The 115,343-nt window shown below is 55.3% G+C and carries 108 protein-coding genes, 1 tRNA gene and 4 pseudogenes (1 of these 113 running past the window's edge); 65 read left to right on the top strand and 48 right to left on the bottom strand.

What is annotated here, in order from left to right; all coding sequences use genetic code 11:
- On the top strand, positions 1 to 202 hold the 3' portion of the coding sequence (locus HY308_12105; GenBank protein ID MBI3899021.1) for a 2-C-methyl-D-erythritol 2,4-cyclodiphosphate synthase. 272 nt of this gene lie to the left of the window's left edge; 202 of the gene's 474 nt are visible here — the last part of the coding sequence; the start codon falls outside the window, past its left edge; the stop codon is at positions 200 to 202.
- A 56-nt stretch (positions 203 to 258) separates the two neighbouring features.
- Here the strand turns inward: HY308_12105 and HY308_12100 are convergent, their stop codons facing one another.
- The 5 genes from HY308_12100 to trxB form a co-directional block, all read right to left on the bottom strand.
- Positions 259 to 495: a hypothetical protein gene (locus tag HY308_12100; GenBank protein MBI3899020.1), complete on the bottom strand. Its 237-nt coding sequence runs from the start codon at positions 493 to 495 to the stop codon at positions 259 to 261.
- Between the two features lie 26 nt (positions 496 to 521).
- A complete protein-coding gene (locus tag HY308_12095; GenBank protein ID MBI3899019.1) occupies positions 522 to 1,985 on the bottom strand; it encodes a DUF4331 domain-containing protein in 1,464 nt (487 codons plus the stop codon).
- 85 nt (positions 1,986 to 2,070) lie between these two features.
- On the bottom strand, positions 2,071 to 2,739 hold the full coding sequence (locus tag HY308_12090) for an NAD(P)H-binding protein (protein MBI3899018.1): 669 nt from the start codon (positions 2,737 to 2,739) through the stop codon (positions 2,071 to 2,073).
- A 358-nt stretch (positions 2,740 to 3,097) separates the two neighbouring features.
- A complete protein-coding gene (locus HY308_12085) occupies positions 3,098 to 3,649 on the bottom strand; it encodes a Smr/MutS family protein (GenBank protein ID MBI3899017.1) in 552 nt (183 codons plus the stop codon).
- Positions 3,650 to 3,736: 87 nt separating this feature from the next.
- Entirely contained in the window at positions 3,737 to 4,690 is a 954-nt protein-coding gene (gene trxB / locus HY308_12080; GenBank protein MBI3899016.1) for a thioredoxin-disulfide reductase, read from the bottom strand.
- Between the two features lie 240 nt (positions 4,691 to 4,930).
- Between trxB and HY308_12075 the strand changes: the two genes are divergently transcribed.
- From HY308_12075 to HY308_12045, 7 genes are all read left to right on the top strand, one after another.
- Entirely contained in the window at positions 4,931 to 7,246 is a 2,316-nt protein-coding gene (locus HY308_12075) for a DNA translocase FtsK 4TM domain-containing protein (protein ID MBI3899015.1), read from the top strand.
- Positions 7,246 to 7,998: an outer membrane lipoprotein chaperone LolA gene (gene lolA / locus HY308_12070; protein ID MBI3899014.1), complete on the top strand. Its 753-nt coding sequence runs from the start codon at positions 7,246 to 7,248 to the stop codon at positions 7,996 to 7,998. Before HY308_12075 ends, lolA begins: the two co-directional genes overlap by 1 nt.
- Positions 7,999 to 8,009: 11 nt before the next feature.
- On the top strand, positions 8,010 to 9,362 hold the full coding sequence (locus HY308_12065) for a replication-associated recombination protein A (protein MBI3899013.1): 1,353 nt from the start codon (positions 8,010 to 8,012) through the stop codon (positions 9,360 to 9,362).
- A 254-nt stretch (positions 9,363 to 9,616) separates the two neighbouring features.
- The gene (gene crcB, locus HY308_12060) at positions 9,617 to 9,991 is read left to right on the top strand and encodes a fluoride efflux transporter CrcB (protein ID MBI3899012.1); all 375 of its coding nucleotides are present in this window, start codon (positions 9,617 to 9,619) and stop codon (positions 9,989 to 9,991) included.
- Positions 9,988 to 10,296: a DUF190 domain-containing protein gene (locus HY308_12055; GenBank protein MBI3899011.1), complete on the top strand. Its 309-nt coding sequence runs from the start codon at positions 9,988 to 9,990 to the stop codon at positions 10,294 to 10,296. Before crcB ends, HY308_12055 begins: the two co-directional genes overlap by 4 nt.
- Before the next feature lie 15 nt (positions 10,297 to 10,311).
- A complete protein-coding gene (serS, locus tag HY308_12050) occupies positions 10,312 to 11,604 on the top strand; it encodes a serine--tRNA ligase (protein MBI3899010.1) in 1,293 nt (430 codons plus the stop codon).
- Between the two features lie 349 nt (positions 11,605 to 11,953).
- Positions 11,954 to 12,041: transfer RNA gene (locus HY308_12045), tRNA-Ser, on the top strand.
- Positions 12,042 to 12,203: 162 nt separating this feature from the next.
- Here HY308_12045 and HY308_12040 read toward each other — a convergent pair.
- From HY308_12040 to HY308_12000, 9 genes are all read right to left on the bottom strand, one after another.
- Positions 12,204 to 12,626 (bottom strand): helix-turn-helix transcriptional regulator, encoded by a 423-nt coding sequence (locus HY308_12040; protein ID MBI3899009.1) that lies wholly within the window; start codon positions 12,624 to 12,626, stop codon positions 12,204 to 12,206.
- A 390-nt stretch (positions 12,627 to 13,016) separates the two neighbouring features.
- Entirely contained in the window at positions 13,017 to 13,283 is a 267-nt protein-coding gene (locus HY308_12035) for a hypothetical protein (protein MBI3899008.1), read from the bottom strand.
- A gap of 62 nt (positions 13,284 to 13,345) precedes the next feature.
- Positions 13,346 to 13,951, bottom strand: coding sequence for a DUF1266 domain-containing protein (locus HY308_12030; protein ID MBI3899007.1), 606 nt, complete (start codon positions 13,949 to 13,951; stop codon positions 13,346 to 13,348).
- A gap of 64 nt (positions 13,952 to 14,015) precedes the next feature.
- A complete protein-coding gene (locus HY308_12025) occupies positions 14,016 to 16,187 on the bottom strand; it encodes a tetratricopeptide repeat protein (protein MBI3899006.1) in 2,172 nt (723 codons plus the stop codon).
- Between the two features lie 40 nt (positions 16,188 to 16,227).
- Entirely contained in the window at positions 16,228 to 17,895 is a 1,668-nt protein-coding gene (locus HY308_12020) for a molecular chaperone HscC (GenBank protein MBI3899005.1), read from the bottom strand.
- A 48-nt stretch (positions 17,896 to 17,943) separates the two neighbouring features.
- Complete coding sequence (locus HY308_12015) at positions 17,944 to 18,114, bottom strand: hypothetical protein (GenBank protein ID MBI3899004.1); 171 nt, start codon at positions 18,112 to 18,114, stop codon at positions 17,944 to 17,946.
- Positions 18,115 to 18,139: 25 nt separating this feature from the next.
- The gene (locus tag HY308_12010; GenBank protein ID MBI3899003.1) at positions 18,140 to 18,595 is read right to left on the bottom strand and encodes a GTP pyrophosphokinase; all 456 of its coding nucleotides are present in this window, start codon (positions 18,593 to 18,595) and stop codon (positions 18,140 to 18,142) included.
- 372 nt (positions 18,596 to 18,967) lie between these two features.
- Positions 18,968 to 19,321, bottom strand: coding sequence for a hypothetical protein (locus HY308_12005; protein ID MBI3899002.1), 354 nt, complete (start codon positions 19,319 to 19,321; stop codon positions 18,968 to 18,970).
- A 300-nt stretch (positions 19,322 to 19,621) separates the two neighbouring features.
- Complete coding sequence (locus tag HY308_12000) at positions 19,622 to 20,194, bottom strand: hypothetical protein (protein MBI3899001.1); 573 nt, start codon at positions 20,192 to 20,194, stop codon at positions 19,622 to 19,624.
- Positions 20,195 to 20,302: 108 nt separating this feature from the next.
- On the opposite strand from HY308_12000, the gene HY308_11995 reads away from it, so the two are divergent.
- Together HY308_11995 and HY308_11990 are read left to right on the top strand one after the other, a co-directional pair.
- Positions 20,303 to 20,668 (top strand): ISL3 family transposase, encoded by a 366-nt coding sequence (locus HY308_11995; GenBank protein MBI3899000.1) that lies wholly within the window; start codon positions 20,303 to 20,305, stop codon positions 20,666 to 20,668.
- 9 nt (positions 20,669 to 20,677) lie between these two features.
- Entirely contained in the window at positions 20,678 to 21,313 is a 636-nt protein-coding gene (locus HY308_11990) for a transposase (GenBank protein MBI3898999.1), read from the top strand.
- 266 nt (positions 21,314 to 21,579) lie between these two features.
- Here HY308_11990 and HY308_11985 read toward each other — a convergent pair whose 3' ends face one another.
- The 10 genes from HY308_11985 to HY308_11940 all read right to left on the bottom strand — a co-directional run bounded on the left by HY308_11985 (position 21,580) and on the right by HY308_11940 (position 38,671).
- Positions 21,580 to 21,729, bottom strand: a complete 150-nt coding sequence (locus tag HY308_11985; protein ID MBI3898998.1) for a hypothetical protein — start codon at positions 21,727 to 21,729, stop codon at positions 21,580 to 21,582.
- Positions 21,730 to 21,870: 141 nt separating this feature from the next.
- Complete coding sequence (locus HY308_11980) at positions 21,871 to 22,125, bottom strand: DUF2384 domain-containing protein (protein MBI3898997.1); 255 nt, start codon at positions 22,123 to 22,125, stop codon at positions 21,871 to 21,873.
- A gap of 6 nt (positions 22,126 to 22,131) precedes the next feature.
- A complete protein-coding gene (locus tag HY308_11975; GenBank protein ID MBI3898996.1) occupies positions 22,132 to 27,030 on the bottom strand; it encodes an RHS domain-containing protein in 4,899 nt (1,632 codons plus the stop codon).
- Positions 27,031 to 27,075: 45 nt separating this feature from the next.
- Positions 27,076 to 28,797, bottom strand: coding sequence for a type VI secretion system tip protein VgrG (tssI, locus tag HY308_11970; GenBank protein MBI3898995.1), 1,722 nt, complete (start codon positions 28,795 to 28,797; stop codon positions 27,076 to 27,078).
- Between the two features lie 274 nt (positions 28,798 to 29,071).
- The gene (gene tagF, locus HY308_11965) at positions 29,072 to 29,818 is read right to left on the bottom strand and encodes a type VI secretion system-associated protein TagF (protein MBI3898994.1); all 747 of its coding nucleotides are present in this window, start codon (positions 29,816 to 29,818) and stop codon (positions 29,072 to 29,074) included.
- Complete coding sequence (gene tssM / locus HY308_11960; GenBank protein MBI3898993.1) at positions 29,815 to 33,378, bottom strand: type VI secretion system membrane subunit TssM; 3,564 nt, start codon at positions 33,376 to 33,378, stop codon at positions 29,815 to 29,817. Before tssM ends, tagF begins: the two co-directional genes overlap by 4 nt.
- Positions 33,379 to 33,591: 213 nt before the next feature.
- Complete coding sequence (gene tssL / locus HY308_11955; protein MBI3898992.1) at positions 33,592 to 34,962, bottom strand: type VI secretion system protein TssL; 1,371 nt, start codon at positions 34,960 to 34,962, stop codon at positions 33,592 to 33,594.
- A 346-nt stretch (positions 34,963 to 35,308) separates the two neighbouring features.
- Positions 35,309 to 36,649 carry a type VI secretion system baseplate subunit TssK gene (gene tssK / locus HY308_11950; GenBank protein MBI3898991.1) on the bottom strand — a complete coding sequence of 447 codons (1,341 nt, stop codon included), beginning with the start codon at positions 36,647 to 36,649 and terminating at the stop codon, positions 35,309 to 35,311.
- 171 nt (positions 36,650 to 36,820) lie between these two features.
- Positions 36,821 to 37,381 carry a type VI secretion system lipoprotein TssJ gene (tssJ, locus tag HY308_11945; GenBank protein MBI3898990.1) on the bottom strand — a complete coding sequence of 187 codons (561 nt, stop codon included), beginning with the start codon at positions 37,379 to 37,381 and terminating at the stop codon, positions 36,821 to 36,823.
- Between the two features lie 63 nt (positions 37,382 to 37,444).
- Positions 37,445 to 38,671, bottom strand: a complete 1,227-nt coding sequence (locus HY308_11940) for an FHA domain-containing protein (protein MBI3898989.1) — start codon at positions 38,669 to 38,671, stop codon at positions 37,445 to 37,447.
- A gap of 537 nt (positions 38,672 to 39,208) precedes the next feature.
- On the opposite strand from HY308_11940, the gene tssA reads away from it, so the two are divergent.
- From tssA to HY308_11855, 17 genes are all read left to right on the top strand, one after another.
- Entirely contained in the window at positions 39,209 to 40,312 is a 1,104-nt protein-coding gene (tssA, locus tag HY308_11935; protein ID MBI3898988.1) for a type VI secretion system protein TssA, read from the top strand.
- A gap of 71 nt (positions 40,313 to 40,383) precedes the next feature.
- Positions 40,384 to 40,899: a type VI secretion system contractile sheath small subunit gene (gene tssB, locus HY308_11930; GenBank protein ID MBI3898987.1), complete on the top strand. Its 516-nt coding sequence runs from the start codon at positions 40,384 to 40,386 to the stop codon at positions 40,897 to 40,899.
- Positions 40,896 to 42,368: a type VI secretion system contractile sheath large subunit gene (tssC, locus tag HY308_11925; protein ID MBI3898986.1), complete on the top strand. Its 1,473-nt coding sequence runs from the start codon at positions 40,896 to 40,898 to the stop codon at positions 42,366 to 42,368. Before tssB ends, tssC (HY308_11925) begins: the two co-directional genes overlap by 4 nt.
- 117 nt (positions 42,369 to 42,485) lie before the next feature.
- Complete coding sequence (locus tag HY308_11920) at positions 42,486 to 42,653, top strand: hypothetical protein (protein MBI3898985.1); 168 nt, start codon at positions 42,486 to 42,488, stop codon at positions 42,651 to 42,653.
- Between the two features lie 322 nt (positions 42,654 to 42,975).
- Positions 42,976 to 44,439, top strand: coding sequence for a type VI secretion system contractile sheath large subunit (gene tssC / locus HY308_11915; GenBank protein MBI3898984.1), 1,464 nt, complete (start codon positions 42,976 to 42,978; stop codon positions 44,437 to 44,439).
- A 314-nt stretch (positions 44,440 to 44,753) separates the two neighbouring features.
- Positions 44,754 to 45,242: a type VI secretion system tube protein Hcp gene (locus HY308_11910; protein ID MBI3898983.1), complete on the top strand. Its 489-nt coding sequence runs from the start codon at positions 44,754 to 44,756 to the stop codon at positions 45,240 to 45,242.
- A 240-nt stretch (positions 45,243 to 45,482) separates the two neighbouring features.
- The gene (locus HY308_11905) at positions 45,483 to 46,181 is read left to right on the top strand and encodes a hypothetical protein (protein MBI3898982.1); all 699 of its coding nucleotides are present in this window, start codon (positions 45,483 to 45,485) and stop codon (positions 46,179 to 46,181) included.
- Between the two features lie 4 nt (positions 46,182 to 46,185).
- A complete protein-coding gene (locus tag HY308_11900; protein MBI3898981.1) occupies positions 46,186 to 46,587 on the top strand; it encodes a hypothetical protein in 402 nt (133 codons plus the stop codon).
- Between the two features lie 123 nt (positions 46,588 to 46,710).
- Positions 46,711 to 46,899, top strand: a complete 189-nt coding sequence (locus tag HY308_11895; protein ID MBI3898980.1) for a hypothetical protein — start codon at positions 46,711 to 46,713, stop codon at positions 46,897 to 46,899.
- A 44-nt stretch (positions 46,900 to 46,943) separates the two neighbouring features.
- A complete protein-coding gene (locus HY308_11890; protein ID MBI3898979.1) occupies positions 46,944 to 47,753 on the top strand; it encodes a SciE type virulence protein in 810 nt (269 codons plus the stop codon).
- Between the two features lie 3 nt (positions 47,754 to 47,756).
- Positions 47,757 to 48,254 (top strand): type VI secretion system baseplate subunit TssE, encoded by a 498-nt coding sequence (gene tssE, locus HY308_11885; GenBank protein ID MBI3898978.1) that lies wholly within the window; start codon positions 47,757 to 47,759, stop codon positions 48,252 to 48,254.
- Positions 48,247 to 50,088 (top strand): type VI secretion system baseplate subunit TssF, encoded by a 1,842-nt coding sequence (gene tssF / locus HY308_11880; protein ID MBI3898977.1) that lies wholly within the window; start codon positions 48,247 to 48,249, stop codon positions 50,086 to 50,088. The genes tssE and tssF overlap by 8 nt, the downstream gene beginning before the upstream one ends.
- Positions 50,052 to 51,107 carry a type VI secretion system baseplate subunit TssG gene (gene tssG, locus HY308_11875; protein ID MBI3898976.1) on the top strand — a complete coding sequence of 352 codons (1,056 nt, stop codon included), beginning with the start codon at positions 50,052 to 50,054 and terminating at the stop codon, positions 51,105 to 51,107. Before tssF ends, tssG begins: the two co-directional genes overlap by 37 nt.
- A gap of 112 nt (positions 51,108 to 51,219) precedes the next feature.
- A complete protein-coding gene (gene tssH, locus HY308_11870; protein ID MBI3898975.1) occupies positions 51,220 to 53,910 on the top strand; it encodes a type VI secretion system ATPase TssH in 2,691 nt (896 codons plus the stop codon).
- A gap of 113 nt (positions 53,911 to 54,023) precedes the next feature.
- Positions 54,024 to 54,512 carry a type VI secretion system tube protein Hcp gene (locus tag HY308_11865; GenBank protein MBI3898974.1) on the top strand — a complete coding sequence of 163 codons (489 nt, stop codon included), beginning with the start codon at positions 54,024 to 54,026 and terminating at the stop codon, positions 54,510 to 54,512.
- Between the two features lie 117 nt (positions 54,513 to 54,629).
- Positions 54,630 to 55,376 (top strand): hypothetical protein, encoded by a 747-nt coding sequence (locus HY308_11860; protein MBI3898973.1) that lies wholly within the window; start codon positions 54,630 to 54,632, stop codon positions 55,374 to 55,376.
- A complete protein-coding gene (locus HY308_11855; GenBank protein MBI3898972.1) occupies positions 55,373 to 55,600 on the top strand; it encodes a hypothetical protein in 228 nt (75 codons plus the stop codon). The genes HY308_11860 and HY308_11855 overlap by 4 nt, the downstream gene beginning before the upstream one ends.
- 544 nt (positions 55,601 to 56,144) lie before the next feature.
- Here the strand turns inward: HY308_11855 and HY308_11850 are convergent.
- Together HY308_11850 and HY308_11845 are read right to left on the bottom strand one after the other, a co-directional pair.
- Positions 56,145 to 56,420, bottom strand: coding sequence for a nucleotidyltransferase domain-containing protein (locus tag HY308_11850; protein ID MBI3898971.1), 276 nt, complete (start codon positions 56,418 to 56,420; stop codon positions 56,145 to 56,147).
- On the bottom strand, positions 56,318 to 56,563 hold the full coding sequence (locus HY308_11845) for a hypothetical protein (protein MBI3898970.1): 246 nt from the start codon (positions 56,561 to 56,563) through the stop codon (positions 56,318 to 56,320). Before HY308_11845 ends, HY308_11850 begins: the two co-directional genes overlap by 103 nt.
- 40 nt (positions 56,564 to 56,603) lie before the next feature.
- Between HY308_11845 and HY308_11840 the strand changes: the two genes are divergently transcribed.
- On the top strand, positions 56,604 to 57,011 hold the full coding sequence (locus HY308_11840) for an SRPBCC family protein (GenBank protein MBI3898969.1): 408 nt from the start codon (positions 56,604 to 56,606) through the stop codon (positions 57,009 to 57,011).
- A complete protein-coding gene (locus tag HY308_11835; GenBank protein MBI3898968.1) occupies positions 57,004 to 57,873 on the top strand; it encodes an RNA polymerase sigma factor in 870 nt (289 codons plus the stop codon). The genes HY308_11840 and HY308_11835 overlap by 8 nt, the downstream gene beginning before the upstream one ends.
- 20 nt (positions 57,874 to 57,893) lie before the next feature.
- On the opposite strand, the gene HY308_11830 is transcribed toward HY308_11835, so the two are convergent.
- From HY308_11830 to HY308_11815, 4 genes and pseudogenes are all read right to left on the bottom strand, one after another.
- Positions 57,894 to 58,043 (bottom strand): helix-turn-helix domain-containing protein, encoded by a 150-nt coding sequence (locus tag HY308_11830; protein MBI3898967.1) that lies wholly within the window; start codon positions 58,041 to 58,043, stop codon positions 57,894 to 57,896.
- Positions 58,010 to 58,156 carry an AraC family transcriptional regulator gene (locus HY308_11825; GenBank protein MBI3898966.1) on the bottom strand — a complete coding sequence of 49 codons (147 nt, stop codon included), beginning with the start codon at positions 58,154 to 58,156 and terminating at the stop codon, positions 58,010 to 58,012. Before HY308_11825 ends, HY308_11830 begins: the two co-directional genes overlap by 34 nt.
- Positions 58,157 to 58,444: 288 nt before the next feature.
- Positions 58,445 to 60,148, bottom strand: a complete 1,704-nt coding sequence (locus HY308_11820; protein ID MBI3898965.1) for an HAD-IIB family hydrolase — start codon at positions 60,146 to 60,148, stop codon at positions 58,445 to 58,447.
- A 45-nt stretch (positions 60,149 to 60,193) separates the two neighbouring features.
- Positions 60,194 to 60,397 (bottom strand): annotated as a pseudogene (locus HY308_11815) (hypothetical protein).
- Between the two features lie 249 nt (positions 60,398 to 60,646).
- On the opposite strand from HY308_11815, the gene HY308_11810 reads away from it, so the two are divergent.
- The 7 genes from HY308_11810 (at position 60,647) to HY308_11780 (ending at position 65,712) form a co-directional block, all read left to right on the top strand.
- Complete coding sequence (locus HY308_11810; protein MBI3898964.1) at positions 60,647 to 61,225, top strand: Hsp20/alpha crystallin family protein; 579 nt, start codon at positions 60,647 to 60,649, stop codon at positions 61,223 to 61,225.
- A 219-nt stretch (positions 61,226 to 61,444) separates the two neighbouring features.
- The gene (locus tag HY308_11805) at positions 61,445 to 61,837 is read left to right on the top strand and encodes a hypothetical protein (GenBank protein ID MBI3898963.1); all 393 of its coding nucleotides are present in this window, start codon (positions 61,445 to 61,447) and stop codon (positions 61,835 to 61,837) included.
- Positions 61,838 to 62,095: a hypothetical protein gene (locus HY308_11800; GenBank protein ID MBI3898962.1), complete on the top strand. Its 258-nt coding sequence runs from the start codon at positions 61,838 to 61,840 to the stop codon at positions 62,093 to 62,095.
- A 7-nt stretch (positions 62,096 to 62,102) separates the two neighbouring features.
- Positions 62,103 to 62,393, top strand: coding sequence for a hypothetical protein (locus HY308_11795; GenBank protein ID MBI3898961.1), 291 nt, complete (start codon positions 62,103 to 62,105; stop codon positions 62,391 to 62,393).
- A 127-nt stretch (positions 62,394 to 62,520) separates the two neighbouring features.
- A complete protein-coding gene (locus tag HY308_11790) occupies positions 62,521 to 63,354 on the top strand; it encodes an aldo/keto reductase (GenBank protein ID MBI3898960.1) in 834 nt (277 codons plus the stop codon).
- A 113-nt stretch (positions 63,355 to 63,467) separates the two neighbouring features.
- Positions 63,468 to 64,556 carry an AI-2E family transporter gene (locus HY308_11785; GenBank protein MBI3898959.1) on the top strand — a complete coding sequence of 363 codons (1,089 nt, stop codon included), beginning with the start codon at positions 63,468 to 63,470 and terminating at the stop codon, positions 64,554 to 64,556.
- A gap of 538 nt (positions 64,557 to 65,094) precedes the next feature.
- Positions 65,095 to 65,712 carry a sel1 repeat family protein gene (locus tag HY308_11780; GenBank protein MBI3898958.1) on the top strand — a complete coding sequence of 206 codons (618 nt, stop codon included), beginning with the start codon at positions 65,095 to 65,097 and terminating at the stop codon, positions 65,710 to 65,712.
- 82 nt (positions 65,713 to 65,794) lie between these two features.
- Here the strand turns inward: HY308_11780 and HY308_11775 are convergent, their stop codons facing one another.
- Positions 65,795 to 66,205 (bottom strand): hypothetical protein, encoded by a 411-nt coding sequence (locus tag HY308_11775; protein MBI3898957.1) that lies wholly within the window; start codon positions 66,203 to 66,205, stop codon positions 65,795 to 65,797.
- Positions 66,206 to 66,481: 276 nt separating this feature from the next.
- Between HY308_11775 and HY308_11770 the strand changes: the two genes are divergently transcribed.
- Positions 66,482 to 70,030 carry an indolepyruvate ferredoxin oxidoreductase family protein gene (locus HY308_11770; GenBank protein ID MBI3898956.1) on the top strand — a complete coding sequence of 1,183 codons (3,549 nt, stop codon included), beginning with the start codon at positions 66,482 to 66,484 and terminating at the stop codon, positions 70,028 to 70,030.
- Between the two features lie 35 nt (positions 70,031 to 70,065).
- Here the strand turns inward: HY308_11770 and HY308_11765 are convergent, their stop codons facing one another.
- Positions 70,066 to 71,508, bottom strand: a complete 1,443-nt coding sequence (locus HY308_11765; protein ID MBI3898955.1) for an MFS transporter — start codon at positions 71,506 to 71,508, stop codon at positions 70,066 to 70,068.
- A 429-nt stretch (positions 71,509 to 71,937) separates the two neighbouring features.
- Between HY308_11765 and HY308_11760 the strand changes: the two genes are divergently transcribed.
- A complete protein-coding gene (locus tag HY308_11760; protein MBI3898954.1) occupies positions 71,938 to 72,591 on the top strand; it encodes a zinc ribbon domain-containing protein in 654 nt (217 codons plus the stop codon).
- 11 nt (positions 72,592 to 72,602) lie between these two features.
- Entirely contained in the window at positions 72,603 to 73,544 is a 942-nt protein-coding gene (locus HY308_11755) for a glyoxylate/hydroxypyruvate reductase A (protein MBI3898953.1), read from the top strand.
- Positions 73,545 to 73,685: 141 nt separating this feature from the next.
- Here HY308_11755 and HY308_11750 read toward each other — a convergent pair whose 3' ends face one another.
- On the bottom strand, positions 73,686 to 74,507 hold the full coding sequence (locus HY308_11750) for a helix-turn-helix transcriptional regulator (protein MBI3898952.1): 822 nt from the start codon (positions 74,505 to 74,507) through the stop codon (positions 73,686 to 73,688).
- A 73-nt stretch (positions 74,508 to 74,580) separates the two neighbouring features.
- Here HY308_11750 and HY308_11745 point away from each other — a divergent pair, with 73 nt between their 5' ends.
- On the top strand, positions 74,581 to 75,561 hold the full coding sequence (locus tag HY308_11745; GenBank protein MBI3898951.1) for an MBL fold metallo-hydrolase: 981 nt from the start codon (positions 74,581 to 74,583) through the stop codon (positions 75,559 to 75,561).
- An 88-nt stretch (positions 75,562 to 75,649) separates the two neighbouring features.
- On the opposite strand, the gene HY308_11740 is transcribed toward HY308_11745, so the two are convergent.
- The gene (locus HY308_11740) at positions 75,650 to 76,507 is read right to left on the bottom strand and encodes a transporter substrate-binding domain-containing protein (GenBank protein ID MBI3898950.1); all 858 of its coding nucleotides are present in this window, start codon (positions 76,505 to 76,507) and stop codon (positions 75,650 to 75,652) included.
- Between the two features lie 356 nt (positions 76,508 to 76,863).
- Here HY308_11740 and HY308_11735 point away from each other — a divergent pair, with 356 nt between their 5' ends.
- On the top strand, positions 76,864 to 77,199 hold the full coding sequence (locus HY308_11735) for a hypothetical protein (GenBank protein MBI3898949.1): 336 nt from the start codon (positions 76,864 to 76,866) through the stop codon (positions 77,197 to 77,199).
- Here the strand turns inward: HY308_11735 and HY308_11730 are convergent.
- From HY308_11730 to HY308_11715, 4 genes are all read right to left on the bottom strand, one after another.
- Positions 77,117 to 79,165, bottom strand: coding sequence for a tetratricopeptide repeat protein (locus HY308_11730; protein ID MBI3898948.1), 2,049 nt, complete (start codon positions 79,163 to 79,165; stop codon positions 77,117 to 77,119). The two genes, HY308_11735 and HY308_11730, sit on opposite strands and share 83 nt — an antisense overlap.
- Before the next feature lie 135 nt (positions 79,166 to 79,300).
- On the bottom strand, positions 79,301 to 80,509 hold the full coding sequence (locus HY308_11725) for a flavohemoprotein (GenBank protein MBI3898947.1): 1,209 nt from the start codon (positions 80,507 to 80,509) through the stop codon (positions 79,301 to 79,303).
- A 64-nt stretch (positions 80,510 to 80,573) separates the two neighbouring features.
- Positions 80,574 to 81,032, bottom strand: a complete 459-nt coding sequence (locus HY308_11720; protein MBI3898946.1) for an Rrf2 family transcriptional regulator — start codon at positions 81,030 to 81,032, stop codon at positions 80,574 to 80,576.
- A gap of 229 nt (positions 81,033 to 81,261) precedes the next feature.
- Complete coding sequence (locus tag HY308_11715) at positions 81,262 to 81,660, bottom strand: GFA family protein (GenBank protein MBI3898945.1); 399 nt, start codon at positions 81,658 to 81,660, stop codon at positions 81,262 to 81,264.
- 90 nt (positions 81,661 to 81,750) lie between these two features.
- Between HY308_11715 and HY308_11710 the strand changes: the two are divergent.
- Positions 81,751 to 82,026 (top strand): annotated as a pseudogene (locus tag HY308_11710) (glyoxalase/bleomycin resistance/extradiol dioxygenase family protein).
- A gap of 93 nt (positions 82,027 to 82,119) precedes the next feature.
- Here HY308_11710 and HY308_11705 read toward each other — a convergent pair.
- Positions 82,120 to 82,899: a sulfite exporter TauE/SafE family protein gene (locus HY308_11705; protein MBI3898944.1), complete on the bottom strand. Its 780-nt coding sequence runs from the start codon at positions 82,897 to 82,899 to the stop codon at positions 82,120 to 82,122.
- A 173-nt stretch (positions 82,900 to 83,072) separates the two neighbouring features.
- Between HY308_11705 and HY308_11700 the strand changes: the two genes are divergently transcribed.
- Together HY308_11700 and HY308_11695 are read left to right on the top strand one after the other, a co-directional pair.
- Complete coding sequence (locus HY308_11700; GenBank protein ID MBI3898943.1) at positions 83,073 to 83,300, top strand: hypothetical protein; 228 nt, start codon at positions 83,073 to 83,075, stop codon at positions 83,298 to 83,300.
- 141 nt (positions 83,301 to 83,441) lie between these two features.
- Positions 83,442 to 83,678, top strand: coding sequence for a hypothetical protein (locus HY308_11695; GenBank protein ID MBI3898942.1), 237 nt, complete (start codon positions 83,442 to 83,444; stop codon positions 83,676 to 83,678).
- A gap of 103 nt (positions 83,679 to 83,781) precedes the next feature.
- Here HY308_11695 and HY308_11690 read toward each other — a convergent pair whose 3' ends face one another.
- The gene (locus HY308_11690) at positions 83,782 to 84,525 is read right to left on the bottom strand and encodes a transporter substrate-binding domain-containing protein (protein MBI3898941.1); all 744 of its coding nucleotides are present in this window, start codon (positions 84,523 to 84,525) and stop codon (positions 83,782 to 83,784) included.
- A 242-nt stretch (positions 84,526 to 84,767) separates the two neighbouring features.
- Here HY308_11690 and HY308_11685 point away from each other — a divergent pair, with 242 nt between their 5' ends.
- From HY308_11685 to HY308_11660, 6 genes are all read left to right on the top strand, one after another.
- Positions 84,768 to 85,337, top strand: a complete 570-nt coding sequence (locus tag HY308_11685; GenBank protein MBI3898940.1) for a TetR/AcrR family transcriptional regulator — start codon at positions 84,768 to 84,770, stop codon at positions 85,335 to 85,337.
- A gap of 93 nt (positions 85,338 to 85,430) precedes the next feature.
- A complete protein-coding gene (locus tag HY308_11680) occupies positions 85,431 to 86,594 on the top strand; it encodes an isovaleryl-CoA dehydrogenase (GenBank protein MBI3898939.1) in 1,164 nt (387 codons plus the stop codon).
- A 1-nt stretch (position 86,595) separates the two neighbouring features.
- Positions 86,596 to 88,188, top strand: coding sequence for a methylcrotonoyl-CoA carboxylase (locus HY308_11675; GenBank protein ID MBI3898938.1), 1,593 nt, complete (start codon positions 86,596 to 86,598; stop codon positions 88,186 to 88,188).
- A 77-nt stretch (positions 88,189 to 88,265) separates the two neighbouring features.
- Positions 88,266 to 89,051, top strand: coding sequence for an enoyl-CoA hydratase/isomerase family protein (locus HY308_11670; GenBank protein MBI3898937.1), 786 nt, complete (start codon positions 88,266 to 88,268; stop codon positions 89,049 to 89,051).
- A 3-nt stretch (positions 89,052 to 89,054) separates the two neighbouring features.
- A complete protein-coding gene (locus HY308_11665; GenBank protein MBI3898936.1) occupies positions 89,055 to 91,061 on the top strand; it encodes an acetyl/propionyl/methylcrotonyl-CoA carboxylase subunit alpha in 2,007 nt (668 codons plus the stop codon).
- 5 nt (positions 91,062 to 91,066) lie between these two features.
- Entirely contained in the window at positions 91,067 to 91,978 is a 912-nt protein-coding gene (locus tag HY308_11660) for a hydroxymethylglutaryl-CoA lyase (GenBank protein ID MBI3898935.1), read from the top strand.
- A 26-nt stretch (positions 91,979 to 92,004) separates the two neighbouring features.
- Here HY308_11660 and HY308_11655 read toward each other — a convergent pair whose 3' ends face one another.
- Together HY308_11655 and HY308_11650 are read right to left on the bottom strand one after the other, a co-directional pair.
- Entirely contained in the window at positions 92,005 to 92,991 is a 987-nt protein-coding gene (locus HY308_11655) for a LysR family transcriptional regulator (protein ID MBI3898934.1), read from the bottom strand.
- 215 nt (positions 92,992 to 93,206) lie between these two features.
- Positions 93,207 to 93,816, bottom strand: a pseudogene (locus HY308_11650) (hypothetical protein).
- Between the two features lie 125 nt (positions 93,817 to 93,941).
- Between HY308_11650 and HY308_11645 the strand changes: the two are divergent.
- The 4 genes from HY308_11645 to HY308_11630 all read left to right on the top strand — a co-directional run bounded on the left by HY308_11645 (position 93,942) and on the right by HY308_11630 (position 97,617).
- Positions 93,942 to 94,349 carry a hypothetical protein gene (locus HY308_11645; GenBank protein ID MBI3898933.1) on the top strand — a complete coding sequence of 136 codons (408 nt, stop codon included), beginning with the start codon at positions 93,942 to 93,944 and terminating at the stop codon, positions 94,347 to 94,349.
- A 156-nt stretch (positions 94,350 to 94,505) separates the two neighbouring features.
- Positions 94,506 to 94,796 carry a hypothetical protein gene (locus tag HY308_11640; GenBank protein ID MBI3898932.1) on the top strand — a complete coding sequence of 97 codons (291 nt, stop codon included), beginning with the start codon at positions 94,506 to 94,508 and terminating at the stop codon, positions 94,794 to 94,796.
- Positions 94,793 to 96,208, top strand: a complete 1,416-nt coding sequence (locus HY308_11635; protein MBI3898931.1) for a TolC family protein — start codon at positions 94,793 to 94,795, stop codon at positions 96,206 to 96,208. The genes HY308_11640 and HY308_11635 overlap by 4 nt, the downstream gene beginning before the upstream one ends.
- A 26-nt stretch (positions 96,209 to 96,234) precedes the next feature.
- Positions 96,235 to 97,617, top strand: a complete 1,383-nt coding sequence (locus HY308_11630) for a copper oxidase (protein MBI3898930.1) — start codon at positions 96,235 to 96,237, stop codon at positions 97,615 to 97,617.
- Between the two features lie 183 nt (positions 97,618 to 97,800).
- Here HY308_11630 and HY308_11625 read toward each other — a convergent pair whose 3' ends face one another.
- Positions 97,801 to 98,250 carry a MerR family DNA-binding protein gene (locus HY308_11625; protein ID MBI3898929.1) on the bottom strand — a complete coding sequence of 150 codons (450 nt, stop codon included), beginning with the start codon at positions 98,248 to 98,250 and terminating at the stop codon, positions 97,801 to 97,803.
- 80 nt (positions 98,251 to 98,330) lie between these two features.
- Here HY308_11625 and HY308_11620 point away from each other — a divergent pair, with 80 nt between their 5' ends.
- Both HY308_11620 and HY308_11615 read left to right on the top strand, forming a co-directional pair.
- A complete protein-coding gene (locus HY308_11620) occupies positions 98,331 to 100,736 on the top strand; it encodes a heavy metal translocating P-type ATPase (GenBank protein ID MBI3898928.1) in 2,406 nt (801 codons plus the stop codon).
- A 238-nt stretch (positions 100,737 to 100,974) separates the two neighbouring features.
- Complete coding sequence (locus HY308_11615) at positions 100,975 to 101,349, top strand: PilZ domain-containing protein (protein ID MBI3898927.1); 375 nt, start codon at positions 100,975 to 100,977, stop codon at positions 101,347 to 101,349.
- Between the two features lie 87 nt (positions 101,350 to 101,436).
- On the opposite strand, the gene HY308_11610 is transcribed toward HY308_11615, so the two are convergent.
- Positions 101,437 to 102,870 (bottom strand): exo-alpha-sialidase, encoded by a 1,434-nt coding sequence (locus tag HY308_11610; protein ID MBI3898926.1) that lies wholly within the window; start codon positions 102,868 to 102,870, stop codon positions 101,437 to 101,439.
- A 362-nt stretch (positions 102,871 to 103,232) separates the two neighbouring features.
- Entirely contained in the window at positions 103,233 to 103,601 is a 369-nt protein-coding gene (locus tag HY308_11605) for a response regulator (protein ID MBI3898925.1), read from the bottom strand.
- Positions 103,602 to 103,781: 180 nt separating this feature from the next.
- Between HY308_11605 and HY308_11600 the strand changes: the two genes are divergently transcribed.
- The 3 genes from HY308_11600 (at position 103,782) to HY308_11590 (ending at position 107,760) form a co-directional block, all read left to right on the top strand.
- Positions 103,782 to 104,273: an L-histidine N(alpha)-methyltransferase gene (locus tag HY308_11600; GenBank protein MBI3898924.1), complete on the top strand. Its 492-nt coding sequence runs from the start codon at positions 103,782 to 103,784 to the stop codon at positions 104,271 to 104,273.
- Positions 104,274 to 104,688: 415 nt separating this feature from the next.
- Entirely contained in the window at positions 104,689 to 106,986 is a 2,298-nt protein-coding gene (locus tag HY308_11595; GenBank protein MBI3898923.1) for a S8 family serine peptidase, read from the top strand.
- A 522-nt stretch (positions 106,987 to 107,508) separates the two neighbouring features.
- Positions 107,509 to 107,760: a hypothetical protein gene (locus HY308_11590; GenBank protein MBI3898922.1), complete on the top strand. Its 252-nt coding sequence runs from the start codon at positions 107,509 to 107,511 to the stop codon at positions 107,758 to 107,760.
- A 71-nt stretch (positions 107,761 to 107,831) separates the two neighbouring features.
- Here the strand turns inward: HY308_11590 and HY308_11585 are convergent, their stop codons facing one another.
- From HY308_11585 to HY308_11575, 3 genes and pseudogenes are all read right to left on the bottom strand, one after another.
- Positions 107,832 to 108,239, bottom strand: a complete 408-nt coding sequence (locus HY308_11585; protein MBI3898921.1) for a universal stress protein — start codon at positions 108,237 to 108,239, stop codon at positions 107,832 to 107,834.
- Between the two features lie 23 nt (positions 108,240 to 108,262).
- A pseudogene (locus HY308_11580) lies at positions 108,263 to 109,722 on the bottom strand (sodium:solute symporter family protein).
- 56 nt (positions 109,723 to 109,778) lie between these two features.
- On the bottom strand, positions 109,779 to 110,447 hold the full coding sequence (locus HY308_11575) for a helix-turn-helix transcriptional regulator (GenBank protein MBI3898920.1): 669 nt from the start codon (positions 110,445 to 110,447) through the stop codon (positions 109,779 to 109,781).
- A gap of 396 nt (positions 110,448 to 110,843) precedes the next feature.
- Here HY308_11575 and HY308_11570 point away from each other — a divergent pair, with 396 nt between their 5' ends.
- From HY308_11570 to HY308_11545, 6 genes are all read left to right on the top strand, one after another.
- On the top strand, positions 110,844 to 111,650 hold the full coding sequence (locus HY308_11570) for a hypothetical protein (protein MBI3898919.1): 807 nt from the start codon (positions 110,844 to 110,846) through the stop codon (positions 111,648 to 111,650).
- 201 nt (positions 111,651 to 111,851) lie between these two features.
- Complete coding sequence (locus tag HY308_11565; protein MBI3898918.1) at positions 111,852 to 112,244, top strand: fibronectin type III domain-containing protein; 393 nt, start codon at positions 111,852 to 111,854, stop codon at positions 112,242 to 112,244.
- Entirely contained in the window at positions 112,210 to 112,587 is a 378-nt protein-coding gene (locus tag HY308_11560) for a hypothetical protein (protein MBI3898917.1), read from the top strand. Before HY308_11565 ends, HY308_11560 begins: the two co-directional genes overlap by 35 nt.
- Positions 112,588 to 112,700: 113 nt before the next feature.
- Positions 112,701 to 113,309 (top strand): hypothetical protein, encoded by a 609-nt coding sequence (locus HY308_11555; protein ID MBI3898916.1) that lies wholly within the window; start codon positions 112,701 to 112,703, stop codon positions 113,307 to 113,309.
- A 14-nt stretch (positions 113,310 to 113,323) separates the two neighbouring features.
- A complete protein-coding gene (locus HY308_11550; GenBank protein ID MBI3898915.1) occupies positions 113,324 to 113,617 on the top strand; it encodes a hypothetical protein in 294 nt (97 codons plus the stop codon).
- Between the two features lie 597 nt (positions 113,618 to 114,214).
- Positions 114,215 to 115,240 carry an ABC transporter substrate-binding protein gene (locus HY308_11545; GenBank protein ID MBI3898914.1) on the top strand — a complete coding sequence of 342 codons (1,026 nt, stop codon included), beginning with the start codon at positions 114,215 to 114,217 and terminating at the stop codon, positions 115,238 to 115,240.
- Positions 115,241 to 115,343: the final 103 nt, after the last annotated feature.

Below are 115,343 nucleotides of genomic sequence, written 5' to 3'. Positions count from 1 at the left end.
AGTCGTTAACGTCGATGCCACCGTGATCGCGCAGGCGCCGAAGTTGGCGCCTTATCGGACGGCGATGGCGACCAATATTGCCGAGGATCTTGGGATAGCGAAGAGTTGCGTCAACATCAAAGCGACGACGACTGAACGCCTAGGTTTCGAGGGCCGGGAAGAGGGAATTGCTGCTCAGGCGGTAGTGTTGATACAGAAGTAGTGGTTGGATTAAACCCGATCCTCTCCCCCGAAGGGGAGAGGAGGGTCGTAGAAATACTAGAGCGACTGCGGTTCGGCCTGGTTAGAAGCTGTCGGCATGTTTTGGTCGACGTCTTCCGGTTCTGCGTCGTCGGAAGGATTTTCGGCGATTCGCAATGTCGACGTCATGAACGCGTCTTCGTCGTTAGCTGTTGGTGCGGGGGCGTCATTATTGTCTCCATTGTTGTTGCCTCCACCGCCCCCACCACAGGCCGTTAAACCGAGGACCGCTATCACTAATGCTATGCGCTTCATGTTCCTGTCTCCTTAAATTAGCGATGTCAGTTCGGCGAACCCGGTAACGGCGTGCGCACGTAAGGGAAGGTGGGGTCGAACATGCTGTCATTGACGAGCGCACCGTCGGTGAACGCCGCTCCGCCCGCTGGTGCGTTGGCCGGTACGCAGCCGAACACCGCCGGGTTGTTCAGCGTGCACAACACGCCCATCGCTACGCGTAACTCGATGTCGACCACGTCATCGCCCGGACGCCGGCCGTTCGGGAAACCTGCGGTGTCGCCACCGATCACACCTAAATTCTTCTGCGATCCCTTAGCGACAGGTGCAATCGACGTGTTCAACCGCAGCATTTCCGACGCCTGCACGTTTGCCGGCTGATTCAAGCCTTGCACGCCAGTGAGGAACGTGGCGACTAAGTCTTGGCGCGGGAAGTTATTCGGCGCCGGTGCCGCCGGGAACAGCGTCTCGATCAGTGCCGGGAACGTCGGGTTGGTCACGTAGTCAGCGAACTGCGTATCGTTTTCCGGCTTCGAGAAGTTGAACTTGTTCTTGTCCTTGAGGCCGATGACGATTTCATTGACCAGCGGCATGCCGAGACGCGATACCTGAATCCACGGGCCGCCTTCGATCGACGACTTATCGAACGACGGATTGGTCCGCAGGAGCCGCGCCTGCCGAACACTCGAGGTGGTCCAAGCGCCGATGACCGGATCGCTGCCGTTGGTGAGACAGCTGATCGGTACTTCGAGCACGAACGACGTGATGTTCTTATCGGCCAGCAAATCCGATTCGCCGTCGACCGGACCGAGCGGATTGGTATTGATCAGGTCGAACGTTTCGCCGAGGTTGACGACAAACGGGTCCTTACGTTGACCGACAAACATGCGACCGGAGCCGCAACCGGGGATGTTGACGTTGTAGGCATGGGCGGCAGCATAGGCGGCATAGTCGGCGATAGTTTTATTACCGATGTTGTCCACCGGTTTGATAAAACTGTCGGCGCCGCTGCCGGCGTTCGTGATCGCTTGGTGTTTTCCTTTGCGGCGATCGCCACGCACAACATCGACGTTGTAGCTTTCGGTGACATTGAGCGCGCTGGTGTCGGCAGCCGAGACAGCGTTGGCTTGGATGAGCGGAATCGAAACTTGTTTGTCACCCACCTTGAGCTGAATGTCTTTTAGTGTGTTTTTGAAGTGGAACTGAAAGCTGATGTCTTCTTTGGCGTTGCCGTTATTGTCGACATGGATTTCGTAGAGCGCATCGGGATCGAGCGCAAAAAAGTTCGGGCCGCCGTAGGGATCTTGTAGCGGAACATAGTTCGCGATCAGCGTGACGTAGTTTTCACGACCAGGCTCGTAGCTGCGGAACATGTAAAAATCGGTTCCATCGACTTTCGGCATTTCCGTAATGCCGGGTGCTTCACGATGACTCGATGCTTGCACGCCGATGCTCGGCACCGCCGTCGCGGCGGCGGCGAGCATAGCGATCGTTAGATGGCGAAGTTTCATGATGACGTTCTCCGTGTTTTATAGTCGGGAGTATTCCCGCCCTGTAATACGGCGCCGGAGAACGTTTGGATGCGTGCGATCGGACCTAAGCGATGCCAGTTGCCGCGAGGCGAATGGCAGGAACGTCGATGATGCGCCGACCGGCGATGGGGGTGTCGACGGCGTTTGCTAATGCGGCGATCATTTGCGGCAGCGTGACTAATCCGAGTCGTCGAACGGTCATGCGTGTCGCCGGTAAATAGTCCAGCAACCCATAGGCGGGTAACAATACATATGGCCAGCGATGGCCAGGTCCGAGCACGTACCACGGTCGCAGGACCGTGACGTTGAGCCCGCTGCTTTGCAATAAACGTTCGGCTTCCGCGCGCGCCGCGACGAAAGCGCGCATCATCGGCGCTGGTTGAGCGACGCTGACGTAAACGAAGTGTTTAATGTTGCATCGTATCGCTGCCGTTATGGCGGCGTCGATCGAAGCGAGATCGACCGAGAGGAATTGCTTCGCTTTGCTCGGGCTGGGATGAGAAACGCCGATCAAATGAACGAACGTATCGGCATTTCCGATTTCGTGAATAAGCGTCGTGCTGTCAAGTGTATCGCCGCTTACGACATCACACCCCGAGGGAATTTTATGTTCCGATCCGCGCCGCACGATTGCCCGGACCTTGTGACCACGATCGAGCAGGGCGGGGACCAGTGCGCGGCCGAGGTAACCGCTACCGCCGGTAATGAACACCTGCCGGGTTATGTTTGCCATCGGTGTTCCGTGTCGGCTCGCGTCCTAGTGTCCCGAGTCATTGGTGTTGAATAGATGTATCGCTAGCCACTCCCCTCTCCCCTTGCGGGAGAGGGGCCGGGGGAGAGGGGGAGCCCTATAATTTTCCCCTCTTCCTTGTTGTATTCCCACCTGGGTGCAGGAAAATCGCCTGCACCCGTTCGGCGGCGCGGACACACGTTAAGTGTTAAGTGTGTCCGCGAAAACTCCGCCTCACCTCCCGCAAGGGGAGAGGGAGACGCCGCATCAAGCGACCGGGAATTCTTTATTAATGACTCGGAACACTAACTATTTGCAGCTGATGAAGACTCTACGTAGGCGCTGCTGATCTGGATGCACGTCAGCCGGCAGATTTGCCGCGCCGCAATAAGACGTATACCGCGCCGGCGCCACCGTCGCGTGGGATCGCCGTGGAGAATGCCATCACTTCATCTTTCTGACGCAGCCAGGCGTTTACTTTGCCTTTGAGTACCGGCAGCTTGCCTTCCGAACTGCGGCCCTTACCGTGGATGATGCGTACGCAACGTTTACCAAGTCCACGCATATCACGAATGAATGCGTCCAGCTGTTCGCGTGCCTCTGGAACCGTACGGCCGTGTAGATCGAGTTCGGCCTCGATGGCATAGACGCCACGGCGCAGCTTACGCATAACGCTGTGTTGCAGCCCAGGACGGGCGTACAGCAGTTCTTCGCCGGTTTCGATCGCGTCGGGTTCGTAGTCGTCCGATAACAGGCTTTGGATGACCGCGGCGGCGTCACGCTGCGATTGCTCGGGGATGGGTTTGCGTTTAGGGCGATGTGGCGCGACGCGGTCTTGCTTGACCCGCCGGACCTTTCCAACGAGAGCGCGGAACAGTGCTGGATCGTCCTTGTCATCAGCGTCGCTAGCCAAGGGCCGGCTCCAGAGGTGGTCTTAAGGGGAAATATAATCGCCATTGCCGACCGGTGCCAAACCCGGCCGGCAATGGGAAGAGGGGTACTACTTCTTTAAGCTTTGTAAATATCGGTCGGCATCGAGCGCGGCCATGCAGCCGCTACCGGCCGAGGTAACGGCCTGACGATATACGTGGTCTTGCACGTCGCCGGCGGCGAATACGCCCGGAATGCTGGTAGCGGTGAAATTGCCTTCAGCACCGCAACGGGTCTTGATGTAGCCGTCTTTCATCTCCAACTGGCCGGCAAAGATATCGGTGTTCGGCTTATGGCCGATGGCGATGAACACGCCCTGGACGTCGAGTGTCTTGCTTTGGCGATCGTTGTTCTTGACCCGCAGCGCGTTGACGCCGTTGGCGTCGCCGAGAATTTCGTCGACCTCGTGATTCCATTCAACACTGATCTTGCCTTCCTTGACGCGCTCCATTAGGTGCTCAACCGTGATTGCCTCGGCGCGGAATTTGTCGCGCCGATGGACCAAAGTGACATGGGCGGCGATGTTCGACAGATAAATCGCTTCTTCGACCGCCGTGTTACCACCGCCGACTACGGCGACGCGTTGACCGCGATAGAAGAAGCCGTCGCAGGTGGCGCAAGCCGACACGCCTTTACCACGATAGGTTTCTTCGGACTCGATGCCGAGGTATTTGGCCGAAGCGCCGGTGGCGATGATCAGTGCATCGCAGGTGTACACGCCGCTGTCGCCGGTCAGCCGAAACGGCCGTTGGCGCAACTCAACCGTATGGATGTGATCGAAGATAATGTCGGTTTTGAAACGCTCAGCGTGTTGCTGCATGCGCTCCATGAGCCCCGGTCCCTGCAGACCTTCGACATCGCCCGGCCAGTTGTCGACCTCGGTGGTGGTCATGAGCTGGCCGCCTTGCTGTAGGCCAGTGATCAGAACTGGCTTCAAATTGGCGCGGGCAGCGTAAACTGCCGCGGTATAGCCGGCCGGGCCGGAGCCGAGGATCAATAATCGAGAGTGTTTTGTGTCGGGCATTGGATCTTTTGACGTTCGTTAACGATAAAAAGTCACAAGCAAAATAAGCGGCTAATGCTACGCTATCGGTCAGTAACAGGTAAGCCGCCGCGAAAGTGATAAGTGGGGATTGCCGCAAGCACTTCAACCTTCAGACCTCGCCATCGTGAAAACTGACCCACTCAGTCGATTTCGCCTTGTGGGGCGGACGGGAAAAAGGGAAAATCAGCATACTTTTATGATATTCAGCGACGAAATTTCGTGAGTCAGGCGACCTGGAAGAAAACGACAGCCCCGTTAACCCCCCGACTTGTCCGGCTCCTGCGCGAGGTTGCGCTGTATGCCTTGGCTGCCGTCGGTATCTACTTATTAATTTCCCTCTGGTCCTACCAACCCGCTGATCCGTCTTGGTCGCACCGTGGCCCTAGTGCGGCCGTAGTCAACATGGGTGGCCGGATCGGGGCGTGGCTGGCAGATGCGCTGTTTTACTTGTTCGGCTATGTCGCGTACCTGTTTCCCATCATGATCGCGATCGGTGGCTGGAAGATTTACTTGCATCGCAATGATCCTGAGCCGGCCAGTCTCAACCAGCGGATCATCGTCGGTAGCGGTTTCTTCGGCGCACTCATCGGCGCTTGCGGGCTTGCCAGCCTACATTATTCAGAGGCCGCCACCGGCATGCCGTTTGCTGCTGGTGGTGGGCTCGGTAAGTTCATCGGTGATGGTCTGTCTTCTGGCCTAGGTCCCGTCGGCGCCACGTTGTTCCTGCTGGCCATCTTCCTATCGGGCGTGACGCTGTATACCGGCCTGTCGTGGTTGAGGCTCATGGATGCCGCTGGCCGCGGCACGCTCGTGGCGATTGCGTGGCTGCGTGGGTTCATTTCCGAGCAATACGACCGTCTGATCGGCATGCGCGCTAAGAAGAAGCGCCAAGAGACGGTGAAGGTCGAGAAGAAGGTCCTAGAGAGGCATCCGCCGCCACGCATCGAGCCGGTGGTGGTGGCCAAGATCGAGACCAGTAAACGCGCTGAGCGCGAAAAGCAGGTACCGCTGTTCGAGACCCCGGGGGCGAACGAGTTGCCGCCGTTGTCGTTGCTCGATCCGGCCGACAAGCAGAAGGGCCAACAGTTCTCCAAGCAGTCGCTCGAGAGCATGTCGCGCCTGCTGGAAAAGAAGTTGCTCGACTTCGGTGTCCAGGCGCAGGTCATGGCGGTGCATCCCGGCCCGGTTATCACCCAATTCGAGATCGAGCCCGCCGCCGGCGTGAAGGCGTCGCAGATCACCAATTTATCGCGCGACCTAGCGCGCTCGCTGTCGGTGGTGAGCCTGCGGGTGGTCGAGAATATTCGCGGCAAGACCCACGTCGGCTTGGAAATCCCGAACGAAGTGCGCGAGACCGTGCGCTTGTCCGAAGTGTTGTCGTCTAAGGTCTACGAAGAAGAGCCCTCGCCATTGGCGTTGGCGCTCGGCAAGGACATCAGCGGTAACCCGACGGTTGTCGACCTCTGCAAGATGCCGCACATGCTGATCGCCGGTACCACCGGCTCCGGTAAGTCGGTGTCGATCAACGCGCTGATCTTGAGCATGGTCTACAAGGCCACGCCCGAGCAGGTGCGCATGATCATGATCGATCCGAAGATGCTCGAGCTGGCGGTGTACGACGGCATTCCGCATCTGTTGGCGCCGGTCGTGACTGATATGAAGCAGGCGGCCAATGCCTTTAAATGGTGTATCGCCGAAATGGAGCGCCGTTATCGGTTGATGGCGGCGCTCGGCGTCCGTAACTTGGCCGGCTTCAATCGCAAGGTCAAGGACGCCATCGACGCCGGCAAGCCGATCATCGATCCGATGTACAAGCCGACCAGTCCAGAAGACCAGGCGCCGACATTGCGGCCGTTACCGCTGATCGTGATCTTGGTCGACGAGCTCGCCGACATGATGATGGTGGTCGGTAAGAAGGTGGAAGAGTTGATCGCGCGGTTGGCGCAAAAGGCGCGCGCCTCGGGCTTGCACTTGGTGTTGGCGACGCAACGTCCGTCGGTCGACGTTATCACCGGTTTGATCAAGGCCAATATTCCGGTACGTATTGCCTTCCAGATGTCATCGCGCGTCGATTCGCGCACGGTGCTCGACCAAATGGGCGCCGAGCAACTACTGGGCCAAGGCGACATGCTGTTCGTCCAGCCGGGCGGCGGTTCGCCGATGCGTATACACGGTGCGTTTGTCGCCGACCATGAAGTTCATAAAGTCGCGAGCTTCTTGAAGAAGAGCGGCAGACCGATCTACGACGATCAGATCGTCAGCGGTGATTCCGGCGTCAACGACGCCGGCGTGCTGCAAGAGGGTGGCCTGGAAGGTGGTAACACCGGCGAAGCCGATCCGTTGTACGACGAGGCGCTAAAGATCGTCACTGAATCGCGGCGCGCCTCTATTTCCGGCGTGCAACGACGGTTACGCATTGGGTACAACCGCGCAGCGCGGTTGATCGAAGATATGGAGCGCGCCGGCGTCGTCGGCCCGCTGCAACCGAACGGCAGTCGCGAAGTGATTGCGCCGCCGCCGGTGGAGATCGATTGATGAAGTGTTATCTGTTAGCAGCAGTGGTTTGCAGTTGGTCGGTGGCGCTGATGGCAGCGACGCCGACGACGGAAGAGCCGACGGCACCGGCCGCGACAACGGCGCCGGTAAAGCCGGCTAAACCGACAAAATCGTCGACACCGGCGGCACCGGCAACGCCCAAAGCACCGGTACTCACGGTGCCGATCAGCTCGGTTCGTAGCCTCGAACATTTCTTTGCCGAGATTCGTAGCTATAGCGCGACTTTTCAGCAAGTCGTGCTCGACGAATCCGGCAAACAAGTTCAAGAGTCCAAAGGCCGGTTATGGATCGAACGGCCGAGCAAGTTTCGTTGGAACTACGAATCGCCGACTAAGCAACAAATCGTCTGCGACGGCGAACATCTTTGGATGTACGACGAAGACCTGCGACAAGTGGTCGTGCGCTCGTTGGAAAACGGTTTGCAAGATACGCCGGCGATGTTGCTTTCCGGCAAAGGTCGGCTCGATCAACAGTTCGTGATCAAAGATCTTGGTACCGAAAACAAAATGGAATGGGTACAGTTGCTGCCGAAGAACAAGGACAAGGACGCCAGCTTCGACAAAATTCGTCTCGGCTTCGAACAAGGTGGGCTACGAGTTATCGAGCTGCACGACAACTTCGGGCAGACGACGCGCTACACGTTGCGCAACGTCCAAGAGAATGCCGCACTGGACGCCAGCCGTTTCGACTTTACACCGCCCAAAGGGGCGGACATCGTCAGTCAGCCGTAGTCGCCGAGGTCATGCAGACCTCCTTCGAACAGCCCGCGCCATCGCCGTGGCAGCCGCTCGCTGATCGGTTGCGCCCCAAGCAACTCGAAGACTACATCGGCCAAACGCACATCCTCGGTCCTGGCAAGCCGTTACGCCAAGCGATCGAAGCGGGTGTGCTGCATTCGATGATTTTGTGGGGCCCGCCCGGTACCGGCAAGACCACGCTCGCCCGACTGATCGCCGCTCGCAGCGACGCGCATTTCATCGTCTTGTCGGCGGTGTTCGCCGGCGTGAAAGAAATCCGCGCCGCTGTCGACGAGGCCAAGCAATTGCGCGCCCAGGGTCGACGCACAGTGATGTTCGTCGACGAGGTGCATCGCTTCAACAAGGCGCAGCAGGACGGCTTTCTGCCGTATGTCGAAGACGGCACGCTCACTTTCATCGGCGCTACCACCGAAAATCCGTCGTTCGAGCTCAACAGTGCGTTGTTGTCGCGCGCCCGCGTTTATGTGCTGCGGTCGTTGACGATTGAGGACATGCGGCAAGTCTTGGAACGAGCGTTGACCGATCGTGTGCTCGGTATTGGCGATCGAGAAATCACGGCGTCGGCCGAGGCGTTAATGTTGTTGGCGCAAGCGGCTGACGGCGACGCCCGACGGGCGCTCAATTTGTTGGAAATGGCGGCCGACATCGCCGCCGCTAGCAATACGAAAGAATTAACCGTCGACCAGGTTCGCGAAGTGGTCGCCGGTGGTACGCGCCGCTTCGATAAACACGGCGAAGCGTTCTACGATCAAATTTCGGCATTGCACAAATCGATCCGTGGCAGCGATCCGGATGCGTCGTTGTACTGGCTCGCGCGCATGCTCGATGGCGGCTGCGATCCGTTATATATCGCCCGCCGGGTCGTGCGCATTGCTTCCGAGGACATCGGCAACGCCGATCCACGCGCGTTGGCACTAACACTGAATGCTTGGGATGTGCAAGATCGTTTGGGGAGTCCTGAAGGCGAGCTCGCCATTGCCCAAGCGGTCGTGTATCTCGCGTGCGCGTCGAAGAGCAATGCCGTTTATCGCGCTTTCGGCGAGGCCATGGCCGATGCCAAGCGTCTCGGTTCGCTAGAAGTACCACTGCACCTGCGCAATGCGCCCACCCAGTTGATGAAGCAACTGGGTTACGGCAAAGAATACCGTTACGCCCATGACGAGACCGATGCCTACGCCGCCGGCGTACGTTACTTTCCCGAAGGCATGGAGGCGCGCACGTATTATCAGCCGGTCGAGCGTGGCCTCGAGATTCGCATTGCCGAACGCTTAACCGAGCTGCGTGCTCGCAATCGTGCTGCACAGAGCAAGAAGTCGGCGACACCACCGCGGCAATAAATCATCATCCTCACCCCTTTGCGAGAGGCGGGGAGGGAGAGGGGTTTATATAGAGATCGCCATAAGCTATCTCAAACTTGTAGGGGCGACGTTTCCCGGATCACGGCGCTTCGCGCCGCCATCCGGGCTACAAACAGTTATGCAGGGTGGGCAGCGTTTTTCTGCCCACGTGTTTTTCAAATCCGCGTGGGCAGCAAAAGCATTGCCCACCCTACAGGAATAACGAAATAAAGGACCAAGGTGAATTGCCAACGATGACACACCTATTTGCCATTGCCATCGGCGGTGCTGTGGGTAGCGTGCTGCGCTTTTGGCTGTCGAACGTGGTGCACGCGTTCGCCGGTCGAGGTTTTCCGTTCGGCACGTTGTCGGTTAATGTGCTGGGCTGCTTGCTGATGGGTTTCTTGTTTGTTGTATTTGTCGATCGATTTAGTAACGATACGGTGCTGCGCGCCGGTGTATTAATCGGCGTATTAGGTGGATTCACCACGTTCTCGAGTTTTTCCATCGAAACGTACAATTTGATCGAGCAAGGCGCATGGCTCAAGGCGGCGCTCAACGCGTCGTTAAGCGTTGTGCTCTGCTTGGCATCGACCTGGATCGGCGTGTTTCTGGCGAGGCAGCTATGAATCACAGCGATGTAACGGTGGTCCGAATCTACGTCACCGAAGGTGAAAGACTGACGAAACGGTTGTTGACGAAACTGCACGACGAGGAAAAGGTGCGTGGCGTCACGGTGTTTCGCGGTATCGCCGGTTTCGGGCGGTCGGGTGTTATGCATTCGACGACATTGCTCGATTTGTCGCTCGACTTGCCGGTTGTCATCGAATTTTTTGACGAACCGACGAAAACGGAAGTGATCTTAGATCACTTGAAAGATTTAGTACCGCCAGGCCACATCGTAACTTGGCCAGCGCGCGTGAACGAAGCTTGATTCAAGGAATAATAAATGCTCGATCCACGGTTGTTGCGGTCTCAACTTGACGACGTTGCCCGCCGTTTAGCACGACGCGGCTTCACGCTCGATATTGCCGCCATACAAGCGCTCGAATACCGCCGCAAAGACATTCAGTCGCAAGTCCAGCAACTGCAGCAGCAGCGCAACGAGCTAGCCAAGAAAATCGGCCAGGCGAAAGCCAAGGGCGAAGACAGCAGCGCGCTGATGGTAACGGCGGCGCAGCTTCCGGAGACGTTGAAGCAACAGGAAACCGAGCTCAACGAAATCCAAACCAAGACGGAAGAACTGTTGCTCGGCGTGCCGAACATTCCACACGAGAGCGTGCCCGACGGCCGTAGCGAGAACGATAACGTCGAAGTCCGCCGCTGGGGTGAGCCGCGCCAATTCGATTTCACGCCGAAGGATCACGTCGATGTCGGCGTTGGTCTCGGCTTGCTCGATTTCGACGCTGCCACCAAATTGAGCGGCGCGCGCTTCGTTGTCATGCACGGCGTGCTCGCGCGGCTCCACCGGGCGTTGATTCAATTCATGCTCGATCTACACACGCGCACGCATGGCTATGCTGAGGTTTATGTTCCGTACATGGTCAACGCGGCCAGCCTGCGTGGCACCGGCCAATTGCCGAAATTCGAGGCCGACCTGTTCGCGCTCAAGGGCGAGCAGACGTATTACTTGATTCCTACCGCCGAGGTCCCGGTTACCAACTTAGTCCGCGACGAAATCCTCGATCCCGCCACGATGCCGCGTAAGTACACCTGCCACACGCCATGCTTCCGCAGCGAAGCCGGCTCGTACGGCAAGGACACCCGCGGCATGATCCGCCAGCATCAATTCGAGAAAGTCGAGCTGGTCCAAATGGTGCGCCCGGAAGAATCGTACGCAGCACTCGAACAATTGACCGCCAACGCGGAGGAGGTACTAAAACGCCTCCAGCTTCCGTATCGCGTTGTCGCCTTATGCGCCGGCGATATGGGTTTCTCGGCGGCCAAGACGTACGACATCGAAGTGTGGCTGCCGGCGCAGAGCCGCTATCGCGAAATTTCATCGTGCAGTAATTTCGAAGACTTCCAGGCGCGCCGCCTACAGGCCCGCTGGCGCAATCCGGCGACTGGTAAACCGGAATTGCTACACACGTTGAATGGATCGGGCTTAGCTGTCGGCCGAACGCTGGTCGCCATTCTGGAGAACTTTCAGGAGGCGAACGGTAACGTCACTGTCCCCGAAGCGCTACGACCCTATTTAGGCGGTCTCAGCCAACTGACGCGCGCCGATGTGAAGGGCTAAGTAGGGCACCACCGAATTAACTAAACTATGTTATTAAATTCACCCACCCCGAACTTATTAGCAGGTCCCTTCCCCTTCAGGGGGGAAGGACAGGATGGGGGTGGGTTGCGATGGTTAATGAAAAAACCCACCCCCACCCCATCCCTCCCCCTGAGGGGGAGGGATGGCGATTGATGCGCCTCAGCTTTTGCTTTAAGTAGGTACCATCCAGGCAGCCACCCTCTTCTGCAGGGAGCGGGTAGGGGTTGAATAGGAGATGTCGCTGCAAATCGAGAGCGGCGAGTTTCTCTACTAACATTTCAACTCAGCATTTTTCGGCATGCACCGTTTACGGTATGCTTGCCGCCCCGGAGAGGTGGCCGAGCGGTTTAAGGCGGCAGTCTTGAAAACTGTTGACCCGAAAGGGTCCGGGGGTTCGAATCCCTCCCTCTCCGCCATTTTCAGTCACGAAACAACAATGCCCGCGCAAGCGGGCATTGTTGTTCTCTCTCCCGTTTAAATTTAAGCCGCAGCGCGATCTTCGCGTGCGCTTTCGAGAGTCGACTGCGGTAGTCCGCATCAAATATTACGGACTCCCGCTTTCGAAGAAGAAACGGGTGCTAGCGTTTCCCTTTTCCTTTCGTTTTGCGTTTCGACAAAGCAGATGTCGAACGTCCGGCGGTTTTTTCATCGAAGGTAAACAATTCGGTTATCGTGAGACCAAAGGCACCGGCAAAGCGTGCAAGATTATCCAGACTGACATTGCACTGCGAACGTTCGATCAGACTGATATAGGTCCGATGTAGCCGGCTTGCCTCCGAAAGCTCTTCCTGGGACCAGCCGCGTGCTTCACGCAATGACCGAAAACGGGCGGCCAGCAGTTGCCGTAGAGGGTTTTTCACGCCACGACCCTTGTCGTTTTTATTCGAAATAGGGCGCCCTTTGGCACGCTTGGCTGATTTCACCGCTGATAGGCGACGATGCTTCTTGGCGGGGGACTTAGCAGATAAACGACTGTTCTTGTTTTTTGTACTAATTCTCATGGAACGGGGGTCCTTTAATTTTAGTTGGATGGTGTTTATTTGATATCGAGTAGTTTAATTTTCTTAGTCTTCCGTGGCTAGATGCCGATTATTCAGACTTTTCCCGTCGTTCACCATACCTTACTTGCGGAGTTTCTCTAAGAAGCACTTTTCGCATGTTAAGGCTAGTGACCTGATCCACTCGGGGTAGTCATCCGGAAGCGGCAAGTGCTGTTGATGTAAAAGATCATGATCATTTGAAAAACGTTTACTTAAATAGAATGTATCAGTAATTTCGCCTAGATATTCGTATACCCATATATCCATCGGCCGCTTTTTTTTAAGAGTAACAAGCGCGTAGTACCTATCCACTGCCAAGGAATGCCTTGTCGCTGCGATTGGTCAGATGCATTACATCAATTTAGATAGGATGGCCTGAAGAAACTGCTTCATTGTTTCTTCAGTATGGTTTCCACGAACGGCTATCTGTTCGATCCATCCACTATTTTTTAATGCTTCTTGTAGCGCAGGCACAATTTTCGTCTTGCTGGCCGATGTCGAAATACTATCGACCGAAGTCTCTATTACCCAATCGACGGCATTTAAAGGGTTCTTCTCGAAGATGATGGGGTATGCCAGTCTATTAATGATTGCAACTGTTTGACCGCTAAGCGCCATAGTGGCTCTCCAATTAATAAACAATGCGCGCTACTAAGGCTGTCTTGCGTACCGCCCTTGTTTTATAAATGCCAGCCTAGTCGTTGCCATGCGCCGTTTTCGCTGCGCAACATCGCGTTGAGCTGCCCAAAAAACCCTTCGCACACACTTTCGGCAATGCTTCCACCGATCCAATACAATCTCCCGACGACATAGCTGATTCCGTACTGCTCCCAGCTGTCGAATATTTTTTGGGCATCGTTCGCGACCGGCTCGATTTGCTCCCAGGTTTCCGTCTCGGTTAGTAAGTCGGTGTAATAACCCCAACGGCAAAGATACACGTGCCGGCCGTAGTCCCAGGCGGCGATGCCAACGCGTCGCAGCACGGATCGATGTAAGTAACACAGCCAGATCTGCCGTTGCAGTTTCTCGTCCTGAACGCGCCGTAGCTCATGCATAAATTGCGGTTCCGAGAAACGGTTCCAGTATTGGCTCATTCGGCGATAGGATTCGTTGTGTCCGTCGTTTCGTAGCCAAACTAGCATGTCTAGCAATTCCTGCTTGGTCTCGATGCCCCAATCGCGCTTCATTGTGCGCCGCCACTCGATGATCTGCTTCTCGTCGCTCCTGTCGGCGAGTTCCAGGTTGTCGCAGGTCAGCCCATTCATCTCCGCGAGCAATGCGCTCAAATTCACCATCCTACGTTGTTTATCTGACAGCATTCCACTCATCGTTTGATCCTTATTTTTTACGTTAACGCAGCGATGCAAGTTGGCGCTGGTAATGTTTTGTTTTGCGGCGATCCTTGCCGTCAAAATATCGGCTGAGTCGGCCAAGCACAATCTTGAGCAGTTCCTCTTTTGAATCGTCGTCGTAGCCATTCGCACAATGATCGACAAACTGTTCGTGTGCTAAAACGGTTGCCTCCGACCATTCTTGGTTATGCCGTTCATCCTGCTTCATATATAAGGACGCCAGCTGGTATTGCGTCTCAAGAAACAGTTCGGGGTGCAGCGACTCGCAGGCTGACTGGATTTCTTTTACGATATTCACCGCTCTTGAGAAATTCCCAGACTTTTCGCTCGCTGTGCAGATTCGTTCGAGGAGCATTTTCCGGAGTTCGCCATCGCTGGTGTAGGATAGCGCCTCCTCATACGCATCGAACGCTTCATCGAAACGCTCCAGCGCAACGTAACAGTTGCCCATGCAACGCGACAGATGAGCTCCATGCCGACGGCTTTGCCGCGCGTAGCGGTGGCTCTCCAAAGCGTCCTCGTACCGCTCTGCATTCGACATAATGAAACCGCGCTGATAGTGGTATTTTTCATTAAGCGGTTGGATAGCTACTGCACGATTGATGCACTCGACCGCCCAATTTTTGTAGTGCTGAGTCTGTTCGTCCGACAGCGTCAGCGTGTACTCAATTTGCTTGAACGCCAGCGCCGCGGCAAAAACGTAATCCGGGTCGGCCGCGTGCGGATCGCTTAAGCCGGACAGATAAGGCATCACCAACTCGTGCAAAACATCTTCCGGTAGCAAATAGTGATAATGAATGATCATGTCCTTAACCGAATCGAGCGGATTTTCTCCCTTGGCGCGGATATTACGGATAAGGCCGTAAAACGCGGCGAGGGCATCATCGTCCTGCCCGAGTCCGCTATAACACAGTGCTGGCAGCACACTTTCGCCGTCGGGAAACGTGACGGGGCATTGTGTTATTAATTCAAGACACTCGGTAAAGCGCTGGAGATCATAGAGCAACTGCGCCCGCGTGCGGATGTTGCTCTCAATCTCGGATGGCGATTGTCCGGCGTTTCTTTCCAGCACCAAGCAGTAGTCGCGCCGCGCGGCGGTCAACGCCGCCTTCATCTGTATATCGCTCGGCACTTGCCGCACGACTTCTTCAAGCAAGTGCGCGGCGATTTCTGGCCGGCGCTGTTTTAGATGACATAAGGCAATGCCTTTTAGCCCGCGGATATTACTGGGATTCCGACTCAGTACATCTTGGTAGAGCGCGCTCGCTTGTGCCACGTTCTCCGACTGATAATAGATCTCGGCTAGATCCAACATGTGCGCTGGTTCGGATTGCGCTGCCACCACTTGTTCGTAGAGGTCGGTTGCGACTGGCAGTTCGCCGGCTTGCAGGTATAGCCTTGCCATAAACGCCTGCAGATCAAAATCTGCGGAACACTCCGGTTGTACCTGACGATACAGCGGCGCTAACGCGTCAATCGATGCACTTTCAAAAATATAGGCGTTCTCCATTTGCTCGCGTAATTGCAAATGCTTGTGGAGCATGTCGAAGGGGATAGCATGCGTAGCGATCGCCGTATGGTCTAATCGCAAGTGCAGCGTGTTTAAGTAAATGATTAGCTGTTCTGCCGCATCGGCGAGGTCCGTCTGCTGTCGCCAGCGTGCATACTCTTCGCTAAAACGCAGAAAACGATTTAGCTCAAATAACACCTGCTTCGGTAGGTAGTGGTGCGCCGCGAGAAAACGTATGTAGAAAGTGCCAACGGCGTTGCAGCTATTGAGGTCCCAGAATATGGGCTCCTGCAATAGTTGTTGCCATGCTTGAAGTTGCCAACGCTTCTTTACGTTCTGATACAAGCCTTCCGTTGCCGTGCGCAACGCCTCGACACTGACAATTGTGCCGCTCGCGCTTGCAACGGCAGAGGATGTCGGTGCTGACGCACTGGGCGTCGGCGGATTAATGATGTGTTCTGGTTCTGGTGGCGTGCCTGCGTCCGGCGAGGATTCGACTAAACGCGATTCCGCCAGCGCCCGTTCATAAGCTTTGCGCAGCGTCTGAAATTCTTGCGGTTTATCTTCCGGATTGCAGCGTTTTAGCAAATCCGCATAGGCTTTTTTTATCATCCGCTGACTGGTCGTCGGACGGATGCACAACACTTCCCAACACGTCATGTTTTCTCCCTATCCATAAAACCAAATAATGACCAGAAAACTACGCCAAACTGCACAATTGCTTGTTGATGCGTTCGCGTTCTTCGGCAACGTGCTGCTTGTTGTGACTGTCCAGCGCTGCCCGAAACGCCGAAATCATCGCGGCGATTTGTTCTCGGGTTCTCCCCAAAGCTTCCTCGAATAGGCGTTCCAAACGCGCCAGCAATGCAATATTTTCTTGTTGATCGCGCGGCAGTATTTTTAGCGCTTGCAGCGCTTCGCACCGCGCCATCAGTAACGATTCATCGACATCGATAGCTTTATTTTTAACGATGACCCGTTGTTTATGTCCGATGGAGACAATACAGACTTCCACTTCTAGGACACCGTTCAAATCGTAGGTGTATGTCAGTAGTAATTCTTCGATCTTGCCAGTTTTTGGAAGCTCGACGGTCAGTTCTCCCAAGAAGACATTGTCTTTAGGCGCGTAGCTTTCCCCTTGGTAGGCTTTAATGACAACCGTTTCTTGATTCGGATGGCAGGTGTAAACCGCACGTGTTTCGCTAACAGGGATGGTCGTATTGCGCTCGATGATCGGCATGAATTCCAGTTGGTTTCGCCGATTGACCACCTCGACGCCCAAGGTGTACGGGCAGACATCGGTCATGACGATATCGTCGACCGCACGCCGTTTGGACTTGAGCATCGCCTGGATTGTCGCCCCCATGGCCACGGCATGGTCCGGTTGGTAGTGGCTCATCGGAATCATGCCGAACAAACGGCTGACCTGAGAACGCAGCGCGTGCATTCGGGTCGCGCCGCCGACGAGAACGACGCCCGCGAGATCGTCCGTTTTTAACTTGGCATCGTTCAACGCTCGCACCAGCGGATGACGCAGGCGCTCCCAAAGCGGTCGGCACAATGTCTGAAAACCTTCCCGATCCAACGTATATTCATAGCGTGTACCATCGACGTCGAAGAATGCGCTGGCGCTACTATCGTTCGATAATCGCCGCTTTAGTGATTCGCACAGGCGGGTAAGTCTTTGGCGGTTGACGGATGACAACATGACGCCATTCAACGCGTGTGTTTTTAAAAAATGCTCGAGAACGATTTCTGTGAAATCGCTGCCGCCGAGGTGGTTGTCGCCGGCGGACGCACGGATTTCAAAAGTGCCTTGAAATATTTCCAGAATAGAAACATCGAATGTGCCACCGCCGAGATCCAGGATCAGGAACGTTTTTTCGTCGGCGGCCGTGTTGTCTAATCCATAGGCCAACGCCGCCGCGCTTGGCTCGTTAATCAATCGTTCCGCCGTCAGCCCCGCCAATTGCGCGGCGCGTTGGGTCGCGCGCCGTTGGCGATCGTTGAAGTAAGCGGGCACAGAAATGACCGCTTCATCGATAGCCTGTCCCAGATAGCTCTCGGCGTCGTGTTTGAGGCTGCGCAACACTAACGCCGACAACTCCTCGGGTGTAAACTGGCGCGCGCCCAGGTGAAACGTTTTGTCGGTGCCCATGTAACGTTTGAACTCGGCTGCTGTGCGATCTGGGTGAGTTACCAGACGATCGAGCGCAGCATCGCCGACCCAAATCGTGTCGGCTTCGCCGAGCGCAACGACCGACGGTGTGAGTAACTCGCCGCGGGCGTTGGGAATTAATTCAACGCCATGCTCGCGCCAAACGCCGATAACGCTGTGGGTAGTACCTAAATCAATGCCGATGAACATAGTGTCCGTTGAGTGAATTATTTGTTGGAGTAGTCCCGCTTCTTCGTCTCAATTGAGCATCGTTATTTTATTGCGGCTTAACGGTTCTTCGCCGATCAGGAGATTAGTTGGTTCGCCGTTTTGGCAAGCGATGGCGTCGGCGGAATAGCTTTCGCCAGCCTTGCTCGTATCGAGAGAGGAGGGTGGTTCGAGTTGCCGGAGTTCGCGAACTTGTGACATCAGCAGAGTCGTTTCGTTGTGATGGTTATCGTAGCGGTAGCGGTGGCGTTGTTCGTTCTTGTTGCAGCAAATACTTCAGCGCCACATGGTATTTTTTTAGACGAGACAAATCGTTTTCGTGAATGTCATCTAGCCTCGTCAAATCCAAATTGTCCTTCAGGTCTTCTATCTTTACTTTTATCGCCAAAGGGCTATTCGAAATCCTTTGGATGAAGTCATCATAGGATTCGCCACTTTTGCGCGATAAGCAGTCAACCGCCGCGACGAGATCATCACTAAATCCATGCCTACGCAGATCGTCCAAGCTAATGTTGCTGTCCTCTACGACGTCGTGCAACAGCGCCACGATTCTTTCATTTTCATGCTGAAGTTTAAGCATTAGTCGTAGTGGATGGAGAATGTAGGGTTGGCCCGCTTTGTCCTTCTGCCCCTTGTGTGCGACTAGGGCAAGCTGCAAGGCAGCCTCCAGTAGATTGCTCATTTAAAAACTCCTAATTTTTGGGTCATGCGAAACGAGGAAGAAAAATTTATTTGGCTTTTTTGCTTTAACGATTTGCCATTCGATGCATGCCCACATAGCAATTCCGCCAGATACGAACCTCTGGACCAAGTTCATCCTCTCAACCGTAGTGATATAAAAGTTCATCGATAAGCCCTCTGTCGTCGACCGTATACGGTTGGCCCCGGTACTTTCCCATGTGGTCTAATACGCCTCTTATTGGAAGCGGGCGTTGCGGGTCGTCTATGATGCTGCCCAGATAAGCTCGATCTGGGTCGTTAACTAAATATTTCTCCACTAAATATTTCAATTTTTTAGCAGCGTCACTCTTGTTCATGACCCCGTCTTTTCTTTTTAAAGAGGCGGCAACAAAGACGATGAGTTCGTTTCGATTAATTTCGCCTCCAACGCTGCAAAAAATTCACGCAGCGTCGCCTCCGAATGCGGTTGGGGAAGTAACGTTGCGATATCTACGTCGGCTTTTTTGACGTCAGATAGAGCAGCTAAAGTTTCCGGAACAGAAAATGACATTCCTCTTTTCTGTATGATGGCGTCGCACATAATGTCGACGTATTCCATCGGTTGTTTCTGAAACTGCAGCAGATACTCCAAACCTACAATAATGAATTTCCAATCTTCCATTTCCCAATCGGCTTTGTTGGATATATTTGGTGTATTGATTATCAGATGGCCGACCATAAGGACCATCAGGAAGCTCTATCGAAATTGATCGAGCTGCCTTGAGTGTGTCGTCTATAAGCTGATATGGCATAGCTCGTTGCCATTTATCGATGTTATCAAGGCTGTATCGAAAGAATAATCTCGCGACTCTACGAGCTTGTAATCGGATTTAAGCATGTCAAAGAGAAGTGGCCTCGTTCGTTAAGACACTTTTCCACCAACAATTCCAAAGCTGCAAACCAACGACGCCCGCATGATGCCGGCGCCGATATGTTGCAGTGCAAGACCCCATTTCGTGGGGCCGGCGACCGGGGGTAAGCGATTCCGCTAGGCCACCGCCGGCGTCGGCTTGAACGCTTTCAGCAAGCGCCCGCTGACCCAGGTCGTCGCCGCCATGACCAATGCCCCGGCGAGCATCGCCACGTCGCCGCCGGTCCGGCTTCCAGTCGCCATCATCACGACCTCGGTCGCGGTCAGGAACACGGCCACGACCAGCAACACATAACTGCCGACATAGGGCAGACGCGACCAGCGGCGGCGCGCGAGATAGACCAGCACCAGTAGATATACCAGCGGTAACAACAAGAACAGCCAGCTAAGGAAATTCAACGACTGGATATCCAGCCAGAACATAGACTGCGCCAACTCGGCCGACGGACCTCCCGACAGCCAAAGCCACAGCGTTCCGTCCGCCAGCAACGGCCATACCACCCGTTGCATCGCCAACAGCAAGGTCAAGCACAGAAAGACGGCATTAAGAATTAACGCAACGACGCGCATTTGTTTTCCTCCGATGACGTTGAGCGACGATGAAAATGTATTGACGGCGTTTTTTAAGGGAAGCGTCCCCGATATTTCGACGGTGCGCGGTGTCTTCGGTGATCCGACGGCACGCGTCATCACGCTCACTCGGCGCTCAAAAAAACAGGTTGTGGCGCCTGCGGGCGATCGCACGCGGGTTGGTACGATCGCACGTCGCGATCGGTGCGCGATCTCGGCTGCGCCGATATGCGGGTCACTCTCGAATTCGAGGTGCGGCGCGTCTTCTGTCGGCGTTGCCGCAAGGTGAAACGCGAGCGACTCGACTTCCTGGCCGACAATCCGTTTTACACCAAGCGGTTTGCCTGGTTCGTCGGGCGACGCTGTCGCACCGCCAGCATCAAGGACGTGGCGCACGAATTGAAGCTCCACTGGCACACGATCAAGGAACTGGAGAAGCAGTACATGCGTGAACAGTTGAAACGCATGGGCACCCCAGCACCTAAGGCCATCGGCATCGATGAGATCTCGATCCGCAAGGGACACACCTACCGCATCGTCGTAAGTGACCTCGTGCGCCACCGTCCGATCTGGTTTGGCGGTGACGACCGCTAGGAGGCCAGCATGCGTCAGTTCTACGATTGGCTCGGGAAAAAGAAGGTAAAACGACTCCGTCTGGCGGTGATGGATATGTGGAAGCCGTTTCGTAACGTAACCCGCGAGTGCGCACCGGCGGCCGCGATCCTGTTCGACAAGTTCCACATCCTGCGCCACTTGAACGAGGCGCTTGATCAGGTGCGTAAGAAAGAATACGCCAGGCTCACCGGCAAGAAACGTCACTACATCAAAGGCCAGAAATACACGCTGCTCTCGCACCGCGAGAACTTGAATCTCGATGGCAGGAAAGCGTTGAAGAACTTGTTGGTCGCCAACAAACGATTGAACACCGCCTACCTGCTCAAGGAATCCTTCGGCCAACTGTGGAGCTACGAACGCGAGGGTTGGGCACGGCGCTTCTTCGAGAATTGGCGCGCCAGCCTTAAGTGGCAGCGACTCGAACCCTTCGAGAAGTTCGCCGAGATGATCGATCGTCATTGGGATGGCATCGCCGTGTACTGTGAACCCGAGAACAAAGTCTCACTCGGCTTCGTCGAAGGACTCAACAACAAGATCCGCGTCATCCAGCGCCGCGCCTACGGTCTGCGTGACGAGGAATACCTGCGGCTCAAGATACTGACGTGCATGTTGCCGGTCCTCTAAAATGGTCGAAAATCACCCACACGATTGCGCGAAGAGCCGCTTATATTTAGTACGAAGGCGAGTGTCTGAATAGCGCCTTCTTTTTTGCATCATATCCAAAATGCCAATCTTGCCACCCGTCAATGGCATTATTCGTTACACCTACGATTGCGGTGCCCAGCACCGGATGTTTTGTCAGATAGTAAAATTGAAAGTCTTTCGGTGTCGTGATCTCCGCGAGTTCAGTCCCTTCTTCTGAAAACACCTTCAACAAATGAGGCAGCTTTTCATCTTCGTTTTTCAGGAGAACAAAAACCAATCACAGCGATCACCGCCCCGATCAACAGCGCATAGTAGTCGTAGTCTTCGCTGTAGTTGAAGTGCTCGACGTCGGTTACGTTGGTGACTCCGGCGATGTCGCCCGGGGAGGGAGTCATTGTTTTAAGGGTAGCGTCCCCAATAGCTCCAGCTCACAATAGCTCAGCTCCCAATAGCTCAATAGCTCAATAGCTATACAATAGCTAATACGACCCCTTTATCTCCTCGGATGCCAGATGGGTGTGACGTGAGCTCCCGTTTCAGTGCATGCGCATAAGTATTTCTTTTAGGTCTTTGATTCCATTCGTCGTGCTCAAACATTCTCGTGGTTTCCGACCGCCCAGGGCATCGACGGGTCGATCCAGCCAATGCAATGCATCTTTACCGAAATGAAAGGCTATTACCGATGCTAGTAATTTATCGCCGACCACGCCCAGAAGTTGATCGTTGATATCCGAGCTTTTCCACTCCTGCAAGAACAGGGAGGCATAATCATTCCACTGCTGATCGTTCATAGTTCTTTAGAGTCCAGAGAAGGATATTAAGTTTGAACCAGCTGAATCTCGAGCTGATGGGGCTAAAATACCCCCATAGCCGTTATCTTGAGCGAAGCGGCCCAACTGGTGGGTAACATCGTAGCTGTTTCCAGCTGTTATATCTTCCAAAGATACGCCGAGCTGCTCTCTTACCTGAGGGCTTGTTAAATCCAAGACATTCTCGACATGGACTTGTTTGCTAACCAGCTCCCTGCCTTGCAGTGCGCCATAGTGTGAAATTTCTGCATGCGCTGTATTAGCAGAGGTTGCACCATATACGCCGCTTCTACCGGGCTCTGTATATCGATGATTTGCGGCCTTATTCCACTGATGGGTATCCCACGTTGTATTAATTCGATCGGGATTTTCAAACCGATATACGGTTCCATCATAATCTATTCCTTTAGGAAGCGACTTCGGGCAAACGCTTGCGATTTCCTTCGCCGTCAATCCCAGCGGATCGACCCACCCCGTGGGATTGGGAACGTACTGATAACTGTTAATGCCGCCCTTGAGGCCGATCGGATCTTGCGTAATGAATTGGCCGATTCCGGGATCATAATATCTATACCGGTTGTAATGCAGCCCTGTCTCTTCATCGTAATACTGTCCCTGAAACCGAATCGGCTGCTCAATCTGCGCTTCATGCTTAATCGCAAGGTTGCCATAACTCTTATAGCTAACCGCCCAAACCATCTCGCCGTGTTCGTTGGACAGTTCGAGCGGTGTACCGAGATGATCCAAGTGGTAGTAAAAGATCTTATCCTGCTCAACGAGCGCCAGCGGTTTGAACGTGTCGGGTTGATACAGATAAGTCCGAGCGGGAAGGGCGATTTCCTGTTCTACTTCCGTCGCTGCTTTCTCGGTCCGCGTTTCCTGGAGCAGTACGTCCCCGTTCCACAGATAGCGCGTCGTGTATTTCCCTTCGAGCGTTTTGTTAATACGCCGTCCGAGCGCGTCGTATTGGAATGTAACGTACTGGTCGTCGTTTTTGACAACATCGGTCAGCTGGTTTCTGTTGTTGTAGACATAGCGTGTCTTGAGCTTCTTGTTTTTCCCCCGCGCCGCCTCGATGCGGTTACCACGTTGGTCGTAGCGATAATGTGTGTCGCCTTGGAACAGCAGTCGATTACCTTGGACCTTCGTGCTAAGTGCTTCAGCATCGGCATCGTCCCGATTCGCCGCCATCGCGAGCACGTTGTTGGCCGGATCATGGAGCAGCGCTTCGGGCGTTGGGCCGTCAACCTGCGTCAGCCGATCCATCGCGTCGTAGTGGTAACGAATCCCACCCCGGCGATTATCATCGATCCCGGTCAGCCGGCCGCGCGCGTCGTACTGGTAGTTTCGTATGGCGAAGGGATCGACGGTAGGATGATTCGCAACGGCATCACCCGCGAGTTTTATCGTGCGCTGCGCAATGAGTCGTCCCTGTGGGTCATAGTCACTGTGCGTCTCAAGGTGATTACCGTAACGTTTGTTGATCTCACGCCCAGCCAGATCCCGCCCCACGTTCGCGATGAGCTGATCGTTACGATACAGCCCCGTGAACCCGCCGATGTCGTCGTACTCAAACCGCAACATCTGGCCATCGGGTAGGGTGGTTTTAATCCGCTGGCCCGCCGCGTCGTACCGGTGCTCGATCTTGGCCTCATCCTGCCAGTCTTCGAGCAATCGTCCGACCGGGTCGTATTGCCAGCGCAGCTTCCGATGCGCGTTGTCGGCGGCGGTTAATTGGCCTATCGGGTCATAGCTAAATCGCGTGCTGCTGTCGCCGCTATCGCTGCCCAGCAACCGCCCCATCGGATCGCGCTCGAACTGGGTTTGGGTGAGGAGGGCGCCTTTCTTCCCCATCTCCCGCTGTTCGATCAGGTGGCCGGCAAGGTTGTAGTGATACTGTTGACGGCGCTGATCGAAGCCGATCTCTTCGATCAGGCGTTCGTTTAAGTCATACCGTAATCGGTAGCGTTCTCCCGACTCATTCGTAAGACCGATGAGATTGCGCTCGCCGTCGTAGTGATAGCGCAATACCTCGCCCAGGGGATCAATGCGGCGGGTGACTTGCGACAAGCCGTTGTACTCATACCGCGTCGGCTTACCGCTCTCATCTGTAATCTGTTCGAGTAGATCGAGGCTGTTGTATTGGTATTGGCGCTTCGTCCCGTCCGGCTGAATGACCGCGGTGCAACGCCCGCGCACATCGTACTCGTAGCGAAGGCGCTGGTTATCCGGCCGCACCTTTTCGCTCAACCGCCCTTGGCCGTCGTAGCGATAGCGCGTGTGTTGCCCCATGGCATCGCGGATCGCCGTCAACTGTCCTTTATTATCCCAGACATACCGCGTATGCCGACCGAGCGGATCTGTCACTCCATTGATCAGTCCCAGCGCGTTGTACTGATAGCGAGTCGCCTCACCCAGCGGATTGAGACTCGCGATTTGTTGACCGTGTTCGTTGTATTGCCGCTGCCAGACGTGACCTTGCGGGTCGGTGTAGCTGACCGGCTGGCCATTAACGCTGTAGCGGTACTGGTGCCGGTGACCGTTTTTGTCGACGCGGGTTTGCAACAACCCCCGTTGGTTATAAGTGAAGCGCTCGCTATGTCCCAGCACATCCGTGATCTGGATCAGTTTGCCGTCCGCATCATAGGCATAACGCGTTTCTCCTCCTTCGGCATCGCGGTGATAGACCGGTAGGCCGAGGTCGTTGAACTGGTACGTCTGTCGTCCACCGCGCGTATCAATAACGGAGTTAGTTTTATTGGTCGGGTCCCACTCAAACCGATAATCGTACGTTGGTTCCCCATCGATAGGATCACCCCAATTGCGCAGGCAGCGTGCCTTCGAGGTGTATTGATCCCATTCAAAGTGGAACGAGTAACCGCTCTTTAACGTGCGCTTGGTGATGACGTGATTGACGTATTCGTAGCGCTCGCAGGCACCAACTTCGTCATACGCTGCGACCAGGTCGTGTTGCGCGTCGTACTCGTATCGGACGAGACATGTCGTCTCACCATCGGCCGTATGCTTGTGGACAGCTTTGATCCGCGCATCGTCGGTGTACTCGAATCGCAACGCCTCGCCCATGCCACTCGTGACTTGCGTCAACACGCCATCAGGGTAGTGCAGGTCCAGATGGTTGCCGGCGCTGTCGCGAATCTGCGTCAATCGATAGGCATCGCCCACCTGGGCGAAATGATGCGCAATGCGTCCCCCTTGGCTCGCACGAATGACATAACGATTCGGCGCTGGGCAACACAGCGTCAGCTGTTCCGATCGATTGCTGCTTTCACCACCCATCGTTGGCGTAATAAAGGGAATGAGACGACCTTCGGCATCCTCGTAATACGTCCGATCCCCCGTGATCGTGAGTCGTTCACTCAGCGGGTGCGTCCAGCCATAACCCAAGCCAATGTCGTCAGGATTGCTGGTGCGGTAGTGGCGCGCCCAGGTCAGCGGCAATAAACCCGCCAGCGTAAAGTCGTTGCGACTTAGCAGCTCCTCGCCAGTGACGAGACTGATCGGCTCGCCGCCTTGGCAAGTCTTGCTATTCGCCGAACATCCCTCGCCATTTTTATTCTTCCCCCCGTTGGCCTCGGCCTCCTTCGTCGCCGCCGCCTCGGATTCTGCCGCGCGTGCCGGCGCCCCCTGACTCGCCGGCGCCTTCGCCAGCCGCGCCGCTTCCGCCTCCTGCGCCGCCTTCAGCTTCCGCGCCTGCATCAAGTCCGCCAACTTCGTCACATAACCCAGCGCGCGCTTCGTGAACGGCCCAATGAACCGGCTCGCTTCGGCCGCCGCCGCGGCGGCGCCACGACCCGCCATCCCGGCGCGTGTGGCCATGACACCGGCCTTGACGGCATCGATGACCTCGCCGCCGGCGACGAACAACAGCACCTCGAACACCACGCGGCCTGCGAACTTGCTGTCGGCCTTAAGCTCGGTCATATGACCGATGGATTGGGTGTAACCGACGAGGTAAGACAGCAAGGCGTCGCGTACGAGGGGATCGGTGTACACGAGGTTCCACATATCGCGTCCCTTCTTGAGCAACGCGATCAGCTCTTGCGTATTTTTGATAGTACGGATACCGAGCGCCACGAACTCGCGGTTCAAGGCTTCGACATCTTTCGCCATCGCCTCGGTGTCGAGTGTCACGACATGCCCGATCTTCTCCAGAATATCGAGCTCGACCCGCCCGACATCGGCGGCCAGCGTCAGTGCCGCCGACCCCAGCGCCTTCAACTCCTGGGGCAAGTGCTTAAGACTGGTCACGCCTTCCTGCACGCCGGTACGCGCCGCCGCGAACGAGGCTTTAATTTCGATCAAGCGTTGCTCGCTCCACGACGCCGCATAAAACGCGCCGTTGTCGAGATCGCGCGCGTGCCAGCGCGCGAGCAGTGTGAGCCCCAGCTCGTGAATCAATGCCGAACGGTTGTCGTCCAGATTGGCGGCATCGTAGAGATGTTGCGGAGGGTCGACCCACAGCGGATCCTGCGGGTTATGCAACCGCGATTCATGCAAGCGCCGATTCAACCGATACAGCCGAATCGTGCCGCTATCGAGCGCATTTTGCAGTCGATTAAGATCCGTGAGCGCCGACCAGCCACTCGTATGCGGCGTGGCCCCATCGCCGAAGAAGTGGCGATAGACACCGCTTAAGGGTGGCCGGCCGGCTAGGGCGAGGCTGTCGTAACGCAAGTGGTCAACCCGCGGCATCGCCCGCGATTGGCGAAATAACAGCAACCACGGACTCGGTGTAAATGCACCGTCGGTAAACACCCAGAGCTCGGTTAGCCCATATACCACGAGCGGCGGATGAAACGACGGCTGGCGGCTCGTAAACGGTAGAACTTCCAACACGCCAGGCGTGGTTGGCATAACAGTGGACATGTGATCTCCCTCTCGTTGTTGTGTCGTCGTTATCTTTCGACGTTCCTAGTTCAGCGTGACCGTGCCGCCTTTCACCTCGACCAATGTTTGGCCGTTGATCTTAATCGTGCCATCGGCGTTCAATTCGATCGTACTGGCGCCGGCCTTGAGCAGGATTTTTTCGCCGGCCTCGACGGTCACGACCTTACCCACCTTGTGTGTCTGGTTGTTGCCGATGTTGCGGGTCTCGTTGTTCTTGACCTTGGCGTTTAGATCTTTTTCCGCCTGCACATACACTTCTTCGGCCCCTTTGCTGTCTTCGAAGTAGAGCTCGTTGAAATTCGACGCGCCGCCGCCTTTGGTCGAGCGTGTGCGCAGACCGTTACGGGTACCGTTTTGAGCGGCGTAGGGCGGATTGTTCTCGGCGTGATACAGCGAGCCCAGCACGAACGGGCGATCTGGATTGCCGTTCTCGAAGGCGACCACGACTTCCTGACCGATGCGCGGCGTGAAATGCGCACCGAAGCCGGGGCCGGCGACGGCTTGCATGACGCGTAGCCAGCAAGTGGTGTTCTCGTCGTTCTTGCCGTAGCGGTCCCAGTGGAACTGCACCTTGATGCGGTTAAAAGCATCGGTGTGGATCTCGGCGCCGGCGGGGCCGGTGACGACGGCCGTTTGTAAACTATGGATCCGGCAGGAATCGCCCGACGCAAAGACCAAGGAGCCCTGGGGAATTGCCTCGAACGAGGCGCTGCACGTGCCGCTGACGTCGTCGGCGTGGATCGCGACGCTCATGACGGTAAAGGTTTTGCCGTTATCGGCGAAGCTGGGGCTGCTCGGCACCGGCACCACTTGGAAATGATGACCCGGGGCGATGTGCAGATAATCGCCTTTTGCCCGCCATAGGTTGTGCGCCGCGACCGCTTGTTGATGCGCGCGCCGGGCAGTTTCTTCTTGGCCGTCGTTGCTGTAGTCGTAGTCTTCGCTGTAGTTGAAGTGCTCGACGTCGGTTACGTTGGCAACCCCGGCGATGTCGCCCGGGACGGTGGCGTTCGCGGTCAGCGTGTCGCGCGGTTGCTCGTAGTTGTACGAGCGTTGCACGTGTTTGCCGGTGACGAATTGGTTGCTGGGAATCCAACTGGTTAGATGCCCATGGGCGGCGGTGCCCGGCTGCAATTTCAGTGCCGACGGATCGAGGAAGGGCAGGCTGTCGGCAGAATCGACCACGTTGAGGGTGTGCTCGCCGTCTTTGTGCGTGAAGTAATAACTTAACCCTTCGCGCTGGCATAGGCGGTGGAAGAAGTTGAGACTCGTCTCGTTGTATTGCACCCAGTACGGTTGGGTGACATGCGATTGCGTCAGCGTGAATTTATGCTTGGCGAGCTTCACGTTCGCGAAGAGTTGTTTCAGGACTTCATCGACCTTCATGTTCTGAAAAATTCGGCAGTCGCTCGAGTGTCGCAAGAACATCAGCCATGATTCGACGGCGATCTGATAGTGCGTCTGCTGGCCTTCGCGCGCGCCGCCGATAATCTGTAGTGAACTGATGTAGCCGTGAAACGGGCGCAAGGTGTTGTCGTCGCGCACCAGCTCGATCGTCACCGGTGTTCCCACCATATCTTTAGCGGTTAGGTGGAGATGCGTTTCCGAGAACACATCGAGGTGGTAACGAAAGGGCGCCGACATCGATTCTGAAAAGTGGGCGCTATTGACGATCAGCGCGTCGGCACCGAGCGTGGTCTTGATACGAACCAAGCGCTTGGCTTGGGTGGGAAGTGCGGCGGTCATGTCGATTATCCTCCTTATTCGCTTTTGTTTTGAACGATCCGCTGTCGAGCAGCGGCCTTACCCTTCGTTCGTCCTTTTTGTGGTGCAAAGATTTTTTAGGGAAATCCTGATTAATTACCGTAGCGTGCGCCGTGCGCACGATTTTCGTCGAATCGTGCGCACAGCGCACGCTACATGCTTACGGGCGGCCGGCTTAGCTCCCATGCGTTTTTCTCCTTTTCATTTTCATTGATCGATAAATTGTCGTTAGATGCGATGACGAACGCTCGATGCGTTACCGTCCATTCGCCTCTCGTGTGACGCGCTGCTCGATCGACCAGTGCCAGCGTTGCCACTGGCCGTCGAGCATGGCGGCGAACTGCCCGGCTTCCGGCAGGTTGGCGCTGATTAGCAAACAAGGTTCGACATGCGCTGAGCCGTCGGTCCACCACACGCTGTAGCTGTTGAGTAACCGCGTGTACGTGACGTCAAGCAAGCTCGCGGTGAGTTGCTCGCGGGCTTGATCGGCCGGCGCAGAGACGCAGTAGCCTTTGCCCAAACCGTGATTCGCGTGTTGCGTCTCGTAGTACGGCACCGGCGGGAACGGTGGCGCCTGCAATGATTCGAGCGCGCCGATCAATTGCGTGTAGCTCGTTTGTTCGTTGAGCGCGCTCAAGGCAACATCCTGTGCCGCCCGATACCAATCGCCGCCTTTGAGATAGGCCGGCCAGGGTTGATGGGTCGCGTGTACATGCGCCACGGTCAGCGGCAGATAGCGGCCGACTTCATCGATGCTCGGGATCAATACACCGACCGCCGCTTGGTGGCCAAAGACGCCCGGCGAAATGGCGAAGTGCCAAATCGGGCTAGTCAAATAGAAGTCGAGCCAACGCTCGCCCAATTGCTCGCGGCTGACGCTCATTGCCGATTGCAGCCAGTGATGCCAATACTCGGTGAAGGACTCCGGCAGATGGTGGCTGACGTAGTCCGCTTGTTGCGGCACCTTACCGAACAGACCGCAGGGGTTAGTCGTGTCCGTCATAGCCGCCGTGGCACCGTAAAGTGTTGGACGTCGTTGTTAGCAAACGGGTTGTACGTGCTTTGCGGGCTTAGCTCGAAGCGCGCCTCGACGCCTTGTACCGTGAACGTCAACAGGAAGTCGTCATTCTGAGTGCCGCGTTCACGGGTGGCGTATTTGTTGAGCAACCGGAACCAGCTCCACTGACCTTGCGTTTGCGCGCTGATCGGTGTGCCTTTGTTCGCCAGCGTAAACACGACTTTGGCGCTGTCGTTATCCGGTGTTGGCCATACCACGGTGCTGGTGTGCAGCGGGCCGTGTTCATAGGCGACGCTTTGATCGCCAACCTGGAGCAGTACGCGACTGGCGGCGCGGTCGAGCGAATAGGGGACTAGCTTGAAGCCAACCTGCGGTGCGCCGGGTTTGCTCCCAAAATAGGCTCGCTGAATGCGACGGGCGCGCTCGAACAGTTTCAGCGCGCTGTCGGACAGGCCGACTGGTTTGCGCCAGCGCCATTGCTCGCGATCGGTATCGGCGAACGGTTTGATGTTCGTAGTGAAGTACCGATCCAAAATGCCGCCGGGGCCGAAGAAGGCGGTAAAGTCGTCGAGCTTGACGTCGACGGCGCTCGCCGGATCGATCGGGTAACGGCCCTTGATGGCTTGGTCGAAGAAGCTGACGACCTCGCTGCTCCACACCGAGTTCAAGTGGCCTTGCGTCGCCGTCGCCGTCACCCGACTGCTGTCGACGCTAACGGATTGGAACCATTCTCGTACCGGCGATGGCGAATCGGCGACGGCACGCGAGACCATGTACACCGGGTCGGTGCCCTGGGCCGCGCTGGTGTTGGCATCGTAGGCGGCGCGCTGGATATCGCCGGTCTGGGTCAAATTCTGGAAATATCCGTTCAGCGCTACCAGCGATTGCTGCAATTGCCGGATCGGCGTGCCGTCTCCGTCTTTATTGACGAAGTCATTGAGCGTCTGAAACTCGTCGCTGACGACTTGTCCCGGTAGGCGCACTTTCACGTCGTTGCCGAGTGGCACGAACTGCGTGAGCCGATTCGGCGTTGCCTGGGTCGCGAGGGTTGCCGCCACTTGCTTCGTTTGATCGGAGACGCCGGGTAATTCGCTCAACGCGGTGTGCCGGCGAACGCTCTTTAGGAAGGTCAGCAACGGCGTACTGCTACTCGACAGCGTGCGCAGTACGGCGCCGCCGCGGTTGGCGTTGTTGAACGAGTTGACCGCCAAGTCATTGAGCAACGCTTTCCAGCGATCGATGTATTCACTGAAATACTGGCGTTCGACGAGCGCGATCAATTCATTGGTCTGATCGGCCGACAGCTTGGCGGCGTAGTCGCCGTAGATCCATTGTTCATCGGCCAAGCGTTTGCCCAATTGCTTGGTTTGCAAGTTGAAGCCGGTGTGGAAACCTTCGTAGGTAAATAGCCAAGGGATGCCTTGGGTGAGCGGGGCACCGCTGCGGCGAAAGAACAACGTGTCGGCTTTCCCGGCTAATACGTCGGCTACGACAAACTGTTGCGAGTGGTCGCGCAGCAGCTGGTTCTTTAGGTTGCGGTACAACCGCTGTTCCAGCGGCGCTTTGTTCAATATTTCACGCGCGGCATCGACTTGGCGCTGGTCGATCGCCGGTGGCGGAAGCTGTTGGGCGATCGCGACTTGTAGGTGCATATTCAGCGACTCGCGCAGCGGCGCATAGGGTTCGCCCGGAAGTTGGCGTTGCCATAACGCATCAGCCCACGCGCCAAACAGTTTGGCGTCCATTTTTTCCGGCTGGTGGAGCATGAGGTAGAACTTCAACGCCTGATACAACGCATCTTGATCGTTCCGTGCGTCGCGCATTTGCTGCAGCAATTGCTCGGAGACTGCCGGCAGGAAAAAGCGCTCGAGGATCTTGAGATAGGTGAGTCGCGCCTGCGCACCGATCTTGTCGCCTTGATACAGACCGAAGCCCATGAGCATCATCGGCCGTTTGTCGCCCTGGTCGTAACCCGTTGGCATCGCTTTGAGCACGTCCAAGCCGTTAGCCAAGGTCAACCAGTCGACCGCGGATTTAACGCCGCCGTGGGTTTGCTCGCGGTAACGGGTGATGTCGGCATAAATCCGGTCGATGTGGGCGAGGTTGCGTTGCTCGCTGATTTTCCAGAACACGAGCGTGCCGACGAAACTGCAGACGACGGCGATCACAAAAGCGGCGTAGACCCAACGGAATCGGCGTTCGGCGCGGGTGTTGGCCGACGCCATGTTGGCCTCGGCAAAAATGAGATTGCTGAACAGATTTTTGATGAAAAAACTTTTGGGATCGACGCTGTAGGTGGTCACCGGCGGCGTGCAACGGTCGACCGGCAAAACGCCCGTTACCCATTGTGCCGGTGCGTTGGTCTGGGTTCCGCTCAGGAAAAAGACCCCGCGCAACAGCGCGGTCAGTTCGAATTGGTTGGGTGAAAAAATATTCTGCAAGAACGCATGCACTTGGTTCTGCAGCCCAAGCATCTGCCGCGGAAATTCATAGGCCAACGTGCGCCGTTGCGGGTCGCGTTCGTTGTGCAGGCGGTTGGTGACGCGATCGTTGGCGCGGCTGATGAGCGCCTGATATTCGGCATCGAACTGTGCCAGCGTGTTGCCGGCCTTACCCGATTTGCTGATGTTGATGGGGAACGTCATGCCCCAAACTTGCTCGCGCTGCTGCGGTTCGAGGTCGGCAAAGAACGCGGCGAAGCCGGCAATGGTGTCGAGCTTGGTAAAGATTACGTACACCGGCAAATTCATGCTCAGCTGCTCGTTCAGCTCCTGAATGCGGCGTTTGATGGCGCTGGTTTGCAGCGCTTGCTGTGTCGGTGTCTTGCGCAAAACATCGAGGATGCTGACGGCGATAATGATGCCGTTGAGCGGCCGCTTGGGCCGGGTCTTTTTCAACAAGTTCAGAAAACCGAGCCAGGCACGATTCTCGATTTTTTGCGGATTGTCTTGCGTGGTGTAGCGGCCGGCGGTGTCGATCAACACCGCTTCGTTGGTAAACCACCAATCGCAATACCGAGTTCCACCGGCGCCTTTAACGGGTTCATCACCGAGCTGACTTTGCAGCGGAAAACGCAGGCCGGAGTTTTTCAACGTCGTCGTTTTGCCGGAACCTGGCGCACCGATGATTACGTACCACGGCAATTGATAGAGCTTCCGGCCGCGACCGAGCTTGGCGTTTTGGAGGGAACGCAACGCCTCCTTGAGGCGTTCGCCCAAGATCGATTCATCGGCGGTGATCGCCGCGCTTTTCGGGGAATGGGGCGTTTCTCTGTCGTCGACGTTACGTTCGATTTTCTCCGCCAACGCTTTATTGGTCTTGGTCTCCACCGTCCGCAGGCGCAGATTGGTCAGCCCCCAAATGATAAGCATCGCAACGATGATCAGCAGGCGAACGACTTGCGAGACCAGCGGTTTGTAGTCGGCGACGGCAATCAACGGGCCGACGAACCAGATCAGCAACGCCAGGACGATAATGACCAGCAGCGCCAACACCCAGCGCTGCATCAGGAAGGCGAAAAAACGTCTGAACAAACGTCTAAACAAAGGGGTTCTCCACGCTTTTTTCTTCTGACGACTAAATATTCATGCTGTAACTTTGCCTAAGAGACGGTAACAAAATGAAAATACGGTGCCACGTTTCCCTCATCCCCACCCTTCTCCCGGGGGGAGAAGGGCTTAAAACCCCTCTCCTCCCGGGAGAAGGGTTGGGGTGAGGGAAGCGGTTGGCTCGATACTTGTTTCATTTTGTTACCGTCGCTAAGTACTCGAATTGAAGATTTCAATCTCCACGCGTCGGTTCTGCGCTCGCCCTTGCGGCGTGTCGTTACCGGCAATCGGTTCGTTAGCACCGCGTCCTTCCGGAATCAGACGTGCAGTTAGCGCCGCGACGCTGCTCATGTATTTGGTCACCTCGCTGGCGCGGGCGAGCGATAAATGCCAATTGGAGGGGAAGCTCGATGTGCGAATGTCGCGATCGTCGGTGTGGCCGGAAACAGTCACCCGGCCGGGGATCGCTTCCAGTGCTTTGGCGATTTTGTCCAATATCGGATGGAACGCCGCATGAATGTCGCTTTGACTGGAGGTGAACATCTCTTCCGTCTGCAGCACGATGGTAATGCGCGTGCCGTAGTCGTCGACCCGCAAAATCTGTCGGGCGATTTCCGGCGCGAGCAGCTCACGCAGTTGCACGACCACGGGACGAACACGACCCTGCGGCAACGGCTGCGCCGGCGCTGGAACCAGCGAGGCCAGCTCGGTGCGTAGTTGGTCGGTGCGTTGATTGAGGCCGAGCAGCCAGTGGGTGTAGAGGCCGAAGGCGGCCAGCGCCAGTATGCCGGTCAGTAACCAAACCGGTAGATAGCTGTGTAATTGCCGTTTGATGTCGGACGCCGATTTGATGTTGACCGACAACGTTTCGTTGTAGCGATCGCGTCCGGCCTGCAAGATGGCGTGCGTATCGGCGCGCAGTTGCTCGATATGAACTTTGCCCTGCGGGTCGATGCGGTACTTGCCCATGAAACCTAACGACATACACAAGTAGAGCAACTCGATAAAATCGTAATCCCGACGCGGCCCGTCCAGCGCTTCGCGCAAGATGTCGAAGAATCGTTTACCGCCGTAGGTTTCGTGATGAAACACGCTGAGCAGTGTTTTTTGGCTCCAGGTACTGTGCTCGCCCCACGGCGTATTGAGCACGGTTTCGTCGACCAGCGCGCATAGCACGTAACTCGCATTGGTCCGCACTTTTTCCGTCAGATCGGCGCCGGCCAACACTTGTTGCAATCGCTTAACGCAATGCACCGCTTGTAGGTGAAGCTGCGGCACATTGATTTGGCTGTCGAGGTAACGTAGTTGCGGCGTGAGCGAGAGCAACTGCGATGCCGCATCGACCAACACCGATTGTTTGAATTTCGGCGGATCGCTCAGCGTAATCGGCGTATGCGGTGCAACCTGACGCGGTTTGACCAGCGTCGGGTCGAAATTTTCCGCTGGCGTCGGCGCAACGGGCAGGGGACGGCCGCCGGGGCGAGGCTTGCTCGCCGCACGTTCGACGTCCGGATTCACTTCCGCCGCCGTATCACCGCGGTGTCCCGGTCTCGGCTTGCGAGTGACGTTATCGTTTTCCATCCCTTTCCTTCGCTCCGCTTGAGTGGCGGAGCGTAGTATTCGCGCGGTTTGTTTCCGCGATTGTTAGCGCGATTTAATTTTTATACTTCGCGCTGCCTGTGTTTTTTAGCTTTAATAATCTTCACACTTGTTGCGCCATTCCTCTCACTGCTGAAACAACGAAGCGTCAAGATCGGTTAATCGAAATTCACTTAGATAGTTATCTACTGACTCATCTTTTATTCCCCTCTCCCGCTTACGGGAGAGGGGCTAGGGGAGAGGGAAGCAACGCCATCGAAGCTTACCCCCTCTCCCCAACCCTCTCCCCCAAGGGGGAGAGGGGGTATTCGTTGTTTTCAACCCGTCACTATTCCCGTATCGCCCACAAATTAATATCGAGTCCCGGAAAATCGCCGGTCACATGTAGCGCTAAACCGCCCGACTGCTTGAGCTTCTGCCAGTAGTCGCTGTTGCGGCCGAGCTCGAAATAAACTGAGCCTGCGTGATACGGAATTTCTCGCGGCGCTATTGGCAGAACGGTCAGCTCGATACCTGGCAGCTGGTTGTTAACCAAATCGCGGATGGTCTCGACCGTGCCGACTTTCATGTGGGTTGGGACGCGGTCGCGAACATCGTCGGTCGATGCATCGGCTTTGACGGCGAGCACGAACCGGCCTTGGTGCAACAGCGAACGATCGGTGACGCGGGCGACGCGGATGCCGTATTGGCGCTGTTCCAATGTCAGCGGAATGGCGGTCCGTTCCAGCACGGCACTCAAGTGGCGACCGAGGTTGTCCATCAGCGGTTGAAAGCAGGTGTACAGATCCTCGTGGCAGTAAGCCGGCGTGGGCAGCGGGCGTTTGCCCATGGTGGTAAAGGTTGCCAGCTCGCCGGCAAGGCCCAACAACTCTTGATAAAGCGTCTCAGGGTGCACTGATTCGTCGCTGTCGAGGTGACGCAGGCGTGGCTCGAAGCGGTTGACCAATTGCAGCAGCATGAAGTCGGCGATAGCCGCTGAGCCGCCGACTTGGCGCGAGGCAATGAAGCGTTGCGCGAGCGCGTCGCCGCGTTCTTGCAGTCGGCCGAGGGTGTCCTGCAGGTAGTGGTTGAGCTCCGGATTCGAGCGGATGCGGATGCTCGGTGGAATGAATCGTTTGTCCAACAGTATGGCGCCTTCTTGCGTCACTTCCTGCACGCGTGCGATCGGCAGACGGGTGAAGCCGCCGAGCTCTTCGCTTTCCGATGCCAAGCGACACTGTAGCGCCGCCGTTTCAACGCGCTCGACCGCGGTGTTGCCGCCGCAGTAGTCGTACACGTCCATTTCTTGCAGGCGATAGCGCGTCTGATTGTTCGATTGGGCGTTCTTCGTTTCCAGTAGGCAAGCGCCCGGCTGATATTCCGGCAACACTAAATAGATCAACAAATTCTTCGCTTGCCGCGGTACCTGCAACGGCGCCGGCAGCGTGTCGTGATGCGGAAGGTCGAGCGGTGTACCGTCCGGCATGATGCCTTGTGCGGTAACTATGCCGAGGTCGCCTTTGACGAGATTGTTGTTGTCTATTTGTAAGCGGGTGAAGCCCCACACATAAGGGCGTATCGGTTGGCTGCGCGCTTCGATGCGCGATTCAAAATAGCGATCCTGTTGTTGGAAGTGTTGCGGAAACAGGAATTGACTTTCGAGCCAAGCGACTTTGTTATTGATGCTCATAAGATAGGCTAATAGTTTCGTAGGTTGAGCGATTCTAGACGGTCAGCGGATTTTTCTGCTCGCGTTTCGTCGCAGCAGAGAGTCTCTCTATCTGGCGCCGGAAATGCCATGAACGATAGTTGGGGGTCGAGATGTTGTTTCTTGTCGCCATTCATGTCGTTGCCGCTCCCACTAATATCTTGGAACGCTAGGAGCACTTGGAGTGCTCGGCGGCTCTTTGGCCGTTTTCACGCGATCGACGGTTTCCTGAGGATTAACTGTCGAGTCCGATTTTTTTTCAGGAGTAACTTCGCCTAAGACCACGCCGTTTTTCGTCAGCGTCACGGTATGGCTGGCGTGGTTGTAGTCTTTGATTTCGTAAATTCGACTCCAGCGCACGCTATCGATGTCGCGGTACGCCGCTAGCACGGCGATGAACGCTGCTTTCTCTTTTAAGTCGACTTGATGGGTAACGGATTCCCCGGGCTGCAACATATATTCCGCCTGCGATAACAACTGGTCGCCCAGTAGCGTGGTGCCCTTATTAAAGGCGCCTTCGAAATCTAAGTTGTCGAAGACGGTGCGCGTCGATAGTTCATAAAGCTTGACCCGAACGGGCGAGGGGCGGCCGGCTTTGTCCGGATTCACCTCTTGCGTCGCCTGGATCGTTACCTTGTCGTAAGCGGCCCAAACGTACGTGACGGCGCTGCAACCACTGGAGAGCAAGGTGAGCAACAAACCGGTTACCGCCAATCCTCGATTTATTTTCGACGGCCGGTGCTGATATTGAAGTGCGTTAATGGCGAATGCCTTCGGTTAGTTAGTTGTTACGGCTGGTTCGGAGCGCTTTTCCTCGCCGGTATTCGCTGGGGGTCGCGGGGCATCTCGCAGCCGCTTAGCGTATACAGCCAAAAATATTTTCTCAAACGAATGGCGCGACGTGATGTACGACTGTTTACGCAGCCGGTCGAAGTGGGTTCGGAAGAAATCCCACCTGCTGGCTTTCGGATTGAGGCGTCGCGACAGGCGTCGGTTCATAAACGATTCTTTTTCTAGGTTCGTAACGGCCTTGTTATAGAGCGATTCAATGCGCTCCGGAGAGAATCGGTCGGCGACGAAGTCGGAGATCTTGGTCAGGCTTTCGACCATGAAAACGTGCTGCCCCTCGATCATCTTATGAAGATTTTCCAGTATCTCGCGACCTTCGAAAATCGAATCGCCGTCGTAGCTGGTCATTAGGCGCTCGAGGAGTTCATCGACGCTGCGAATGTCTCCCAGGGGCTGTAATTCAGGCTTTATCGCCGGCAGTGTTTGCGGCGCGGTCGATAAGTGGCGTTCCATTTCCGCTTGACTGTCGCGTAGGTTCAGTAGGTTGCTGAGGGTCGTGCGTAGGCACTGGCCGATCAGCTCCAAGGCTTCCGGCTTGATCGATTCCGCGGTTAACGATCCCTCGAGGCCTAAACCTCTGAGCAACGCATCGATCGCATGGCGTTGTTGGTCGTTGCTGAAATCGATGGGCGCCTTGTCGGCGACGACGTCTGCCGGCGTCTGCGATCTGCGCGATAAGTCGAGCTCCCAGTGTTCCGGGATCAACGGTTTCGGCGGATTGAAATGATCGTTCGGGTGTCCGAACTCCGCGGTGTTTCTTGCGGGTAAAGAGGAGGGTAGCGTTGTCGTTTTCATATCGTCGATTAGCCTAACCTTCATTTCAAAATCGCCCACAGTAATAATGTCATTATCTTCAAGTGGTGCGAATCCGTTCTTTCCGATCGATTTTTTGGCGTGGTTTAAAAACACCCCCTTGGTGCTCGTGCCGTGGATATAAAAACGCCCGTCACGGAAATCGATTTTTGCGTGTAGCCGAGAAACCAATCCATTTTTGCAGCGCAGTATAAAGCGGCAACTGTCGTCACGCCCAATGGCGCCTCCCGTTTGATCGAACGTCGCGCTGGCTTTTTGGCCAGTCGGCCAGACTCCCTTTCGGATGAGTTTGAGTTCAAGATTCATGATCTTTATTTTTTTAAACGGATCTTTAGGCGGCATATTAAACCAATTGAAACGAATCGCACGTATTCTCTGCAACAACTAGCAACATTTGTCCGTCGCGCAAATTACGCGCCACTTCTTGGTGAGAGTCTGAACTCTATACATCACACGTCTAAGACGAACGAGGCACTTTAGTCGGTTGCCGCTATTCATCAAGCCCGCAAGAATCCGTGCGCGTTGAATTGGGTTAGGGAGGCCGGCTTCTTGACGATAAACGGGAAGCCACTATCAACAACAATATGGATATCGACAGACATATGGCAGTCCCTGCTTTCAGCGTTGCAAGGGGAGTTTCCGGCAGCAACGCTACTGATGCGTTAGTTACCACCGTTCAGTCACGCGGCACTATTGTGTTGTGCTCCCTCCAAAAAAATAAAAACGTCGATCGGCAAATTATTCGTCCGAACGCGGTTATATACCGTCAGTCAGCAACCACTGCATGTTCGGAGGTTTTTCATTTGACGAATCTCGATGTTGTGATATACGGGGTCCATACGAAGGGCACAACAAAAACGAATACGCGAGGGAGAGCTCGTGGCGGGTAGTTCCTTGTTAGAAGTAGAGGCATTGCTTAAGCCGATCTCCGCCGAAAACCCGGCGGGAGTTGATCTACGGTTGAACATTTCAGCCGAATCCGCTTATCAACGTTTACGCGAAGTCCGCATTCAAGCCCGTAATAGAGAACGTAGTGCGCTGGCCGAAGGGGTGGCGAGCTACGTCAATGTTTCCGATTGGGCGCCGATTCTCGATGTAGCGCCGACGTTGCTCACCAGTTCCGCCAAAGATATCGAAGTTACCTCGTGGCTCATCGAAGCGTTGGTGCGGCGCGATGGTTTTAAAGGCGTTGCCGTCGGGTTCAATCTCGCTAACCAGCTGATCGAGCGGTACGGCGAAACGCTTTATCCGCTGCCGGATGAAGAAGGCGTCGCTACTCAGTTGGCGCCGTTAATCGGTCTGAACGGCTTCGGCGGCGATGGTGCGTTAATTCCTCCCCTTAAAGCGATTCCCATTACCCAAGGCGCGTCTTGCGGGCCGTTCGCTGTCTGGCAATGCGAGCAGGCAATGGAAGTATCGCGCATCTCCGACCCGAATAAGCGGCAGGCGCGCTACAAGCAAGGGGCTGTTTCCAAAGACGATATCGATCGCGCTGTCGTTGAAACACCGACGCCATTTTTCCAAACGTTACAGACGGACATTCGCGCGGCGTTAGCGGTGTATGAAGCATTCCGCGCGACCGTCGATAAATATTGCCAGAGCGATCCGCAGCCGACCGGCAAAATCTATGAAACGCTTAACGCGAGTCACCAGACGCTTATTTACCTTGCTGGCAGTCGTTTGGTGATAGCGGATGACGGGGAGGGCGATATGAACGCAAGTAACGGAACCGCAGGCGGTCATGTCGGATTGAATAGCGGCCTGATCCAGGATCGGGAAGCAGCGCTTAAGTCGCTGCGCAGTGCCGCTAATTTTTTTCGTCGCACCGAGCCGCATTCACCGATTTCCTACGCCATCGAGCAGGCTGTTTATTGGAGTGAGCTGTCGTTGCCTGACTTAATGCGAGAGTTGCTACCGGACGAGAGCGCCCGGAACAAGTATCAGACCTTAACCGGAATTCGTGAGCGCAAAGTAGAGAAATAAGACCTCCTTCAACAGCCAGGGAGAAGCGTTCTGGCGTTAAGGATCCATTAACCTTCCTAAGGACTTAGACGATGGAAAGCATTCATAAAAAACTCAATCGTGTGCGCAAGCCGCGAGTTCACATTAGTTACGATGTTGAAACAGAAGGCGCTCTCATGCAGAAAGAGTTGCCTTTCGTCGTCGGTGTCATGGGCGATTTTTCCGGCGACTCGACAGCGCCGCTGCGTTCACTCAAGGATCGTCGCTTTGTCCAGATCGATCGGGACAATTTCAACGAAGTGCTAAAGAGCATGACGCCCGGCCTCAGCTTGAAGGTAAAAAACACGTTGAAGGGTGACGACAGTGAATTTCAGGTCAACCTGAAATTCGATTCGCTGGACGATTTCGATCCGGCGGCGGTCGTGAATCAAGTTGAGCCGTTGCGCAAGCTCATGGAAACGCGCAACAAGCTGCGCGACTTGTCGACCAAGGCCGACCGTTCGGAAGAGTTGGAACGGATTATCGAGCGCGTGTTGACCAATCAAGGCGACTTGAGCGAGCTGGCCAAGGCTGTGGGTGCGGAAGCAGACAAGGAGAACAAATCATGAGTAAGGCAGTAGAAACGACGAAGACAGCCGCCGCCGGAACATCGCCGAGCTTGCTGGAGCAGGCTCTTCTAGCCACCAAACAAACCGACGCCGAACAGGCGCAGTCGCTGTTGAAGGCGTTGACCGAGCAAGCGCTGAAAGGCACGGTCACCTGGAATAAAAATCTCACGGTAACGTTTCGCAAAGCCATCGAGACCATCGACATGGCGATCAGCAACCAGTTACGCGAGATCATGCATCACGAGAAATTTCAGCGCCTCGAAGGAACCTGGCGTGGTGCGCATTATCTGGTGTCGAATACCGAAACCAGCACCACGCTGAAGCTTCGCGTGCTCAACGCCAGCAAGGGCGAAGTCGGTAAAGATCTCGCGAAAGCAGTCGAGTTCGATCAAAGCCAAGTCTTCAAGAAGATCTACGAGAGCGAGTTCGGCACGCCCGGCGGCGAACCGTATGGCGCCTTGATCGGCGACTACATGTTCGGCAATCACCCGGACGACATGGCGTTCCTCAACAGCATGTCGAACGTAGCGGCGGCGGCGTTTTGTCCGTTCTTGACTGCTTCCGATCCGGCCTTATTCGGGTTCGATAATTGGAGCGAGTTGTCCAAGCCGCGTGACCTAGCGAAGATTTTTGACTCGGCCGAATACGTGAAGTGGCGTTCGTTCCGCGATTCCGAAGACTCGCGTTTCGTCACCTTGACCATGCCGCGCGTGTTGTCGCGTTTGCCATACGGCTCAGCGACCAAGCCGGTCGAAGCCTTTAATTTCGAAGAAATGAACGACGGCACTCCGCCGAAAAACGACGACTACGCTTGGATGAATGCGGCTTACGTGCTGGGCACGCGCTTGACAAATGCCTTCGCCGAGTACGGCTGGTGTACAGCGATTCGCGGCGCCGAAGGCGGCGGTCGCGTCGAGAATTTGCCGGTCCATCTGACCACGACCGACGATGGTGACATCGATATGCAGTGCCCGACGGAAATCGCGATTACCGATCGTCGCGAAGCCGAGCTCAGTGGATTGGGTTTCATGCCGTTGTCGCACTACAAGAGCACCGATTACGCCGTATTCTTTGGCGGCGAGACGGCGCAGAAGGCGCAAGTTTTCGATCGGCCGGAAGCCACCGCCAACGCGGCGATCTCCGCGCGCTTGCCGTACCTGATGGCAACCTCGCGTATCGCGCATTACCTGAAGGTGATGGCGCGCGACAAGATCGGTAGCTTTATGGAAGCCGAAGATATGGCGCACTGGCTCAATCGCTGGATCAACAACTACGTCAACGCTAGCGAAGAGGGTGGCCAGGATATGCGCGCCCGCTATCCGCTGCGTGAAGCCAAGATCGAAGTGAAGCCGGTTCCGGGCAGCCCGGGATCTTACAACGCCGTAGCGTGGCTGCGGCCTTGGCTGCAAATGGAAGAGCTGACGACCTCGTTGCGTATGGTCGCCAGAATTCCGGAGATGGGTGGCTAGTTGTCATCCGATCGCCCGGAGCCCGTCCGGGCGATCGTCTTTTCAGCATCGATTCTTTGCAGTGTGTATTTGGGAAACGGAGATGTATTTAAGTAACGCGGATAAAGCGGTGGCGGTATGAAAGATCAACTTTTACTTCTTTCGGCAGTGATTGGCTCTGCGCTGATCGGCTGGGCCATCTGGCACTTCTTGGGCAAAGAAGGACTCACGACGTTTCCTGCGGTAGTTCTACTTATTGTGCTGGCCGATAATATTCGGCTACGGCACAAGTTAAAAAACTCGTGAGAGTGGCGAGTTATTGATACGACTAAGGTGCGCAAGACTTGGAAAGGTAAAAATGCGACTAAAGTTGCTGTCCTTAGCGCCACTAATTGCGCATTATCTTGGAAAACGTCGGGCGAGTATGTTCTCCTTCTTAAGGAACAGACTTCCCCGCTTTACGCGGCGAACCATTGCGACGGCAGCAGGCTAATAGAAGGGAAGGAGACCAAGCTTGAGAATACGCTCGATAGTTTGAATAAAGAGCAGTAGTGTTCGACGACTCAATAAAAAAAACGTAAAAGAATAATTCAAGGGAAGGGAGGCTTTGATTACACAACGAACGAAAATGGTTCCGGCCGCTGCAAATGGATCGCTGGCCCAGTACCTGGTTAGCCTTCCGCGCGGTGTGCCCACGGGACACCAAGTCAAGGTGTGGCTTGAGCGCAACCGTGTAGCCCCAGAACGTGTGCTGGATCTCGTCGATCGCGCCATTCTGGACATCGACAAGCTCATTCAACGTCAATTGGATCAAATACTGCACCACCCGCGCTTTCAACAGCTGGAGGCTTCATGGCGTGGGCTGCATCACCTTGTTGAGACCCAAGCCGACTACGACGAAGACCTTACGGTCAAGATCAAATTACTGGATCTGAGTTGGCGAGAACTGGCAAAGGATGTCACGCGTGCTATCGAGTTCGACCAAAGCCAACTCTTTCGGCACGTCTACAGCGAAGAATTCGATATGCCGGGCGGCGAACCGTTCGGCGTTCTACTGGGCGACTATCAGATCTCCCATCGCCCGCGTCCCGACGCTACTGCCAACGATGTCGATGTCATCGCCGAGGTGGCACAAATCGCGACAGCGGCGTTGTGCCCGTTCATCACCAACGCCAGCCGTGAGTTGTTTGGCGTCGATGAATTCGATGAGCTGGGTCATCCGCTGGATATGCAGGCCATTTTTAAACAGCAGGAGTACATCAAGTGGCGTGCATTGCGTAAGCAGGAAACCTCGCGCTTTGTCGGCGTGATACTGCCGCAGATACTGATGCGCGTACCGTATCGCGATGACGGCACGCGTGCTGAGCATTTCCCGTACAACGAATCCAGCGAGAGTAATGCCGGCTACCTGTGGGGCAACGCTTGTTATGCTTTCGGCGGTGTATTAATTCGAGCATTCGCCAACACCAACTGGTTTGCCGACATTCGCGGCGGAATTCACGAGTTCGGCGAAGGTGGCGTCGTGCGAGGCATGACCTATGCCCCGTACGACATGGACTCCAAAGGGATTGCCGCTCGCCCGACCACTAATGCTCGTATCGATGACTACCTGGAGCGCGAGCTAAGCGACTTAGGTTTTATTCCACTGTGCAGTTATCACAGCGCCGAACATTCGGTGTTCTACAGCAATAGCTCGCTGCATGAGCCTGCCGATTACGGCAGCGAGATCGCCAACATCAACGCGCGTCTATCGGCAATGCTTCAGTACATGCTGTGCGTGTCGCGTTTTGGGCACTACATCAAAGTCATGGGACGCGACAAAGTCGGTAGCTTTGCCAACGCCATCGACTGCCAGACATTCCTACAAAACTGGCTCAATCAATACACCATCACCAGCGATTCCGACTCGGCCGAGCTTAAAGCGCGCTACCCATTAGCGGGTAGCAAAGTCGAGGTGCGCGAGAAGCTGGGGCGTCCAGGTTTTTTCACCTGCGTCGTTCATCTGCAGCCGCATTTTCAGCTTGACCAATTGGTATCCAGTATCAAGTTGGTTACCGAACTGGCTATTGGTGCTGTAGGCGTGAATGCTTAAGAACGGAATTTTGAACAGTTGGACAAGAGGTAACGCCGTAGCAGTGTGCTTGCCCGTGCTTTTTTCAGTTGCATGTTCTGCTGCAAGGAAGATCCTATGGAGCTATCGAAATAACTTCGCGAGATGAGTTGAACGGGTATTCCGTCGGCCCGATTTTGTTGGTACGAGACGTCGGTCGGTCTGCTCTTTCGCAGTAGTGCAGTCGTAGTGCGTAGTAAAAGCCGTAAGGGAGTAAATCTGTAAGCAGTAAATAAGTTGTAGTTGGGAAGTAGTAACTCGTCAAATCACTAACACAAAAGAGAGAGAGGGACCAAATGTCTATTTTTTTAAATTACGAAGGTATTCAAGGTGAGTCGTCTGACCAGGGGCATGCCAAGTGGATCGACGTTGATTCCTGGTCGTGGGGCGTAGCTCGTCAAATCACCTCGTCGACGTCGACTCAGAATGACCGTGAGTCGACCAACGCCAAGATCACCGATCTCACGATCACGAAGCGCATGGACAGCTCTTCGCCGAAACTGTTTCTGGAATCTTGCTGCGGTACCGGTAAGAACGTGATACTGCACTTGTCCAAAACCGGCTCGGGTACTGGCTCGGACGTGTACCAGGAATATAAGCTGAAAAACGCCTTGATCAGCCACTACTCGGTCGGCGGCAACGCTACCGATAAAGAGCGTCCCACCGAGTCGATCACCATCAGTTTCGTGGAGCTCGAGTCCAAGTACACCCCGTACGACGAAGACGGCAAGGCAACCTCGCCGATCGCGGTTGGCTTCGATACCGCGAAGAACGTCAAGAAGTAATGGGCGAACGATACGCCTTGAGGGTTTCGCTTAGGTGAGTTATGCGGACGCTTAATTTTTAAGGTATGTATCGTGAAGTGGCAGGCTGGCATCTAGGATGGGTACGGTGAAGTTGGTCGTATTCGACTGGATGCCGGTCTGTTTTTCGATGCCGAGTATCAGTGCATCGTTAGTAGTGAATCCTAAGAAAAAAAGTAGCAATTAATCGGACACGTTCCTAATTGCTCACGGAGAAGAATAATGCCGACATTTACCGATTATGCCGTCGAAAAAATGGATGACCTCTACCTCAACCACGACAATGAGGTAGGAAGCCAGCTCAAGCTAAGTGATCCGAAATCTTATGAGAAATACAAGTCCACGGATTGCATCACCTACGTGCTTAACGTAATCGGCTACGCCTTCGAGAAGATGGGAAATGCAGAAGCGGCGCGTCGCGCGTGGGCCCTCGGCAAGTATGGTAATAAGTTGGCGGCTTATTTAGTTAATCAGCACCATTGGAAAGGAATATATATCAACCCGGATGTAAACCATCCACGCGACGCTAACACAGAGCATACGTTCTCCGCTTTGACGACTGAGCGTAGTTGCCAATATTACGGCGTTCCGATTTCTTACAAAGTCGCTAACTATCGCCCTACTGCCAAAGACGAACCAGGGTTTCAGAAGGTCAACCCTAAGCGTGAGGAGACGACTTTAAACGAGGTCGATATTTCTGCGCTACGCCTCGTGAGATTTGGTTTTGGCATCTCGCGCGGGGGCACGCATACCTGGCTTTATTCCAAAGGTGATGTCTATGAAGTCCATTGGGCTGGCATCGGCCCGAACCTTTACGAGAAGTCATCGCTCGCCGGTTATCCCTGGTTAAGCGGCACCATCGTCGTGCCACCTGATCACGGTGCGTTGCTGCGGACCGTCGCAGCACTCAAATGTGGCTAACAACATGAAAAATTTCTTGCTTGCGGTAGTTTTGATGGTGGCTGGCTGCGTCGGTGCAGGGCAGAGCGCCGACCAAAAAACGGTCGTACTGAATTATGAAGACTTCGGTCCGCAAGCGATGGCTTACGAGCTGCTTGGAATGGAGTGGTGGCAATGGTTGCCACACGGTGACTCGAGGCCGACTACGTATGACATCAAGGTGGTCGTGTATCGAAACGGCACGCTAGACGATGTTAAACATCAATACCCAACTGTCGCCGAGAAGGAGCAAGACTACCGATATCTTGCTTATCCCGAGGCGCTGCAGTATCTCGACAAAAATATTAAAGAAAACGTTCTTCAGCCGGTTACGGATAAGTTGAAGTTGACTCGAGAGAAAATCGTTGGTGCGTTGGGCAACCCTTAACCTACAAAAGATGGAGCGTTTCCAAGTTTTAAACGCAATTACATTAAAAACAAAAATGGGAGGATCAGATGGAAGACATGATTTACGACGGAACAAAGCTTACGTGGTACGGAAACGCCACCTATGGCGGAACAAAGCGGTAAGCGCATAAAAGCCGTCCTTATTCTTTTGGCTTCGTTTGTGGCGCAACCCTGCATGGCGCAGCAAAAAGTAGAAACTGTTGAAAAGGAAGAGTTTGGGTTCGTTGTAAACCCTGACAGCTCCATTCTTTATAAAGATGGGCTCAAGCTGTCTATTAGCTGTGCAAACTGAGTCTGATCGATATTCAGGTTCGCCAAATTTTACGGGATACGACGATGACAACTGCAAAAACATTTTATGAGCAAGGCGACCTGGACGCTGCTATCGCAGTTCTTTCGGAGGAGCTGCGCAACAAGCCAGGCGATTCGGCCAAACGCGCTTTTTTGGCCGAGCTGCTTTGTTTTAACAACGACCTGGAACGTGCCGATAAACAAGTCAGCATGCTGGGATCGCTGAATCCTGGCGCAATGCTGACCGCAGGTACTTGGCGACAGCTCATCCGGGCAGCGCAAGCGCGTAACGATGTGTATCAGAAAGGCGCAGCGCCGGAAGTTGTCGATAGTCCTACTCCGACTATTCAGCAACAACTGTCGATTTTATTGTCACTGCGCGAAGGCAATATTGCCGCCGCTGCCGAAAAGGCCGTGGCGTTGGAAGGTTCGCGCAAGCCTTGGCAGCCGGTGATCAATGGAATACCGACCGACGATGTGCGCGACCTCGACGATACCAGCGCCGGTATTCTTGAAGTGTTGGCCAGCAATGGCAAATATTTTTGGATCGATGTGCAGCAAATTCGCGAGTTGCAGATTGCCAAACCGGAGCGCCCGTTAGATTTGTTATGGCGCAAAGCGACGATGATTTTGCACAGCGGTAGCGAAGGCGACGTATTTATTCCGACTCTGTATAGCATGCCGGCGGTTGACGCCGACACGCGAGTTGGTCGCAAGACAGAATGGGTGGAGCAGGGCGGAATTGTTCGTGGAGTCGGGCAGCGCATGTGGCTGGTCGGCGACGAAGCCTTGAGCTTGGGCGATATTCAGACCGTCAACGCCGAGCAAACGGTTGAAGCCGTGGCCGGCGCCTAAAACATGGCGCGCGTCAGAAGCCAACAGCCGATCTTGCCGTCGTTGCTCGATCGGCTCATCGATGAAGACCCGCAGGAAGCGCTGGAGGCGCCCAAATCAGCGGCGATTTTATTAAAGGAAATAAAAGTACAAATTCGCCGCGACCTGGAAAACCTGCTCAACACTCGGCTATATCGCCAGCAGGCGCTCGGCGCTTACTCGGAATTAAAGCAGTCGGTCGTGAATTACGGTTTGCCGGACTTCAGTCGCGTGCAGTTCGGCTCGGCGACGTATCGTGAAGAATTCCGGCTCACGATCGAGAACACCATCCGGATGTACGAGCCGCGCTTTCGGCGAGTGCACGTGGAAATTGCCGAAGTCGGTGAACAGTACGAGCGCACGCTGTATTTAAAAATTACGGCCTTGTTGATGGTGGAGCCGGATCCGGTACCGGTGCTGTTCGATTCACGCATTCGTGCATTGGATCGAGCTCTAAAGCTGCAGGAGTTGCGCCGTGGATGATCTTTTACTCTCTTATTACAACCGCGAGCTAGCTTATATCCGCAAGCTCGGGGCGGAATTTGCCGAGCGTCACCCCAAGATCGCGGGTCGATTGCGGCTGGATAAGGACGCCGTCGAAGATCCGCATGTCTCGCGCCTGATCGAGTCGTTTGCTTTTTTAACGGCGCGCGTTCGGCACACGATCGACGATAGTTTTCCTGAGTTGACCGAAGCGCTGATGGGAGTGCTGTTTCCCGATTATCAGGCGCCGGTGCCATCGATGAGTATCGCCCAGATCGGTGTGGTGCCATCGCAACCGCAGTCGCGAATGGTTCCGCAAGGCACCATGTTATCGACCGAGCCGTCGGCGGTTGCCGGTCGCTGTTACTACCGGACTTGCTACGACGTTAATGCCTTACCCATCGTCGTTAAGAGCGCTTCCTTTCGCAGTCAGCCGTATAAGGCGCCCGCGCTGCCGGCTGCATTGAACCCGCGTGGCAGCAATAGCAATCAAGCGGTGTTGTGTCTCACACTGAAAAGTGCTCCGGGAACCGTGTTGAGCGAGTTGACCGCGCCAAGCTTGCGCTTTTTTATCAACGGTCAGCCACAGTTGACCTTCAAGCTTTACGAATTTTTATTGCGACATGCAAAGGCAGTCGCTATTGCCAACGATCCTAAAGATCCCGCAGCGCATTTCCTTCCCGCTAGCGCCCTTAAGCCGTGCGGCTTGGACGAGCGCGAGGCGATGATTCCGTACGAAGGGCGCACGTCGACGGCGCATCGCCTGCTGGTCGAGTATTTCTGCTTTCCCGAAAAATTTCTGTTCGTCGAGTTGGACGGCGTCGGCGAGTATTGGCGGCACTACAACGACAGCGTCAATCTCTACATTTATTTCGATCAGACGCATAGCGAGTTGGTGCAAGGCATTTCCGAAAATACACTGGCGTTGGGTTGCACGCCCATTGTCAATTTATTCGAGGAGCGTCTAGAAAGCATTACCGCCAAAGACATCGGTGTGGAAACCAAGCTGTGCGTCAACAGAACGCACGCGTATTTCGCCGACGTGCACACGCTCAAACGAATCTATGCGCGAAATATCGACGGCAAGGAAGTCGAGTTGCAGCCGTTTTATGGCGCGCATCATCAGAAGGGCAGCAATACCGATAAGCCTGTGTACTGGCACATGCGGCGCGAAACCAGTCAGTGGTATGGCGGACGTATCAGTCACGGCACCGATAGTTATTTATCGCTGGTCGACGACGACTTCAAAGTGACCGCGCCGGACGCACAATGGGTGATCGGTGGCGATGCGCTATGTACCAATCGCGACTTGCCGGACAAATTACCGTTTGGCCCCGACGAGCCAAAAATGCATTTTCTGCAAGGCGGCGCTGGCCTGCGGACCAAGTGTCTCTTGGCACCGACGTCCACTATTCAGCCACGCCTCGATGACGCGACCCGCTGGCAATTAGTCACGCAACTCAGCCTGCAGCACTTCACAGCGCAGGACGGACTCGAGGTGCTGAAGGAAACACTGAAGCTCTACGATTTCAAGCGAATACCGGAAAACCAGGCGATCATCGACGGCATTACTGACTTGCAGGCCGAGCTGACAACCGCACGCCTGATGATCGACGGTCGGTCGGCGATTTGCCAAGGCGTTCGCCTGACACTCGAATGCGACGAGCACTACTACAGCGGCAGCGGCCTGTACCTATTCACAGCGATACTGAGCGAGTTCTTCGCGCAGTACTGCACCTTAAATAGTTTCGTGCAGTTACGCGTTAAAACGAAACAAGCCCCCGGAAGTATGATCACGTGGCCATCGAGAAGCGGAAAACAAATGTTGCTTTAGCTAAGGAACAACTTTCGCTGACGCAACAGCGTGATGATTTCTTTCACCTGGTGCGGCTGCTGGAACGGTCCTACGCTTATGGTACGTCGGGCGATATGAGGCATCAGGCCTTGGGTGGCGACGTCATGCCGGCCGCCGAGCCGGTACGTTTTCGCGCCGCTAACCAAACCGGTTTCGCCGCGCATGCCGTCGAGAGTGTTACCCCGCGGGCCGACGGCGATGGGACAGCGGCGGCGGCTTACGACGTCGGCGTGAATTTCATGGGACTGACCGGCGCCACCGGCGTTCTGCCGCAGCACTATACGCGCCTGACGGTAGAACGTTTGCGGCGGCACGATTACGCGCTCGCCGATTTTCTCGACTTGTTCAACCATCGCTTGATTTCGCTTTTCTATCGCGGTTGGACCAAGTATCGATTGCCCATCCAATTCGAAACGCATCGCGCACGGAATCAGCAGGACCCGTTCACGCGAACCCTGCAGAGTCTGACTGGACAATACCATCGCTTCCACAGCGAGATGCGTTTGTACTACGGCGGCCATTTTACGCGTCACACGCGTTCCGCCGCCGCGTTGCAATCTATGTTGCGAGATTGCTTGCGTCACAGTGTAAAGGTCGAACCGTTTCAAGCTCGCTGGTTACCGATTAATCACGACGACCGGTTGTGCATCGGCAGCGGCATGAACGGCCGCAACAATCGTCTTGGCAGCGGCGTTTTGCCGGGCCGGCGAGTGTGGGACATCCAAAGCCGTTGCCACATCGTTATCGGACCGATCACGCACGCCGAACACTTGACGATGGTTCCCGGTACGAAAGGCTTCGAAATGCTGAGTCATCTGATTCGTACCTATACGCCGGCTCATATCGACGTCGCGTTGGTGTTCCGCGTCGACGACAACAGCCGTAATCGCAAGCGGTTGGGCAAGAAGCTGCAGCTCGGTATTAATACCTGGCTGCAAACGATGCGGGGCAATACTCGCTACGGAAAGGTTTATCTGCGCCAGTTTGCGCGGGGATGATCATTGAATTCGAAACTGCGATTTTGTTTCGATATGTTATTTCACACGTGATCTTTGTATTGCCGTTAATTAGATCACTAAGCAAGGTCAATTTGAGTCAGCTTCAGGGTGCATGATGGAATTCGATCAGCTAATAAAACATTTGTCCCACAACTGCCGCGACCTGTTTGAGAAGGCCGTGGCGACCGCGTCATCGCGCTCGCACTATGCCGTCGATATCGAGCATTGGTTGTGGCAAGCGCTGGATCAGCCGGACCCGGAGCTGAACTCGGTCCTTAGCCATTTCGACATTCCGCTGGAGCACGCTTGCAGCGATGTGCTGCAAGCGCTGGAGGAGCTGAAGACCGGCCATGACGGGTTCCCGAAAATCGCGCCGGACACGGCGAGGTTGCTGTTCGAAGGATGGATGCTGGCGTCGTCGCAGTTCCAGTCGCTCGAAATTCGTCCGGTTCATTTGCTATTAGCGCTAGTGGAAAACGACGCCTTGCGTTTGCGGGTGACCCGCTACTCGCCGGCGCTGCAAAAACTGCGCGGCGAAGATATGCGTGCGCAGTGCGCCGGATTGCTCGAAGGACGAATCACGTCGTCGGGGCCGGGCGAGGGCGCATCGACGGCGCCGACAAAAACCCCGGCGCTCGATCAATACACGATCGACCTCACGGCAGCGGCGCGCAACGGCAAGATCGATCCGGTGTTGGGCCGCGATGACGAGATCCGGCAAATGATCGATATTCTTTGCCGTCGCCGTCAAAATAACCCGATCCTCACCGGCGAAGCCGGTGTCGGAAAGACGGCGGTAGTGGAGGGCCTGGCGCGACGCATCGCCGAGGGTGATGTACCCGAGACATTGGCCAATATCGCCTTGCGTACGCTCGACATGGGCTTGTTGCAGGCCGGCGCCGGGGTGAAAGGCGAATTCGAAAACCGCCTCAAAAACGTCATCAAGGAAGTGCAGAACTCGGTGCAGCCGATCATTCTTTTTATCGACGAGGCGCATACGTTAGTGGGCGCGGGCAATCAGTCGGGTGCTGGTGACGCTGCCAACTTGCTGAAGCCGGCACTGGCGCGCGGCGAGCTTCGTACTATCGCTGCCACCACCTGGGCGGAGTATAAAAAGTATTTCGAATCCGATGCGGCGCTCACTCGGCGATTCCAGGTTGTCAAAATCGAGGAGCCGTCCGAAGAAAAGGCCATCATCATGCTGCGCAGCATGGCGGCCATGCTTGAGCAGCACCATCAAGTAACCATACTCGATCAAGCCGTGATCGGCGCGGTCAAACTGTCGCACCGTTACATTGCCGGCCGCCAGCTCCCGGACAAGTGCGTCAGCCTGCTCGATACCGCCTGTGCGCGCGTCAATTTGAGTCTGCGGACCAAGCCACCGGCGTTGGCACGTTGCGAACAGCAAATTAGAGACATCGAGGCCGAATGCATCCGGCTCGAACGCGAGCAGCGAACCGGTTATAGCCATGAGTCGACCATCGCCGATCTCATGGAAAGAAAGACGGCGCTCGAAACCCAGAAGAACCAGCTCGACCAAAGTTGGCAGGCGACACAGAAGCTGGTCAACGAAATCGCCGGACTACGCCGCCAATTGGAATCTGAATCGGCTACCGCAAACGATCCGTCCACCGTGACACAACCCAACGTCGACCCTGCAATCCAGCGCCAACGTTTAGCGACGCTGCGCAAAGAATTGACGATATTGCAGGGCGAAGTGCCGTTGATTTACGAATGCGTCGATGCCCAAGTGGTGGCCGAAGTCGTCGCCGACTGGACCGGCATTCCGGTTGGACGCATGCAAAGCGACGAAATCAATAATGTGCTGCAGCTACACACGCGCATGTCACAGCGGGTCATCGGCCAAGCGCCTGCGCTGGAGCTGATTGGCAAGACCATGCATACCGCGCGTGCCAAGTTGACCGATCCGCGCCGACCGCTGGGCGTATTTATGCTCGTCGGCCCGAGCGGTATCGGTAAGACCGAAACGGCGTTGGCGCTAGCCGAACAGCTCTACGGGTCGGAAAGGAATCTGACGATCATCAATATGTCGGAGTTCAAAGAAGAGCACAAAGTCTCGCTGCTGATGGGTTCGCCGCCGGGCTATGTCGGTTATGGCGAAGGTGGTGTCCTGACCGAAGCAGTACGGCGTAAGCCTTATTGCGTTTTGCTGCTCGACGAGATCGAGAAAGCGCATCCCGGCGTGCAAGACATTTTTTATCAAGTATTCGATAAAGGCATGTTGCGCGACGGCGAAGGCCGCGACATCGATTTCAAGAATACCGTCATCATCATGACCAGCAACACCGCCAGCGAGCAGATCGAACAATTGTGCGCCGATATCGATACGCGCCCGTCGCTGGAAGGATTAACCGAGGCCATCGGTCCGGCATTGCGGCAAGTGTACAAGCCAGCGTTCCTCGGCCGCGTCAACATCGTTCCGTACTATCCGCTGGACGACGCTTGCTTGGGCACTATCGCCCGCCTGCAGCTCGACGCCATTCGCCGACGAGTCGAGGAAAATTATCAGGCAACATTGAATTACAGCGACGAGTTCATCGAGCATATCGTCTCGCAATGTCGCAAGTCCGATACCGGTGCCCGGCAAATCCATAGCGTGCTCACCAATACGTTATTGCCGACATTGTCGGAAAAAATTCTGTCGCGCCTCGCCGCCGGTAAGCCAGTGGCCAAGGTAAAGATCGGCCTAACGCAAGAGGGCGATATCGCGGTGGATTGTTCAGCGGCGCCGGTAAAACGCCTATTGCCTAGGAAGGTAGAGAAAGCGGCCCATCAGGGCTAGCGATAATGAAGTTATGAGTATCTTTAAATTTGTGGATGTTTACGTACTTTCTGGTACTGAATATCCGTAGTCTTTCAAAAAAACGTCGCACAGCGAAGGAAGAGGGAAGAAACATGTCGATATTTATGAACTACGAAGGCATTAAGGGAGAATCGTCCGACATCAGTCATAAAGGTTGGATGGATATCGAAGAGTTAAACTGGGGTGTTGGCAGAAGCGTCACCTCGGGGACATCTACCCAAGGTGACAGGGAATCTTCAAACGCCAATATCGGCGATCTCGAGATCACCCGCCACATGGACAGTGCCACCCCGAAACTGTTTGTCGAATCGTGCTGCGGCACCGGCAAGACAGTGAAAATTCATCTCACCAAAACCGGCGGCGGTTTAGGTTCCGATGTTTATATGGAATATACGTTGAAGAATGCGCTCCTTAGTAAATACAGCGTATCTGCCGGCTCTAAAGACAAGGCTCGGCCCAAGGAAAAACTGACCATCAGCTTCGTCGACGTTGAAGTTAAATACACGCCTTATGACGACAGTGGTTTGGCCTTACCGTCGATTCCGGTCGGTTTCGACTCTGCCACAAATACGAAACGTTAGTTGGGCTGATCAAATCAATAGGGGTTAGGGGATGTCCGTTTTTTGTAAAGGCAGCCTTTAACCCCAGGCCAACGAAAAGGAGATTCGATACTATCGCCATCACTTAATCTCAGTCTTATGGAAAAAGACGATGTTCAGAGCTTCATCTACAACTTGCAAAAGGCCGGCCCCGGCGAACTAAATCACTTTGCGGTGACGTTTCCGCATGGTAACGAGGCAGCATGGCGCCGTTTCATAAAGGGGGCCTATCACCAGCCAATTACTTGGTGGATTGGTATTTTTCAACTGCAAATGCAAATGGGGATGTGGGGATTCCGCTATCGGTCCGATGCAAGCACGCGCGCAAGTGTTTTATGGCGGGTCACGCGACCACTGCGAGACGAAGTGCGGGATGGTGTGAAAGGCGAGGATATGCCCCTGCTCTCAGCTATCGTCCAATACAACTTGAAGCATCGAAAGGCAGATATTATTGGTAGGCTTATTGGCGGACAGTTTACAAGTTACGCTAGCATGGGAGGGCGTTTTGGAAGTAAGCGTCTTCCCAAGACGGGAAAGGTTGTAGGAGCGTTTACTAACTTTGGTATCGCTAGCTATGGTGCTGGAATCCAAGCGGTTGGCAAAGGGTTGCAAACTGTTGAGGCCGTGATTCAATCCATTTTGACTGGGCGCCCAGAGCATCTTCCCGATGACTATTGCAGCAATAGCGATGTACAGCTCGACAAGGAAGAGAGCGAAGTGCTGGGGAATCTTGAATCGGCGCTCTCGGAAGTAATGTCGCTAACCCAAGTAAAGCCTGATCCAGTTCCGATTAAAGAATTCTGCTCACGACCGGAAAACATAAGTCTCAAGGGCGTATGTCGATGAGTCGATTGATGAGTCGGTTCATAAGTGGTGTCCGTAGATTTTTCGCTGGGTTTTTTTTAGAGATTTTGGCTTTTATAACTTTTTGTGCTGCCGGTCTTGCTTGGGCTTATTTCTCAACAGCCTATGCTGTCATCCCAGTTTTTATTATTGGGATTGCGTTGGGAGGGTACATATATGGGTTAATTGAGGGGGAAAAAAGCGAACCCATAAATAAGGAAAAGTAAGTCTGTTTCAGAATAATTAAGCTATACATTGCACGAAGGAAGGGAGCGAAGTTCTGGAAAATCTTAAATCGGCGCTCTCGGAAGTGATGTCGCTCACTCAAGTGAAACCTGGCCCAATTCCGATCAGGGAATTTTGCTCACGACCAGAAAACATAAATCTGAAGGGGGTATGCAAGTGAGTGCCCCACAAAGTGGGCTTATACCAGGTATTCGTAGATTCTTAGCAGGGATCTCCCATGAAGTATTACTATACCTGGCGTTATTTGTTGGTCTTGCTGCGTGGGCTTATTCGTCGTCAATCTATGTTGCGTTGGCCGTTTTCGTAGTCATTGGTGTGATAGCAGGGACCATCGTATATAGGCTTATTGAAGGGAAAAGGAAATGATGTCGCTCACCCAAGTGACACCCGACCAAGTTCCGATTGAGGAATTCTGCTCGTGACCAGAACATCTCGTCGATCAAATAATCATTGAGCGAGCGATCTTTCGTAAACCCTTCGAGTTTTCTACAGGCCTCTTGGATATCGTAAAGGTACTTCCAAAATTCAGGCTGCATACAGCAACGCGCTAGACTGTTCGACAGTCTGTAGGAAAAAGGGGTTACGGCTGGCCCCTTCTTCCACGAGATCGATTGGGCGCTCGAATAAATCTTCCAGTGCCATCAGCAAACCGAAGTAAGCATCCGCATGCTCAGTCGGTGATAGGGGTTGAAACTCCACTAGAAAATCGATATCGCTTCGCGCAGGCTCAAAATCACCCCTTGCCGCAGAACCGAAAAGCGCCAACCGGCCGACTCGATAACGCCGACAGAGTGTTTCCAGTTCTGATTGATGCCGACGATCTGCAGCGCCGCGGCTAGCGCTGGCGCAGCACGCCGCCGGTGTTCAGCACCGCTTGGCGTCGCGTTAAACCAATTTCGGTCACACCCGTAGCTATCGGGAAGTCTAATCAGACCGAGAGTCAAGATTCCCGAGGCTCGAGCATGACCTGAAAGGAAAACCGATATGAAAAATTTTGACGTGCAGAGCATCGATTTGAGCGTTCCCCGCAGCAAGGCGTTTGCCTTCATCGCCGACCCGGCAAAACTGCAGGCGTGGACCCACGCGTTCGTCTCCGTTACCTACGAACGCGCGGTCATGCGGACTCCTGCCGGCGAGATCACAATCGATCTAAAGGTAAACGCATCTGCGGAACATGGAACGATCGATTGGTGTATGACGTTCCGGGACGGCAGCGTCGCCACCGCGTTCTCGCGCATCGTCGAGACCGGCCGGGATCGTTGCGTCTATAGTTTCATCTTGACGCCGCCGCCTGTGCCGTTGGAACAGCTCGAGGGCGCGCTCGATGTGCAATCGCGAACCCTCGCACAAGAGCTCAGCAAGCTCAAAGGAATCCTGGAGCACCATGCCTGACAGAACCAACGCTGCGGTGGATCGGAATCTCGAGCCGGAGGTGGCGCGAGCGAAAGCAGGAGACCGCGGCGCCCTGGAGTCGGTGATTCGGGCCGTGCACAAGGACGTGCACGCCGTTGCGCTGCGTTTCCTGTGGCATCCGCAAGACGCCGAGGACGCCACGCAGGAAATCCTTATCCGGGTCATCACCGGCTTGGGAAAGTTTCGAGGCGACAGCAGTTTTCGGACCTGGGTTTATCGCATCGCCTGTAACGCCCTGCTCACGCTGCGTCAGCAGCGCATGGAGCGAGCATCCATGCGCTTCGAGGAATTCGGCGAGGATCTGGCGCATGGACTCTCGGACGAACCGCTGCGCGCGCAACACGGCGTCGAGGAAGAGTTACTATTGCAGGAAGTAAAGATCGGATGTACTTCCGCGATGCTGCTGTGTCTGGACCGCAATCATCGACTGGCGTATATCCTCGGCGAGATTATCGAGCTGGATCACCAGGAGGCAGCGGCAGTGCTGAAGATAGCCCCGGCGTCGTTTCGAAAACGCTTGTCGCGCGCCAGGGCGAGCATCAATGCGTTCATGATCGGCCGATGCGGATTGATCGAACCGGCCAATGCCTGCCGATGTCGTCGCCGGGTCGCCACCGCGGTCGATCTTGGCCGTATCGATCCCAAGCGCCTGCTGTTCGCTACCTCGCTGGCCGACGCGCAGCGGTTTCCGCGGGTGTTGGCGACAATCAGGCAGCTCGACGATACTCGTCGTGCCGCAGCGCTGTACCGATCTCATCCAGCGCCGAAATCCTCGGAAAAATTTATCTCCTGGTTGCGCGAGGTGATTGACGCCAGACCGGACACGCGCACCATCGAGTGAACAGCGCAGCCGCCGCGTTGTCAGCATGTGCGCTGACGTCGGAACTCGCCTGAACCTATCCCCGTGACGCGCTTGAACGCTTTGCTGAACGCCGCCTCGGATTGATATCCGCAGCGCGCCGAGGCCTCGGCGACGCTTAGCCGTTCCTGCTCAAGCCAAGCGCGCGCCACTCGGTCGGGAATTCCATCGGTGCTTTGCCCACCACCGTTTGAAAGCGTTCGGCAAAGTTGGATCGCGACATGAACGCCGCCGCTGCCAAATCGTCCACGGTCCACGCCCGCACCGGCTGCTCGCCAGCGTCGAGCGGATTTGTTTATCCGCCAGTGCCGCCAACAGGCCGACCGTTTGCGTCTGTTTTTTCAGCGCGTGGCGGATGACATAGAACATCAATGCGTCCGATAGTCGATCCAGCACCGCGGCCTGAGCCTCAGCGAACAACAAATCGATCAGGGCACGAAATTGTGCTGCACCCGCGTCGCGATTGCATTGTCACGAGTGTTCGATTGTCGGTGTTCGGAACACGAGGCCTTTGCAGCGGCAGCGCTGCGGCTTAGTAATGACGCCGAATATCTTAAGCCGGCGCCGTGTACCGCTTCTCGATTTGCTGACGAATAAATTGACGAGCGTCTTTCGGCGACGGTCTGGTATCTCTTTCGATGCCACGAACGACATCGGCGAGGTCGTCATCCTTGATGACCTCTTGAAACCAGCGCGAATAGTCGCCGCGACGTAAGTGATAAAGCCAAGTCTCATCGCCGACGCCTTCCGCTGATTGCAGAAAGATCGCTAGATTCTGCGCGCGTAAGTTGAGCTTTCCTTGCGGTCCGCGGAAATAGAAACTCAGTTCCGGAGGTAGCTCGCCGAGCGCGTATTTACGATCGTGTCGACGGCGTTCGCTGCGCGGTGGAATGCGGGTGAAGCGGCGGGGCGGCTCGTCGTTGCGCCATTGCCAGCCGATTGCTGCTGCGGCTGGCAGCGGATCGTTGGCGAGTTTCGGTGGTGTGCGGTCGATAGCGCGGGCAAAACGTTCCAACGTTTCCGCCGGTGTACCGCCGATAGCGATGACGATGTCGATTAATTCCAATACCGGCCGCGCCACATGATCGGGATGTACGGTGATAGCCAAAATGCCGGAGAGGCCGGGGGAAAATAGCGCCGCGGCGCTGCGGTTTGTCGACGGCAGCAGGTGGTGCGCTTCGTCGATCAGTGCCCAGTGCGGCCGGCCGGTGCGCGCACGCAAGCCCAGAAGCGCCGCGAATAAGCGTTCGAAGAATGCCGGTCGATCGGCCAGCGGGATGCCGAGCAGGTTGATCACGACATTTTCCTCGGGATCTTCTAGTAACTTGATGACTTGATCGATCGGCGGCGGTTGGTCCGGCCGACCGAATACGACCGGACCCAGATTTTCGTAGTCGCCTTCTGGATCGATTACGCAATATTGGTAGCCCTGTTCGCTCAGACGTTCGAGAAAGCCGGTAACGAAGGTCGACTTACCGCTGCCGGAGGTGCCGGACAGTAGTAGGTTGGTGCCATACGGTTGAATCGACCAATCGCCATCATTATCGAAATGGCCCAGGGAGACGGCCCGCTGCTTGCGGCACAGGATATCGGAAAGATCGGACACCAGCAGCTTGTCGATCAGCTGCGCGACGCCAGCGCCGTGATCGGCGCTAGTCACCCAGTCCGCTTGCTGTTTGAGCGACGGCAGCGCATTCGCCACGGCGACGCCACACTCGCACAACGCCAACATATGATGATCATTCTCGGCATCGCCGATGGCGACGGCGTTATGCGGCGACAGCTTCATGGCTTGCAGCACCGCCGTCAGGCCGGTCGCTTTATTCACGCCACCCGGCAAGATCATTACCGCGCCTTTATTGAAAATAACTTGGTGCTCCAATCCTAAATCGCGGATAGCGGCGAGGACGGTAGTTTCATGCGGCTCCCAGGTGGCAAGGATGACGCGACCGACCGATAACGGTACGCCGGCGGTCTTGAGTTTCTGCGCCAATGCTTCTGGCGGCGACTCGGCCAGCGGGCGCTCTTCGTGGGTCGCTGGATGATAGAGCAGGCCGCCGTTTTCGGCGACGACATACTCGAAGACATCGAGCCGCGGGAATACGCGTTGCAAGTCCGGCAACTCGCGGCCGGTAACGAGTGCCAGCCGTCGTCCTGACTCACGTAAACGTTTAAGTGCCGCCAGTGTCGGCGCGTTGACCGTGCCGTCGTGGGCGATGGTGCCATCGTAGTCGCACACTAAAACGGGATAGCGCATTTTTTGTTCTCGGTGATAATTAGGTACACGAGAATTTTTGCGGCGTCAGTCATCGTAACCTTTGACGATTTGCTCCCACGTGACTTCTTCACCGGTCTTTTTATTGATGCGCTTATAACCGACCGGCGCCATGTCGCGCTGGTCGAGCAAACTGAAGTGCATCTCCTCGCGTTGCTCGCCGGGATATAGCGCGACCGGAATATTTACCAAGCCAAAGCTAATGCTTCCCTTTCAAATGGTGCGTGGCATGGATCGATCTTTCCCAGTGTTGTATTAATCCGACCCGATGCTGGCGCTGGAGTTTCGCGTACATCCCTGATAGCGATGCGGCAATAGGAGAAACCCGGGTGCGGTAAGGTGGGGACGGGAATGGCGGACGCACCCGCAAAAGAATGATGGGGAATGACAATGGACCGGCGTTGTCTTATGAATGGTCCCGGCGTTCATTATTTGTTATGCCGGCACTTCGCAAATGAACCCCATGGAAGGAGAAGAGATATGGCCGAAGAGCGCAAACCGAGTTCGACCACTCAAAGTACATCGACTAAGACTCCGGGCACGCAAACGTCAGGTACATCGATGCAAGGTGGGCAGGGCCAGCAGAGCGGGGAGATGCAGCGAACGTCAGCCTTTAGGGCAATGTCGCCGCTGGATGAAATGGACCGCCTCATGGATCGTATGCTCGAAAGTGTGATGCCGCGCAGTCTTTTCCGGCCGTTGCGTTGGGATATGCCGGAAGTTTCACGAATGGAAACGCGCATGCCGCGTGTCGATGTCATTGATCGCGACGAGGCATTAGTGATACGGGCAGAGGTACCGGGTGTACAAAAGAAGGACCTGGACGTATCGATTACCGATAATGCCGTCACCATCAAAGCGAGCATGGAACAGCAACAGGAAGAGGAAGAAGGCGACTATCATCGGCGTGAGCTGTTGCGCGGAATGTTCTTCCGAACCATTCCACTGCCGATCGAGGTCGATAGTGATAGGCCAACCGCCAGCTTCAATAACGGCATTCTCGAGCTGACATTGCCGAAAACAGCGACGGCGAAAAAGCGTCACCTGAAAATCGAATAATGAAACGCCGCCACCGACGTAATGTCGGTGGCGGTTTATCGATTGATATTTTCGTAATTCTGACCCTGCGTCTCCCCAAGTCGACATATGTGCGATTAGGCATATGTGAAAAAAGGCGGCTCGTATCGTTGGTCTTGATAGACAAGGGCGATATTATCCCGTGCAAAGCGTGGGCTAGCGATGGTTGGCGCCCGACGCAAAGCGAGGACCCAGCGAACGATGACCAAAGGGGAACCGATTCCAGAGGATGTGAGGCGATTCGTTCTCACTAGCATTACCTCGGTCCCGCAGCTGGAAGCCATATTGCTGCTACGGAGTGATGCTAAACATTCCTGGGATGGCAAGCACGTCGCTCAGCGACTTTACGTCAGCGAGAAGTTGGCCGATCAACTGTTAACCGATTTATGTGCCGCCGGCGTGTTGGTGGTCACCGGACAAGAAAACTTACTGTACCGCTATCAGCCGAGCTCAGACGAGCTCATGCAAATGATCGATCGTGTTGCGACGGTATATTCCAAGAATATCGTGGCGATGACTAATCTGATTCATTCCGAGACGAGCAAGAAGGCACAGAAGTTCGCCGACGCCTTCAAGCTGCGAGGGGATTCCTAGATGGCTGGAATCATCTATGCACTTTGTACATTGACCGCGCTCACTTGTGCCGGTTTGTTATTGCGCAGTTATATCCGCAATCGGTACAAACTGTTGTTGTGGAGCGGTCTCTGCTTCGCGGTGTTGTCGCTGAACAATATTCTGCTGATCTTTGACAAAATGGTGTTTACGGAGATCGACCTTTCCACTTGGCGGCTATTGACGGCGCTGTTTGGGCCATTGCTTCTGTTGTACGGCCTGATATCAAAGGATGAGTGAGGCGGCGATGAATGAGATGTTGCTCGGAGCGATTGCAACTGCCTCACTGGTGATCGGTCTGTTTTTCTTTCGTTTTTGGCGCAGCACGCGCGATCGATTCTTTTTATTTTTTGCGACCTCGTTTTGGATTGAGGCGGGTAATCGCGTTTTGTTGGGGCTGACAGGCGGCTTGCGCGAGGATACGCCGTGGTACTACTTAATACGATTGGTCGCCTATAGCCTGATCGTGATCGCGATTCTAGACAAAAACCGACCGTGGCGAAAAATGCGAAAAAAAAAGCCGGGCTCGCAAAATTAGAGTAGCGGCGAACATTGTCCATCTGGGACTCTCAAACAAGAAAGCGCTGGCGCATCAGTAGCCAATGCCGACGATCCTGTGACTTATTTAGTCAGTTATTAATGCGCTTATCTACGGAAACCGATAAATGAAGACCGTTAGATTACCCGCGGGTGAAGACGTCCCCGCGCTCGGTATTGGGACTTGGCGCATGGGTGAGAGCCGAGCCATGCGCAATGAGGAGATCGCGGCCTTGAGATTGGCGCTCGATCTTGGTATTACCCTGATCGACACCGCCGAGATGTATGGCAACGGCGAGACCGAGGTGCTTGTCGGTAAGGCAATCGCCGGTCGGCGTGACGAGGTATTTTTGGTCAGTAAGGTTTTGCCTACCCATGCTAGTCGCGGCGATACGGTTGCCGCTTGTGAGTGCAGCTTACGGCGCCTAAAGACCGATCGACTCGATCTCTACCTGCTGCATTGGCCCGGTGACGTGCCGTTAGCGGAGACGATGGAAGCATTTCTGGCGCTGCAGCGTAGCGGCATGATCCGCCACTACGGTGTGAGTAATCTGGATCGGGCGGACATGGAGCAGCTTTGGTCGCTGCCGCGAGGTAACGATGTGCAGACCAACCAGCTGTTGTACAACCTCGAACGCCGCGGTATCGAGTGGGATTTGTTGCCGTGGTTGCGTGAGCGCGGCGTGCCGGTCATGGCGTATTCGCCGTTCGAGCAGGGGGAGCTGCTTTGCGATCGACGATTGGCTAGTTTTGCCGAGCGTTATCAGATGACGCCGGCACAGGCCGCACTCGCTTGGTTGATGAGTCAGCCCGATATCATTGCGATTCCAAAATCCAGCCACCGGAAACGGGTTCAGGAAATTCACGGCGCACATCAGGTGCGGTTAACACAGGAACAGCTGGCCGAATTGGACGCATTATTCCCGCCGCCGGCCGGTGCGCAACCATTAGCGGCGATTTAACCACGAAAAACACCTGATACCCGATAGAGCAAGCGGCATGGCTTCGCTGTCCTCGAATCCATAAGATGGGGAAAAGCAGTCGACACCAATCGTGGTAGAGAGGAGGGGTATTCATGGAGCCTAGAACGTCGTCGCCGGTATCCGGAGAAACTTTTTACGCGCGTACCTTTGCGTTACTGACGTTGTTATTCTTGGGTTACTTGCTTTACCAGATTTTGTTGCCGTTTTTTGCGCCGCTCAGTTGGGCGTTGTTTATCGCATTTCTGTTGCAGCCGGTACACATTGGGTTGACTAACAAATTAAAAAGCCGCCAAAATTTATCCGCCGCATTCCTCACATTTGCCGTGTTTCTAATGGTGGTCGGCCCGCTTACTGCCCTGGGTGCAGCATTCGGTGCGCAGGCGGCAGAGTTACTGCAGTTCGTCCAACGGATGGCCACTGACCATCGATCGGCGGAGCTGTCCGATCTCAATACCATTCCGGTTATCGGTACTGTGCTTACTTGGTTGCAGGACTCTGTTGGTGTGTCGCCGGCGCAGATTCAAAGCGGCTTCGTCGAAGGAGCGCGCACCGTGCTCCAGGTGATCGGCTCGCTTGGCCGAAAAATATTTTTCGGCGCGCTCGGCACGGTAATGGGTTTCGCGGTCATGATGTTTATTCTTTTCTTTATGATTCGCGACAGTCAACCCATGCTGATGACGTTGCGTGCGCTCGTACCGATGTCACCGGCTTACAAAACCCGTTTGTTCAGCCACCTCGCTGCTGTCGCGCGCGCTGTCGTCTACGGTAGCGGTGTCACTGCGTTAGTCCAAGGAACGCTTGTCGGCATCGGCTTCGCCATCGTTGGCCTGCCATCGCCGATTGTCTTTGGTGTATTCGCTGCGCTCTTTGCGTTGGTGCCTATGGCCGGCACACCCATTGTTTGGGTACCGGCGGTGATTGTGCTGGCGGTACAGCAACGTTGGGTGTCGGCTATTTTCTTACTGGCGTGGGGAATCATGGTGACGACGATCGATAATTTCATCCGTCCGCTTCTAGTTTCCGGTCGGGCACAAGTTGGTACGCTCACCGTTTTTATCGGCGTATTGGGAGGTGTCTCGGCATTCGGAACGGTCGGCTTGTTCATGGGTCCTCTCGTGCTCGCCCTAGTGATTGCACTGATTCAGTTCACTATCGACGTGCGACAAGCGCGCGTAAGTTGATTACGTTGGAACCTAGCGGGTAGCAGGTTAGGGCGAGATCGTAATTCTGTCTTCAATATCTTCTCTTTCAGTTGTTCCGGCTTGAGGCGTTGTTTCACCGTCAGTAGATTAGTGACTCCTTTTATACCAGTTAAGCGGTAGATCACCCGCTCTGCGTCTTATTTTTCGAATCGCCAATCGACTTCACCGATAGAAGCGGAAACGTCATCAAACGCTCGTGGGTCATTTAGGAAATGCGACCGACGATAGGCCGTGTGTGTTTGCGACAGATTTTCGACGCGCATAGATCTTGGATAAATTAGTGGACGACCGGCGGGTCCAATATTTGCAACACATGCAGAGAAGTGGTCGCGGGCTAACGGTGATTGCGTTAGACGACGCTGTAACAACCTGGCTACCAGGGTCGATGAAAGACGCCGCTGGATCGATCGGATATACCGTTCGCAACCGGTGCTACATTTTTAACTATAGCCGTCCGTTGGCAGTGCGAGAGGGTAATTCGATGTCGCATACAAGGAAACGTGTCTGGGTAAGCATTATGGGGCTCGCCATGGTGTTTCTGTTCGGTACTGCTGTATCGGCGAACACCGAAGAAGATGGAATTAGCGCTTACCAAGCGCATGACTATGCGCGAGCCTATGCACTCTTATATACGCTCGCTGAGCGTGGTAGCCGTGAAGCCCAAGCTTATCTCGGCCTCATGTACGGAATGGGTAGAGGCGTAGAACGAGACGAGGCGACGGCCGCCATGTGGGTTCGTCGGGCGGCAGAGCAGGGCGATGCCGTCTCGCAAACATTATTAGCGAGCCTGTACTCCGAAGGTTATGGCGTACAGCGTGACAATGCCGAGGCGTTTCGTTGGTATCACGCTGGCGCTCTAGGCGGGAACCCGGTCGCGCAATACGCACTTGGATTATTTTATGCCCAAGGTCGGGGCGTACAGCAGAACGACGCCGAAGCGGTAATCTGGTTTCGCAAGTCCGCTGAGCAAGGCGAGGCGATGGCGCAATATAATCTCGGTTTGATGTACGCCCAAGGTCGCGGTGTCGAGCAAGACACCACTCAAGCAATCGAATGGTATCGGCAGGCGGCCGTGCAGGGAGATGCTAATGCTTGGCGTGCGTTAGCGGAGCTCGAAAACAAAACGGCACAGTAATCGCTATCCGCTTTACTTATTTCTCGCCATCGCTTCTGGGAAGCGAATGGCGCTTATTTACCGCTTCATGGCGTCTCACCAGTTACCGACAACGTCTGAGCGCGCGTGCCAAGCGTCGCTCGCTTTGCTGCAGACGTACGCGGTCGAGTCTTCCTGCTTGATGATTAATGTCCACCACCGGTGCGAAGTTCACGTTAACGCCGAGTGCGGCAAGTTCGCGGCCTTGAGTGGTAGCGTATTGCTCGATTGCGCGTCGTCGTTGCTCTATATCGGCAAAGCGACCGACCACCTCGGCAATTGGCGGTAGACGCGTCAGCGGCGGCGACAAACGCGAGACACCGCCGCCTTCCTGATCGGTGGCGATCCCCAGCGGCGGTAAATGCGACGGACGTTGCCCTTCAAACGATGAAATATCGTGCTCGATCTGAATCGCTGTCATATCGTTTACATTCCGCGCGGTGATGAAGACGCCGGCAATGGCCCGATGTACTATTAACTGCCGGACATCTGAGCGTCACGCGAAATTTAAAATGACCATGAGGTGCCGCGCGCCGACGACGATGTGGCGTGCAGCATAAGCGGAAAAAAGCCCAAGAGTCACCATAACTAATAGCGGCCGCCAATGTCCAAGAAGTGGGGCGCTAAGGCAGGTCTAAACCTGAGCGACTTTCAGAACAAGAGCCGATTTGCCGGCATTCGTTGACTCGATTTCAGCTAAAGTTAGTTCGTATTATGTCGTAGACCCCGGTCACCCGAGATTCGAGCCGTTATGGGTCAGATCACGTTGGTAGACAAGTACGAAGTGGTAACCGGTCGCGTATATCTGACCGGCACGCAGGCGCTTGTGCGTCTGCTGATGTTGCAACAACTGCGCGACCGGTCTCGTGGACTGAACACTGCCGGATTCGTGTCCGGCTATCGCGGTTCGCCGCTGGGCGTGTTGGACCGGGAATTGTGGAAGGCGCGCCCGTATCTCGCGCAACACCGCATTACATTTATTCCCGGCGTCAATGAAGAGCTGGCGGCTACTTCGGTTTGGGGCACGCAGCAGGTGAGCCTGTTCCCTGGTGCGAAGTACGACGGTGTGTACGCGATGTGGTACGGCAAAGGGCCGGGCGTCGATCGCAGCACCGACGTGCTGCGCCACGGGAACGCCGCCGGTACGTCGAAGCACGGCGGCGTGCTGGTTATCGCCGGCGATGATCCCGGCGCGAAGTCATCGTCGCTGGCGCATCAGAGCGATCACTTGTTCAAGGCGATTTTGATGCCGGTGTTGGCACCGGCCAGCGTGCAGGAGTATCTCGACTACGGACTGCACGGTTGGGCGCTGTCGCGCTATTCCGGTTGTTGGGTGGCGCTGAAGGCTGTTACCGACACTGTGGAAAGCTCGGCCTCGGTGTACGTCGATCCGCATCGGGTACAAATTGTTACGCCGTCGGGTCCGATCGTGCCAACCGACGGACTGAGTATCCGCTGGCCGGATCCGCCGTTGGCGCAGGAACGGCGCCTACTGAATCACAAACTCTATGCAGCGCTAGCGTATTGCCGCGCCAACGCGCTTAACCAAACGGTGATCGATTCGCCAAAGCCGCGGCTCGGCATCATCACTGCCGGCAAATCCTATCTCGATGTGCGCCAGGCGCTCGACGATCTGGGTATCGACGAGCGACGTGCGGTCGAGATTGGATTGCGCGTATATAAGGTAGGGATGGTATGGCCGCTCGAATCAGAGGGGGTGCATCGGTTCGCCGAGGGGCTGGAAGAAATCCTGGTGGTCGAGGAAAAGCGGCAATTGCTCGAATATCAGTTGAAAGAGCAACTCTACAATTGGCGCGAAGACGTACGCCCGCGTGTGATCGGTAAGTTTGACGAGAAGGGCGAGTGGGTTTTGCCGCACGATCACTGGTTGTTGCCGGCTGCCGGTGAGCTAACGCCGGCGATGATCGCGCGCGTAATCGCGTCGCGCATCGAGCGGTTTCACACTTCCAGCAAGATGCACGAGCGTCTGACGCTGATCGACGCGAAAGAGAAGGCGCTCGCCGAACCGCATCTTACCGTCGCACGCGTCGCGCACTATTGTTCCGGTTGCCCGCATAGCAGCTCCACCAAAACGCCGGAAGGCAGCCGTGTGTTGGCAGGCATCGGTTGTCACTACATGGCGCTCTGGCTCGACCCGGTCACGACCCAGACCTTCAGCCAAATGGGCGGCGAGGGCGTGGCGTGGATCGGCCAGGCACCGTTCACCCATACCAAGCACGTGTTCGCGAACTTGGGCGATGGAACCTATTTTCACTCCGGAATTCTGGCGATCCGCGCCGCGGTCGCGGCCAAAGTGCCGATCACTTATAAGTTGCTCTACAACGACGCGGTGGCGATGACCGGCGGCCAACCGTTGGACGGTGTGTTGACCGTGCCGCAGATCACGCATCAACTGACCGGCGAAGGCGTCAAAAAAATCGTTGTTGTTACCGACGAGCCGGAAAAGTACGGCGACGCCGCCGGCTTCGCGAAGGATGTCCCAATCCGTCACCGCAACGATCTCGACGCGATCCAGCGCGAGCTCCGCGAATATCCCGGCGTGTCGGTCATCGTCTACGACCAGACCTGCGCCGCTGAAAAACGCCGCCGGCGCAAACGCGGAACATATCCGGATCCACCGAAGCGCGCGTTCATCAACGAGGCAGTGTGCGAGGGCTGCGGTGACTGCAGCAACAAATCGAACTGCATGTCGGTCGTGCCACTCGAGACCGAGTTCGGCCGCAAACGCGAAATCGATCAATCGTCATGCAACAAAGATTTCTCGTGCGTCAACGGCTTCTGCCCGAGCTTTGTCACGGTTGAAGGCGGCAGCGTACGCAAAGGTGTCGCTTTGGCCGACGCCGATCGCAGCGAGTGGAATATTCCCGAGCCGATCTTGCCGTCGCTCGACGAACCGTATGGCATTCTTGTCACTGGCATCGGCGGCACTGGTGTCGTTACGATCGGCGCACTGCTCGGTATGGCGGCGCACATCGAGCAGAAAGGCGTCACCGCGCTCGACATGGCGGGAATTGCCCAGAAGGGTGGCGCCGTCTGGTCGCATGTCCGCATCGCCGCTCGCTCGGAGCAACTGTACGCGCCACGTATCGCCACCGGCGAAGCCAACGTGGTGCTCGGCTGTGACATCGTCGTGACGATTGCCGATGAAACGTTGGCAAAAGTGCGTGCCGGCTGGACCCGGGCCGTGATCAACACCGATTTCTCGATCACCAGCGATTTCATCCGCGCCTTCAGCGCGCAAGCAAAGACTGGCGATCTCGAGCGCCATCCTGACCCCATTTTCCCACTCGATGGTATGAAGGCGCGTGTCGATGAGACCATCGGTCTGGGTAGGACACATTTTGTCGATGCCACACGCCTCGCGACCGCGTTAATCGGCAACACAATCGCGACCAATCTGTTCTTATTAGGATACGCCTATCAGAAAGGTCTAATCCCGATCTCGGCCGCCGCCATCCTGCAGGCCATTGAGCTCAACGCCACCGCCGTCGACACCAGCAAAAAAAGTTTCCTCTGGGGCCGTCGCGCCGCGCACGACCTCGATTTGGTGAAGAAGATTGCCACTCCCATCGATCCCGCGCACGCACATTTGACCCCGTCGCGCGACCTTAACGAATTAATCTCGCGTCGGGCCGTGCATCTAACCGAATATCAAGATGCTGCATATGCCCGCCGTTATACTGACCTGGTCGAGCGCATTCGCTCTGTTGAATCGAGCAAAGGCGGGGATGACACTCGACTAACTGAGGCCGTAGCACGTTACTACTTCAAGCTGCTCGCCTACAAAGACGAATACGAAGTCGCCCGTCTATATACCAACGGTGATTTTTTGAAGCGGCTGCACGCCACCTTCGACGGCGACTTCCGGCTGACCTTCCATTTGGCACCGCCGGCGTTTGCAAAGGCAGATCCCATCACCGGCGAGTCGCGAAAGCGTTCGTTCGGTCCCTGGATGCTGGGAGTATTTGAGGTACTAGCGAAGTTTAAATTTCTTCGCGGAACGGTTTTCGATATCTTCCGCTACTCCGAGGATCGCAAGATCGAGCGCCAGCTGATTGTCGACTACGAACGCAACATCGAAAAACTTATCGCCCGGCTCAGTCCGCAAAACTACGAATGTGCCATCGAGATCGCGTCGTTACCCGAACGCGTCCGTGGTTTTGGTTCCGTCAAAAAGCGCCATCTGGAACACGCCAAGAAACGAGAAATGGAATTGTTGGCGGCGTTTAATAGCGGAAGCCGGAAAGAACGATTGCCCGAATTGGTGAATGCTCGTTAAGAAACCTAAATAAAGAAGTAATTTGTCGAGCTGAATCAGTTTCGTTCGGCATTCTCCATGCTCAACGGCCGCGCCACTGCTTCCAGCGATTTGCGTTCTGCATCGACGCCAAGGATCGCCGCGACGGCGGCAGCGAGGCACATCAACAGTGCGGCGAAGGCATAACCGAGCAGTACCGTATCGCGGCTGCCGCTGCCGATAAGGGTAGCGAATAGCGCCGGCGCGATAAAGCCACCGATGCCGGTACCGACGGCATAAAATAGCGAGATGGCGATGGCACGCATCTCGATGGGAAAGATTTCGCTGACGGTAAGGTAGGCCGAGCTCGCGGCGGCGGAGGCGACGAAGAAGATGGCGGACCAGGCCAACGTATGGGTCGTCGCGTTTAACCAGCCGCGGCTGAAGGCGTAACCGCTGGCTAGCAATGCCAGGCCGGAGATGGCGTAAGTGGCAACGATCAATGCACGCCGACCGATAGTGTCGAACAAGCGTCCGAGCACTAGCGGTCCGAGGAAATTACCAAGCGCGAACGGGAAGATATAGAGACCGACTTTTGCATCGGCAACGCCATAGAAACGCGTTAACACAAGCGCGTAGGTAAAAAATATCGCGTTGTAGAAAAATGCCTGTGCCGCCATCAGCGTAATACCGAGCATTGTGCGCGAGGTCGCGTGTACGGTGACGTGGCGCAACACTTCGCGCCATGATGGCGCGGTGCGGGGGCGAAACGTCAGTGTCTGCGTGGATTTCGGTAAGGTACCGAACTGTGCCGCGACTTGCGCTTCGATCTGTTGCATTTCCGCTTCGGCCTGTGCCTCGTGACCGTTGAGGATCAGCCAGCGTGGACTTTCGGGGACGTGGCGGCGCACAAGCAGAATGGCAATGCCGAGTACCGCGCCGAGTGCAAAAGCCAAACGCCATCCCCAGCGCGCACCAATGAATGTCGGATCGAGCAGAATCAAGCTCAAGCCGGCGCCGAGCGCTGCGCCAACCCAAAAGCTGCCGTTGATGGAAAGATCGACCAGGCCGCGCACACGCGCAGGGATCAACTCGTCGATCGCCGAATTGATCGCCGCGTATTCACCGCCGATGCCGAAGCCGGTGAAGAACCGACACAGTGCAAACGTGGTGAAATTGATCGCGGCTCCGGTCAGCACTGTCGCTACCAAGTAAACCGTCAACGTAATCAAGAAAAGGCGTTTGCGACCCAGCCGATCGGCCAAACGGCCGAAGTACAGCGCGCCCAAGACGGCGCCGCCGATGTAAGCCGATCCCGCCCAACCGATATCTGCCACCGATAGTCCGAGTGTATCGACCCGCTGCAGTGCTGCGCCAAGCGATCCAACGATGGTGACTTCCAACCCATCCAGTATCCATGCCGTACCCAACGCGATGACGATACGCCAATGCCAGCGTGACCAAGGTAACGCGTCGAGTCGCGCGGGGATGGTGCTGTGAACGAGGGTCGGCGGCGGCATCCTTGTGCATCCTTCTATATAAATAAATTGGCTTGAGACATTCTGTATCGAAAGCGGCCGAACGCCAAATACTTCGTCTAACAAGCGCTGAATAGTTGGGGGCAATGCCGATCCCAAAACGGATGTCCAGTTGACAGACATCGCTCGGATGCAAGGAAGCGTACATAAAGAGCTCAAGGGAGATATTTCCACCAAGCTGGTGGAAACGCAGACGGGCGCCAGCGTTTGGACCAACCCAGCCTGGGTTAAGAAAACTATCGGTGGCGTCGATTTGGCGCCTTTCATTGCCAAAATAGCGATCGAGTGGAGTTCCCCCGATTCCAGAGCAGGCTCGCCTTCGCGCATAATAGCGTCGGAGGTGTCCGGCGTTTTATCCTACCGGCACTTTATTAGCCGCTGTAAATAAAATATTTGTCGACGAGGGAGCTCATGACTGATTACAAATTTGCCGATAATTATCGAGATCTGTGCCGCAGCGATGGGGTCGATGCCGGGTTTCAGTTCGAGTTCCGGTGTGAACGTTGTAGCGATACCTGGCGTACGGAATTCAAACCTTATCGGGCGGGGCAGGCGTCGGGGTGGATACGCCAAGTTGGATACATGTTGGGCAGTTTTGGCGGATGGGGAAATACGGCGGGCAGCGCGGTCGGCGGTATCGCCCAAGCGGGATTTTCAACAGCGCGTGATGGGGCGTTTCAAGAAGCGATCGCCAGCGCCGAGAATCATTTCAATCGTTGTGCAAAATGCACTCAACATGTTTGCGCAAAATGTTGGGACGGTGCGCGTGGGTTATGCCTGCTTTGTGCGCCGGATGTAAAAATCGAAATTGAGACGGCGCGGCGCGAAGGTGAGTTGCAGGCGGCGCACGATCGGGCGCGGGAAGCGGGGCTGGTGTTGGGCGCCAAGCCGAGCGTGACTACCGAACAACAACTGGTTTGTCCGCAGTGCAGCGCCCAAACACGCGGCGCTAAATTCTGTCCGGACTGCGGCACGACGTTAGCAGCACCGACGACTTGTACGAAGTGTCAGGCACCGCTGCTAATCGGCGCCAAGTTTTGCGGTGAATGCGGTGCCAAAGCATGACGGGTGTGCCGATGCGAATTCTGTTAAGCGGCAGCTTTGACGAGACCGAGCGCGACCAGTGGCTGCACGAGTTACGCGTGGCGTTACCAGAGGCCATGTGGTGTCTGGATGCGAACGCGGATGAGACACGGCAAATCGAGGTGGCCGTAGTCGCCAACCCGCCACCCGGTGCGTTACAGGGATTGACCCAGCTGCAGTTAATCCAGTCGTTGTGGGCCGGGGTCGATCGATTGTTGGCAGATCCGACCGTGCCGCCGGACGTGCCGATTGCGCGTATGGTCGATCCGGCAATGAATGCAGCGATGGCGGAAACGACGCTGTGGGCGACGCTGTCGTTGCACCGGGGTTTCTTCGTTTACGCACGTCAGCAATCGGAAGGTCTGTGGCGGCAACTGCCGCAACGGCGCGCGGATGAAGTGCAGGTCGCTCTGCTCGGTTTAGGCCAGATGGGTCGCGCGGCCGCACGAAAGCTAGCCTCACAAGGCTATATCGTCAACGGCTGGAGCCAAACTGCGCAGGCCACCGTTGACGAAGGTGTACGTACTTGCGCCGGCGCCGAAGCGTTGCACTCGCTGCTGGCGAACAGCGATATCGTGATCAACCTACTGCCGTTGACGCCCGCGACCCACGGGCTGCTGGACCGCCGTTTCTTCGCCGCGATGCGGCCCGGTGCCAGTCTTGTGAATTTGGCGCGCGGCGCTCATGTGGTGGACGACGATCTTTTGGCCGCGCTCGATTCCGGTCAGGTGGGTCATGCGGTGCTCGATGCCTTTCCTACCGAACCGCTACCGCCCGGCCACCGTTACTGGCGACATCCGCAGGTGACGCTATTGCCGCATGCGGCGGCACAAACCGATCCACGCAGTGCGGCGCGCGTGGCAGCCGAAAATGTTCGGGCTTGGCGCGATGGGCGCCCAATCGCGCACCGTGTCGAGCGCGCGCGGGGTTATTGAGATTGGCACGGCGTTGGCGTGCTGGTCGACATAAGGGCTCAGAGACGGTAACAAAATGAACGTTGGCACCTTAACTCCCTCCCCCTCAGGGGGAGGGGACGGCTACGTTGCAGCTATTTCATTTTGTTACCGTCTCTTAGTTTAAAAATCCTTCGCAAGCGTGCTCTCGAAATAGCGCCCCGGCGTTACGCCGAGCGCTTGCCGAAACATCGCAATAAAAGCCGACGTGTCTTGATAGCCGACATCGACCGCTGCGGCGGTTACCGATCGGCCTTGCGCCAATGCTTCCAACGCCACCAGCAGCCGCAGTTGTTGGCGCCACATCGCGAAGCTCAATTTCGTTTCTTTCGTGAATAAGCGCGCGAGCGTGCGACTGCTGGCGCCGACACGGGTCGCCCAATCTTCTAAGGTGTCGGTAGCGGCTGGATCAGCGCGCAGCGCGGCAGTAATGGTGCGCAGACGACGATCTTTGGGTTCCGGAAGATATAACGGCGTCTGCGGCAGCGTGGCAACTTGGTCGATGAGTACGGCGTGCAAACGCGCCTGCGGACCGTTCTTGGGATAGCGCCCGCCGTAGTGCGCCGCCTGTAGCAACAGCTCGCGCACCAACGGTGTGACGGCGACGGTGCAGCAACGTTTGGGTAGGGCACGAGCACCGCTCGACTCTATATATAAGGAGCAGAGTGTGAAACTGCGCCGCGAAACGATGCGGTGCATGAATCCCGGCGGCAGCCAAACACCGCGTTGCGGAGGAACGATCCAGCTGCCGCCATCGGTTTCGATGCGCGGTACACCTTCGGCGGCATACAACAACTGGCCCTTACGATGTTTATGCGGCGCACTGTCGGCACGTGCATAACGTTGGTGCAATACGAATGCGGGGCGGGCGATTTTGTCGGGATCGATGATGCGGGCATCGCCGAGCCGCTCGATATGGTAGTTATGACTTGTCTGTTTTGCCATATGGGTTGGCATTCTACGCCAATCGTCGACACGATCGACTGTATACGATGTGTCGCGTCGTATATCCAACCCAATGTGGAGAAACACCATGACCTCAATTCTAAAAAATACGCTATTGATGGCTGCTGCCACGACGCTTGGCCTGGGCGCGGGTGCGGCGCAAGCCGGCAAGCTCGGTGTATTTACCTCGGACGCCAACGGCTTCGATACGCATACTTTCTATTACGACGACGGCCGGGAGGTAACGTTGATCGACACGCAGTTCGTTCCGGCGCTGACGCAGGCGATGGTCGAGCAGGTAAAAAAAGAAACACCTTCACCGATCACGCGCGTGATCGTCACGCATCCGAATCCGGACAAGTTCAACGGGTTGGCGTATTTGCATAGCCTAGGGGTGGAATCGATCAGTAGTCGCGCGGTGGCCGAAGCAATGCCAGGTGTGCACGAATACAAGAAATATTATTTCGTCAACATCGCCAAAATGTTTACCGACGAAACCTACCCAAAGTTCGAGAACGTGAAGATAACCTTCGACGGCGAGACTCAGCTCAAACTGAAGTCCGGCGAAACGCTCAGTTTGATCGAGCTTAAAAATTCCGGCGTATCAAACAAACAGGTTGTGGTACGTATCGACAAGACCGGAGATCTCATCGTCGGCGACCTGGTACATTACAAGGCGCATGCCTGGCTCGAAGGTGGCATCGTCAATGGCAAACCGCAACCGGATCTGGACAAATGGGTTGCCGCGGTCGGTGAGTTGCCGGCACTTACCAAAGGTAAACCCGGCGCTAAGGTCTACGGCGGACGCGGCCAGTTCGTCAATGTTCGGAAAGCAGTGGATGCACAACAGGCTTACTTGACCAAAGCCAACATGCTGGTCGATAAGTACATCGCCGAGTTGGGCGATCGTAAAAGTGAGCTTAGCGATCCGGCGAAAACGAGCGCACATTATCAAGTGTTACAGCAGCGCTTCGCCACGACATTCCCCGACTATCAGTTGCCGTACATGATTGGTTACAGCATTTACGGGTTGGTTAACAGCAAGCTAAAGTAAAAACGGTATGTTCATCCCATTGAGCCGCATTCGCGGCCCAATGGCTTTACTACAGAGGTCGACAGCCTGCATCGAGACATTTGCCTACCTATCGCTTCAGTTCTTTTGTCACGAGGCGTTCGAATTCTCCCGATTTCTTCAGGCGTGCCAACGCTTCATTGAAGCGCGCGAGAAAAGCTTCCATATGCGCCGATTTGTTGAAGGCAAGGTAAGTCGGATTCTCGGCTAGCGTTCCTGCCAGACGAAGATTTGGATAGGACTTTATGAGCGCGTTAGCCGATTGCTCAATCGAGAGAACAGCATCCACGCGTCCCATATTTAATTTTTGAAAATTCTGTTTGTCGTCCGATACCTCGTTGGGAATGACAGCGCCGGAACGACGCGCCTCATCGAACTCGTTGCCGTAGCTCCAACCGCGGATGACACCCACACGCTTTTTCATTAAATCGTTTAAACCGGAGAACGGAAAGTCGCGGTAGGCGACGACGTAGACGTTCATTCGTTCGGTAAACAGCGGGTCGCTGTAGTCGAACTTTTTGATGCGTTCGGAATTCTTATAGATGCCGCCAACGCCGGCAGTACTCGCTTCAATCTCTGCCAAGGCACGGCGCCAAGGTTTGGATTCGATGTCGACTTCGACGCGCATTTCGTGGAAGACCGCCGCCATCAACGTCGGATACAGGCCGGCCGACTTCCCTTGGCGCATGAACATAAAGGGTGGGTTGGCGTCGTCGACGTTGATGTGAATATTGTCGGTGGCGTTTGCCGGAATTGTGCCCGTCAATAGAATGGCGAACAACGCGATAACGCACGACACGATACGAAACCGTTCTTTCAGAACGGAATCGGTCCGCCGAATATCGCTCGCCGCGGAGCGGCGGTACGTCGTTGCTGAATAAGAGAACTGCCCTTGCTTATTGCTGTCTGGAATATGGCTTGAATTCATTCCTTAGGTTTCCTTGGTTGGAAGCCAAATAGATCGACGTGATCCATCCTACATAGGGGATGCCAAACGAATAACAATATGCCAGGAAATGGCCAATAGAAAAGTAGCAAAAACTGTTCTTTGCGATTTGTGTAGCGAAACAGGCGCTCGACCGCGATAGTTTATAGGGTAGCCGCGAATGGCACTTACTTAAAGACGCATCGGAGCTGCCACTCCCTCTCCCAGGTGTTTTTTGGGATCTGCGTGGGCAAAAAATCGTTGCCCACCCTACATGTTTGAATTTTTAGAGGCTCCCTTCAGTTAAGTAAGTACCAGTCGGGTAGCCGCTTTATTCGTTATCGGCGCTTGACGTCAAATTGCCTGTGCTATGTTTTCTTAGTAGGGCAGAGGGGCATGGGGCGCGAAAAAATAACCGAACGTCCGGTATTTCTTATGTCGAAAAACTGTTTGGCGTCTTTCAAAGACTCCATGGCGATAACGAGTACGAAGGCACCGGTGTCGGGCTCGCCATCGTACGCCGAGTCATCGATCGTCACGGTGGTCGCATTTGGGTTGACGCTAAGCTAGGGGTGGGTACAACGTTTTACTTCACGCTCGGCCCTGATGTTATTAAAGTGTATCGTCAATTGTCGGACCTAGGATTTTTATCAAGGGTTCAATGTGGGCCGCGTAATTTTTCCAACGTTGTTTAGACTGCGTGTAAATCGGCTGACGGACTTGACCAACACTTAGAGTCCTGACCGTGCGCGCAGATCGGTAGAATTCAAGGCATGCAGAGTGCCACTCCAGTCCCAAATAATCGATGAGCCTGCGCGCTTCCGTATCAATATCGGCGACCACTTTCTCGTATTGGCTGTCGAGTATTTTTATCGGTAGTACATCTTGCCAATGACGCATCACGCGCTCGTATTCTTGGTAATACCGGGCGATCTCCTCGAGCGAGTAGGCGTAGTTCACGCCTGGCGCGAAATCGTGAAAATAATTGGACAAACAAGTATCCAGCGGGTCACGTCGGCAATGAATGATTCTGGCTTTGGGAAACAGTAGGGCAATCAGACCCAGATGCATAAAGTTGAAGTGCATCTTGTCGGTGACGCGAACGATATGATGTTGATCCTTTACATCACGTCGTAGTCGCTCCAAGTAGCCGGCGGCAGCGGCGCGGCTTTCATCCAGCACCCACTCATTTAGGTACTCGGGATACCGACGCTGTGCTTGACCGGGCTGGTTCTCCAGGCAAGTGATGATCTCGCTTATTTTGACGAGCTCGCCGGCACCGTGGACTTGCGGATGACTGGCGACAATTTGCTCGACCAACGTCGTGCCGGAACGCGGCATACCGACGATAAATACCGGGAGCTCATCGTCGCATCCATGGTGACGTTGGCGGGCAAAGAAATCGGCATCGAATGTCCTAATGATGCGCTCGACCTGAGCGCGCAGGCGCTCAATGTCAAATTTCGTCGAGACGTGTTTTAACTTGTTAGCGCGGTCGTAGAAAAAAAAAGCTTTGTCGTACGCCTTGCAATCGTCGTAGACCTTGCCCAAAGCAAAGCAGAGTTTCGCCGTTTGCTCCTGATCCAGCACCTCGCTGGTGAGCAGACGTTCCATGCTTTTTACGTCGTCGTGTTCTGACGACGTAAATTTGGTTGTCATCGAAATATGCGCGTAGGCCTCAGCCAAATTTGGATCCAACGTTAAGGCGTGGCGATAATTGCGCTCAGCTGCCTCGATGTCGCCTTTGGCGGCTAATGTTAGGCCTAGATGGTTGTAGGTAGTGGCATCGTCGGGATTGAGTCGAATCGCTTCTCGATAGGCGGCTTCCGCTTCGGCTATGCGCTCCTGTATGGATAACCAAGTCGCGAAGTTGGAGATCGCCCGGGAGTTGCCCGGTTGCAATAAAATCGCCCGGCGAAAGGCGGCTTCTGCTTCGGTCGAACGGCCGATTCGATCAAGCGATACACCGAAATTGTTCCAGGCGTCGGCGTGATCCGGTCGGAGTGCCAAGAATCGCCGATAAATTTCCGCGGCTTCGACATATCGATTCTGTTCTTGCAGTAGCTGGGCTAAGTTGAACAATGCGTCGGCATGATTGGGGTCGATTTTTAAGATGTGTAAAAACCGTTGTTCCGCCGGCGCATAGTCCCGTCGGCGTTGAAGACAGCAGGCTAGATTGTTATAAGCGTCCATATCATTCGGACGTAGGTCAACCGCTTTCTCGTAAGCCTTTTGCGCTTCGGCGAGTTCTCCCTGAGTTAGCAATAGCGTGGCGAAGTTGTTCCATGCCGCGGCAAAATCGGGTTTCAGTTGAATCACGCGACGGCAGGCATCGATAGCAGCGGAAATATCTCCGTGTTCGCGCAGCGCATTACCGAGATTAAACCACGCCTCGACGTAGTCGGGCTTGATGGCTAGCGCGCGGCGATACGCGGCGATAGCCTCCGTATGAGCACCGCGCAAATGAATCATGTGCGCAAGATTGTGCGCTACCGCTGCGCTCGTTGGCGCGATGGTTGCGGCACGGCGGAATGCCTGTTCGGCCTGCGCATAGTTTCCTTTTTGGTATTGTTCCATCGCCTCGGCGAAGGCCTGCTCGAGCATGGCCCTGGACCCAGAAGCGGGCGATGGTTGCTTGGCGCTACGTTCTTTTTTAGTCATGCGTCGGGAGCGTCCGAATCGAAGGTATGCGACGCATGATGCAGACCCGCCGGCAGCTTGGCAACCGGTCAAAGAAATGGCGAGCGGACGTATGTCCGCTCGCCTGTGAAGAAAGGGGGAGCCTGTCAGCTTGAATCACTGGAGGTGATCTAGCATATCCGGACCGAAAACCTCCCGATGGATGTGAGCCGGCGCTACGCCGCGCGCAAGCAACATCTTTCGTTGTTGCTGCATGAAGCCAATTGGGCCGCAGAGGTAATAATCCGCAGCACCATACTGATCGTCGATGACACTGGCGAGATTCATTCTGCCGACATGGTCATAGTCGATACCGGGGCGGTCATGTTCCAGCGGCATTTCATAGAACACCACCGTGGTGAGTTTCGCATGGCGGGCACGTGCGTCGGTGAGATCGGCGCGTAGGGCATGGTGATCGCTGTTACATGCGGCGTAGGCGAAGACGACCGGACGCATGGGGTTTCGGTCGAGTAGCGTATTTAGGACCGATATCATCGGTGTGATTCCGACGCCAGCCGAGAGCAATACGATGGGCTGTGCGCCGTCTAAGGTCGGCGTGAAATTGCCGAACGGTATGCTCACCCATAACGTATCGCCGGCTTGTAATTTTGCATGGATCCACGTCGAAACCTTACCGGCCGGTGTATTGCCACCACCATCTTCGCGTTTTACCGTGAGACGCCACCAAGGCCGTCCGGGCGCATCTGACAAACTGTATTGCCGTCGTTGGTGCGAGCCGTCGCCGAAATTCACCGCCGCACTCACATACTGGCCCGGAAGAAAAAGACCGGGCGATGTTCCCGCCGGTGTTTGCAAATAATAGGAAACGATGTCGGTACCTTCAGCACGCACTTGCTTGATCTTTAGCGCTTGCAGCGCACCGGCGGTAGTACCGCTATGTTGATAGAGCCGGGCCTCGGCCGCGATAAGCTCGCCGGCTAATAGCCAATAGGCTTCGTCCCACGCCGCGAGTAAATCAGGCGAGGCTGCGTCGCCGAGCACTTCACGGATCGCCGCAATCAAATGACGGCCAACGATGGGATAGTGCGCCGGCTTAATTCCAACCGCGGCATGTTTATGAACGATTCGCTCGACCACCGGTGCCAATGCGGCAGCATCGTCGTAGTTGGCGGCGTAAGCAAAGATCGCCGCAGCTAGCGACTGCTGTTGCGAGCCGTTAGCCTGGTTGCCGATATTAAAGAGGTTCGTCAACTCGGGATGGGCCGCAAACAGGCGCTGATAAAAGCAACGAGTAATGGCGGTGCCGTGGGCGCGCAGCACCGGCACGCTGGCGTCGATGTAAGGACGGGCAGTAGGGGAGAGCAAGACAACTCCTTTGTGGTATGTTAGATGCTACTTTTAAGTGACGGCAAATCGTTGTTTCTCATCGTCAACGCTGCCGTGTCTGCTCCTTCAGAAAATGCTGATGCATGACGTCGATGGTGCTGCCGGTTCGGCCTTTGGACACATCGGCCAAGCTATAGTCGTCCATCGTTTGGTAGAAGGTGTCGAGACCAACGTTAAGTGCCCGTTTCAGCAGACAACGTCCGCTCAACGGGCAGGGCGGTTGGTCGCAGTCGATCAGTTCCGTGCTGCCCTCCAACTGGCGCAACACCGCACCCAGTCGCAGCGAGGCGGCCGGAACGATCAAGCGCAAACCGCCGTTGCGACCTCGCAGCGCGCTAATCCATCCAAGCTTTGCAAGCTTGTTCGCCACCTTGATCAAATGATTTTGCGGTACCGCGAATTCACCGGCGATTTCACTGATAGTCACTGGTAAGGCGCGGCTCTCGCGGGTTAGATACATCAACGTGCGCAAGCCTAAATCGGAGAAGCGGGTAAGTTGCATTTTAAGGATTCTGAAATTGAGATCGCATCATATTTAAGTATCATCTAAAATACCACTTTAAATATCGACTCAGTCAAACGACTAGCAAGCGCGGCTTTTGTTATTGCGTATAGCCGCGCTTGCTTCCCTTAAATAAATAGATAGTGATGGTTGAGGTAAAAACGAACTCCGAGTAAGTTTTAAAGGCTGCGAACTAGATCTCGCTAATTAGATTTTACTACGACATAAATTACCGATTAGGCTGCCACTCTTGGTACGACTGGACAGCACTTTCATCCTGTAACCATGGAACATCATGCGAACGCCAGATATGCATGGCCGGTCTAGAGATGGGGTCTTCATCGAGTGTGGCGACGCGCACGATCACGTGACGTTGCGCAGATCGCTCGGCCACTAGATGGGAGCCGCATACGGAACAGAAATGCCGGAATTTTCCCGGTGATGACTCGAAGATCGTCAATTCTTTCTCACCCTTCAGCCATCGAAAGTGCTCTCGATTAACGCCAGCGGTTGAAGCAAAAGCCGCTGCATGGGCTTTACGGCAGGTACGGCAATGACAATGGTCAATAGGCATGTCGAGTTGATCAATCTCGTACTCGATAGCACCGCATAGACAACTACCTTTCATTTTTACACCTATCTCATTTAACGTGGGTCAATGATGCAGGAGCTTAGCGTGGGTTGGCGTTCGTTGTCCGCTGTACGGGGGGCATTTCCACACATCTACGTCATGCTGCTGACGGAAGAGAAGTTCAGAACATTTACGCCGAAGAAAATCTGCGATGCCACGCAAAGCACGGAGGTGTTATTGGCGCTGGCTCTTGAACAGCGGGCAAACGTGGATGAGATGGTGCGTAAAGCCATTGCCGCTGGCGGGAAAACTTACAACGAACCGCAGGATCACGGCTTTATGTATCAACACGGGTTTCAGGATTTGGATGGGCACATTTGGGAAGTCTTCTATATGGAACCGAGCGCGGTAAATCAGAGTTAATCCCAACGAAAACGGCTTACCCGCTAGAAACAATTGCGAAAGCAGCGAACGCTGTTTACAAGGCTTGCGGCAACACTACTGAGGCGGCCGCGATTAGAGAACGAGCTTGCCGCCAATCAATATCAACATCCCCGCGAGCGTCGGGCGCAATATCGATTCCGGAATGCGAGAGCTGATATGGCTGCCGAGATAAATGCCCGGTAGTGAGCCAATGAGCAAGCTTATGAGTAAGTTCCAATCCACCGTACCCAAGGAGGCGTGTCCCAATCCGGCAACGAGCGTCAACGGGACGGCATGCACGATATCAGTACCGACGATTTGTGTTACGGATAGCCGCGAATAAAGAAAGAAGAGGGCGGCGGTACCCACGGCGCCGGCGCCGACCGATGAGACGGTGACGACGATACCGAGAAATACCCCGGTAATTACAGTAACTACGGAAATTTTCTGCTGACTCCAACTCGGCCGGTGGCTCAAGCGTCTACGCGCGTAGTTGCGCAATCGTTCCTTAAATACCAACGCCAGCGCCGTGAGAATCAGCGCAACACCTAACGTTGTAGTAATAAGGGCCGACAACGTCTTGGTATCGAAATTGAAATACCTAAGCGCTACGGTGGTTAATATCGCGGCCGGCAGACTTCCGGCGGCGAGTAGTCCGACGATTCTCCAATCTACATTGCCGCGGCGCGCATGCACCCAGCTGCCGCCGGCCTTAGTAATCGATGCGTACAAAAGGTCGGTACCTACCGCCACCGCCGGCGATACGCCAAAAAGGAGAACCAACAACGGAGTCATTAACGAACCACCACCAACTCCGGTAAGTCCGACAATGAAGCCGACCGCGAAGCCGGAAACTGTATAGAGTGGATCCATCTTTTTTAGAGTTAGTGCGAGATCGGAAGCCGATAATAGGTGGATAAAATCACTATTAGTAAGAACATTGTGGCAGATGGTTATGCGAATTAGTTATTTAGTGTTTGCTAGCCATCTCAGAGTGGTTGACGTTACCGTTTTTGACAAAGCATTCAGAGAAAAAGGGGATGGCAATGACAGGTGATGAAAAGGTATCCGCACTCGATCAAGTCTATGCTGCCTCGAACGAACGAGAGCTGGCCGCGGCTTACGCCGTCTGGTCGAGCGATTACGACCGTGAAACCGCGGAGGGCGGCTATTGCCTGCCGTTCCTCATCGCTGCTTGGGTAACCCGATACGTGCCACAAGGCTCAGGCCCGCTGCTCGATGCCGGCCGACACAAAGATCGAACGCCCGGGTGACTATTCGTTCTCCATTGTTCACGACGGCCGTACGCGTCTGTACCGTGTCCATGTCCCCGCCAGCTATTCATCGTCAATGGTGGCGCCAGCCGCTCTCACGATACCGACAAAGTCACGCCCTTCGTTTCGGTCCCCGACACGATGACGAAATGGGTCCATCTAAACGGTTGCAGCGTCACACCAAAACGCGTACTCGAAACATCCGGCGCCTATTGCGACGTCTACACGCGATGCCGTGGCAACGTCGATGTCAAGCGCTGTGTTACCGAAACTGGCGGTCATTCGTGGCCCGGTAATCGCAAGATCCGCGGTGATACGCCAGGATCGACGGCGCTATCGGCCACTGATGTTATTTGGGATTTCTTTCAGAGTCAGTAATCGTTACTCTGATATAGGCCCAAAAAAAGTTCGTGGATCCCTTCCTCAGTTGATGGATTCGTGAATTACACCACCGGCGCGAAGTGCGCCGGTGGTCTTAGCGTTAAATACCGGCCTTATTTATTATCTTCCGCATCGTGCCGTCCTTCACCATTTCCCGAAGACCGCGATTCAACCCCGCCAATTTCTTATCGTAATCCGGCGTCTTCTTGGAAATCGCGACGTAGAGCAGAAGCTTTTCAATAGGTGGCTCAATCCAGACCAATTTTGGCTTCAGGTCAGGAAATTTATTATTGATGATGTATTCAGCCACGCCTTTATCGATTAGCGTAAGGTCGAACTGTTTATTCGCTAGATTGCGCAGATTAGTTTCGTCGTCCGGTACTTCGTCGATCGTAAGATTAGCGTCAGTGAAAGACTTCGGATTGGAATAGCCGCGCACGGTGCCGATCCGATACGGCTTCAAGTCGGACAATGCGTTATAGGTAATCGGCGATTCGACGCGTTTGTAGAAGCCGATTTGGTTTGGCACGATAGGATCCGAATAGACGAACCATTGTTCCCGTTCCTTGTTGTGATAAATCCCGACGATCCCATCCGCTGTTGCTTCTTTGCCACTCTCCAATGCTTGGGTCCATGGAAGTATTTTAACAGTTAAGGCGTAACCGCTGCGCTTGCAGGCTTCAGCGACAATTTCACTTACCACGCCTTGGTTCGGCAGGCTGGCGGTGGTGTACGGCGGAAACTCCGACGTGACCAGCTGCAAGGAAGTAGCGGCCAAGGTTGGAGCGGCTAGCGTACTTGCAGCGAGTAACAAGCAAATTGCTCGAAAACTTTTGATAAACATAAATCCTCCTCCTTTGTTGTTAATGACGTCGGGAATCTTAAGGAAAAGGAAAATGCGGCACTGTCAAAATCTTGCTCAGTTTGCTACCGGATAGATCAGTTAGCGGATTAAATTGACCAAATGGCCACTAGTCCTTCGTTCGTACTCATTTGACACCGACCACCGTAGCTGCACTATACTTTCCATACGGTTCCGTATGGAAAGTTCAGGATGTAGGTGATGCGACTGAACAATGACTCATTATGGCGTTAAAGACGAAACCTCGTAATCAACTCGATAGAGTCGCATGGATCGATGCGGCGATTGATGTTTTGGGTGAAGCAGGGCTCGATGGCGTGCGCATCGAAGTGCTCGCCAAACGTTGTCGTGTGACGAAGGGCAGTTTTTATTGGCATTTCAAAGATCGAAATGAATTGCTGGGCGCGATTCTGAATGTCTGGAAAGAGAGCCGCATCGAAGATGTGCGCAAGCACACGCGTGTTGACGACGGCAAGGTGCGCGCGCAAATTTGTCGGTTGTTGGAGATTTATGGCGGCAGTACCAACCGTCGAGGCATGACGATCGAATTGGCGGTGCGCGATTGGGCGCGACGTGATTCGCAAGCGGCGATGGTTGTGGCGGAAGTGGATGAGGCGCGGTTGCAGTACACGCAGAATCTTTTCGTCGCGGCTGGATTGCCGAGGCGTGAAGCGGCGAGTCGGAGCTTGTTGGTTTACACGTATACGTTTGGGCTTAGTCTCATGAATTTTGAGCGGAGCAAGATTGAGCCGTTGAAGGAGTGGATTGCGGAATACATTGTGGGTGAGGGGTAGGTTTCAAACCCATCCCACCCTATCCCTCCCCGTGAAGAGGAGGGAACCCATTGTTGGTGTTTGTAGGTTTTCGAACTTGGGCAAGGAGGTGTCATGGAGATCCCCGGTTTGGACTTCGGACTCGGCGAAACGATCGGTATGTTGCGCGAGACGGTGCGGCGGTTTGCGCAGGCGGAGATCGCGCCACGGGCACAGCAGATCGATCGCGAAAATCGTTTTCCCGCCGAACTGTGGCGCAAGTTCGGTGAGCTGGGATTGCTCGGGATTACGGTCGAAGAAGAATACGGCGGTAGTGCCTTGAGTTATCTGGCACATGTCGTAGTGATGGAAGAAATCAGCCGCGCGTCGGCGTCAGTTGCGCTTTCTTACGGCGCGCACTCCAATTTATGTGTCAATCAAATACGGCGTAACGGCACGCCGGCGCAGCGACAGAAATACCTCCCTAAACTTATCTCCGGCGAACACGTCGGTGCGCTGGCGATGTCCGAACCGAATGCCGGCTCCGACGTCGTGTCGATGAAGCTTCGCGCCGATAAAAAGGACGATCGCTACGTTCTCAACGGCAACAAAATGTGGATCACCAATGGTCCCGATGCAAACACATTGATCGTCTACGCCAAGACCGACGTCAATGCCGGCGCGAAGGGCATTACCGCATTCCTTGTTGAGAAGAACTTCAAAGGGTTCTCCACCGGGCAGAAGCTCGACAAGCTCGGTATGCGTGGCTCGAATACCAGTGAGCTGGTGTTCCAGGATTGCGAAGTACCAACGGAAAATATTCTCGGACGAGTGAACGAAGGAGCGCGCGTGTTGATGAGCGGGCTCGATTACGAACGTTTGGTTCTCGCCGGTGGTCCGCTGGGTATTATGCAAGCCTGTCTCGACGTCGTTGTGCCCTATCTGCACGAGCGTAAGCAATTCGGCCAGTCGATTGGCGAGTTTCAACTTATGCAGGGGAAGCTCGCCGACATGTACACGACGATGAATGCTTGTCGTGCTTATGTTTACGCCGTTGCCGTGGCCTGTGACCGTGGTGCGACCACGCGTAAGGATGCGGCCGGCGCAATCCTCTACGCCGCCGAGAAGGCGACGTGGATGGCCGGCGAGGCAATTCAGGCGTTGGGGGGCAATGGTTATATCAACGACTACCCGACAGGTCGGCTGTGGCGCGATGCCAAGCTCTACGAAATCGGTGCGGGTACGTCGGAGATTCGGCGCATGTTGATTGGACGCGAGCTATTTTCGGAGACAGCGTGAAATGACACGTCTGCATTCCAAAATCGACACGCAGTCGGAGGAATTTCGGCGCAATGCCGAGGCGTTACAGAAGCAAGTCGCGGACCTTAAGGATAAAACAGCGACGGCGGCGCGCGGCGGCAGCGACGAGGCGCGTAAGAAGCATTTGGCACGCGGCAAATTGCTTGCACGCGATCGCATCGAGGTGCTGATCGATCCCGGCAGTCCGTTACTCGAGCTGTCGCCGCTCGCCGCTTATGGGATGTATGACAATGGAATCCCGGCGGCGGGTATCGTTACGGCGATCGGCCGCGTATCGGGGCGCGAGTGCATTATTGTTGCCAATGATGCGACGGTGAAGGGTGGCACCTATTATCCGATCACGGCGAAGAAGCATTTGCGGGCACAGGAGATTGCGCAGCAGAACCGCTTGCCGTGTATCTACCTGGTCGACTCTGGCGGTGCGTTCTTGCCGGCGCAGGACGAAGTGTTCCCCGATCGCGATCATTTCGGGCGTATCTTTTTTAACCAGGCAAATCTGTCGGCGCAGAACATCCCGCAGATCGCGGTGGTAATGGGGCTGTGTACCGCCGGTGGCGCTTACGTTCCGGCAATGGCGGATGAAGCGGTGATCGTCAAAAACCAGGCGTCGATTTTTCTCGCGGGTCCGCCATTGGTTAAAGCGGCGACGGGCGAGGAGGTCGGCGCCGAAGAACTAGGTGGCGGCGACGTACACACGCGTGTCTCCGGCGTTGCCGACTATCTCGCCGAGGATGACGCGCACGCGCTTTATCTCACACGCCGTATCGTCGCTAATCTCAACCGTCCCAAGGCAATCGATCTCGAATTGGCCGAATCCGAAGAGCCGCTTTATGCCACTGAGGAAATCTACGGGTTAATTCCGCAGGACACACGTAAACCGTATGACGTGCGCGAGGTGATTGCGCGGCTAGTCGACGGCTCGGTATTCGATGAGTTCAAGCCGCGTTATGGCGCGACGTTGGTCACGGGTTTTGCACGTCTGCATGGCTATCCGGTCGGCATTTTGGCGAACAACGGTATTTTGTTTTCCGAGTCGGCATTGAAGGGCGCGCATTTTATCGAGCTCTGCACACAACGCGGTATTCCGCTCGTGTTCCTGCAGAACATTACCGGCTTTATGGTCGGCAAAAAATACGAATCCGAAGGCATCGCCAAGCACGGCGCGAAGATGGTGATGGCGGTGGCGTGCGCGAAGGTACCGAAGTTTACCGTGATTATCGGCGGTAGTTTCGGCGCCGGTAATTACGGCATGTGTGGCCGCGCGTATTCGCCACGGTTTTTGTGGATGTGGCCGAATGCGCGCATCTCGATCATGGGCGGTGAGCAGGCGGCGAGTGTGCTCGCTTCCGTTAAACGTGGCGACAAGACCTGGAGTCGCGAGGAAGAGGAGGTGTTCAAGGCGCCGATTCGTCAGCAGTACGAGACTCAAGGCCATCCTTATTATGCGACGGCGCGGTTATGGGACGACGGCGTGATCGATCCGGCACAGACACGGCGGATATTGGGACTGGCGATTTCGGCTTCGTTAAACGCGCCGGTCGAACGAACGGAATTTGGGGTATTCCGAATGTAATTGCTGCCACTCAGGGGAAAGGGACCGCCAATTACGGTGAGTGCTAATTGTGAACGGAGTCGGTGCGGAGAACGATCATGATTCATCAAGGCCTGGAGCTCGAAACCCGCGGACAAGTTGCTTACGTCTGGATGAATCGTCCCGAGGTGCATAACGCGCTCGACGAGACGATAATTCGTGAGCTAACAGAGACGTTCCAGACACTCGATAAAGACCCAAACGTTCGCGTCGTCGTGTTGGCCGGACGTGGTAAGAGCTTCAGCGCCGGCGCCGATCTCGGCTGGATGAAACGCGCCGCCGCCTATACCGAGGCGGAAAATCAGCGCGACGCACTCGCCCTGGGACAGATGCTCAATACTATATATATGTTGTCTAAGCCGACGTTGGCACGGGTACACGGTGCGGCACTCGGTGGCGGCTTGGGTCTCGCCACGGTGTGCGATATTGCTGTCGCGGCGACGTCGGCGCAGTTTGCGCTTTCCGAGGTGCGTTTGGGTTTGATTCCGGCAACGATCGGTCCTTACGTTATTGCCGCAATCGGTACCCGCGCCGCTCACCGATATTTTCTGACAGGGGAGCGCTTTGAGGCGCAAGAGGCGCGCCGGATCGGCGTGGTGCACGAGGTGATCGCCGATGAAGCGATAGATCGACGGATTGGTGAAATTGTCGATACCTTGCTAGCAGGCGGGCCGCACGCGCAAGCGGCGGCGAAGACGTTGATCGATCGTGTCGCCCCACGGTCGATCAACGAAGAAGTGGTTGAGCACACCGCCAATGAAATCGCCCGTTTGCGTGCAACGCCGGAGGCGCGCGAAGGAATTGGCGCATTTTTGGAAAAGCGCCGGCCGAGCTGGATGAAATAACGTATGTTCCGAAAGCTACTCATTGCTAATCGCGGCGAAATTGCCTGTCGCATCATCAAGACGGCACGACGTTTGGGTGTGCAAACGGCGGCGGTGTATTCGCAGGCCGACGCCAATGCGCGCCACGTCCGCCTGGCCAATGAAGCCGTAATGATCGGACCGGCGCCAGCGCGAGAAAGTTATCTCGATATCGAGCGTGTGCTCGACGCCGTCGCTAAAACCGGTGCCCAGGCGGTTCATCCAGGTTACGGCTTCCTGTCCGAAAACGAAGATTTCGCCGAAGCTTGTGCGCACGCCGGTGTCATATTTGTCGGTCCGCCGGCCGCGGCCATTCGTGCAATGGGCAACAAGAGTGTTGCCAAAGCCTTAATGGAAAAGGCCGGTGTGCCGTTAGTGCCGGGATATCACGGCGACGATCAAGACGTTGCCTCGCTCAAGGCGGAGGCGAAGAAGATCGGCTATCCGGTGCTGATCAAGGCGGCGGCCGGTGGTGGCGGCAAAGGCATGCGCATTGTCGAAAAGGCCGCCGACTTCGCCGATGCGTTGGCATCGTGCCAACGTGAGTCGGCATCGAGCTTCGGTGACGATCGAGTGCTTATCGAGAAATATCTGCAACGGCCGCGGCACATTGAAGTTCAAGTGTTCGCCGATAACCAAGGTCATTGCTTGCACTTGTTCGACCGTGATTGTTCGGTACAACGTCGCCATCAAAAAGTTCTTGAGGAAGCACCAGCACCCGGACTAACGAACGAACGACGCCGGCAGATGGGAGAGGCCGCTGTTGCCGCCGCGCATGCGGTCGGTTATTGCGGTGCTGGCACGGTGGAGTTCATCGTCGAACCTAACGGACAGTTTTATTTCATGGAGATGAACACGCGTTTGCAAGTCGAGCATCCAGTGACGGAGATGATTACCAATCTCGATTTGGTCGAATGGCAATTGCGGGTCGCCGCCGCCGAGCCATTGCCATTGACGCAGGAACAACTAACAATTCGTGGTCACGCGATCGAAGCACGTATATACGCCGAAGATCCTGCTAAAGGATTTCTACCGTCGACCGGCAAGCTCCTGCACCTAACCGCGCCAGACGAGTCGCCACACGTACGTATCGATACCGGTGTCGAACTGGGCGATGAAATCACGCCGTATTATGACCCGATGATTGCCAAGCTGATTGTCTGGGACACAGATCGCGAGCAAGCGCGCCAGCGATTACTACAGGCACTTGCGCAGTATCGCGTTGCCGGTGTCGCTAATAATGTCGAGTTTCTGGCACGGATCGCGGCGTGTTCGGCGTTCGCTAATGCCGATCTGGATACCGGATTGATCGAGCGCGAACGCGCGTTTTTATTCCCTTCAGAAGTTGTGCCGCTGGATGCGTATTTACTCGCCGCGCTGGCGACGTTGTTGCGCGAGAATCAGCGGGCACGTGTACAGGCACAGCAAGGCGGTGACCGATGTTCACCTTGGCACTGGCGTGATGGCTGGCGCCTCAACGGGATCGCCCAGCGACAACTGAAATTTCGTCACGGTGATATCGAGCAGGCAATTACCGTCAGTTATGACGACGGCACGTATCGCCTTGGGGTCGGCGACACCGTCGTCCGTGCGCGCGGAAAATTGGGTACGGATGCGGCGTTGCGGGCCGAGTTAGATGGTGTACGGCTGGACGCTACCGTGGTTATGGCCGCGGACAAACATTATGTGTTTTTGCGCGGTCATGCCCATCAACTCATTGCTGTCGAGCCGTTGGTGTATCACCACGATGACAATCGACCCGATGGCGAATTGCTTGCGCCCATGCCTGGGCGAGTCGTGGCACTGTTGGCCAAACCGGGCGCGCGCGTCGACAAGGGTGCGCCCCTGTTAGTATTGGAAGCGATGAAGATGGAACACACGCTTGCTGCACCTGCCGCCGGTACCGTACGCGGGTTTCGTTTTGCGGTCGGTGCACAGGTGGTCGAGGGTGCGGAACTGGTGGACTTCGAGAAAGAATTAATGAGTCGGTGAAACCCATGGCGATGCCGAGCAAAGTCAAAATTGTCGAGGTCGGCCCGCGCGATGGCCTGCAGAACCAACAACAGATCGTCGCGACAGCAGCCAAGATCGAGTTGATTCATCGATTGGCGGAAGCGGGCCTGCGAACGATTGAAGCGACCGCATTCGTGTCGCCCAAGTGGGTGCCACAAATGGCCGACGCTGCCGAAGTGATGGCGACAATCCAACGCCGGCCGGACGTTGCCTATCCCGTGCTAGTGCCCAACATGAAAGGCTTTGAGGCCGCGGTGACAGCCGGCGCCGACGAAGTCGCCGTATTTACTGCCGCCTCCGAGGCATTCACGCAGAAGAATATTAATTGTTCGATCGCCGAAAGCCTGGAGCGCTTTCGTCCGGTACTGGAAAGCGCACGCGGGCAGCAGATACGCGTGCGCGGTTATGTGTCGTGCGTACTCGGCTGTCCTTATCAAGGCGCGATCGCGCCCAGTGCGGTTGCCGACGTCGCCCGACAGTTATTCGAAATGGGCTGCTACGAAATATCGCTCGGCGATACGATCGGTGTCGGCACGCCGGGCAAAACACAAGCGATGATAGAAGCCGTCGACCGCCACCTGCCGGTCGAGAAACTCGCCGGCCACTACCATGACACCTACGGTCAGGCGCTCGTCAATATTTATGCCTCGCTCGAAATGGGCGTGGCGACATTCGATAGTGCGGTCGCCGGCCTTGGCGGCTGCCCATATGCAGACGGCGCCAGTGGCAATGTCGCGACTGAAGACGTTGTGTATATGCTCGCAGGGCTAGGCATTCATACCGGCATCGATATCGAGAAACTGATCAACGCCGGCGAATTCATTTCTACAACATTAGGTATCCAACCGAATAGTCGAGCGGCCCGTGCGTTGATAGCGAAACGTGCAAAGGCGTAACCAAGAAAATACGTCTAATCCTCCGCTTAAACCAGCTGTTTTCTGTGCGACGTAGAAGATCTGGCGGAAGAATCACTCGACAAATTACCGAGCATGGTGGAATGCTGTGCCATCGATTCGTGGCACTCATCGATAATCCAACGACGGAATCTTTCCATATATACCGGCTTTGTCGCCGCTGTTGATTCAACCAAGAAATAGCCGCGCTTGGTCTTTACCGGCTGACGAGCGGCGGTCACCAATTGTTTGTTGCGCAGCGCTTCCTCTACCAACGGAAGCCATCCGAGCGCTACTCCTTGCCCGCCAATTGCCGCCTGGATCACTAAGGGGTAACTATTAATGGTGAAATCGTGCTCGGTTTGACTAACGGTAATTCGATGGAGATCGAACCAATCCTTCCATGACAGCCAGCTCGCTGGATCCGATCGTTCGAGATGAAGCAGCGGCACACCGACTAGATCACCGGGGTCACCGCTGAGTCGTTGCCCTGTGCGAAAACTCGGGCTGCATACGGGAATGACAATTTCTGGAATCAACAAGGTCGCTATGCGGTCGGGCCAGTGGCCGGTGCCGAATACAACGGCCACGTCTGCCGGCTCTTGGCGAATGTCGCAATAGTATTGCGAAGCGACGATGCGGACATCAAGATCGGGAGCCAACTTCCTGAGCATTGCCATGCGTGGTAGCAACCAATAGGCGGCGAACGCGAAGTCGGTCGATACGGTCATTGCCTTTCGGCGCGAACGAATCTCACCGGCGACAAGATGAAGCGTGCTCAAACTTGTACTTACAGCCTCGTGTAACTGCGCGCCGGCCTCCGTTAACGTTACACTCCGATGTTGTCGTTTGAACAGCGCTGAGCCTAAATCTTGTTCAAGACGAAGGATATGGTGACTAATCGCCGGTTGCGTCGTATGGAGCTCGCGCGCAGCGGCGGTAAAGCTGAGATGCCGTGCTGCTGCCTCGAAAAACGTCAGCGATTGAAGCGGCGGCAGTTGCCAACGTTTAGCCATTGATAGTCCGTATGCGTAATTAAGGAAGAGCTTTTTATAAAACCGTGGAAGGCAACGGCGGGTTACCGCGCATGCCGAACGGAACATCTTCGACGGTAGATATCCCAATTTCACAGAATTGTGAAGGGGGGATTTTTTATACATCCATAAATAATTCTAACCTGACGTTATGCGACGATATTCCACGCAATAGCAGTTCCAAATTGTTATTGCCGTTAGAATTTCAGTGGTGATTCGGATCGTTGTTCCACTGGCTTGATGGTCCACTTCAAGTTGTACGCGGTTCCAATCAATGCGACATGAGAAAACGCCTGCGGAAAGTTGCCGACCATGCGCTGTGCATGGACATCGTATTCTTCGGCCAGTAAGCCGACGTCGTTGGCAAGCGCGCTTAATCGTCGATAGAGCGCTTCGGCATCGGCTGAACGGCCGCACATTGCATAGGCAATCGAAAGCAACCCAGGCCATGACTTTGGAATAAGTGAAGTGTCTAGCGGCACCGCGTACTTCCCAGATACCGTAATCCGGTTGCTCCCACACCGTTTCCAGATAAGTGGGTAGGGCGCGTTGCATGGCCCATGCGGCATCGTTTGGCTTCAACCCGTTGAGTCGTGCTTGATACAGCGCGTCCATGACTTCGCCGAATACGTCTAGCTGTAACTGCGCATGGGCGGCGTTACCGACGCGCACCGGACGGGCGTCTTCGTACAGTCGCCGTTCACCTCTCAAGCCATACATAATTTGCATTTGATTCGGACTGCCGGCCATCGCCCGCAACAGCCAGTCGCGCCAAGCGCCGGCTTCTTCCGAGTAACCGGCATTCATAAGTGCCAGTAACGTAAGCGTCGCATCGCGTAACCAGCAAAAGCGGGCAGAATGTCGAACTATTTGTCGTATTCGGAGCGTGTCATTGAACCAATATGATCAAACGCCATTGAACGCTTGTATTAATGGTTGCCCCTGAACAAAATAGCACTGTGAAAATGCATGCCCACTTTCTGTTAGGCCTGCTGTTAGCTATCCTGTTGCCATTACAAAGCGGGGCGGCGCTGACTGGGCATTGCTTCCATAGCGGCGCGCTTGGAACCGAGTCTCACGCCAGCCATGAACATGGAAGCGAGCAATTGCAGCACCATGGTGACCATTCAAACTCGGATTCTAAGAAGTCCCCTATCGGGGATATCTCCGGCGATCATTCCTCTTGCCCTGCCAGCTCCTCGGGATCTTTACTTCCAGTCGCCGATTTACGTCTCGATGTTCATGTATCTTCAGATACTCCAGAGTTCTGGCTGGTTACCCTGTCGTTAAACCATGCCGTCGATCGTTTCGAACGACCTCCCCGTTTGATCCTTGCTTGAGCTGACACACCCACCACGGTTAAGCCGTGCGGTGTGTACTCGTTATCGCACATACGTGCAGGTTTGCGCACACGCATCGATTCTGCGGCACAAGGACGTGCGAATGTTGCAGGTGCAGGGACGCGCAAGAGCAACCTCATCACGCGAGGGATGTTTATGCGTACATTTTTATTTGCTATCGCCGGCACGGCGCTGTTGCCGTTGTCGGCACTGTCCGCGTCCAGTCTGGAACCGACGAATGCCAATGAACACGTGGCGCCGGCGGCTTATTTATCGACGTTTTCCGGCTACCATGTCTACCAAGAATCGGTACCGGCTGATTGGCGCGTGCTTAACGACGCCATCGGAAACCCGGACAGTCATCCAGAAAATATGCCGGCACCAACGGCTACACCCATGAACGACGGTGAATCGCCGGTGCACACGCCGGTTGAAGGTTCGCCATGATCGACCATATAAAGGTAAAAGCACTGTGCAGCGGCGTGTTCGGATTAGTCCCTGTGCTTATCGCTGGATGCGCGACCTTCAGCAGCGACGGCGGTTTCGACACAGTGACGGCGGCTACGCGCGAACGCGTAGGCCAAGACGTGCAACTTGCGCGACCCGGCGAATCCGCCGCGATGCACAAGCAAACCATCACCGCCTTGTTGACACAACCATTGACGCCTGAGGCAGCAGTGCAAATTGCGCTGCTCAACAACCCGCGACTACAAGCGAGTTACGCCGAGCTTGGGATTGCCGAGGCTGACTTGGTGCAGGCCGGACGGCTGCACAATCCGAGCTTCAGTTATGCACGGTTGGCCCAGGGCGATGAAATCGAGATCGAGCGCACGCTCACATTCGATGTGCTCGGCCTGTTTACGCTGCCGATCCGGCGACAAATCGAATCGCGTCGTTTCGAACAAGCGAAGTTGCAAGCGGCGATCGACGTGCTGGCGCTCGCCGCCGAGACCCGCAAGAGTTACTACAGCACCATCGCCGCCGAGCAAACCGCACAGTATTTAGAACAGGCGAAACAGGCAGCCGAAGCCAGCGCCGAACTCGCCCGCCGCATGGTACAAGCCGGCAATTGGAGCAAGTTGCAGCAGGCGCGCGAGCAAGCTTTCTATGCCGAGCTAACCGCGCAGCTCGCCCGAGCACGCCAGGCGTCGGTAAGTGAACGCAAACGTTTGACGCGGTTGTTCGGTGCATGGGGCAACGACATCGCGTTCAAATTACCCGAACGTTTGCCGAAGCTGCCCAAGGAAGCGCAGGAAATAGTCGATCTCGAAAGTCGAGCGCTCAATGAGCGGCTTGACGTTCAGGCGGCTCGGCTTGAAACCCAGGGGATCGCCAAATCGCTTGGGCTGTCGAAGGCCACCCGCTTCGTGAATGTTCTCGATCTCGGCGTTATCCGCAATAGCTCCAATGAACAACCGCGCCAGACCGGCTACGAAATCGAGCTATCGATTCCGTTGTTCGATGGGGGAGGGGCCAAGGCCGAGGCGATCTATCTGCAATCTGCTTATCGCTTGCGTGAAATCGCCATCGGCGCGCGTTCGGAAGTACGCGAGAGCTATCACGGTTACCGCACCGCCTTCGACATCGCCAAGCACTATCGTGACGAGATAGTGCCGTTGCACAAGCAAATCGCCGACGAAAATCTGCTGCGTTACAACGGCATGCTGATTAGCGTCTTCGAGCTACTGGCCGATGCGCGCGAACAAGTCGCCGCGGTAAATCGGTACCTCGATGCGCAACGCGACTTCTGGATCGCTGACACCGATTTGCAGACTGCACTATCTGTGAAATCGCCCGAGGCAATGAGGCACATGACTGCTGCTATGCCGGCTACGGATAGCGGCAGCGGCGGTCATTAATAAATTCGATGGAAGAGGGCATTAATATGGTTTCTCGACGCAATTTTTTTCGCGGGGCCGGCCTTGCCGTTGCCGCCGCAACCGTCGGCAAGGTATCGCTGGCAGCATTGCCCGACGTGGCGACACAAACGAGTGGCGCTACGCAACCCCCACACGCGCCACCAAACGGCCGACCCTACAACCCCGTGGTAACGCTCAATGGCTGGACGTTGCCATGGCGGATGAACAACGGCGTAAAGGAGTTTCACCTGGTGGCGGAACCGATCGTTCGCGAGATAGCGCCGGGCATGAAAGCGCATCTGTGGGGTTATAACGGCCAGTCGCCGGGTCCGACGATTGAAGTGGTCGAAGGGGATCGCGTCCGCATGTTCGTGACCAACAAACTGCCGGAGATCACATCGATTCATTGGCACGGCCAACGTTTACCGAACGGCATGGACGGCGTCAGCGGGCTCACGCAACCGCACATTCCGGTCGGCAAGACTTTTGTGTACGAATTTGTTGCCCGACGCCCCGGCACATTTATGTATCACCCGCATGCCGACGAAATGGTGCAGATGGCGATGGGCATGATGGGTTCGTGGATCACGCATCCTAAAGATCCAAGCTTCATGAAAGTCGACCGCGATTTCGTGTTTCTGCTCAATTCATACGATATCGATCCCGGCAGCTACACACCGAAGGTCAACACCATGACCGATTTCAATCTGTGGACCTTCAATAGTCGTGCGTTTCCCGGCATCGATTCGCTCGCTTGCCGTCGCGGTGACCGCGTACGTATTCGCGTCGGCAATTTAACGATGACGAACCATCCTATTCATTTGCATGGCCATGAGTTCGAGGTCACCGGCACTGATGGCGGTTGGGTACCGAAGTCGGCGCGCTGGCCGGAGGTGACCACCGATGTTGCTGTCGGCCAAATGCGCGCCATCGAGTTCGTTGCCGACGAACCGGGTGATTGGGCACTTCATTGTCACAAATCGCATCACACCATGAATGCGATGGGACACGACGTGCCGACCATGATCGGTGTCGATCAGCGCGATTTGCTGGAGAAGATCCAGAAGCTCGTGCCCGATTACATGATCATGGGTGAGCGCGGCGGTTCCATGGGCGGAATGGAAATGCCGCTGCCGGAAAATACGTTGCCGATGATGACCGGCACCGGCCCGTTTGGACCTATCGAAATGGGCGGCATGTTTACGGTCGTCAAAGTGCGCGACGGTTTGAAGCGTGGCGACTACGCCGATCCTGGTTGGTATCGGCAGCCGAAAGGAGCGGTGGCGTACGAATGGACCGGCGATCCTATGTCGACCACGCGTGCGCCCGGCGGCGGCAAGACCGTTGCCAATACAGTCAATGAAAGGATATTAACGGTTATTCGAGGAAATCATCGTCACACAAATTAAGTTAGCTCTAACCGTTGTTGGTGTCACCACCGTGGTGGTGCGATCGATGGAAGCATGGTCCAGTCGCTGTTCGCCGCTAGCTGCATCGACGACAAACAGACCCACTTACTTAAATTTACGATCGTCTGCGTGGCTACACTGATGATTCAAATTCAACGCATTTACATCAGCACTAATAGGAAATTAGCGGCGTTCCGCTGTCTTATGATGTCCGTGGCATTTAACATCGCTCGTTCCCCCGGCCAGTGCGGTGATGATTGGACATGGATGCGCTTCACCCATTGTCTCGCAATCGTCGATCAGATGGGCTAGTAAGCGTTCCATGTGTTTGAGATCGGCAAGCTTCAGGCGAATCTCGTGCCGTCGATCACCGGCAACTTTGCGAATAGCATTGCGATGGGTGCCGTCTTCGAGCTTTAGCAGGCTCGCAATTTCCACCAATGAGAAGCCGAGCTCTTGCGCACGTTTGATGAAGCGAATGCGGTCAACTAGGCGAACCGGATAGGTACGAAAGGCGGTACGCTTGGGGCTAGGCGTGGGCAGCAGGTGTAGTCGCTGGTAATAGCGAATGGTTTCAATGTTTACACCCGCCGCTTTGGCAAGGCGGCCGATCGTCATTTCCGCAGTTTGCATGGAAGACTTGACTCTGGGGTTAGGTACGGGGTTTAGAATAGGATCGTGACGAAGCCGATGCAAGCTAGAGGAGTGTTCCTATGAAACATGATGAGTCTTCGCCTTCCGCTCACGGCCATCATCAGCACGTAGGTCATGGCACGTGTTGCACCGCGCCGACGACTGATGATGCGCCATCGGTAACCACCCATATCGATCCGGTCTGCGGGATGACGGTGTCGACCAATCCAGAGAAATCCGCCGAGCACGATGACCGGACGTATTACTTCTGCAGCCAAGGTTGCGTGACCAAGTTTCGCGCCGACCCATCGCACTATTTGCAAAAACACGCCGATGCGCCGCGTTTGTCGAATCCGTCCGCCGGTTCGGCGACCGATGTGATCTACACGTGTCCGATGCATCCGGAGATTCGGCAAATCGGTCCCGGGAGCTGTCCGATCTGCGGCATGGCGCTCGAGCCGCTGATGCCGACCGCGGAGGCGGACACGTCGGAGCTCGATGACATGACCCGCCGGTTCTGGATCAGCGTCGTGCTGACATTGCCGCTGCTGCTTATCACCATGAGCGAATTCATTCCGGGGTTCGATCTACATCACCGGATCGGTATTGCGGTGTTCAATGGGTTACAGGTGGCATTGGCGACCCCGGTTGTCTTATGGGGAGGTTGGCCATTCTTCGAGCGCGCATTGGCGTCCTTCAAGCGTTGGAACCTCAACATGTTCAGCCTGATCGGGCTTGGCGTGGCCGCGGCTTATCTATTCAGCATATTCGCCTTGTTATTTCCGAACGCGTTGCCCGATGCCTTCAAGATGAATGGCATGGCGCCGCTTTACTTCGAAGCGGCGGCCGTGATCGTTACGTTGGTGTTGCTGGGGCAAGTTTTGGAATTACGGGCACGCTCGCGCACGAACAGCGCCATTAAGTCATTGCTCGCGCTCGCGCCGAATACGGCGTTGCGAGTGACCGCCGACGGCACCGAAGCAGAGGTTCATCTCGATCGGATTCAGAAGGGCGACGCGCTGCGGGTAAAGCCGGGTGCGAAAATTCCGGTCGACGGCATCGTTATCGATGGCCGTTCGAACGTGGATGAGTCGATGATTACCGGAGAGTCGATGCCGGCAGAGAAACGTCCAGGAAGCAAAGTAACTGCCGGCACGGTTAACCAGACCGGGTCGTTCCTGATGCGCGCTGAAAAGGTAGGTGCGGAAACGCTGCTGGCGCAGATCGTACAAATGGTGAGCGACGCGAGTCGCTCGCGGGCGCCGATTCAAAAACTTGCGGACAAAGTTTCCGCCTGGTTTGTGCCGGCGGTTGTCGTGGCCGCCGGCATGACCTTTGTCGTCTGGGCCTTAACCGAGCAATCGGCGGGATTAGCCAAAGGATTGGTGGCGGCGGTATCGGTGCTTATCATTGCCTGTCCGTGTGCTTTAGGTTTGGCGACGCCGATCTCGATCATGGTCGGCGTTGGTCGCGGTGCGCGCGAAGGCATTCTGATCAAAGATGCTGAAGCGCTCGAGCTCATGGAGAAGGTCGATACGTTGGTGGTCGACAAAACTGGCACGTTGACCGAAGGCGCGCCGAAAGTCCAAGCGGTCATCTCCGCGCGGGGATTTACCGAAACCGACGTACTGTTATACGCCGCCTCGCTCGAAAAAATGAGCGAACATCCGTTAGCGCAATCTATTGTCCAGCATGCACAAGACCAACAAATTACACTACGGCCGGTCGAGCACTTCGAATCCGTTACCGGCAAGGGCGTACGTGGCCGGATAGCAACCGAGATAGTAAGTCTTGGTAACGTAAGAATGATGCAAGCGGCAGGCGTGGATACTGCGCCGTTGGAAGCAGACAGCCAACGGCTGCGCGCATTGGGTCAGACCGTTATGTTCTTGAGCGTCGCCCAGCGTCTGGCCGGATTGATCAGCGTGGCCGACCCGATCAAATCGACGACGCGAGAAGCGATCGAACAACTGCGTGCTTCTGGTCTACGCATTGTCGTGCTGACCGGCGACAACGCGACCACCGCCGCGGCGGTGGCAAAACAACTGTCGATCGACGACATCAAGGCCGAGGTGTTGCCACAAGACAAGTACCGCTACGTACAAGAGTTGCAGAAGCAGGGACGCATCGTGGCGATGGCGGGCGATGGTATCAATGATGCGCCGGCACTGGCGCAAGCGAACGTCGGTATTGCGATGGGCACCGGCACCGACGTTGCTATGAATAGCGCCCGCGTGGTACTCGTGAAGGGCGACCTGCGCGGTATTGCCAAGGCACGCACGCTTAGCCAGCGAACCATGAAAAACATCCGCCAGAATCTATTCTTTGCATTCGTATACAACTTCTTCGGCGTGCCCGTGGCCGCGGGGGTGCTGTACCCGTGGTTCGGTATCCTGCTGGGCCCAATGATCGCGAGCGCGGCCATGGCGTTAAGCTCGGTATCGGTGATTGGGAATGCACTGCGGCTGCGGCAAACAGAACTTTAACCGGGGGTTGCCTAACCCCCAATAACTCCTAGCGAAATCGGCCAGATGAGGGCTTCTTAAAGGTAAAAGAGGCTGTCGGAGAGATTTACCTGCCGATACCCGTTTGCAGCGTGATCGGTGCCGCGCGTTATAGAATATCCATCGATAAATTATCCTGCCATAGTTGTTTGATGTGGATCATAATCCCATTGCAGTAGCGTTTACGGTATCGGCAACATAACAGCCAAGGAGGAGTCACATGGAGCATCGCTACAACGTCCGGATCCCGGTTGCAGGAGATATCAGTATCTACTTTCAGCCGATGGGCTGGCTGAGTGGTGAAGTACTCGACATGAGCGCAGGAGGCGCGTGTGTCGTGCTCAATGTGAATACCGTACCGGTCAATGCGCCGATTTCGGTTACGCTACGCTTCGCCCACTCCGGCATGAGCGAGTGGTTGCAGCTGCGAGCGATGGTAGTGCGAGCGCAAAATAATGTCATCGGCATTATGTATCTTGAATCTGACGACTACACGGCGCTGGGTCGGCTGCTAGAAGAAGGCTCGCGCATTCCTCTGTTAGTGCATGGCCAAGAGACAGCGACGGTGCAACCGATGATGGCGTCCGTACGGTAGCCCTAGCGCCCAGCAACGAGCGATAGTTGTTACCGCGAAAATCTCCGCAAGGACAGCACCTCATGCTGGCCTTGCGGAGTAGGTCGATTAGGGCGTTACCGTGGTCGAGTAGACATCGGTACGATTGGCCGTATTACCTGAGTTGGTCTGCACAAAGAACGGCAAGAAGGCACCGCCGATAGTGGTCAGCCCTTCGTAATCGCCAACGAAGAAACCACCTGCGTCGGGTGCGGTTGCCATGTCGAACGATCCAGCGATGTGCGCTTCGTTGCCGAAACTAACGCCGCCGTTGGACGAGGTCGTGAGCCAGTAATCAGTCGGTAGTGTCGTAGTTTCCGTCGCCAGCGAACGAAAATCGTAATACGAGACACCGATCACGCCTTGAGAACTAACGTGCACCGACGGCGTAAACGCCGGACGCCCGGTCGCAGTGTTCACACGGATCGGGTTGCTCCAAGTTGTGCCACCGTTGGTAGAGGTGGACAGTGCCACTTCATCGTAGTGCCCGCCGTTGAAGCGCGAGTCTTGCCATACCACGTAAAGCTGACCGGTATTCGGATCGATCGCCGGCTCGGGGATGATGTCGCCGGTGCGTACCTCTTGGCCGGTGTTTGGATGCGTTACACCGACCGTACGCAGCTGCGCAATGATCTGCGGTTTGGTCCAGGTGGTGCCGCCGTCGGTTGATTTGATGAACGCTACGTTAGACGCGGTGATATTGAACGGCGGCTTGATGCGATTGAAGAAATTGTAAAGCGTGCCGGAGCGGTCGACGACAATTTGATTACCGATGGTTTGCTGACGCGACGGCGTATCGACAATGACCTGAGGTGTGCTCCATGTCCGACCGCCGTCGATGGTCTTGGAGAAAAATGTCGGACCGCGGTACGCCGCCGTGTGCAGATCGGCATACGGATTGCCGTTCGGTAGCTCAAGCCGATCCCATACGGCATAAGCAACACCCGGCACATTTGGATCGGCCGTCACCGATTCCTTGTCGTTGAAGAACTGCGTCGTCGGTTCGTTGTTGGCGATAATGATATTCAGATTCTGCCACGTCTGCCCGCCATTGCTGGACGTCACCGCGGTCACGGCATTGTTATTGTTGGATTGATTGAACGAAATCGCGATCGCGTACGCCGTACCGTCAGGCCCAATAGAGACCCACGGATCGGAGGCGCGTTCATAATCCACGCCGCCGGCACAGCGGCTGAAAGGCAACGTTGTCGTACCCCAGGTGGCGCCACCATCGAACGAAAAACCGGCGACTAAGCCGTGTGAGCCGCCATTGGACCAGCGATCTTGCTGCCATGTGCCGATCACGTTCTGCTCGTTGGCTGGATTCGTCGCAATCCACGGCTCGACTTCCGCGTTGACGTAATTAACACCTGGCCCACCGACGGTACAAGCAGCGTAAGGACTAGGACCAGAGACTAGGGTGAGAGAAGCGGCGTGAGTGCTGGTGACGATGACGACTGCGAGAAATGTACTTATTAATATCTGCCTGATAATAATGTCCATATCATTATCCTCCTCAAATTTAGAGCAAGGCAAAGATCGGGATGTGGAATCCACAGTGACGAGCGCGTCCGCTGCACTCGAACCCCGTTCCTTCTGCACGGGAAGAAAATGACGAGCGATCGAACGCCGCAATCGCTGATGGGAGAGGGAGTCTATTACACGCCAGCCATAACCCAACTATTGCAGGAGCGGTATTTTTGAAATCCGATCTGCGTCGTTAATACGCTGATATGCGTGTGTGTTCCTGCAGTATCCGCGAGGAAATCTTTTTGCCGGCGCCGCTTGACCGCTGCGAGCGCCAGCCGTGTACCTCAGCCCTGCCGGCTGAGTATCATCTGGGTGCAGCTAAAACGAGTGATGGATTAAACGGCAAACAGCTGAGCAACGGTAACCATTAGGTCTTCTATAGGGAACGGCTTTGTCATCCAGGCCTGTGCGCCGGCAGCGTATCCCTCTTGTCGTTTGGCATCATTGTTATCCGTGGTCAATATTAATACTGGCGTGAACCGGTGGTCGGGAAGCGTTTTTAACTTCTTTATAAAAGCGATGCCATTCAGATTAGGCATATGCAGATCGCAGATAATCAGATCGAACCGCTTTTCCTTAAGTTCACCAAGTGCCGCTAAACCGTCACAGGCTTCGGTCACGTCGTAGCCGGCTTCGTTCAATGCGTGTTTAGCGAGTAGCCGCCAAGAGCGCGAATCATCGATGACCATTATGTTTTTCTGCATACGGAATCTTCCTGCATTTAACTTAAATAATAAGGTTAGTCCAAAAATAGGAAATGGTTGCCGAAAGTAGGGTGGCTTTGGGTATATTTTGGAGCAAACGGTCAGGGGTTGGACGGGTAGCCTTCGCATACCGCTCGGTGCGTTGTGCGAGGCGGAAATTATGCGATCCGCTAGTAGTGGATGATTTCGGGGTGCAGGCGATGCCCGATGCGCGTCCACCAAAATGGCATCTGGCACACACGACCTGGTTCTTCTGCTGTTTCTGGGCTACCGAAATCCCAGCGACGGCTCGCATTCTACCCAGGCTCGAGTATCGGCAACTTTGAACCGAATGATGCACGTACGTTTTTAAGCAGCTTGCGTCCGCTGCTGGGGGACGGCGGTGCGTTGTTGATCGGTGTCGATCTCAAGAAAACCCCGGCGATTCTGCACGCCGCTTACAACGATGCCGCCGGCATCACCGCCGAGTTCAATCTGAATTTACTGGCGCACATGCGCCGCGAGCTGGGCGCCGAAGTAGCGCTTGCGAATTTCAGGCACAGATCGCGCGAGTATACGAACGTACGTACCACAAAAGACCTAGGTATTGCCGCGAGGCGGAGTATCATAATAAATTACAGCAGGATCGATTCCTTCGTTGTAATTTGGATACGGCCCGTGCGATTGTTTTAGGTAAGTCGCTACGAGGACGTAGCATGCAGGAGAAAATAGAAACGAAAAAAGGATTTACCGGGCAAGCTTGCTCCCCTAAGCAAAGAATCATTCGCTGTGTCAGCGTCGGCGATCACCTTGTTCTAGGAGCCGGTGTTATCGCGGCATCAACAAAAATATTCACCGCGAATTCAGTCCTGAACCGGCATTGCCAATTTGTTGGTTGCCGCCAATCCAGGCTGCTACGAGCACGCTGCTCGCGTCGATTTAATTCAGCTGACAACCAATCTGAGATTACATTGGATCTGACGGCGCGTGTTGCTAGCGACCACGTGGCGGCGTATCGACGTTGCAATGATCGGAGGGGCAAGAAAGTTTGAAGGGTAACTGCAGGGTCGTATTCGATGCTTACTACGCTTAACTAGGAGAATCAACCATGGACCACATCGCAAAGGTATTTTGTACCGGCACGGAACAAGCTGCGCTCGCTAAGGCCAACAAGACGCTCGAGAAGTATCCCGCGTTTCTATTAATTCAAGGACCACCGGAGGCGCTTTCTGAGCTAGCGCGTAAATATCCGGTCGAAGATATCACTGACCAATACACTATCCGCACACCGGATCGCTCGATCGATACAGCGCATCCGCGCGTTGGCGTTGCCGGTAAACGTCACAAGCATCCGGCGTATGGCGATGTGAAGCCGCTATCGGCAGGCAAGCACCACTACTTGGTACAGTTCGCCGGACCGATCAAGAGCGCCTGGCTTAAATCGGTGAAGCAGGCCGGTGGTGAGCCGCGTGTGCCTTATGAGAATTTTACTTATGTCGTGCGGGCAAACGACAAGCAGGTCGCTAAGATTGCGGCGTTGCCTTTTGTGCGCTGGGCTGGGCACTTGCCACATCGTGCACGTCTGTCGCCGTCGGTGGCGAATGTGCTCGACGGCAAGCGCGACACGACGCTTCCACGGACTCGCAAATTAGAGAATGTCTTCACGGTACAGTTCTTCGGGGCCGATGACCTGCGCCCCGGCGTGGCGGCAATAAAGAAACTGGGGCTCAAGGTCTTAACGCAGAATGCGAAGACCGGTGTCGCGATCGTCGATGCGGAGGGCACCAAACCAAAACAGTTTGAGCAGCTCGCTGCGGTGCACGGTGTCCGCGCGATTCGCTCTCGCAGCTTTAAGCGCCCAAGCAACGATGTGGCCGCCGGCCTTATGGGCGCCGCCGGCAATCCGTCGCCGAGCATTCCGGGATTGAGCGGGAAGGGCGAGACTATCGGGGTGTGCGATACCGGCCTGGACACCGGCGATCCTAGTCATATCCATCCCGACTTCACCGGCCGCGTCGCCTGGATCAAAAGCTACCCGATCACACCGGACCTAAACCAATATATAAAGAATCCGGGCGGCAACGATGGCGCTGCCGATCTCGACAGTGGTCACGGGACGCACGTCGCCGGATCCGCGCTCGGTGACGGTTCGGCCAGTCAGGGGCTGACGGGGGTCAACGGTGCAATCCGCGGGTTAGCGCACAAGGCAAAACTGGTGTTTCAAGCGGTCGAGCAAGAGCTCGACTGGAAGAATCCGGCAGATCTGCAACGGTATGGACGTTATCTTTTGGTCGGCTTGCCGACTGACCTCGGCGTGCTGTTCGCTGATGCCTACCGCAAAGGTGTACGCATCCATTCCAACTCCTGGGGCGGTGGCGATCCCGGTGAATATGACGAGCAATGCGAACAGCTCGATCGTTTCGTGTGGCAGCGCAAGACCTTTTGCGTTGTGGTTGCGGCCGGCAATGACGGGACCGACAAGGATGGCGACGGCGCCATCAATCCCATGAGTGTCACTTCTCCGGGGACTGCCAAGAATTGCATCACGGTTGGAGCGAGCGAAAATACTCGAACCAACTTCAATACCGAGACCTACGGCAAATGGTGGCCGAGCGACTATCCGGCGGCGCCACATCACAACGATCCAATGGCGAACGATGGCGCACAGGTGGTCGCGTTCAGCAGCCGCGGGCCGACACGTGACGGCCGCATTAAACCGGACGTGGTGGCGCCCGGCACTTTCATTCTGTCAACGCGCTCGACCCAAATCGCCGCTAACAATCGTGCCTGGGCCGCGTTCCCGCCGAGCAAACACTACTTCCATATGGGAGGCACCAGCATGTCCACGCCGCTGGTCGCCGGCGCTGTCGCCTTGATACGTGAGCACCTGCGCACGCAGAAGCGTCTGCGCAGTCCGAGCGCGGCACTGCTCAAGGCCACTTTGATCGTCGGCAGCCAACGCCTAGCGGGCTATGCTTCCGCGGGCGCGTTGCTCGACAACCACCAGGGATTTGGCCGCGTGAATTTGGATACGGTGCTCGCACCGGCGAAACCGGCGACGACGGTGTTTCACGACGTCAGTCGTGGCCTCAAAACCGGCGAAGCGCAGACATTCGTGCTCGAGGTGAAATCGAACCAAGTTCCGTTGCGCATCGTTCTTGCTTACAGCGATTATCCCGGGCCAACGTTGGTCAACAACCTGAATCTGATCGTCACGGATCCGAACGGCAAATACTATCTGGGCAATCAGGACGCCGGCGGTACGCAGCTCGATACCAAAAACAATGTCGAAGCAGTGAACGTGTCGCAACCGATCATCGGCAATTGGAAGGTCGAAATTGTCGGTTCGAACGTGCCGCACGGACCGCAGCCATTTGCGTTGGTAGCGCTTGGACACTTGACGTGAGCGATCGGCAATTCAATCAACCGTAGGAAGTTAATTTCAATGACAGAGACGTTCTGAAAGGAACAGTAGTGGTCAGGCCGTCAAGATCAAACACTGCCGTATTTCGACCGTCGTGTACTGCGGTCGTGATCGGCAGTCTTGCCGGCCCGATTCGGCGTAGTACCGCGTGTATCGCCGTGTATTCGGAGGCGGGTCGGATCCAGTCGACAACGGCGCCAGTGCTGTGACAGCGTGATTCACGTCCTCGATAATAGAAGCCGCGAGTTTATCTTTGCGAACTCGCTTTCATTGTCGTAGATTATTCGTCGTAAACGGTGCCCAACTATGAATGTCACAATATGAACGAGGAAAAATATAATTTATTCACCCATAAAATATTTGTATTTCACGTAATTGCTGCCATATGTCTATAGTTCGTGCTCGATTGTAGGAACAGTATCAAGTACCCAGCGCCTATGAAGCGCGCGCTCATTTGATGTTTGCGCAATATCACGTTAGAGGCTATCCATGGACGGAAATCCGATGAAACTGGAAGAAGAAACGACTGAGTGGCTTAGCGCATATCAAGGTTTCAAAAAATATCTAAATCAATGTGTAGTGTGTCAGGAAATTGGTTACGACCCAGCCAAGATGCTGGATAAAGAGGAGCCGTATTTCCAAAAACGTGTTAAGGAATTTTTCTATCCTTTGATGGTTAATGAGATAGACATTTGTGGTAATTGTGTCGAGCGCTTGAGTGGTGAGGGAAAAAACCTACGAATATCTGGTGTCTAGGTGTGCCTAGTTAGGGAGCGCTAACCGATGACGCGTCAGACTTCGACAGTTAACGATATTGTCAATCTCAACTAGGACTCATTCGGCTTTATGATCATCGTCGAACAATGCACGCGTCGGGCCACATAGTATGTAGTAGTGCCGAAGAAGAGTCCCGACAAACTACTCGTGCCGTGAGCTCCCATCGCAACCAAATCGACGTTTTGCTCACTTGCCAGGCGTACGATCGTGGCGCCCGCGCGTCCTTTTTCAACAAGTGGAATTATTTCTTTGTAGTGACCCGCACTGCGTGCGATCAGAGGTGCCAGACGTTTGCGCGCCGCGTCTTCGACGCGGATGTGCAACGTATCGGCGGAAACGTCTTCCTGTATACGCCACATCGCCGAAAATTTTTTCGAAAAATCGGGATGGATCGAAATGTTTAAGCGGCGCCACAACGGCGTCGCCATCACTGTGATGGAGCGAACGCTGTAATCCATTTGATAGTTGACGAAGGCCGGAGCTATTTCGGTGGCAGCGACAACTTCGAAGATCGATGGGGCCAGAGTGCCGGCAGCAAGGACCCGGCAATCATACCGACCAACGCCATCGCCAGCCCCGCAAGTTGTGGCGGACACGTCATCGGCGCAGACGCATTAGCGCCGATGACCTCAAGCAAAATCCAAGTCGCAAGTCCCAGCACGATCGATAGCGGCGCACCTTGGTATTCGCCCGCTTCCAGTAAATGCCGAACGCGAGCGGCACAAACGCGCCTACCAGTGTCACTTTGTAGGCATTTTCCACGATGTTGTAAATCGGTAAATTCGAATGCAAAGCGAATAGTGTCACTAGGCAAGTAAAACCGAGTACGACGATGCGCATCGCACCCAACAGTTGGCGATCACTCATTCTGCCTAACGCTGGTTTCAAGATGTTTTCGGTAAACGTTACTGACGGCGCCAACAGCGTCGCCGATGCACAGCTTTTGATTGCAGACAGCAGCGCACCGAAGAAGATGACTTGAACGAGCACCGGTGTATGTCCAAGAATCAAGTTGGGCAGGATGTGTTGCGACGCTTTACCGTCAGCCAGAAGTTCGCTGGTGGCCGTCGGATCGATCAGTGTCGCGGAATAGGCGAGAAACATCGGGATGAAAGCGAAACAAAAATAAAGTACGCCGCCTAGTACCGATGCCCGGCCGGCAGTTCTTTCGTTGTTCGATGACGCGACGCGTTGGAATATGTCTTGCTGCGGGATAGAACCGAGCATCATCGTGATCAGCGCGGCAACGAATGCCAAGAGAGCCGCCGCCGATACATGATCGGGAAAGAAATTGGCGAATTTTCCGGCATCGATAGCGTGATTGATTACCGCCGGTATACCGCCGGCATGGGCGCCGATGTTCCAGCCAACATACAGCATGCCGAGCATAAGGATCACTATCTGCAGGAGGTCGGTGATCGCGACTGCCCACATCCCGCCCCAAAGTGTGTAGAACATTACGGTGCTGGCGCCGATAACCATTCCCCACGACATTGGCAACGCACCGCCCGAGATGGTGTTGAACACCAAGCCAAGGGCGGTGATCTGCGCCGCTGCCCAGCCAAGGTAGGAGATAACGATGCGTACCGTCGTGATCGTTTCGACGCTCCGGCCGTATTGGACGCGGTAGTAGTCACCAATCGTCAATAAATTCATTCGGTAGAGCGGCCGCGCGAAGAACAATCCGACCAAGATCAGGCATAGCGACGAACCGAAAGGATCGGCGAGGATTCCGCCGATCCCCTCGCGTACGAAAGTGGCGGGAATGCCGAGCACCGTCTCCGAACCGAACCAGGTGGCGAATATCGTCGCCGTCACTACATAAAGCGGCAACGCGCGGCCGGCGATCACATAGTCTTTCGTACCGTGGACCAGACGCGCGGCCCATAACCCGATACCAACGGAGATCAGCCAATAAACGATGACGAACGCGAGTAACATTTCGATGCGCTGCTAGTGGAACGAGGAAACGGTTGTTTTGGTATTCGCTGTGTCGCTCAGCCCGATAGCGATCGTTGCGGCAGCGGCGGCCGCTTTTTCGCCGTGAAGCACGCGATCGTAAGCTCGGTAGCGTTCTTGGAGGTAAATCCGTAAACCACCGACATGCCACGCATGGCTTGATGGTCGGTTTTGATTTCGAGAACGCCACTACCGCATTCGGTATATTCCCAGCAACGGAATTGATAGAGCACGTGAAATTTATCCTCGAACGTACCTGACAAGGACTGTTCGATCAGTTGGTGCGGATCAGTGGGGTGCGGCGTGTACAGAACGCCGTGGATCACGCAGTTGCCGTGTTCGTCGATCGTTTGTCGAGCGATTTGCAATGTCTCGGTATAGATTCGACTGTTGTACTGAACATCCAGCTCCCACTCGCCGCGAAGGTCCGGATACTTTCCGGTCCAATCGCGAAACGCTTCTAGCGAATGAATTTCAGCGGTGGTACTGAGCCCACCATCTTCCAACTTCAACGCCCCTTCGACCGCCCGAATCAACGTCGTTTTGGCGTACTGCTGACCGCCGAGCCAGCGCGTAATCGTGCGCGCACCTACACCCGACTGATCCGCGAGTGTCGCGATAGTGACGCCTAATTTATCCATCCGTTGCTTGAGTTTTCCGATATCTAGCCGTTCCTCCTCGAGTCTGGGGAAGGGGTCTCGCTTCATCGTGTCAGCTCGTTGGTTGTGTAGGTTGGTGGCTATACGTGTCTTTCGTGTCTAGACACGGCCTTTCGTGAGGTAGTTACGCCTGTCAGTATTTTGCGTAAGGAAAATGGTCCAGGGTCGAAGTGGGCATGACGGTAACTGTGAGTAAACGGCGAATAGGCATGAGGCTGAACCGGTGTTTTTGGTGTTAATTCTTCTATAATGTCGTTTTAATGAAATAAAAGGTCGTATATACGATATCATTATGTAAAAACATATAAAACAGATGTTTGGGAACGGGTCAGTTCTGTCGCAGGGGCCGACTCGGCCGCTTTGGAACATTTACGGAGTTGCGTTCTATCAAGGAACCTCGTCTGGTCGAGTTGATTCGGTTTATCTTTTTTTTTGACGACACCAATGGAAAATAGACGGATTCCGCTGACGCTGTCACAGCGTCTGGCGTTGATCGATGTGATCGACGATCTCGAATCGGTGAACACATCGGAAGCGTTGGTTGCGTGCCTTAGCGGCTCACTACAAGACGTCATGCCGTACGGTGGCGTCGCCTGCGCGCTGGCGAACATTAAAGATATGAAGCCGTATCGGTTGCTGCTACACAATTTTCCGAGGCAGGCACTGGATGACGTCAGTCGGTCGGACGGCACGATCGATAGCCCGCTGATCGAATGCTGGCGCGAGCGTTGTGAACCCATCGTGATCGATTTTACCGGTGACGTCGACGCGCAGCTGGGTGAGCGCGTCTCGGAGCGCTACACCGCCTGGCTGGCACACGTTCATAAACATGATTACCGCAATGCCGCCGCCCACGGCCTCGCCGACCTGCAAGGCGAATTGACCAGTTTTTTTTGCTTCATTCGTATTCCGGGAACGGTAGGGAAGAAGCAAATCTATCTGCTCAATTTTTTGACGCCGCATCTCCATAGCGCGCTGGTACGGGCGATGGCAACGTTGGAAGACGTGTCGGCGCCGGTAACGGCGGAGCACAAAAAAATATTATTGAACGCGCGCCAATCAGAGGTTCTGCATTGGTTGCATTGCGGCAAGACCAACCGTGAGATCGCCGCCGTTCTCGCGATCAGCGAGGCCAACGTGAAGTACTACGTTCGCGAAATCTTCGCCAAGCTCAACGCATCGAATCGTGCGGACGCGGTGTCGAAGGCGTTAGCGCTGAAAATTATTTCGCTCGAAATGCCGAAAAAATAAAACGCATCCAACCACTGCGCAACGAAACTATCGAAGGATAGTTTTTTGCGAGAGCAGCTCCGCTTGGCGGTTTGGTGGTTCGGATGATTGGTGCGCGCAAATGTATATCGCGAACCGCATCTGACATAAATTGGTTAGAAGCAAAACGGGAGGCGGATGGTCGCTAGCTGATCGCCTGACAATAACAATGGAGTTACTCGCATGCATCTAACCACCATCGCACGACGATTTGTTGCCATTGCGGCATTGAGCTTGCTTTCTGCCTGCGGTGGAGGATCGGACGATGGAGTGAGTGATGGTGGTAGTGACGGCAGTAACCCTCCTAACAACGACATCACCTCGTCGCAAATTACCGGCGTCATGGTGAGCGGCGTTACGGCGTTTGGTGTAACCATTACCTGGACCACTGACGAATCCACCACCTCGCAAGTGCAGTACGGCACCATGCCGTCATACGGACAAGACACGCCTGAAGACACGGCACTTTCGACCGCCCACAGCGTGCAGCTCTCAGGATTGTCTCCGAACACGCAGTATCACTTCCGCGCACACAGCCGCGATGCCGCTGAGCGGAGACGACGTGCGCCGGCGTGATCATTTCTACGCTCTCTATCACAAGCCAACTGGTGGGCAGGTGTTGCGACGCTGGGATCTGACGTCGCCCGCCAGCTTGAACGCGCGTCCGATTTATACCGAGATCACGACCAGCGGCGATTCGCTACCGGATCTCGGCACGCGTCCAGGATTTGTGTATGCGGATGTACGCGACCAATTTTTTGCCTGGGGTGGCGGCCAAGACGTCTACATGTCTCGATCCGACCACCAACATTTGGAAGCATTGGATTGGTACCGGCGACAATCCAGGTGCACAACAGCCCCAACGGCACCTTCGGCCGACTACGCTACAGCCCTTCGCGCGGTGTGCTGGTGCTGGTGAACGATGCGAAACAGAACGTGTTTATCTATAAACCGGAGAGTTAGTGAATAGAAATGCAAGCTGTGGTTTTGCGTTGAATAGATTTTCACATGAGTTGTTAGTAACGCTGCGCTATGACAGAACCAGGCAGTCCTGACCTGACGGCAGTGGAACACGTCGCCGTCATTGATATTGTTAATGAACTTGGAAAGATAAAAGGCATCGAGCAGTTTATGACCTGTGTTGATGTCAGGTTACAGCAGGTGCTGCCGCACGGTGGCTTTATCTGCGGCATTGCCGATATCACAGGAAAGTACCAACGGCCCGTGCGATCACTGTTTTCCAATTTACCCACTAAGGTGATAGAAGCGTTGGATCCGATGGACGAACAAATCGAACGCCTGTTGGTGTCGCGTTGGTGTAAATCGCGCGCGCCGCTGATGATCGAATTAGCCGATGACGTGGAAGCCGCATTTGGAATAGATCTCAATCGTCGTGCTAAGGCATGGCTCGATGCTTTGCGTGCACACGATTACCGTAACGCGGCCGTTCATGGTATGGCGGATATGGGTGATGAACTCGCTGCGTATTTTTGTTTCATTCGCATTCCCGCGCGACTTGGAAAAAAACACAGCTATCTGCTTACCCAACTGATCCCTCATCTTCATGCAGCGCTTGCACGCGCCGCGATAACACTTAAAACCGACCTAACGCTGGCCGTTCGGAAGAATGAGTTCCATTAATCGAATCACGGAAGATGATGTGTCACAGGAGCGTTGAGATCGCCGCGTTGCGGCGAGAACTGAATAAGACCATTGCTGTTCTGCAAGAACAGATGGCGGAGGACTTCTTCAAGAAGTCGCCGCCGATAACACTCAATGCGTCCCTCGCTGAATTCCAGAAGCGGATTATTTACGCTGCCCTCGGAATCTGTGAAGGAGACCAGGTGCTCGCGGCGACAGTGATCGGATTTACCCCGCGGGCGCTTCAGGCGAAGATTGAGCACTACGAGCAGACGATTGCCAAATGGAAGCCAGAAGGCACCGCATGATGCTGTAACCGGACGATACCAAGGTTGCAATGTTTACTCAGCGGCAAGCAGGGCAGGGGGCGCGTAATTGGGTTCCAAAGTTCTCTGCAGATTCAATCAGCGAACTCCTGACGCGCCGCTGAATTAAGACGTTATTCGTACCAAAATAAGCATGCGAAATGAATATTCTCAGGCCCTAAGGAAACTCTTCCCAAAAAGAATGAAGGAGGCGTTTCCTCAGTTCTTGGAAACAATAGTCAGTTCCTTGTATACCTGGCCCGGTAATCGAGCCTACTGTTGACCTGTTGGTTGGGCAAAACTTGGACGGTATCCCGAGCTAAGCATGATTCCTAGCGCAGAACGTCCATTTCCGGAAAGACGAGAATTCGAACGTGACGAATACCTTATTGTCTTTCTTATCATTCACTTATCGGCATTATTTTTTATAACTATTATTACGATATTTCGACAAGGAGATCGTCGTGACACGTGTATCGCCATTCAGCAGCCTCGCCGCCTTTTCCTTGTGCCCCGGTGCATTTTGTCGTTGATGAACATACAGGTGAACAACGTCCAGTCAAATCCCCATGTAAAACGGAGAAAACGATGAAAAGTGTCATGAAGTCGGTAGTCGTTGTGCTATCCACTGTTGTTGGATCCACCGCCGTTGCCAAGGACCTCACCGTCGTTAATTTCGGTGGTGCCGTTAGCATCGCGATGAAACCCGCCTACATCCAACCATTCGGCAAGACGACCGGAACCAACGTAACCGTTGTCGAATATGCCGGCGAGCAGGCCAAGATTAAGGCCATGGTCGACAGTAAGAACGTTGTATGGGATGTGGTTGAAGTCGAGTCTGGCGACATCGGCCGCGGCTGCGAAGAGGGTTTGTATGAACGGTTGGATGCTAAGAGCTTGGTTGATACCAAGACCTTCCTACCGGCGGCGATTCATGAATGCGGCATCGGTGCGTTCGTGTGGTCGACCGTGCTGGCGTTCAACGCTGATAATTTGAAATATACGCCGACCACGTGGGCCGATTTCTGGAACGTCAAAAAAGTTCCTGGCAAACGCGGTATGCGCAAAGGCGCACGCTACAACCTCGAGTTTGCGCTGATGGCGGATGGTGTGCCGGCGCCGGATGTCTATAAAGTGCTATCGACACCGGAAGGCGTCGACCGCGCGTTCAAGAAACTCACCGAGCTGAAGCCGAACATCCAATGGTGGGAAGCGGGCTCGCAGCCGCCGCAAATGTTGGTCGCCGGTGATGTCGTTATGAGCACGGCGTACAACGGCCGCATCGACGCCGCCCAACGCGAAGGCAAGAACTTGAAAGTCAATTTTCGCGCGGGCAACATCTACGATATCGACTACTGGGTCATTCCGAAGGGCACGAAGCACAAAGACAGCGCCCTCGCTTATATCAAGTTCGCCAGCACACCGGAGTCGCAGATTGCGTACGCGCGCAACATCTCATATGGACCGACCAACTTGAATGCGCTCAATCGGTTGGAAGGCAATCATCTAGCGAACCTACCGACGGCACCGATTAACCTGAAAAACGCCGTGCAACACAACCTGCAGTTCTGGACCGATAACGGCGACGAGATTGAGAAACGCTTCGCGGTATGGGCGGCCAAGTAACGACGGACTGATCGCCACCGCCGGATATAATTTCGGTCCGGCGGTGGAGTATTTTGTCCTTCGCATTACGAAGGAATGCTTCTTACCAAACTTTATTTGAATG

This window comes from Gammaproteobacteria bacterium, assembly GCA_016199745.1.
Taxonomy (GTDB): Bacteria; Pseudomonadota; Gammaproteobacteria; order Acidiferrobacterales; family Sulfurifustaceae; genus JACQFZ01.
This window is presented reverse-complemented; position numbering and strand designations above follow the sequence as displayed.

What these genes read in the sequence shown, in the direction of transcription:
- HY308_11545 (MBI3898914.1), top strand. Translation starts at nt 114,215, where the DNA reads ATGAAGTCGGTAGTCGTTGTGCTATCCACTGTTGTTGGATCCACCGCC.
- HY308_12020 (MBI3899005.1), bottom strand. Translation starts at nt 17,895, where the DNA reads ATGTTCATCGGCATTGATTTAGGTACTACCCACAGCGTTATCGGCGTT.
- HY308_11765 (MBI3898955.1), bottom strand. Translation starts at nt 71,508, where the DNA reads ATGCCGCCGCCGACCCTCGTTCACAGCACCATCCCCGCGCGACTCGAC.
- tssC (MBI3898984.1), top strand. Translation starts at nt 42,976, where the DNA reads ATGGTTCCGGCCGCTGCAAATGGATCGCTGGCCCAGTACCTGGTTAGC.
- HY308_11940 (MBI3898989.1), bottom strand. Translation starts at nt 38,671, where the DNA reads ATGCCGCCTAAAGATCCGTTTAAAAAAATAAAGATCATGAATCTTGAA.
- tssK (MBI3898991.1), bottom strand. Translation starts at nt 36,649, where the DNA reads ATGAGCATCAATAACAAAGTCGCTTGGCTCGAAAGTCAATTCCTGTTT.
- HY308_11905 (MBI3898982.1), top strand. Translation starts at nt 45,483, where the DNA reads ATGCCGACATTTACCGATTATGCCGTCGAAAAAATGGATGACCTCTAC.
- HY308_11700 (MBI3898943.1), top strand. Translation starts at nt 83,073, where the DNA reads ATGACAGGTGATGAAAAGGTATCCGCACTCGATCAAGTCTATGCTGCC.
- HY308_11865 (MBI3898974.1), top strand. Translation starts at nt 54,024, where the DNA reads ATGTCGATATTTATGAACTACGAAGGCATTAAGGGAGAATCGTCCGAC.
- HY308_11910 (MBI3898983.1), top strand. Translation starts at nt 44,754, where the DNA reads ATGTCTATTTTTTTAAATTACGAAGGTATTCAAGGTGAGTCGTCTGAC.
- HY308_11615 (MBI3898927.1), top strand. Translation starts at nt 100,975, where the DNA reads ATGGAGCATCGCTACAACGTCCGGATCCCGGTTGCAGGAGATATCAGT.
- HY308_11585 (MBI3898921.1), bottom strand. Translation starts at nt 108,239, where the DNA reads ATGGATTACAGCGTTCGCTCCATCACAGTGATGGCGACGCCGTTGTGG.
- HY308_11610 (MBI3898926.1), bottom strand. Translation starts at nt 102,870, where the DNA reads ATGGACATTATTATCAGGCAGATATTAATAAGTACATTTCTCGCAGTC.
- HY308_11985 (MBI3898998.1), bottom strand. Translation starts at nt 21,729, where the DNA reads ATGACTCCCTCCCCGGGCGACATCGCCGGAGTCACCAACGTAACCGAC.
- lolA (MBI3899014.1), top strand. Translation starts at nt 7,246, where the DNA reads ATGAAGTGTTATCTGTTAGCAGCAGTGGTTTGCAGTTGGTCGGTGGCG.
- HY308_11995 (MBI3899000.1), top strand. Translation starts at nt 20,303, where the DNA reads ATGCGGGTCACTCTCGAATTCGAGGTGCGGCGCGTCTTCTGTCGGCGT.
- HY308_11920 (MBI3898985.1), top strand. Translation starts at nt 42,486, where the DNA reads ATGAAAGATCAACTTTTACTTCTTTCGGCAGTGATTGGCTCTGCGCTG.
- tssC (MBI3898986.1), top strand. Translation starts at nt 40,896, where the DNA reads ATGAGTAAGGCAGTAGAAACGACGAAGACAGCCGCCGCCGGAACATCG.
- HY308_11890 (MBI3898979.1), top strand. Translation starts at nt 46,944, where the DNA reads ATGACAACTGCAAAAACATTTTATGAGCAAGGCGACCTGGACGCTGCT.
- HY308_11990 (MBI3898999.1), top strand. Translation starts at nt 20,678, where the DNA reads ATGCGTCAGTTCTACGATTGGCTCGGGAAAAAGAAGGTAAAACGACTC.
- HY308_11780 (MBI3898958.1), top strand. Translation starts at nt 65,095, where the DNA reads ATGGGGCTCGCCATGGTGTTTCTGTTCGGTACTGCTGTATCGGCGAAC.
- HY308_11645 (MBI3898933.1), top strand. Translation starts at nt 93,942, where the DNA reads ATGGTTGCCCCTGAACAAAATAGCACTGTGAAAATGCATGCCCACTTT.
- tssH (MBI3898975.1), top strand. Translation starts at nt 51,220, where the DNA reads ATGATGGAATTCGATCAGCTAATAAAACATTTGTCCCACAACTGCCGC.
- HY308_11795 (MBI3898961.1), top strand. Translation starts at nt 62,103, where the DNA reads ATGAATGAGATGTTGCTCGGAGCGATTGCAACTGCCTCACTGGTGATC.
- HY308_11590 (MBI3898922.1), top strand. Translation starts at nt 107,509, where the DNA reads ATGAAACTGGAAGAAGAAACGACTGAGTGGCTTAGCGCATATCAAGGT.
- HY308_11695 (MBI3898942.1), top strand. Translation starts at nt 83,442, where the DNA reads ATGACGAAATGGGTCCATCTAAACGGTTGCAGCGTCACACCAAAACGC.
- HY308_11620 (MBI3898928.1), top strand. Translation starts at nt 98,331, where the DNA reads ATGAAACATGATGAGTCTTCGCCTTCCGCTCACGGCCATCATCAGCAC.
- HY308_11555 (MBI3898916.1), top strand. Translation starts at nt 112,701, where the DNA reads ATGACAGAACCAGGCAGTCCTGACCTGACGGCAGTGGAACACGTCGCC.
- HY308_12010 (MBI3899003.1), bottom strand. Translation starts at nt 18,595, where the DNA reads ATGAGCAATCTACTGGAGGCTGCCTTGCAGCTTGCCCTAGTCGCACAC.
- HY308_11675 (MBI3898938.1), top strand. Translation starts at nt 86,596, where the DNA reads ATGACACGTCTGCATTCCAAAATCGACACGCAGTCGGAGGAATTTCGG.
- HY308_12015 (MBI3899004.1), bottom strand. Translation starts at nt 18,114, where the DNA reads ATGTCACAAGTTCGCGAACTCCGGCAACTCGAACCACCCTCCTCTCTC.
- HY308_11790 (MBI3898960.1), top strand. Translation starts at nt 62,521, where the DNA reads ATGAAGACCGTTAGATTACCCGCGGGTGAAGACGTCCCCGCGCTCGGT.
- HY308_12095 (MBI3899019.1), bottom strand. Translation starts at nt 1,985, where the DNA reads ATGAAACTTCGCCATCTAACGATCGCTATGCTCGCCGCCGCCGCGACG.
- HY308_12025 (MBI3899006.1), bottom strand. Translation starts at nt 16,187, where the DNA reads ATGACGTGTTGGGAAGTGTTGTGCATCCGTCCGACGACCAGTCAGCGG.
- crcB (MBI3899012.1), top strand. Translation starts at nt 9,617, where the DNA reads ATGACACACCTATTTGCCATTGCCATCGGCGGTGCTGTGGGTAGCGTG.
- HY308_12005 (MBI3899002.1), bottom strand. Translation starts at nt 19,321, where the DNA reads ATGGTCCTTATGGTCGGCCATCTGATAATCAATACACCAAATATATCC.
- HY308_11560 (MBI3898917.1), top strand. Translation starts at nt 112,210, where the DNA reads ATGCCGCTGAGCGGAGACGACGTGCGCCGGCGTGATCATTTCTACGCT.
- HY308_11635 (MBI3898931.1), top strand. Translation starts at nt 94,793, where the DNA reads ATGATCGACCATATAAAGGTAAAAGCACTGTGCAGCGGCGTGTTCGGA.
- HY308_11715 (MBI3898945.1), bottom strand. Translation starts at nt 81,660, where the DNA reads ATGAAAGGTAGTTGTCTATGCGGTGCTATCGAGTACGAGATTGATCAA.
- HY308_11680 (MBI3898939.1), top strand. Translation starts at nt 85,431, where the DNA reads ATGGAGATCCCCGGTTTGGACTTCGGACTCGGCGAAACGATCGGTATG.
- serS (MBI3899010.1), top strand. Translation starts at nt 10,312, where the DNA reads ATGCTCGATCCACGGTTGTTGCGGTCTCAACTTGACGACGTTGCCCGC.
- HY308_11630 (MBI3898930.1), top strand. Translation starts at nt 96,235, where the DNA reads ATGGTTTCTCGACGCAATTTTTTTCGCGGGGCCGGCCTTGCCGTTGCC.
- HY308_11575 (MBI3898920.1), bottom strand. Translation starts at nt 110,447, where the DNA reads ATGAAGCGAGACCCCTTCCCCAGACTCGAGGAGGAACGGCTAGATATC.
- HY308_11750 (MBI3898952.1), bottom strand. Translation starts at nt 74,507, where the DNA reads ATGGCAAAACAGACAAGTCATAACTACCATATCGAGCGGCTCGGCGAT.
- HY308_11805 (MBI3898963.1), top strand. Translation starts at nt 61,445, where the DNA reads ATGACCAAAGGGGAACCGATTCCAGAGGATGTGAGGCGATTCGTTCTC.
- HY308_12065 (MBI3899013.1), top strand. Translation starts at nt 8,010, where the DNA reads ATGCAGACCTCCTTCGAACAGCCCGCGCCATCGCCGTGGCAGCCGCTC.
- HY308_11720 (MBI3898946.1), bottom strand. Translation starts at nt 81,032, where the DNA reads ATGCAACTTACCCGCTTCTCCGATTTAGGCTTGCGCACGTTGATGTAT.
- HY308_11595 (MBI3898923.1), top strand. Translation starts at nt 104,689, where the DNA reads ATGGACCACATCGCAAAGGTATTTTGTACCGGCACGGAACAAGCTGCG.
- HY308_11785 (MBI3898959.1), top strand. Translation starts at nt 63,468, where the DNA reads ATGGAGCCTAGAACGTCGTCGCCGGTATCCGGAGAAACTTTTTACGCG.
- HY308_12000 (MBI3899001.1), bottom strand. Translation starts at nt 20,194, where the DNA reads ATGACGCGTGCCGTCGGATCACCGAAGACACCGCGCACCGTCGAAATA.
- HY308_11550 (MBI3898915.1), top strand. Translation starts at nt 113,324, where the DNA reads ATGATGTGTCACAGGAGCGTTGAGATCGCCGCGTTGCGGCGAGAACTG.
- tagF (MBI3898994.1), bottom strand. Translation starts at nt 29,818, where the DNA reads ATGACGGACACGACTAACCCCTGCGGTCTGTTCGGTAAGGTGCCGCAA.
- HY308_12035 (MBI3899008.1), bottom strand. Translation starts at nt 13,283, where the DNA reads ATGGCGCTTAGCGGTCAAACAGTTGCAATCATTAATAGACTGGCATAC.
- HY308_11740 (MBI3898950.1), bottom strand. Translation starts at nt 76,507, where the DNA reads ATGAATTCAAGCCATATTCCAGACAGCAATAAGCAAGGGCAGTTCTCT.
- trxB (MBI3899016.1), bottom strand. Translation starts at nt 4,690, where the DNA reads ATGCCCGACACAAAACACTCTCGATTATTGATCCTCGGCTCCGGCCCG.
- HY308_12055 (MBI3899011.1), top strand. Translation starts at nt 9,988, where the DNA reads ATGAATCACAGCGATGTAACGGTGGTCCGAATCTACGTCACCGAAGGT.
- HY308_12100 (MBI3899020.1), bottom strand. Translation starts at nt 495, where the DNA reads ATGAAGCGCATAGCATTAGTGATAGCGGTCCTCGGTTTAACGGCCTGT.
- HY308_11900 (MBI3898981.1), top strand. Translation starts at nt 46,186, where the DNA reads ATGAAAAATTTCTTGCTTGCGGTAGTTTTGATGGTGGCTGGCTGCGTC.
- HY308_11755 (MBI3898953.1), top strand. Translation starts at nt 72,603, where the DNA reads ATGCGAATTCTGTTAAGCGGCAGCTTTGACGAGACCGAGCGCGACCAG.
- HY308_11625 (MBI3898929.1), bottom strand. Translation starts at nt 98,250, where the DNA reads ATGCAAACTGCGGAAATGACGATCGGCCGCCTTGCCAAAGCGGCGGGT.
- HY308_12040 (MBI3899009.1), bottom strand. Translation starts at nt 12,626, where the DNA reads ATGAGAATTAGTACAAAAAACAAGAACAGTCGTTTATCTGCTAAGTCC.
- HY308_11660 (MBI3898935.1), top strand. Translation starts at nt 91,067, where the DNA reads ATGGCGATGCCGAGCAAAGTCAAAATTGTCGAGGTCGGCCCGCGCGAT.
- HY308_11980 (MBI3898997.1), bottom strand. Translation starts at nt 22,125, where the DNA reads ATGAACGATCAGCAGTGGAATGATTATGCCTCCCTGTTCTTGCAGGAG.
- HY308_11810 (MBI3898964.1), top strand. Translation starts at nt 60,647, where the DNA reads ATGGCCGAAGAGCGCAAACCGAGTTCGACCACTCAAAGTACATCGACT.
- HY308_11800 (MBI3898962.1), top strand. Translation starts at nt 61,838, where the DNA reads ATGGCTGGAATCATCTATGCACTTTGTACATTGACCGCGCTCACTTGT.
- HY308_11640 (MBI3898932.1), top strand. Translation starts at nt 94,506, where the DNA reads ATGCGTACATTTTTATTTGCTATCGCCGGCACGGCGCTGTTGCCGTTG.
- HY308_11565 (MBI3898918.1), top strand. Translation starts at nt 111,852, where the DNA reads ATGCATCTAACCACCATCGCACGACGATTTGTTGCCATTGCGGCATTG.
- HY308_11705 (MBI3898944.1), bottom strand. Translation starts at nt 82,899, where the DNA reads ATGGATCCACTCTATACAGTTTCCGGCTTCGCGGTCGGCTTCATTGTC.
- HY308_11855 (MBI3898972.1), top strand. Translation starts at nt 55,373, where the DNA reads ATGAGTCGATTGATGAGTCGGTTCATAAGTGGTGTCCGTAGATTTTTC.
- HY308_11605 (MBI3898925.1), bottom strand. Translation starts at nt 103,601, where the DNA reads ATGCAGAAAAACATAATGGTCATCGATGATTCGCGCTCTTGGCGGCTA.
- HY308_11665 (MBI3898936.1), top strand. Translation starts at nt 89,055, where the DNA reads ATGTTCCGAAAGCTACTCATTGCTAATCGCGGCGAAATTGCCTGTCGC.
- HY308_11730 (MBI3898948.1), bottom strand. Translation starts at nt 79,165, where the DNA reads ATGACTAAAAAAGAACGTAGCGCCAAGCAACCATCGCCCGCTTCTGGG.
- HY308_11895 (MBI3898980.1), top strand. Translation starts at nt 46,711, where the DNA reads ATGGCGGAACAAAGCGGTAAGCGCATAAAAGCCGTCCTTATTCTTTTG.
- HY308_11760 (MBI3898954.1), top strand. Translation starts at nt 71,938, where the DNA reads ATGACTGATTACAAATTTGCCGATAATTATCGAGATCTGTGCCGCAGC.
- HY308_11835 (MBI3898968.1), top strand. Translation starts at nt 57,004, where the DNA reads ATGCCTGACAGAACCAACGCTGCGGTGGATCGGAATCTCGAGCCGGAG.
- HY308_11570 (MBI3898919.1), top strand. Translation starts at nt 110,844, where the DNA reads ATGGAAAATAGACGGATTCCGCTGACGCTGTCACAGCGTCTGGCGTTG.
- HY308_11975 (MBI3898996.1), bottom strand. Translation starts at nt 27,030, where the DNA reads ATGTCCACTGTTATGCCAACCACGCCTGGCGTGTTGGAAGTTCTACCG.
- HY308_11655 (MBI3898934.1), bottom strand. Translation starts at nt 92,991, where the DNA reads ATGGCTAAACGTTGGCAACTGCCGCCGCTTCAATCGCTGACGTTTTTC.
- tssI (MBI3898995.1), bottom strand. Translation starts at nt 28,797, where the DNA reads ATGACCGCCGCACTTCCCACCCAAGCCAAGCGCTTGGTTCGTATCAAG.
- tssL (MBI3898992.1), bottom strand. Translation starts at nt 34,962, where the DNA reads ATGGAAAACGATAACGTCACTCGCAAGCCGAGACCGGGACACCGCGGT.
- HY308_11820 (MBI3898965.1), bottom strand. Translation starts at nt 60,148, where the DNA reads ATGCGCTATCCCGTTTTAGTGTGCGACTACGATGGCACCATCGCCCAC.
- HY308_11860 (MBI3898973.1), top strand. Translation starts at nt 54,630, where the DNA reads ATGGAAAAAGACGATGTTCAGAGCTTCATCTACAACTTGCAAAAGGCC.
- HY308_11840 (MBI3898969.1), top strand. Translation starts at nt 56,604, where the DNA reads ATGAAAAATTTTGACGTGCAGAGCATCGATTTGAGCGTTCCCCGCAGC.
- tssE (MBI3898978.1), top strand. Translation starts at nt 47,757, where the DNA reads ATGGCGCGCGTCAGAAGCCAACAGCCGATCTTGCCGTCGTTGCTCGAT.
- HY308_11670 (MBI3898937.1), top strand. Translation starts at nt 88,266, where the DNA reads ATGATTCATCAAGGCCTGGAGCTCGAAACCCGCGGACAAGTTGCTTAC.
- HY308_11685 (MBI3898940.1), top strand. Translation starts at nt 84,768, where the DNA reads ATGGCGTTAAAGACGAAACCTCGTAATCAACTCGATAGAGTCGCATGG.
- HY308_11770 (MBI3898956.1), top strand. Translation starts at nt 66,482, where the DNA reads ATGGGTCAGATCACGTTGGTAGACAAGTACGAAGTGGTAACCGGTCGC.
- HY308_11745 (MBI3898951.1), top strand. Translation starts at nt 74,581, where the DNA reads ATGTGGAGAAACACCATGACCTCAATTCTAAAAAATACGCTATTGATG.
- HY308_12090 (MBI3899018.1), bottom strand. Translation starts at nt 2,739, where the DNA reads ATGGCAAACATAACCCGGCAGGTGTTCATTACCGGCGGTAGCGGTTAC.
- tssB (MBI3898987.1), top strand. Translation starts at nt 40,384, where the DNA reads ATGGAAAGCATTCATAAAAAACTCAATCGTGTGCGCAAGCCGCGAGTT.
- HY308_11600 (MBI3898924.1), top strand. Translation starts at nt 103,782, where the DNA reads ATGATTTCGGGGTGCAGGCGATGCCCGATGCGCGTCCACCAAAATGGC.
- HY308_11690 (MBI3898941.1), bottom strand. Translation starts at nt 84,525, where the DNA reads ATGTTTATCAAAAGTTTTCGAGCAATTTGCTTGTTACTCGCTGCAAGT.